This is a genomic window from Burkholderia seminalis, from assembly GCF_001718535.1.
GTDB classification, from domain to species: Bacteria; Pseudomonadota; Gammaproteobacteria; order Burkholderiales; family Burkholderiaceae; genus Burkholderia; species Burkholderia seminalis.
Map to the genome: position 1 here is coordinate 57,672 of NZ_CP013399.1, position 115,343 is coordinate 173,014.

Annotated in this window: 97 protein-coding genes and 4 pseudogenes (2 of these 101 cut by a window edge); 39 read left to right on the forward strand and 62 right to left on the reverse strand. The window is 66.6% G+C overall.

Annotated elements, in window-relative coordinates:
- Window positions 1-203, reverse strand: the 5' portion of a protein-coding gene (locus WJ12_RS16155) for a c-type cytochrome (RefSeq protein WP_034192110.1). Its footprint begins 133 nt before the window's first position; 203 of the gene's 336 nt are visible here — the first part of the coding sequence; the start codon lies at window positions 201-203; its stop codon lies beyond the left edge, outside the window.
- Between the two features lie 19 nt (window positions 204-222).
- Window positions 223-1,230 carry an Acg family FMN-binding oxidoreductase gene (locus WJ12_RS16160; protein WP_034192111.1) on the reverse strand — a complete coding sequence of 336 codons (1,008 nt, stop codon included), beginning with the start codon at window positions 1,228-1,230 and terminating at the stop codon, window positions 223-225.
- A 173-nt stretch (window positions 1,231-1,403) separates the two neighbouring features.
- Here WJ12_RS16160 and WJ12_RS16165 point away from each other — a divergent pair, with 173 nt between their 5' ends.
- Complete coding sequence (locus WJ12_RS16165; RefSeq protein WP_059560953.1) at window positions 1,404-2,393, forward strand: zinc-dependent alcohol dehydrogenase family protein; 990 nt, start codon at window positions 1,404-1,406, stop codon at window positions 2,391-2,393.
- A 25-nt stretch (window positions 2,394-2,418) separates the two neighbouring features.
- Here the strand turns inward: WJ12_RS16165 and fnr are convergent, their stop codons facing one another.
- From fnr to WJ12_RS16180, 3 genes are all read right to left on the reverse strand, one after another.
- Entirely contained in the window at window positions 2,419-3,192 is a 774-nt protein-coding gene (gene fnr, locus WJ12_RS16170; RefSeq protein ID WP_034192113.1) for a fumarate/nitrate reduction transcriptional regulator Fnr, read from the reverse strand.
- 410 nt (window positions 3,193-3,602) lie between these two features.
- Window positions 3,603-4,250: a response regulator gene (locus tag WJ12_RS16175; RefSeq protein WP_034192114.1), complete on the reverse strand. Its 648-nt coding sequence runs from the start codon at window positions 4,248-4,250 to the stop codon at window positions 3,603-3,605.
- Window positions 4,247-6,235: a PAS domain S-box protein gene (locus WJ12_RS16180; RefSeq protein ID WP_059560957.1), complete on the reverse strand. Its 1,989-nt coding sequence runs from the start codon at window positions 6,233-6,235 to the stop codon at window positions 4,247-4,249. Before WJ12_RS16180 ends, WJ12_RS16175 begins: the two co-directional genes overlap by 4 nt.
- Window positions 6,236-6,485: 250 nt before the next feature.
- On the opposite strand from WJ12_RS16180, the gene WJ12_RS16185 reads away from it, so the two are divergent.
- A complete protein-coding gene (locus tag WJ12_RS16185; protein ID WP_059560960.1) occupies window positions 6,486-6,956 on the forward strand; it encodes a universal stress protein in 471 nt (156 codons plus the stop codon).
- Window positions 6,957-7,002: 46 nt separating this feature from the next.
- Here the strand turns inward: WJ12_RS16185 and WJ12_RS16190 are convergent, their stop codons facing one another.
- From WJ12_RS16190 to WJ12_RS16205, 4 genes are all read right to left on the reverse strand, one after another.
- Window positions 7,003-7,836: a universal stress protein gene (locus WJ12_RS16190; RefSeq protein WP_034192117.1), complete on the reverse strand. Its 834-nt coding sequence runs from the start codon at window positions 7,834-7,836 to the stop codon at window positions 7,003-7,005.
- Window positions 7,833-8,336, reverse strand: coding sequence for a universal stress protein (locus tag WJ12_RS16195; RefSeq protein ID WP_034192118.1), 504 nt, complete (start codon window positions 8,334-8,336; stop codon window positions 7,833-7,835). Before WJ12_RS16195 ends, WJ12_RS16190 begins: the two co-directional genes overlap by 4 nt.
- Before the next feature lie 69 nt (window positions 8,337-8,405).
- Window positions 8,406-9,608, reverse strand: coding sequence for an acetate/propionate family kinase (locus WJ12_RS16200; RefSeq protein ID WP_034192119.1), 1,203 nt, complete (start codon window positions 9,606-9,608; stop codon window positions 8,406-8,408).
- 9 nt (window positions 9,609-9,617) lie between these two features.
- Window positions 9,618-10,457: a universal stress protein gene (locus WJ12_RS16205; RefSeq protein WP_059560963.1), complete on the reverse strand. Its 840-nt coding sequence runs from the start codon at window positions 10,455-10,457 to the stop codon at window positions 9,618-9,620.
- Between the two features lie 190 nt (window positions 10,458-10,647).
- Here WJ12_RS16205 and WJ12_RS16210 point away from each other — a divergent pair, with 190 nt between their 5' ends.
- Genes WJ12_RS16210 through WJ12_RS16230 form a run of 5 tightly spaced genes read left to right on the forward strand, consistent with a single transcriptional unit; the run spans window position 10,648 to window position 15,808 of the window.
- Window positions 10,648-11,178 carry a hypothetical protein gene (locus WJ12_RS16210; protein WP_034192121.1) on the forward strand — a complete coding sequence of 177 codons (531 nt, stop codon included), beginning with the start codon at window positions 10,648-10,650 and terminating at the stop codon, window positions 11,176-11,178.
- A complete protein-coding gene (locus WJ12_RS16215) occupies window positions 11,168-11,914 on the forward strand; it encodes a beta-ketoacyl-ACP reductase (RefSeq protein WP_034192122.1) in 747 nt (248 codons plus the stop codon). Before WJ12_RS16210 ends, WJ12_RS16215 begins: the two co-directional genes overlap by 11 nt.
- Complete coding sequence (locus WJ12_RS16220) at window positions 11,911-13,731, forward strand: PHA/PHB synthase family protein (protein ID WP_059560966.1); 1,821 nt, start codon at window positions 11,911-11,913, stop codon at window positions 13,729-13,731. The genes WJ12_RS16215 and WJ12_RS16220 overlap by 4 nt, the downstream gene beginning before the upstream one ends.
- Window positions 13,728-14,771, forward strand: coding sequence for a bifunctional enoyl-CoA hydratase/phosphate acetyltransferase (locus tag WJ12_RS16225; protein ID WP_059560968.1), 1,044 nt, complete (start codon window positions 13,728-13,730; stop codon window positions 14,769-14,771). The genes WJ12_RS16220 and WJ12_RS16225 overlap by 4 nt, the downstream gene beginning before the upstream one ends.
- Window positions 14,768-15,808 carry a zinc-dependent alcohol dehydrogenase family protein gene (locus tag WJ12_RS16230; protein WP_059560970.1) on the forward strand — a complete coding sequence of 347 codons (1,041 nt, stop codon included), beginning with the start codon at window positions 14,768-14,770 and terminating at the stop codon, window positions 15,806-15,808. Before WJ12_RS16225 ends, WJ12_RS16230 begins: the two co-directional genes overlap by 4 nt.
- Before the next feature lie 90 nt (window positions 15,809-15,898).
- Here WJ12_RS16230 and WJ12_RS16235 read toward each other — a convergent pair whose 3' ends face one another.
- From WJ12_RS16235 to WJ12_RS16265, 7 genes are all read right to left on the reverse strand, one after another.
- A complete protein-coding gene (locus WJ12_RS16235) occupies window positions 15,899-17,302 on the reverse strand; it encodes an MBL fold metallo-hydrolase RNA specificity domain-containing protein (protein WP_059560972.1) in 1,404 nt (467 codons plus the stop codon).
- Between the two features lie 159 nt (window positions 17,303-17,461).
- Complete coding sequence (locus tag WJ12_RS16240) at window positions 17,462-17,647, reverse strand: DUF2964 family protein (protein WP_059560974.1); 186 nt, start codon at window positions 17,645-17,647, stop codon at window positions 17,462-17,464.
- 126 nt (window positions 17,648-17,773) lie between these two features.
- A complete protein-coding gene (locus tag WJ12_RS16245; RefSeq protein WP_059560977.1) occupies window positions 17,774-18,898 on the reverse strand; it encodes an ABC transporter permease in 1,125 nt (374 codons plus the stop codon).
- A gap of 2 nt (window positions 18,899-18,900) precedes the next feature.
- Complete coding sequence (gene rbbA, locus WJ12_RS16250; RefSeq protein ID WP_059560980.1) at window positions 18,901-21,711, reverse strand: ribosome-associated ATPase/putative transporter RbbA; 2,811 nt, start codon at window positions 21,709-21,711, stop codon at window positions 18,901-18,903.
- Window positions 21,708-22,781 (reverse strand): HlyD family secretion protein, encoded by a 1,074-nt coding sequence (locus WJ12_RS16255; protein WP_034192130.1) that lies wholly within the window; start codon window positions 22,779-22,781, stop codon window positions 21,708-21,710. Before WJ12_RS16255 ends, rbbA begins: the two co-directional genes overlap by 4 nt.
- Window positions 22,778-24,274 carry an efflux transporter outer membrane subunit gene (locus tag WJ12_RS16260; protein WP_059560982.1) on the reverse strand — a complete coding sequence of 499 codons (1,497 nt, stop codon included), beginning with the start codon at window positions 24,272-24,274 and terminating at the stop codon, window positions 22,778-22,780. Before WJ12_RS16260 ends, WJ12_RS16255 begins: the two co-directional genes overlap by 4 nt.
- A 182-nt stretch (window positions 24,275-24,456) precedes the next feature.
- Entirely contained in the window at window positions 24,457-24,645 is a 189-nt protein-coding gene (locus tag WJ12_RS16265; protein WP_034192132.1) for a DUF2964 family protein, read from the reverse strand.
- A gap of 282 nt (window positions 24,646-24,927) precedes the next feature.
- Here WJ12_RS16265 and WJ12_RS16270 point away from each other — a divergent pair, with 282 nt between their 5' ends.
- The 3 genes from WJ12_RS16270 to ftsH are packed head-to-tail and all read left to right on the forward strand — an operon-like array spanning window position 24,928 to window position 28,066.
- Window positions 24,928-25,575, forward strand: a complete 648-nt coding sequence (locus tag WJ12_RS16270; protein ID WP_034192133.1) for a BON domain-containing protein — start codon at window positions 24,928-24,930, stop codon at window positions 25,573-25,575.
- A gap of 40 nt (window positions 25,576-25,615) precedes the next feature.
- The gene (locus WJ12_RS16275; RefSeq protein WP_034192134.1) at window positions 25,616-26,125 is read left to right on the forward strand and encodes a BCAM0308 family protein; all 510 of its coding nucleotides are present in this window, start codon (window positions 25,616-25,618) and stop codon (window positions 26,123-26,125) included.
- 33 nt (window positions 26,126-26,158) lie between these two features.
- Window positions 26,159-28,066, forward strand: a complete 1,908-nt coding sequence (gene ftsH / locus WJ12_RS16280) for an ATP-dependent zinc metalloprotease FtsH (protein ID WP_059560984.1) — start codon at window positions 26,159-26,161, stop codon at window positions 28,064-28,066.
- A 52-nt stretch (window positions 28,067-28,118) separates the two neighbouring features.
- Here the strand turns inward: ftsH and WJ12_RS16285 are convergent, their stop codons facing one another.
- Window positions 28,119-29,912: an adenosylcobalamin-dependent ribonucleoside-diphosphate reductase gene (locus WJ12_RS16285; protein WP_059560986.1), complete on the reverse strand. Its 1,794-nt coding sequence runs from the start codon at window positions 29,910-29,912 to the stop codon at window positions 28,119-28,121.
- Between the two features lie 183 nt (window positions 29,913-30,095).
- Here WJ12_RS16285 and WJ12_RS16290 point away from each other — a divergent pair, with 183 nt between their 5' ends.
- The 4 genes from WJ12_RS16290 (at window position 30,096) to WJ12_RS16305 (ending at window position 33,439) form a co-directional block, all read left to right on the forward strand.
- On the forward strand, window positions 30,096-31,031 hold the full coding sequence (locus WJ12_RS16290) for a 1-phosphofructokinase family hexose kinase (RefSeq protein WP_059560988.1): 936 nt from the start codon (window positions 30,096-30,098) through the stop codon (window positions 31,029-31,031).
- A gap of 118 nt (window positions 31,032-31,149) precedes the next feature.
- Window positions 31,150-31,944, forward strand: a complete 795-nt coding sequence (locus WJ12_RS16295; protein WP_059560990.1) for a polysaccharide deacetylase family protein — start codon at window positions 31,150-31,152, stop codon at window positions 31,942-31,944.
- Entirely contained in the window at window positions 31,937-33,193 is a 1,257-nt protein-coding gene (locus WJ12_RS16300; RefSeq protein ID WP_069245747.1) for a putative glycoside hydrolase, read from the forward strand. Before WJ12_RS16295 ends, WJ12_RS16300 begins: the two co-directional genes overlap by 8 nt.
- Before the next feature lie 45 nt (window positions 33,194-33,238).
- The gene (locus WJ12_RS16305) at window positions 33,239-33,439 is read left to right on the forward strand and encodes a DUF2188 domain-containing protein (RefSeq protein WP_059560995.1); all 201 of its coding nucleotides are present in this window, start codon (window positions 33,239-33,241) and stop codon (window positions 33,437-33,439) included.
- 26 nt (window positions 33,440-33,465) lie between these two features.
- Here the strand turns inward: WJ12_RS16305 and WJ12_RS16310 are convergent, their stop codons facing one another.
- The gene (locus WJ12_RS16310) at window positions 33,466-33,969 is read right to left on the reverse strand and encodes a lecithin retinol acyltransferase family protein (protein ID WP_059560997.1); all 504 of its coding nucleotides are present in this window, start codon (window positions 33,967-33,969) and stop codon (window positions 33,466-33,468) included.
- 465 nt (window positions 33,970-34,434) lie between these two features.
- Here WJ12_RS16310 and WJ12_RS16315 point away from each other — a divergent pair, with 465 nt between their 5' ends.
- Window positions 34,435-34,911: a hypothetical protein gene (locus tag WJ12_RS16315; protein ID WP_049032862.1), complete on the forward strand. Its 477-nt coding sequence runs from the start codon at window positions 34,435-34,437 to the stop codon at window positions 34,909-34,911.
- A 289-nt stretch (window positions 34,912-35,200) separates the two neighbouring features.
- A pseudogene (locus tag WJ12_RS16320) lies at window positions 35,201-35,947 on the forward strand (exo-beta-N-acetylmuramidase NamZ domain-containing protein); the annotation flags it as partial.
- A 47-nt stretch (window positions 35,948-35,994) separates the two neighbouring features.
- Here WJ12_RS16320 and WJ12_RS16325 read toward each other — a convergent pair.
- Window positions 35,995-36,612: an SNARE-associated domain-containing protein gene (locus WJ12_RS16325; protein ID WP_059560999.1), complete on the reverse strand. Its 618-nt coding sequence runs from the start codon at window positions 36,610-36,612 to the stop codon at window positions 35,995-35,997.
- 228 nt (window positions 36,613-36,840) lie between these two features.
- On the opposite strand from WJ12_RS16325, the gene WJ12_RS16330 reads away from it, so the two are divergent.
- The gene (locus tag WJ12_RS16330; RefSeq protein WP_059561002.1) at window positions 36,841-39,132 is read left to right on the forward strand and encodes a heavy metal translocating P-type ATPase; all 2,292 of its coding nucleotides are present in this window, start codon (window positions 36,841-36,843) and stop codon (window positions 39,130-39,132) included.
- A 12-nt stretch (window positions 39,133-39,144) separates the two neighbouring features.
- On the opposite strand, the gene WJ12_RS16335 is transcribed toward WJ12_RS16330, so the two are convergent.
- Together WJ12_RS16335 and WJ12_RS16340 are read right to left on the reverse strand one after the other, a co-directional pair.
- Window positions 39,145-40,098: a universal stress protein gene (locus WJ12_RS16335; protein ID WP_059561004.1), complete on the reverse strand. Its 954-nt coding sequence runs from the start codon at window positions 40,096-40,098 to the stop codon at window positions 39,145-39,147.
- Between the two features lie 228 nt (window positions 40,099-40,326).
- Window positions 40,327-40,758, reverse strand: a complete 432-nt coding sequence (locus WJ12_RS16340) for an Lrp/AsnC family transcriptional regulator (RefSeq protein ID WP_059561007.1) — start codon at window positions 40,756-40,758, stop codon at window positions 40,327-40,329.
- Window positions 40,759-41,013: 255 nt separating this feature from the next.
- On the opposite strand from WJ12_RS16340, the gene WJ12_RS16345 reads away from it, so the two are divergent.
- On the forward strand, window positions 41,014-42,030 hold the full coding sequence (locus WJ12_RS16345; protein ID WP_034192147.1) for a 1-aminocyclopropane-1-carboxylate deaminase: 1,017 nt from the start codon (window positions 41,014-41,016) through the stop codon (window positions 42,028-42,030).
- 267 nt (window positions 42,031-42,297) lie between these two features.
- Here WJ12_RS16345 and WJ12_RS16350 read toward each other — a convergent pair whose 3' ends face one another.
- Window positions 42,298-43,194, reverse strand: coding sequence for a LysR family transcriptional regulator (locus WJ12_RS16350; RefSeq protein WP_059561009.1), 897 nt, complete (start codon window positions 43,192-43,194; stop codon window positions 42,298-42,300).
- A 133-nt stretch (window positions 43,195-43,327) separates the two neighbouring features.
- On the opposite strand from WJ12_RS16350, the gene WJ12_RS16355 reads away from it, so the two are divergent.
- From WJ12_RS16355 to WJ12_RS16370, 4 genes are all read left to right on the forward strand, one after another.
- Entirely contained in the window at window positions 43,328-44,752 is a 1,425-nt protein-coding gene (locus WJ12_RS16355; RefSeq protein WP_059561012.1) for a M20 family metallopeptidase, read from the forward strand.
- A 48-nt stretch (window positions 44,753-44,800) separates the two neighbouring features.
- Window positions 44,801-46,087, forward strand: a complete 1,287-nt coding sequence (locus WJ12_RS16360; RefSeq protein ID WP_034192150.1) for an MFS transporter — start codon at window positions 44,801-44,803, stop codon at window positions 46,085-46,087.
- A gap of 114 nt (window positions 46,088-46,201) precedes the next feature.
- Window positions 46,202-46,633, forward strand: coding sequence for a hypothetical protein (locus WJ12_RS16365; RefSeq protein ID WP_154233844.1), 432 nt, complete (start codon window positions 46,202-46,204; stop codon window positions 46,631-46,633).
- A 492-nt stretch (window positions 46,634-47,125) separates the two neighbouring features.
- Entirely contained in the window at window positions 47,126-48,691 is a 1,566-nt protein-coding gene (locus WJ12_RS16370; RefSeq protein ID WP_059561015.1) for a methyl-accepting chemotaxis protein, read from the forward strand.
- Window positions 48,692-49,270: 579 nt separating this feature from the next.
- On the opposite strand, the gene WJ12_RS16375 is transcribed toward WJ12_RS16370, so the two are convergent.
- On the reverse strand, window positions 49,271-49,732 hold the full coding sequence (locus WJ12_RS16375; protein WP_059561017.1) for a hypothetical protein: 462 nt from the start codon (window positions 49,730-49,732) through the stop codon (window positions 49,271-49,273).
- Window positions 49,733-50,078: 346 nt separating this feature from the next.
- On the opposite strand from WJ12_RS16375, the gene WJ12_RS16380 reads away from it, so the two are divergent.
- Both WJ12_RS16380 and WJ12_RS16385 read left to right on the forward strand, forming a co-directional pair.
- On the forward strand, window positions 50,079-50,324 hold the full coding sequence (locus WJ12_RS16380; protein WP_034192153.1) for an AbrB/MazE/SpoVT family DNA-binding domain-containing protein: 246 nt from the start codon (window positions 50,079-50,081) through the stop codon (window positions 50,322-50,324).
- Entirely contained in the window at window positions 50,321-50,719 is a 399-nt protein-coding gene (locus WJ12_RS16385; RefSeq protein ID WP_034192154.1) for a PIN domain-containing protein, read from the forward strand. Before WJ12_RS16380 ends, WJ12_RS16385 begins: the two co-directional genes overlap by 4 nt.
- 202 nt (window positions 50,720-50,921) lie before the next feature.
- On the opposite strand, the pseudogene WJ12_RS34890 reads toward WJ12_RS16385, so the two are convergent.
- Window positions 50,922-51,077 (reverse strand): annotated as a pseudogene (locus tag WJ12_RS34890) (helix-turn-helix domain-containing protein); the annotation flags it as partial.
- Between the two features lie 231 nt (window positions 51,078-51,308).
- Between WJ12_RS34890 and WJ12_RS16395 the strand changes: the two are divergent.
- From WJ12_RS16395 to WJ12_RS16405, 3 genes are all read left to right on the forward strand, one after another.
- Complete coding sequence (locus WJ12_RS16395) at window positions 51,309-51,854, forward strand: hypothetical protein (protein WP_059561022.1); 546 nt, start codon at window positions 51,309-51,311, stop codon at window positions 51,852-51,854.
- Window positions 51,855-51,910: 56 nt separating this feature from the next.
- Window positions 51,911-52,261, forward strand: coding sequence for a hypothetical protein (locus WJ12_RS16400; protein ID WP_059561025.1), 351 nt, complete (start codon window positions 51,911-51,913; stop codon window positions 52,259-52,261).
- A gap of 132 nt (window positions 52,262-52,393) precedes the next feature.
- A complete protein-coding gene (locus WJ12_RS16405) occupies window positions 52,394-52,651 on the forward strand; it encodes a hypothetical protein (protein WP_156810497.1) in 258 nt (85 codons plus the stop codon).
- Between the two features lie 124 nt (window positions 52,652-52,775).
- On the opposite strand, the gene WJ12_RS35910 is transcribed toward WJ12_RS16405, so the two are convergent.
- The 4 genes and pseudogenes from WJ12_RS35910 to WJ12_RS16420 form a co-directional block, all read right to left on the reverse strand.
- Entirely contained in the window at window positions 52,776-53,423 is a 648-nt protein-coding gene (locus WJ12_RS35910) for a hypothetical protein (protein WP_156444818.1), read from the reverse strand.
- 69 nt (window positions 53,424-53,492) lie between these two features.
- Window positions 53,493-54,560: a phage late control D family protein gene (locus tag WJ12_RS16410; protein WP_059561029.1), complete on the reverse strand. Its 1,068-nt coding sequence runs from the start codon at window positions 54,558-54,560 to the stop codon at window positions 53,493-53,495.
- A pseudogene (locus WJ12_RS16415) lies at window positions 54,557-55,030 on the reverse strand (phage tail protein); the annotation flags it as partial. The pseudogene WJ12_RS16415 and the gene WJ12_RS16410, both read right to left, overlap by 4 nt.
- Complete coding sequence (locus tag WJ12_RS16420) at window positions 54,970-55,950, reverse strand: GPO family capsid scaffolding protein (protein WP_226103830.1); 981 nt, start codon at window positions 55,948-55,950, stop codon at window positions 54,970-54,972. The gene WJ12_RS16420 and the pseudogene WJ12_RS16415, both read right to left, overlap by 61 nt.
- Before the next feature lie 102 nt (window positions 55,951-56,052).
- Here WJ12_RS16420 and WJ12_RS16425 point away from each other — a divergent pair.
- A pseudogene (locus tag WJ12_RS16425) lies at window positions 56,053-57,825 on the forward strand (terminase ATPase subunit family protein).
- Window positions 57,822-58,859, forward strand: a complete 1,038-nt coding sequence (locus WJ12_RS16430) for a phage portal protein (protein ID WP_059561035.1) — start codon at window positions 57,822-57,824, stop codon at window positions 58,857-58,859. The pseudogene WJ12_RS16425 and the gene WJ12_RS16430 overlap by 4 nt, the downstream one beginning before the upstream one ends.
- A gap of 97 nt (window positions 58,860-58,956) precedes the next feature.
- Here the strand turns inward: WJ12_RS16430 and WJ12_RS35915 are convergent, their stop codons facing one another.
- Window positions 58,957-60,219: a PIN domain-containing protein gene (locus WJ12_RS35915; RefSeq protein WP_156444819.1), complete on the reverse strand. Its 1,263-nt coding sequence runs from the start codon at window positions 60,217-60,219 to the stop codon at window positions 58,957-58,959.
- Window positions 60,220-60,823: 604 nt separating this feature from the next.
- On the opposite strand from WJ12_RS35915, the gene WJ12_RS35920 reads away from it, so the two are divergent.
- Window positions 60,824-61,642, forward strand: a complete 819-nt coding sequence (locus tag WJ12_RS35920; RefSeq protein ID WP_156444820.1) for a short-chain dehydrogenase — start codon at window positions 60,824-60,826, stop codon at window positions 61,640-61,642.
- A 197-nt stretch (window positions 61,643-61,839) separates the two neighbouring features.
- Window positions 61,840-61,986: a hypothetical protein gene (locus WJ12_RS36620; protein WP_197423890.1), complete on the forward strand. Its 147-nt coding sequence runs from the start codon at window positions 61,840-61,842 to the stop codon at window positions 61,984-61,986.
- A gap of 66 nt (window positions 61,987-62,052) precedes the next feature.
- Here the strand turns inward: WJ12_RS36620 and WJ12_RS16440 are convergent, their stop codons facing one another.
- From WJ12_RS16440 to WJ12_RS16470, 7 genes are all read right to left on the reverse strand, one after another.
- A complete protein-coding gene (locus WJ12_RS16440; RefSeq protein WP_059561038.1) occupies window positions 62,053-62,706 on the reverse strand; it encodes an AAA family ATPase in 654 nt (217 codons plus the stop codon).
- An 88-nt stretch (window positions 62,707-62,794) separates the two neighbouring features.
- Window positions 62,795-63,001: an Ogr/Delta-like zinc finger protein gene (locus tag WJ12_RS16445; RefSeq protein ID WP_059561353.1), complete on the reverse strand. Its 207-nt coding sequence runs from the start codon at window positions 62,999-63,001 to the stop codon at window positions 62,795-62,797.
- Window positions 62,998-63,264 (reverse strand): ogr/Delta-like zinc finger family protein, encoded by a 267-nt coding sequence (locus WJ12_RS16450; protein WP_059561041.1) that lies wholly within the window; start codon window positions 63,262-63,264, stop codon window positions 62,998-63,000. Before WJ12_RS16450 ends, WJ12_RS16445 begins: the two co-directional genes overlap by 4 nt.
- Before the next feature lie 453 nt (window positions 63,265-63,717).
- Window positions 63,718-64,479 (reverse strand): enoyl-ACP reductase FabI, encoded by a 762-nt coding sequence (gene fabI, locus WJ12_RS16455; protein WP_034190077.1) that lies wholly within the window; start codon window positions 64,477-64,479, stop codon window positions 63,718-63,720.
- A 16-nt stretch (window positions 64,480-64,495) separates the two neighbouring features.
- Window positions 64,496-65,617 (reverse strand): alpha/beta fold hydrolase, encoded by a 1,122-nt coding sequence (locus tag WJ12_RS16460; protein ID WP_059561043.1) that lies wholly within the window; start codon window positions 65,615-65,617, stop codon window positions 64,496-64,498.
- Window positions 65,614-66,834 (reverse strand): acetate/propionate family kinase, encoded by a 1,221-nt coding sequence (locus WJ12_RS16465; protein WP_034190102.1) that lies wholly within the window; start codon window positions 66,832-66,834, stop codon window positions 65,614-65,616. The genes WJ12_RS16460 and WJ12_RS16465 overlap by 4 nt, the downstream gene beginning before the upstream one ends.
- Before the next feature lie 10 nt (window positions 66,835-66,844).
- Window positions 66,845-67,804: a phosphate acetyltransferase gene (locus WJ12_RS16470; RefSeq protein WP_059561045.1), complete on the reverse strand. Its 960-nt coding sequence runs from the start codon at window positions 67,802-67,804 to the stop codon at window positions 66,845-66,847.
- A 147-nt stretch (window positions 67,805-67,951) separates the two neighbouring features.
- Here WJ12_RS16470 and atpG point away from each other — a divergent pair, with 147 nt between their 5' ends.
- Both atpG and atpC read left to right on the forward strand, forming a co-directional pair.
- Window positions 67,952-68,821: an ATP synthase F1 subunit gamma gene (atpG, locus tag WJ12_RS16475; protein WP_059561356.1), complete on the forward strand. Its 870-nt coding sequence runs from the start codon at window positions 67,952-67,954 to the stop codon at window positions 68,819-68,821.
- Between the two features lie 9 nt (window positions 68,822-68,830).
- Complete coding sequence (gene atpC / locus WJ12_RS16480) at window positions 68,831-69,271, forward strand: ATP synthase F1 subunit epsilon (RefSeq protein WP_059561048.1); 441 nt, start codon at window positions 68,831-68,833, stop codon at window positions 69,269-69,271.
- A 233-nt stretch (window positions 69,272-69,504) separates the two neighbouring features.
- Here atpC and WJ12_RS16485 read toward each other — a convergent pair whose 3' ends face one another.
- The 19 genes from WJ12_RS16485 to WJ12_RS16575 form a co-directional block, all read right to left on the reverse strand.
- Window positions 69,505-70,251 (reverse strand): response regulator transcription factor, encoded by a 747-nt coding sequence (locus WJ12_RS16485; RefSeq protein ID WP_034190072.1) that lies wholly within the window; start codon window positions 70,249-70,251, stop codon window positions 69,505-69,507.
- Between the two features lie 117 nt (window positions 70,252-70,368).
- Complete coding sequence (locus tag WJ12_RS16490) at window positions 70,369-71,106, reverse strand: TenA family transcriptional regulator (protein ID WP_034190071.1); 738 nt, start codon at window positions 71,104-71,106, stop codon at window positions 70,369-70,371.
- Window positions 71,107-71,126: 20 nt separating this feature from the next.
- Entirely contained in the window at window positions 71,127-73,526 is a 2,400-nt protein-coding gene (locus WJ12_RS16495) for a putative bifunctional diguanylate cyclase/phosphodiesterase (protein WP_059561050.1), read from the reverse strand.
- Window positions 73,527-73,688: 162 nt separating this feature from the next.
- Window positions 73,689-74,465 (reverse strand): Crp/Fnr family transcriptional regulator, encoded by a 777-nt coding sequence (locus tag WJ12_RS16500; RefSeq protein WP_049033390.1) that lies wholly within the window; start codon window positions 74,463-74,465, stop codon window positions 73,689-73,691.
- Between the two features lie 431 nt (window positions 74,466-74,896).
- Complete coding sequence (locus WJ12_RS16505) at window positions 74,897-75,907, reverse strand: lipase secretion chaperone (protein ID WP_226103831.1); 1,011 nt, start codon at window positions 75,905-75,907, stop codon at window positions 74,897-74,899.
- An 18-nt stretch (window positions 75,908-75,925) separates the two neighbouring features.
- Window positions 75,926-77,038, reverse strand: a complete 1,113-nt coding sequence (locus WJ12_RS16510; RefSeq protein ID WP_080287901.1) for an esterase/lipase family protein — start codon at window positions 77,036-77,038, stop codon at window positions 75,926-75,928.
- Window positions 77,031-77,447: a DUF4345 domain-containing protein gene (locus tag WJ12_RS16515; RefSeq protein WP_059561056.1), complete on the reverse strand. Its 417-nt coding sequence runs from the start codon at window positions 77,445-77,447 to the stop codon at window positions 77,031-77,033. The genes WJ12_RS16510 and WJ12_RS16515 overlap by 8 nt, the downstream gene beginning before the upstream one ends.
- A gap of 16 nt (window positions 77,448-77,463) precedes the next feature.
- A complete protein-coding gene (locus WJ12_RS16520; protein ID WP_059561058.1) occupies window positions 77,464-78,780 on the reverse strand; it encodes a hypothetical protein in 1,317 nt (438 codons plus the stop codon).
- Window positions 78,777-79,556, reverse strand: coding sequence for an outer membrane lipoprotein-sorting protein (locus WJ12_RS16525; RefSeq protein WP_034190065.1), 780 nt, complete (start codon window positions 79,554-79,556; stop codon window positions 78,777-78,779). The genes WJ12_RS16520 and WJ12_RS16525 overlap by 4 nt, the downstream gene beginning before the upstream one ends.
- 51 nt (window positions 79,557-79,607) lie before the next feature.
- Window positions 79,608-81,014, reverse strand: coding sequence for an ABC transporter permease (locus tag WJ12_RS16530; RefSeq protein ID WP_059561359.1), 1,407 nt, complete (start codon window positions 81,012-81,014; stop codon window positions 79,608-79,610).
- The gene (locus WJ12_RS16535) at window positions 81,014-81,730 is read right to left on the reverse strand and encodes an ABC transporter ATP-binding protein (RefSeq protein WP_034190064.1); all 717 of its coding nucleotides are present in this window, start codon (window positions 81,728-81,730) and stop codon (window positions 81,014-81,016) included. Before WJ12_RS16535 ends, WJ12_RS16530 begins: the two co-directional genes overlap by 1 nt.
- On the reverse strand, window positions 81,727-83,127 hold the full coding sequence (locus WJ12_RS16540) for a flavin-containing monooxygenase (RefSeq protein ID WP_059561063.1): 1,401 nt from the start codon (window positions 83,125-83,127) through the stop codon (window positions 81,727-81,729). The genes WJ12_RS16535 and WJ12_RS16540 overlap by 4 nt, the downstream gene beginning before the upstream one ends.
- 20 nt (window positions 83,128-83,147) lie before the next feature.
- Window positions 83,148-87,176: a cytochrome P450 gene (locus WJ12_RS16545; RefSeq protein WP_059561065.1), complete on the reverse strand. Its 4,029-nt coding sequence runs from the start codon at window positions 87,174-87,176 to the stop codon at window positions 83,148-83,150.
- Entirely contained in the window at window positions 87,173-93,139 is a 5,967-nt protein-coding gene (locus WJ12_RS16550) for an SDR family oxidoreductase (protein ID WP_059561068.1), read from the reverse strand. The genes WJ12_RS16545 and WJ12_RS16550 overlap by 4 nt, the downstream gene beginning before the upstream one ends.
- A 75-nt stretch (window positions 93,140-93,214) precedes the next feature.
- On the reverse strand, window positions 93,215-94,807 hold the full coding sequence (locus WJ12_RS16555; protein WP_082744757.1) for an acyltransferase domain-containing protein: 1,593 nt from the start codon (window positions 94,805-94,807) through the stop codon (window positions 93,215-93,217).
- Window positions 94,789-96,213 carry a TolC family protein gene (locus WJ12_RS16560; RefSeq protein ID WP_404824187.1) on the reverse strand — a complete coding sequence of 475 codons (1,425 nt, stop codon included), beginning with the start codon at window positions 96,211-96,213 and terminating at the stop codon, window positions 94,789-94,791. Before WJ12_RS16560 ends, WJ12_RS16555 begins: the two co-directional genes overlap by 19 nt.
- Before the next feature lie 3 nt (window positions 96,214-96,216).
- A complete protein-coding gene (locus WJ12_RS16565; protein WP_059561072.1) occupies window positions 96,217-98,439 on the reverse strand; it encodes a peptidase domain-containing ABC transporter in 2,223 nt (740 codons plus the stop codon).
- Between the two features lie 11 nt (window positions 98,440-98,450).
- On the reverse strand, window positions 98,451-99,722 hold the full coding sequence (locus WJ12_RS16570; RefSeq protein ID WP_034190059.1) for an HlyD family secretion protein: 1,272 nt from the start codon (window positions 99,720-99,722) through the stop codon (window positions 98,451-98,453).
- 164 nt (window positions 99,723-99,886) lie between these two features.
- On the reverse strand, window positions 99,887-100,129 hold the full coding sequence (locus tag WJ12_RS16575) for a hypothetical protein (RefSeq protein ID WP_034190058.1): 243 nt from the start codon (window positions 100,127-100,129) through the stop codon (window positions 99,887-99,889).
- Between the two features lie 1,402 nt (window positions 100,130-101,531).
- Between WJ12_RS16575 and WJ12_RS16580 the strand changes: the two genes are divergently transcribed.
- Both WJ12_RS16580 and WJ12_RS16585 read left to right on the forward strand, forming a co-directional pair.
- Entirely contained in the window at window positions 101,532-103,229 is a 1,698-nt protein-coding gene (locus WJ12_RS16580; protein ID WP_059561075.1) for a M4 family metallopeptidase, read from the forward strand.
- 395 nt (window positions 103,230-103,624) lie between these two features.
- Complete coding sequence (locus tag WJ12_RS16585) at window positions 103,625-104,467, forward strand: hypothetical protein (protein ID WP_059561077.1); 843 nt, start codon at window positions 103,625-103,627, stop codon at window positions 104,465-104,467.
- 51 nt (window positions 104,468-104,518) lie between these two features.
- On the opposite strand, the gene WJ12_RS16590 is transcribed toward WJ12_RS16585, so the two are convergent.
- Window positions 104,519-105,793, reverse strand: coding sequence for a hypothetical protein (locus tag WJ12_RS16590; RefSeq protein WP_059561079.1), 1,275 nt, complete (start codon window positions 105,791-105,793; stop codon window positions 104,519-104,521).
- Window positions 105,794-106,258: 465 nt separating this feature from the next.
- Here WJ12_RS16590 and WJ12_RS16595 point away from each other — a divergent pair, with 465 nt between their 5' ends.
- Entirely contained in the window at window positions 106,259-106,579 is a 321-nt protein-coding gene (locus WJ12_RS16595) for a hypothetical protein (RefSeq protein WP_034190054.1), read from the forward strand.
- A 56-nt stretch (window positions 106,580-106,635) separates the two neighbouring features.
- Here the strand turns inward: WJ12_RS16595 and WJ12_RS16600 are convergent, their stop codons facing one another.
- Together WJ12_RS16600 and WJ12_RS16605 are read right to left on the reverse strand one after the other, a co-directional pair.
- Entirely contained in the window at window positions 106,636-107,634 is a 999-nt protein-coding gene (locus tag WJ12_RS16600) for an ABC transporter substrate-binding protein (protein WP_059561081.1), read from the reverse strand.
- 42 nt (window positions 107,635-107,676) lie between these two features.
- Window positions 107,677-108,021, reverse strand: a complete 345-nt coding sequence (locus WJ12_RS16605) for a DUF3088 domain-containing protein (RefSeq protein ID WP_034190052.1) — start codon at window positions 108,019-108,021, stop codon at window positions 107,677-107,679.
- A 491-nt stretch (window positions 108,022-108,512) separates the two neighbouring features.
- Here WJ12_RS16605 and WJ12_RS16610 point away from each other — a divergent pair, with 491 nt between their 5' ends.
- Together WJ12_RS16610 and WJ12_RS16615 are read left to right on the forward strand one after the other, a co-directional pair.
- On the forward strand, window positions 108,513-109,697 hold the full coding sequence (locus tag WJ12_RS16610) for a porin (protein ID WP_059561084.1): 1,185 nt from the start codon (window positions 108,513-108,515) through the stop codon (window positions 109,695-109,697).
- A gap of 179 nt (window positions 109,698-109,876) precedes the next feature.
- A complete protein-coding gene (locus WJ12_RS16615; protein WP_059561085.1) occupies window positions 109,877-111,064 on the forward strand; it encodes an LLM class flavin-dependent oxidoreductase in 1,188 nt (395 codons plus the stop codon).
- A 30-nt stretch (window positions 111,065-111,094) separates the two neighbouring features.
- Here WJ12_RS16615 and WJ12_RS16620 read toward each other — a convergent pair whose 3' ends face one another.
- Window positions 111,095-112,312, reverse strand: a complete 1,218-nt coding sequence (locus WJ12_RS16620; RefSeq protein WP_059561088.1) for an acyl-CoA dehydrogenase family protein — start codon at window positions 112,310-112,312, stop codon at window positions 111,095-111,097.
- A gap of 321 nt (window positions 112,313-112,633) precedes the next feature.
- Window positions 112,634-113,599, reverse strand: coding sequence for an SDR family NAD(P)-dependent oxidoreductase (locus WJ12_RS16625; RefSeq protein ID WP_059561091.1), 966 nt, complete (start codon window positions 113,597-113,599; stop codon window positions 112,634-112,636).
- 139 nt (window positions 113,600-113,738) lie between these two features.
- On the opposite strand from WJ12_RS16625, the gene WJ12_RS16630 reads away from it, so the two are divergent.
- The gene (locus WJ12_RS16630) at window positions 113,739-114,659 is read left to right on the forward strand and encodes an AraC family transcriptional regulator (protein ID WP_059561094.1); all 921 of its coding nucleotides are present in this window, start codon (window positions 113,739-113,741) and stop codon (window positions 114,657-114,659) included.
- A gap of 185 nt (window positions 114,660-114,844) precedes the next feature.
- On the opposite strand, the gene WJ12_RS16635 is transcribed toward WJ12_RS16630, so the two are convergent.
- Entirely contained in the window at window positions 114,845-115,057 is a 213-nt protein-coding gene (locus tag WJ12_RS16635) for a twin transmembrane helix small protein (protein ID WP_006489184.1), read from the reverse strand.
- On the reverse strand, window positions 115,054-115,343 hold the 3' portion of the coding sequence (locus WJ12_RS16640) for a hypothetical protein (protein WP_034190047.1). Its footprint extends 61 nt past the window's final position; the window shows 290 of its 351 coding nt (coding positions 62-351); the start codon falls outside the window, past its right edge; the stop codon is at window positions 115,054-115,056. Before WJ12_RS16640 ends, WJ12_RS16635 begins: the two co-directional genes overlap by 4 nt.

Below are 115,343 nucleotides of genomic sequence, written 5' to 3' on the forward strand. Positions count from 1 at the left end.
TCCGCGGCGGCGTGCGGATCGCCGCGGTAGCGCTCGGCGATCTCGTGAAACGACGGCCCGAGGAACGTCATGTCGAGCGTATGGCAGAACATGCAGTGCTGGGCATTGACGAGTTCGGTCGGCTCGGGCACGGTCGTCTGCGCGGCGGCCGCGCCGGCCGCGACGGCGATCACGCAGAGGGCGGCGCAACGCATGACGTTCATGTTCGGTTCCTCGTCGAGGTCAGGTGAAGGAGATCACGTCGTCGAGCGGGCGACGCGGCGAATGCGGCGTATGCGGACCGCGCCCGACGCGCAGCAGCAACTGCGGCTCGCCGCGCAGCCCGAGCATGTGGCGCAGGTGGGCACGCAGGCCGGCCGTCTCGATCGGCTGGTTCAGGTACGACGCGGTATAACCCGCGCGCGTCGCGACGAGCAGGATGCGCTCGAGCGCCTGGCCGGCGGCGAGCCACGCTTCGCGATCGTCGCGCACGGTCGCGATGCACACGATCAGCGGCGACGCACCGACGAGCTGGTGATGCAGCGCGGCGAGCCCGTTGCCGAGATCGAAGGTCCGTACCGCCATCGTCACGACGGGCGCGGCGAAGTCCAGCAACGACGGCACGCCGGCCGCGAAGGCCGGCATGCCGTCGACGTGCCGGCGCGGATCGATCCAGCTCGCCAGCTCGCGGCGAAAGCGCGGGTCCGCGAACTGCTGACGGTCGGCCTCGGCCACCAGCTCGGCGACGCGCGCGCGATGCGCGATCGAGTCGACGCACGCGACGTCGGCGCCTTCCGCGACGCCCGCCGCGATCAGCGCCTGCTGGATCTCGTCCGGCACGGCCGTCGATTCGAACGGCGCGCGCGTGGTGACGCGCTCCGGAATCGCATCGAACAGCGCGCCGAGCGACGCATCGGAATAACCGTCGTCGCAGACCCGGACGAGTGCCAGGAGATCGGGATCGACCTCGGACGGAAACGTGCGGATCGTATGGGCGAGCCCGGCGTGATTGAGCGCGACTCGCAGGTTGAGCAACGCCGCGCCGCAGCTCATGATCAGCTCGCGATCGAACGGATCGACCACCGGCAGCGCGCGGACGCGGTCGGCGCAGACCGACATCGTGGTGCCGTTGACCAGGAAGCGCCACGGCTGGGAATTATGGCTGGACGGCGCCAGCACCGCGTAGCCCAGCAGCTCCCGCAGTTGCTGGTCGGGATGGGCGCTTGCGGCAAGCGGGGGAACGGATATCATCGATCATCTCCTGGTTGCCGCGCGGGCGGCGTCATGCCACTTCATCGTGTCAGCAACCGACCGGCGGCCGTTGACCCACGTCAAGCCCCCGTCATCGGGCGAGCCGCGCGCGTTGCGGTGCGGCTACGCTTGGAATGCGAAACGCGCGAAACCGATCGCGCAGGGAGGGGAGCATGCTCGCGATGATGTTTGACGGCACGACGCCGCACTTGCGCGAAGCGCGCGTGCCGGATCCGTCGCCCGCGCCGGGCCAGCTGCTGATCGACGTGCATGCATGCGGCGTGTGCCGGACGGATCTTCACGTCGTCGACGGCGAGCTCGCGCATCCGAAGCTGCCGCTGATTCCGGGGCACGAAATCGTCGGAACGGTGCGCGCGATGGGTGCGGGCGTGACGGGCTTCGCGGTGGGCGACCGCGTGGGTGTTCCGTGGCTCGGCTCGACGTGCGGGCATTGCGCGTATTGCACGTCCGGCCGCGAGAACCTGTGCGACACCGCCGGATTCACCGGCTATACGATCGACGGCGGCTACGCCGAGCGTGCGGCCGCCGATCACCGGTATTGCGTGCATCTGCCGCGGCGCTATGCCGACCTGGAAGCCGCGCCGCTCCTGTGCGCGGGCCTGATCGGCTACCGAACCTTGCGCATGGCGGGCGACGCGCGCCGCATCGGCATCTATGGCTTCGGTGCGGCGGCGCATCTCGTCGCGCAGGTCGCGCATGGCGAAGGACGCGAGGTGTTCGCGCTGACGAAGCCCGGCGACACGGACGCGCAGCAGCTCGCGCTGTCGCTGGGCGCCGCATGGGCCGCCGGCAGCGACGAAACGCCGCCGGAGCCGCTCGATGCGGCGCTGATCTTCGCGCCGGTGGGCGCGCTGGTGCCGGCCGCGCTGCGCGCGGTCGACAAAGGCGGGATCGTCGTGTGCGGCGGCATTCACATGAGCGACATCCCGGCCTTTCCGTACGCGTGGCTGTGGGGCGAACGCCGCATCGCGTCGGTGGCCAACCTGACCCGTGCGGACGCAGTCGAATTCATGCGGGTCGCCGCCGCGATGCCGCTGCGGGTCGAGGCAGTGCGCTACGCGCTGACCGACGCGAACCGCGCACTCGACGACCTGCGCGGCGGACGCGTATCGGGCGCCGCCGTGCTGGGCATGCGCGGCTGATCCGCCCGACGGCGCCGCGGCGCGCTCAGATTTGCCGCAGGCCTTCCGAATCGACGATCCGGATCTGCTTGCCCTGCGCCGCGACGAGCCCCTTGTGCTGGAATTTCGACAACATGCGGCTGACCGTTTCGAGCTTCATGCCGAGGTATTCGCCGATCTCGTCGCGCGTCATCCGCAGCACGAATTCCGCGGCCGAGTAGCCGCGCGCCTTGAAGCGCGCGGAAAGATTGAGCAGGAACGCGGCCACCCGCTGCTCGGCGCTCATCGTGCCGAGCAGCAGCATCTGGGACGATTCGCGCACGATCTCGCCGCCCATCATCTGGTACACGTGATGCTGCATCGGCCGCACTTCGCGGCACAGCTGCTCGAGCTGGCCGAACGGGATGATGCAGACCGTGCTGTCCTCGAGCGCGACCGCGTCGCCGTTGTGATGCCCGGTGTGCACGCCATCGAGCCCGAGCGATTCGCCGACGATCTGGAAGCCGGTGATCTGCTCGTCGCCGTCGCGATGCATCATGATGGTCTTGAACGACCCGGTCCGCACCGCATAGATGCTGGTGAAGGCGTCCCCCGCGCGAAACAGCGTTTCGCCGCGCCGGACGTGGCGCGTCGTGCAGATCATCGCGTCGACGCGCGCGAAATCGTCGGGAGAAAGATCGGGCGGCATGCAGACGGTACGCAACGCGCATGTCGAACAGCGGGACGCGGCGCGCTTGGGCTGATCCGCCGGCTCGACGGAGCGCAGCGGGATGAACGGGCGTAACGGCATGGTCGTCGGGACTTCGGCACTGCTCTGCATGATCGGCTCCTGTTCGGCGGCAGCGGCGGTTCGCCGTCGGGCGGGATCGCGCTGGCCGTTGTAGCGGCGGTCTTGGTGTCTGCCGCCTTCCTGTCGGGAAAGCCCGCCGGACGCGCCGGAGACCGCTACGCCGGTCTCGTCGATGATGCTGCCCTGGCTCCGGGAGGCACGTTTGCTCGTTTTTCTTGATGCGAAGTATGGAGGTTGCGCGGCGTCAAGAAAATCAGCCGGAATTGAAGTTGCGGTAGGGGAGAGGGAAGCCTTGTAGGACGTTTCCTACAGCGCTGCGGCATCTTGTCGCGAGCGTCGCCGGCGTGCGCCGGACACGGACGGCGGGCGGCGCTTCGCCGCGCCGATGCGTCCGGCCCCTCCGCGCGGGGAAGCGGCCGTGCCCGATACCGCCGTCGGCGTCACAGCTCGTCCGGGTCCTCGAACAGCTTGTGGCGCATCGCGTAGCGGACGAGTGCGGTGTCGTTCGGCATCTGCATTTTTTCGAGGATCCGCGTCTTGTACGTGCTGACGGTCTTGACGCTGACGCAGAGCGCCTGCGCGATCTCGGAAATCGACTCGCCGGTGGTGACGCGCCGGAACACGTCGAACTCGCGGTCGGACAGGCGCTGGTGCGGCAGGAGATCGGTCGGCTCGTTCAGGCTCTGCGCGAACTGCTCGGCCATGGTCAGGCTGACATAGACGCCGCCGGCCGCGATCTTGGTCAGGGCGGCGACCAGTTCGGCGCTGGCACTTTCCTTGGTCATGTAGCCCGAGGCGCCCGCGCGGAATGCCCGCACCGCGTACTGCTGCTCGGCATGCATCGTCAGCACGAGGATATGCAATCCCGGCTTCTCGTCCTTGATCTGCTTGATGAGCTCGACCCCGTTGCGGCCGGGCATCGACAGGTCGAGCACCAGCACGTTGGCGTCCGTGCCGCGCATGAGCGCGATCGTCGACGCACTGTCCTGCGCTTCGCCGACGACCTCGAACCCGCTCGCGCTCTGCAGGATGTGCCGAAGACCGTCCCTGACGAGTGCGTGGTCGTCGGCGATGAGTACCCTGATCATGACCGCATCTCTCCTTGCTCGATGGCGTGCAGCGGCAGCGCCACGGTGATCGTGAATCCCTTGCCCGGCTGGCTGTCGATCGTCACCGTGCCGTCGAGCATGTGCGCGCGCTCGCGGATGCCGATCAGGCCGAACGACGGACGGTCCTGCGCATCGCGGGGGGGCGCCGGCGCGCCGTGACCGTTGTCCGCGATGCGCAGCATGCAATAACCGTCTTCCGCTTTCAACGACAGTTTCACGTTCGTCGCGTCCGAGTGCCGCGCGACGTTGGTCAGCGCCTCCTGCACGATGCGGAACAGCGTGGTCGCCCCCGCGCCGGTGAACGCGATGTCGCCGGGGGCGATGTCCCGGTCGACCGTGATTCTGTAGCGGCGCGTGAAATCGTTCGCCAGCCAGTCGATCGCCGGGACGAGGCCCAGGTCGTCGAGCATCACCGGCCGCAGATCGGCCGCGATGCGCCGGAGCGACGCAACGGTCGAATCGATCAGGCGGTGCATGCCGCCCAGTTGCTCGCGCACGCCGGGGTTGGGCGCGACGACGCCCGCGAGCCCCAGTTCGACGGCCGACAGATCCATCTTGAGCGCGGTGAGTTGCTGGCCGAGGTCGTCGTGTAGTTCGCGCGCGATCCGCGTCTTCTCTTCCTCGCGCACGTTCTGCAGGTTGGCGGACAGGTCGCGCAGTTCCTCGCGCGACTGCTTGAGGGCGTTTTCCGCGCGCACCCGCTCGGTCACGTCGCGCAGCATGACCGTGTACAGCTTGCCGGTGCCGTCGCGAATCTGCGAGATCGACGCCTCGATCGGAAACTCGGTGCCGTCGCCGCGCAAGCCGAACAGCACGCGTTGCCGGCCCATCTGGCGCTCCGACACGCCGGTCACGCCGAATTGCTCGACGTGTCGCGCATGCGCGGCGCGAAAGCGCTCGGGGATGAAACGCGACAGCGGCGCACCGACCGCCTCCATCGCGGAGACGCCGAACACGCGCTCCGCGGCCGGGTTGAAGATCACGATCGTCTGGCTTTCGTCGACGGTGATGATGGCCTCCATCGACGAGCGGATGATGCCCATCATCCGGGCCTCGGTGGGCTGGCTGTCGCCGGCGGGCGCCGGCGTTCGGTTCGCGACGGCCTGCCGCACGAGCGCGGCCAGCGTCAGCGACAGTACGATGCCCGCCAGCAGCACGGCCGTCGCGGCCGCGTCCGTCGCGGCGCGCGGCGCGCTGTAGTGGAGCGAGAGCGGCGTGCCGCCGAACGTCAGCGCGTCGGTCCGCTCGAACGTCGCGCCGGCGTCGAATGCGTCGCTTCCGCCGAAACCGCCCGAATACACGGGCGCCGCGGGATGGTCGGCCAGGATTTCCAGGCGCAGCCGTTCGAGCAGGGACGGATCGACGAGACGAGCCGGATTCAGCGCCGCATACACGTACCCGGCCGCCGTTGCGTGCCGCGCGCCGGGCGACGTGCGGTCTTCACCCTGTGCATCGATCGGCAAGTACAGCGTCAGTTCGGTCCGGGCGATCGCCGCATCGGTGCCGTCCTGAATGGCGTTCGCGGCGAGCGCGACCTTGCCGGTTTCCGCCGCCCGCTGCAGCGCCTGCCGGGTCGGCTGATCGTTGTTCGCCAGGCTCGGCTCGATTCGCCCGAGGCTGCGGACCGGCGACTGCAACCCGTCCAGATCGAGACCGGCGAGATACCGGCGCCACGCGCCGCCGTCCGGCGGCGCGGGCAGTGCCGACGCGAATTCCCGGGCGCCGCGCAGGACGACGGCGGCAGCGAGGAAGCTGCGGCGGAGGTCGGCTGTCGCGCGCGTCGCGGTTTGCGCGAAGCGTGCCTGGGCGGCTTGCTCCGCCCGATGCTGCAGCAGCCGGGATGCGGCAAACGAGGCGGCCACGCCGAGCACCAGCGTCAGCAGCACGGCAACGGTCGCATATCGGCTGGGTCGAATCGGCTGCGAAGCCGGTCCGGCCCGGAAGGGGGGCGCATTCACGGTCATTGCCGTTCATCCTGACGGATTTCGTCGACGGCGGGCTGGCGGCGGGCCGGACGCCGGGCACGAAGGGCGGAGCGGGCCGCAACCACGATATCGCCCTGAATTGTGCGCGTTTTGTCGGCATTCGCCAATCGGGACCGATGCGCAAGGGGGCGACGCCGCGCGTGCTTGACCCGTGTCAACGGACCGGCGCCTGCCGGGATCAGACTGGCTTCATGAACCGGTCGAACCCGGACGACAACTGGGAGGCGTCATGTATCACAGAATCTTTGCGGCACTCGACGGCAGCCGTGGCGCGCGGCTCGCGCTCGACGAGGCGATCTCGCTCGCCCGCGAGTCGGGCAGTCTGGTCATCGCCATGTGCGTGGTGTCGGATGCGCCGCGGCTCGCCGACGTCGACAGCGGCTATATCGATCAGCGCGATCCGGCCGGGCTGGACGCGGACCGGGCCGCGACAGCGGTCTCGGACGCGGAAACGGCGTTCCGGCTCTCGGGGGTGCGCGGCATCGCGCAAACCATCGACGCGTGCGGAGAAGACATATCGGACGTGCTGGCGCGCGCCGCGGCCGAATGCGAGGCGGACCTGATCGTGATGGGCACGCATGGCCGGCGCGGCGTGCGCCGCGCGTTGCTCGGCAGTGTCGCCGAGTCGCTGGTGCGCATCGCGGACCGGCCGGTGCTGGTCGTACGGGAGGGGCCGGACGCGTGCGCCGGCGTGTTGTGAGGGGAAGGAGGCGGGCAGCCGCGAGTGGCTGCCCGTTCGCGCCGGCTCAGTGGGACAGCAGGACCGGCACCGTCATCGTTTCGAGGATCGTGCGGGTCGCGCCGCCCAGCACGCGCTCGTGGGCGCGGGTATGGCTGTACAGGCCCATGACGAGCAGATCCGCATGCAGGTCGGTCACCCGGTTCAGCAGCGTCGCGCCCACGCCGACCGACCGATCGCGCGGCGTCGTCGAGAACGATGCGCGCACGCCGTGCCGTTCGAGATACGCGGCGACGTCGACGCCGGCGGGCGTCTTGTCCGGATCGGGCTGGCCGCGGACAACCGTCTCGACGTTGACGAAGCGTGCGCGGGCGAGCAGCGGCAGCGCGTCGGCCATCACGCGCGCGGCTTCCCGCCCGCCGTCCCAGCCGACCAGCACGTTCTCGCCGAGCGTGCGCACGTCGCCCGCATACGGCACGACGAGCGCCGGACGGCCGCTGCCCATCACGACATCCTCGACGAAACGGCGCGCCACGTAGGTCATGCGGTCGTCGGGATCTTCCTGGCCGAGCACCAGCAGATCCGCGTGACGAGCATGCAGGATCGTGGCGGCAATCGGGTCGCCGGCCGGCGCCTGCCATTCGACGCTGCGTCCCGCGCGCTCGGCGGCGGTCAGGAACCGTTCTTCCGCCTCCTTGCGCCGCTGGTCGCACAGGCGCTCGTAGACGGCAAGCTTGAGCGGCTCGTCGGGCCGGCGCAACGGCTCGAGGAGATCCTGGCAGACCACGTAGAGGCCGATCAAATGCGCGTTCCAGCGTCCCGCGAGTTCGAGCGCGAGGTCGACTCGCGTCGCACAACGCTCGCTGTCGTCGAGGTGAACGAGCAGGGTCTTGTAGCTCATGACGGTACCTTTTCGGTTGAGGCGGCGGGGGATTCGGCGGGGTGCTCCGACGGGCAGCTCGCCGGAATCATCAGGACCGGGCAGGTGGCTTGACGCAGCACGCGCTCGGCCACGCTGCCGAGGAAGAGGCGCTGAAAGCCGTGACGGCCGTGCGTGCCCATCACGATCAGGTCGGCCTCGATCTCCCTGGCGAGACCGACGATCCGGTGCGGGACGGTTTCGCCCGCGGGCGCGACGTTGGAGATCTGCGGCGTGCCGGCCACGCCGCGTGCTTTCATGCGTCGCGCCGCGTCCTCGGTGACGCGCAGCCCCTCTTCACGGAATGCATCGACCAGGATCGACGGATCGTATCCGTACATGTCGTAGGCCGGCACCAGGAAATCGACGACGTAGACGGGTGTCAGCCGGGCACCCGTTTCCGACGCGAGCGTCAGCGCGGCGTCGAGTGCACGGGACGACGTGTCGCTGCCGTCGAGCGCAACCAGAATGTTCGAGTACATGGCAGTTCCCTTGAACGGATGTCGATGCACTCATCATCGGCGCGTGCACGCCGGTCGCGCTGATCTGGATCAAGCGTCCCGGTTGCCGCGCAGCACGCGCACCGCGGCGCGCGCCGCGATCCAGGCCTCGTTGGTCGGCTCGACGACCACCGTGACCGCGCTCGCCGCGGACGACACGACATGCGCGTCGGCGGCATTCGCGCGCGCGTCGAGCGCGACGCCGAGCCAGCCGAGCGCCGCGCAGATCCGCTCGCGCAACACCGCCGAGTGCTCGCCGATGCCGGCCGTGAAGACGAGCATGTCGAGGCCGCCGAGCAGGGCGGTCAGCGCACCGGCCTCGCGCACGATGCGATGGACGTACAGCGCCAGCGCGTCGCGGGCCGGCGCGTCGCCGGCCGCCTCGCGCGCGAGCAGCACGCGCGGGTCGCCGGAGGCCCCCGACACGCCCTTGAGCCCCGACTCGTGATACAGCAGGTGTCCCAGCGCGTCGCCGGACAGCTTGCCGGCCTCGAGCAGGTGCAGGACGACGCCGGGGTCGAGCGTTCCGCAGCGGGTGCTCATCATCAATCCGTCGAGCGCGGAGAAGCCCATCGTCGTCGCGACGCTGCGGCAGTCGCGCAGCGCGCACAGGCTCGCGCCGCTGCCGAGATGGGCGGCGATCACGCGGCCGTGCGCACGCGCGCCGAACGACTCGTCGAGCGCGACGGACAGGTATTCGTACGACAGTCCATGGAATCCGTAGCGGCGCACGCCCTGGTCGAACCACGCGTGCGGCAGCGGCAGCAGCTGCTCGGTGCGCGGCAGCGTGCGATGAAACGCCGTGTCGAACACGGCGATCTGCGGGACGTCCGGAAACGCGTCGCGCAGCGCGTCGATCGCATCCAGGCTGTGCGGCTGATGCAACGGCGCCAGCGGCGTCAGCGTGCGCAGCGCGTCCAGCACGTCGTCGTCGACGAGCACCGGCTCCATGTATCGCGCGCCGCCGTGCACGACGCGATGCGCGATCGCGCCCAGCGCGACATGCGGCAATTTCGTGCGGATCCACGTCGCGATCCGCGCGAGCACCGCGCGGTAGGGGTCTTCCCGCGTGCCGAGCGGCAGCGAACCGTCGGGCTCGGCGTCGAAGCGGATCGATACGCGGTGGCCGGCCGCGACCGCTTCGCCCTCGTGCAGCGGCCGCCGCGCGGGGGCGCCGTGCGGCGGGTACGCGAAGACCGCGAACTTCACGCTCGACGAGCCGGCATTGACGACGAGCAGGGCGAGCGTACGCATCGGCCGCCCTCAGTGCGACATCAGCACCGGCAGCGTCATCGACGCCAGCACCGTGCGCGTGGCGCCGCCCATCACCAGCTCGCGCCAGCGCGAATGGCCGTAGGCGCCCATCACGAGCAGGTCGGACCCGGTTTCATACGCGCGCGACAGCAAGGTGTCGCCGACCGCCGAGCCGGCGCCGGCATCGATGTCGAGCACGTTCACGTCGCGTGCATGGCGGGCCAGCATCAGCGCGGCATCGGCGGCCGGAATGCGCGTGGTCGTCGCTTCCGAGTTGCCGTCGACCACGGCGGCGACCGTCGTGCGCTTCGCATGCTCCAGAAAGGGCAGTGCGTCGTGCGCGGCGCGAACGGCTTCGCGGCTGCCGTCCCATGCGACGAAAACCCGTTCGCCGATCGACGGAAATTCGCCGGTGTACGGCCAGAACAGCACCGGGCGGCCGGCGGACAACACGAGGTTCTCCGGAAACTGGTCGTCGATATAGGTCTCGGGGTCGTTCGGGTCGCTCTGGCCGGCAATCACCAGATCGGCGAGACGGGCGGCGCGCGGCACGGCCACGTTCGCGCGCTCGTCCGCGCGAACCCAGGTGGCCGGTACTTTTGCCCGGGCGGTCTCCGCATGGAACAGGCGTTCCAGCGCGGCGAGCCGCTCGTCGCGTTGTTCGCGGTGCGCGTGGAAATAGTCGGCGGAGCCGGCCATCACGTAGAACGAGTAGGGCTCGGGCGTGTAGACCGCGAACAGCCCGGTGAGATGCGCACCGAAGCGCCGGGCGAGACGCAACGCGCACTCGAGGCGCGAATGCGCGCGGGCGCTCGTATCGAGGTGCACGAGCATGCTTTTGTAGCTCATCGGAATCGCTCCATCGACGGGGGAACCGCCAGTGCAATCCAGTCTACGAAGCAGGGTTTCCGCGTACTTGACTCAGATCAACGGCTCCCGCGCGCGATGCCCGCACAGTGAAGCGGTCGCGATGCCGATCCCGGGCAGGCGGCATGTGGCGCGATGCCAACCCATTGACCGGATCGAAAGAGGGAAGCCGATGAGTACGTACGCTTGGACGACACCGAACGACGTTTGCCGCGCGGGCTGCGATCTCGCGCTGCGCATGGCCGCGCTGAACCGCGACTGGCAGCATGAATGGCATGCGCTGGCCGGGCGGCGTATCGAGCGGGACCGCGCCGCGGTGGGCCACCTGCAGCAGGCGTTGGCTGAAACGCAAGAATGGACGGCGTTCGGCGAGGCGACCCGGCAGGTGATGCGCGACTACGCGATCGCGAGCGTCGCGATCTGGCAGGATGCCGTCGAGCTGGGCATGCGTGCGCAGTTCGAGAACGCCGGCGCGTGGCGCAACTGGTTGCGCGAATACGGCGCGGGTGCGTTGTCGCGTTATCAGACCGACTGGCTGCCCGATCTGGGACGACTGGCCGCGGTCAACGAAGCCAGCATGCCGTGGGCCGAATGGATGACGGCACTGGAACGCGGGCTCGAGGACGCGAACGACGAGGCGCCGGTTGCCCGTCGCCGTCTGAACGGCGTGACCGACGCCCGGGAGAACGATCATGTGCGCTGATCGTGTCGCGTTCGTCACGGGCGGAATGGGCGGGCTCGGCGCGGCGATCGGCCGGCGCCTGCACGACGCGGGCATGACGGTGGCGGTGTCGCATACGGAGCGCAACGACCACGTCGCGACGTGGCTCGCGCAGGAACGCGACGCGGGCAGGACGTTCCACGCTTTCGAAGTCGACGTCTCCGACTACGATTCGTGCCAGCACTGCGCGGCGCGCGTGCTGGCCGAGTTCGGGCGCGTCGACGTGCTCGTCAACAACGCGGGGGTCACGCACGACGCGACCTTCGTGAAGATGACCAAGAGCATGTGGGACGCGGTACTGCGCACCAACCTCGACGGCATGTTCAACATGACGAAGCCGTTCGTGCCGGGCATGATCGAGGCCGGCTTCGGGCGGATCGTCAACATCGGCTCGGTGAACGGCTCGCGCGGCGCGTACGGGCAGGCGAACTACGCGGCGGCGAAGGCCGGCATCCATGGCTTCACGAAGGCGCTGGCGCTTGAACTCGCGCGCCACGGCGTGACGGTCAACACGGTTGCCCCCGGCTATCTGGCGACCGCGATGCTCGCGACGGTGCCGAAGGAAGTGCTCGACACCAAGATCCTGCCGCAGATTCCGGTCGGCCGCCTGGGCAATCCGGACGAGATCGCCGAGCTCGTCGCCTTCCTGTGTTCCGATGCGGGGGCTTTCGCGACCGGCGCGGAATTCGACGTCAACGGCGGCATGCACATGCGATGAAAGCATCCGTCACGCGCATGCCGGTCGAGCACGAGCCGAAACGGCCAACGGGTACGCACGCACCGGCGTCGAACCCGGCCGAATGCATGCCGGCCCGGCCGTCGCCCGCCGACCAATGGAACCGCGCCGCGCATGCGAACGTGGCCGCGATGACCTTCGGGCTGTCGCCCGTGTCGCTCGCGCTGGCCGTGCTCGACTGGGGCGCGCATCTGGCCGTGTCGCCGGGAAAATGCTTCGAGCTTGCGACGCAGGCGTGGCTGGCCGCTGCCGCACCGGCGGCAAACCCGGGCGACGACGAGGCCGACGCCGCCGACACGAGCGGCCTGGCGGTGCACGCCGGGCAGGCCGATCCGCGCTTCGTCGCGCCCGCATGGGCCGGCTGGCCGTTTTGCGCGTACCGCGACGGCTTCCTGTCGATCCAGCGCTGGTGGCGCGACGCGACGCGCGGCGTGCCGGGCGTCGAACGGCACCATGAGGCACTGGTCGGATTCGCCGCGCGGCAGTGGCTCGACGCATGCTCGCCGGGCAATTTCCTCGCGACCAACCCGGTCGTGCTCGACGCGACGATGCGCAGCGGCGGCGCGAATCTCGCGGCAGGGCTGCGGCACTGGCTGGACGACGCGCACGCGCTGCTCGAACGCACGCGCGGCACGCGGGCGCGCGACACACGCACCTATCTGCCGGGGCGCGACGTGGCGATCACGCCGGGCCGCGTGGTCTGGCGCAACGCGCTGTGCGAGCTGCTGCAATACGACCCGACGACGGCCGACGTCGCACGCGAGCCGATCCTGATCGTGCCGTCGTGGATCATGAAGTACTACATCCTCGACCTGCAGCCGCACGATTCGCTGATTCGCTTCCTGGTCGACGCCGGCTACACGGTGTTTGCCGTATCGTGGCGCAATCCGGGCGCGGAAGCGCGCGAGCTCGGGCTCGACGATTACCTGCGCGACGGGTGCATGGCGGCGCTCGACGCCGCCCGCTCGATCTGCGCCGAGGCCGTTCACGCGGTCGGCTATTGCCTCGGCGGCACGCTGCTGGCAATCGGCGCGGCGGCGCTCGCGCGCGACGGGCGGCAACACGAGGTATTGCGGTCCATCACGTTGCTGGCCGCCCAGACCGATTTCAGCGAGCCCGGCGAGCTCGGCCTCTTCATCGATGCCAGCGAACTGTCCGCGCTCGATGCGCTGATGTGGCGGCAGGGTTACCTCGACGGCGCGCAAATGTCGGCCGCGTTCCAGCTGCTGAACGCGCGCGACCTGATCTGGTCGCGCATGATGAGCGAATACCTGCTCGGCACGCGCACCAAGCCGAACGACCTGATGTCGTGGAACGAGGACACCACGCGCATGCCGTACCGGATGCATACCGAATACCTGACGCGGCTTTTCCTCGACAACGATCTCGCGGCCGGCCGCTACTGCGTCGACGGGCGGCCTGTCGCGCTGTCGGATATCGACGTGCCGACGTTCGCGGTCGGGACCGAGCGCGATCACGTGTCGCCCTGGCATTCCGTCTACAAACTCCATCTGCTCACGCACCACGCGCTGACGTTCGTGCTGACCTCCGGCGGCCACAATGCCGGGATCGTGTCCGAACCCGGCCATCCGGGACGCCACTATCGCTGCGCGACGCGCGAGCCCGGCGCGCCATACCGCAGCCGGCACGATTTCGCGAGCGCAACGCCCGCGGTCGACGGCTCGTGGTGGACGTGCTGGCGCGACTGGTTGCATGCGCATTCGTCGGGCGACGTGCCGGCACGGGTGCCGGCCGCCGGCTTCGGCGCCGCGCCCGGCAGTTACGTGCTCGAGACATGAACCTGAACCCGAAGACGAACCTGCCTCCGGAAGCGCCCGCCGACGCGTGCCTGCCCGGCCTGTTGCCGCGCGCGGACGGCGCGCCGCCCGAACTGATCGCGCGTGCGTGCCATGCGCCGCCGCTGACGGTGGCCGTCGTGCATCCGTGCGACACGGCCAGCCTCGTCGCGCTCGCCGCGCTCGCCGCGTCGCCGCTGGGCGCATCGATCGAACCGCTGATCGTCGCGCCGCGCGCGAAGGTGTCGCGCGTGGCGGCGGAGGCGGGCGTCGATCTGGCGAAATGGCCGATCGAGGACGTGCCGCACAGCCATGCGGCGGCGGCCCGCGCGGTGCAACTCGCGGCGGCGGGCCGCGCCGGCGCGCTGATGAAGGGCAGTCTGCATACGGACGAGCTGATGGAGGCCGTCGTGGCCGCGGAATCGGGCCTGCGCACGGACAAGCGCATGTCCCATTGTTTCCTGATCGACGCGCCCGCGTATTCGCGGCCGTTCATCCTGACGGACGCGGCGGTGAACATCGCACCGGATCTCGCGCAGAAGGCGGCGATCACGCAGAACGCCGTCGACGTCGCGCATGCGCTCGGTGTCGCGCGCCCGCGCGTGGCCGTGTTGTGCGCGGTCGAGACCGTCAATCCGGCGATGCGTTCGACGCTGGACGCGGCCGCGCTCGCGAAGATGGCGGAGCGCGGGCAGATCACGGGGGCGATCGTCGACGGCCCGCTCGCGTTCGACAACGCGATATCGCAGCGCGCCGCGCGCGAGAAGGGGATCGACTCGCCGGTTGCCGGCCGTGCGGACATCCTCGTCGTGCCCGATATCGAAGCGGGCAACATGCTCGCGAAACAGCTCGAATACCTGGGCGGCGCCGCGAACGCGGGCGTCGTCGTGGGCGCGCGCGTGCCGATCGTGCTGACGAGCCGCGCCGACGGCGTCGCCGTCCGGCTCGCCTCCTGCGCGCTCGCGGTGTTGCTGGCGCAAGTCCGGCACGACGCCGCCCCGATGCCTGAACAGGCCCCCCTTTCGATGGAGGAATCGCGATGAAAGCACTCGTGTATCACGGGCCCGGGCGCAAGGCGCTCGAACAGCGGCCCCGGCCGGAACTGCAGTCGCCCACCGACGCGATCGTCCGCGTGACGCGCACGACGATCTGCGGCACCGATCTGCACATCCTCAAGGGAGACGTGCCGACCTGCGAACCGGGCCGCGTTCTCGGCCATGAAGGCGTGGGCATCGTCGAGCAGGTCGGCGCGGCGGTCGATTCGCCGAAGCCGGGCGACCACGTGCTGATTTCATGCATCTCGTCGTGCGGCCGCTGCGAATACTGCCGCCGCGGCCTGTATTCGCATTGCGCGACCGGCGGCTGGATCCTCGGCAACCGGATCGACGGCACGCAGGCCGAGTACGTGCGCATCCCGCATGCGGCGACCAGCCTGTACCGGATTCCGGCCGACGCGGACGAGGACGCGCTCGTGATGCTGTCCGACATCCTGCCGACCGGCTTCGAATGCGGCGTGCTGAACGGCAAGGTGCAGCCGGGCTGCTCGGTTGCGATCGTCGGGGCCGGGCCGATCGGGCTGGCCGCGCTGCTGACCGCGCAGTTCTATTCCCCCGCGCGGATCATCATGATCGACCCGGACAGCCATCGGCTCGACGTCGCGCGGCGCTTCGGCGCGACCGACTGCCTCGACGGCCGCGACGGCGACCCGGTAGCGGGCGTGATGAAGCTGACCGACGGCGTGGGCGTGGATTGCGCGATCGAGGCGGTCGGCATTCCGGCGACGTTCGAGATGTGCACGTCGCTGGTGGCGCCCGGCGGGGTGGTCGCGAACGTCGGCGTCCATGGCGTCAAGGCCGACCTGCACCTCGAGAAGCTGTGGGATCGCAACATCTCGATCACGACGCGGCTCGTCGACACCGTCAGCACGCCGATGCTGCTGAAGACCGTGGGGGCCGGACGCCTCGATCCGGCGCGCCTGATCACGCACCGGTTTTCGCTCGACGACGTGGAAAGCGCGTACGACACGTTCGGGCGCGCCGCGCAAACCCGCGCGTTGAAGGTCATCATCGAGATCGGCTGAGTGCCGGCCCGGGGCCGCGTGTGGCGGAAACCGCGGCGGCGGCGCGTTCCGTCACGCGCGGCAGGCGTCTTGCCGGCGCTTCGCCGGCGGTCAGGACGACAGCGCGGCCGGTTCCTGCGTGCTGCGCGATTCGGCTTCGTCGAGATCGACGCACTGCTCGTAGGTCGGCACCTCGCACGGCCAATGCAGGCGTTCCGAGATGCGCCGGCGCATCGCATCCGCGGCAGCGGGTTCGCCATGCGTGACGAACGTCCGCACGGGCGCGCCCTGCATCGTGCCGAGCCAGTTCAGAATCTCTTCGTAATCGGCGTGGGCCGACAGCGTCGTGATCGACTCGACCTGCGCGCGCACGCGGACGTATTCGCCGTGAATCTTCAGCGTCGGCTCGTGCGCGGCGAGCGCCGCGCCGCGCGTGCCGGCCGCCTGGTAGCCGACCAGCGCGATCGTGTTGCGCGCATCGGGCGCGTAGCGGGTCAGGTGGTGCAGCACGCGCCCGCCCGTCGCCATCCCGCTGCCGGCGATGATGACCATCGGGCCGTGGTGTTCGGCGATCGCTTTCGACTGGTCGACCGAGCGGATCATCGTGGCCGCGTGGCCGAGGGCGTTCGCGTCGGAAACGGTCAGCCGGTGTTCGAGGATATGGTGGCGATAGAGCTCGGTCACGTCGGTCGCCATCGGGCTGTCGAGGAACACCGGGACGCGCGCCATGCGGCCGGACGCCTTGAGCCGCGCGATGTAGTGCAGGATTTCCTGCGCGCGGCCGACGGTGAAGCAGGGCATCACGACGACCCCGCCGCGCGAGAAGGTCTTGTCGAACAGCGCGGCCAGTTCATTCTCGGGGTCCGACGCCGGGTGCAGCCGGTCGCCGTACGTCGACTCGACGACCAGGTAGTCCGCGTGCGCGGGCGGGCGCGGCGGCTGCATGATCGGGTCGTGGTACCGGCCGAGGTCGCCCGAGAACGCGAGCACCTTGTGATCCCAGTGCATCACGACGCTCGCCGCGCCGAGGATGTGCCCGGCCGGCAGCAGGCGGAACGACACGCCGCCGCCCAGCGCCGTGCATTCGTCGAAGGCGACGGGCTTCAGCAGGCGCAGCGCGCGCTGCGCGTCGTCCAGCGTGTAGAGCGGTTGCGCCGGATGATGCTTCGAGTAACCGTGCCGGTTCGCGAAGTCGGCTTCCTCCTCCTGCAGCCGGGCGCTGTCGCGCAGCATGATGTCGCAGAGTTCGGCGGTGGCCGCCGTGCAGTAGACCGGCCCGCGATACCCTTCGCGCGCGAGCACCGGGAGATAGCCGGTGTGATCGAGGTGCGCGTGCGTGAGCACGACCGCGTCCAGCGTGTCGGCCGCGAGCGGCAGCGGCCGCCAGTTGCGCAGCCGCAGGTTCTTCGTCCCCTGGAACAGGCCGCAATCGACCAGCACGCGCCGGCTGCCGTGCTCGACCAGATACTTCGAGCCGGTCACCGTTTCGGTCGCACCGAGAAAAGTCAGTTTCATGGATTGCCTCACCGCGAGTCGACGGAACAGTAGGTCGATTACATCCCGAACGCGCGCGCGGCGGTTGATCGAAATCAGGGATGGCGGGATCCGCGTGCCGGCCGGGCGAGCCGGAGGATGCCGTTCATGATCGCGAATCCCGCGCGCCCGGCCGTGCCGCTAGCGCCCGGACGACGCGGGATCCAGCTGCGCGACGAACGCGACGATGCCGGCAACCAGCGCGACGGCCGCGTACGGAACGACCCGCGAGTCGATCAGCATCGCGTGCACGACGCCCAGCAGCGACGCGAGCGCGACGAACACGCAGAGCGTCGCGAGCGCGCTTCGGTATGGCAGACCCATCATGACGTTCTCCCGGGAGGCGGCCGCCGCGGATTGCGCAACACATGGCCCCATGATCGCGTGCCGCGCGCCCGCCCGCTTGATCTGTATCAACGGACGAATCCCGACGTCGCGGGGGCGACGCCCCGATCACGCCATCTGGCCGATCGTCTTGCGGAACCGCGTCAACGACAGCAGGAACAGCACGCAGCCGATCGCGAACAGCGCCGCGAACTGGGCCCACACCGCATCGAGCCCCGCACCGCGATACAGGATGCGCTGCGCGAGTTCGACGAAATGGGTGGTCGGCGCGGCCAGCATGATGTCCTGCACGACGGGCGGCATGCTCTCGCGCGGCGTCAGTCCGCCCGACAGCAGTTGCAGCGGCAGCAGCACCAGCACGAGCAGCATGCCGAACTGCGGCATGCTGCGCACGAGCGTTGCGAGGAAGATCCCCATCGACGTCGTCGCGAACAGGTGCAACGCCATCCCGGCCACGAACAGCGGCACGGACCCGGGAATCGGCACGTGCAGCGCGCCGCCCACGACGAACGTCAGCGAAGCGACGGCCGCCACCGTGACGACGAGCCCCATCGACCAGACCTTCGCGAGCATGATTTCGGCCGCGGTGACCGGCATGACGAGCAGATGCTCGATCGTGCCGTGCTCGCGCTCGCGAATCAGTGCGGCCCCGGTGAGGATCATCGACAGCATCGTCACGTTGTTGATCAGCTCCATCAGCGCGCCGAACCAGACTTCGTCGAGATTCGGGTTGAAGCGCATCCGCATCGCGAGATCGACGGGCGGCAAGGACGTGCCGCGATGGCGGTGCACGAACGCATCGATCTCGCCCCCCACGATCTGCTGGACGTAACTGCCGCCGGTGAACGCCTGCGTCATGCGGGTCGCATCGACGTTGAGCTGGATCGTCGCGCGGCGGCCGGACAGCACGTCGCGCTGGAAGTCCGGCGGAATGTCGAGCGAGAACGTGTAGTCGCCGTTGTCGAGACCGCGATCGGCCGCGCCGGCGCCGACGATCGGCGGCGGCGCGAACTGCGGTGGAAAGAACGCCGCCGCGATGCGCGCCGACAGTGGCGACGCGTCCTCGTCGACGATCGCGATCGGCACCTTGTGCAGCGTTTCCGGGCGGGCGGTGGCGGCGACGTAGATCGATGCGCTGAACGTGTAGACGATCAGCGCGAGCAGGATCGGGTCGCGGGCGAGGCTCCACAGTTCCTTGATGCCGAGCCGGTAGATGACGAGCAGGCGTGACATGATCACCGCTCCTGCTTGCGCAGCAGGATGCCGGTCGCCACCATGATGACCGGCACGGCCGCGAGCATCGGCCAGAACTGGGACGACAGGTCGGCCAGCCCGAGCGCCTTGTTGTAGACGCCGCGGCTGATCGCGAGCATGTAGGTGGCCGGATAGGCGGTGCCGACCCACTTGCCGCTGCCCTCGAGCGACGACAGCGGCGTGAGCAGGCCCGAGAACTGCACGACGGGAATCAGCGTGCCGACGATCGTCATGAAGATCGCGGCGATCTGGCTGCGGGTGAACGTCGACGCGAACAGCCCGATACCGGTGGCCACGACATTGAAGATCAGCACCGCGGCCGCCAGCGTCGCGAAACTGCCCTTGATCCGCACGCCGAACACGACGTCGGCCAGCACGACCATCAGCAGGAAGTTCAGCATGGCGAGCATGACGTACGGCGCCTGCTTGCCGAGCAGGAATTCGGCCCGCGTGACGGGCGTCACGTACAGGTTGACGATCGAGCCGAGCTCGCGCTCCCGCACGACCGCGAGCGCGGTCAGCATCGCGGGCAGCATCAGCAGCAGCATCGGCATGATCGCGGGAATCATGGCCGGCAGGCTCTTGACGTCGGGGTTGTAGCGATAGCGGATCGCGATGTCGACGGCCGGCGCGAGCGACATGCCGAGCCGGCGCTTCGCCTGGTCGCGCAGCCAGTTCTCGTGCATGCCGGCCACGTAGCCGCGGATCGTTTCCGCGCGCATCGGCATCGCACCGTCGACCCATGCGCCGATCTCGACGCGGCGCCCGCGCGCGACGTCGCGAGCGAAACCGGGCGGGATCTCGATCGCGAGCGACAGCCGGCCGTTGCGCATGCGGCGCTCGATGTCGCGATCGTCGACGAGCGGCGCGCGCGGCACGAAGTAGCGGGAACCGGCGAGGTTCTGCGCATAGTCCTGGCTCAGGATCGACTGATCGCGGTCGAGCACCGCGAACGTCAGGTTGTCGACGTCGAGGCTGATCCCGATGCTGATCACGCACATCAGCACGAGCGAGCCGAACAGCGCCAGCGTCGCGCGCAACGGGTCGCGTCGCAGCTCCAGCACTTCGCGCCACAGATAACTGCCGGCGCGCGCCGGGCTGAACCACGCCGCCGCATGAGCGCCGCCGCCGGCACCGGCCGCCGCGGGCGGCGGGGCGAGCCAGCCGGCGTCGGACGGTGCGCCGTCCGCGGCGTCGGTACGCTGCGCGTCGCTCAGGTAGCCGATGAACGCCTCCTCGAGCGTGCCGGCGCCGCGCTGGCGGACCAGTTCGTCGGGCGCGGCGCTCGCCAGCACGCGGCCCGCGTGCATCAGCGAGATGCGGTCGCAACGGGCGGCCTCGTTCATGAAGTGCGTCGAAATGAAGATCGTGACCCGATCGTTGCGCGCGAGCGCGATCATCAAGCGCCAGAAGTCGTCCCGCGCCACCGGATCCACGCCTGACGTCGGTTCGTCCAGGATCAGCAGGTCGGGCTTGTGGACCATCGCCACGGCAAGCGAGAGCCGCTGGCGTATGCCGAGCGGCAGGCGTTCGGGCAGCGCGTCGAGCACCTCGGCGAGCCCGAAGCGCCCGACCATTTCGGTGATCCGCGCGGGCAGGTCCGGTTCGGGCACGCCGAACAGGCGCGCATGCAGCACGAGGTTCTGCCGGACGGTCAGTTCGCCGTACAGCGAAAACCCCTGCGACATGTAGCCGACCCGCCTGCGCGTGTCGATGTCGTTCGCGGCGACCGGCCGGCCGAACAGCGTCGCCGTGCCTTCGGACGCGGCGAGCAAGCCCGTGAGCATCTTCATCGTCGTCGATTTGCCGCAGCCGTTGGAGCCGAGAAACCCGAAGATTTCGCCGCGCCGGATCTTCAGGCTCACGTGGTCCACCGCGACGAAATCGCCGAAGCGCATCGTCAGCGCGTCGGCCTCGATCGCGTAGTCGGCGGCCGCGCCAGGCTCGAACGGCGTCGGCCGGACCGGCTGGTGCCCGTGCCGCCGCGCTTCCGGCAGCAGCGCGACGAACGCGTCTTCCAGCGTGTCGCAACCGGTGCGGGCGAGCAGCTCCGCGGGGCTGCCCGTCGCCAGCACGCGGCCGGCGTCCATCGCGATCAGCCGGTCGAACCGCCGTGCCTCGTCCATGTAGGCGGTTGCCACGAGCACGCTCATCGCAGGACGCGCGGCGCGGATTTGTTCGATCAGTTCCCAGAACTGGGCGCGCGACAGCGGGTCGACGCCGGTCGTCGGCTCGTCGAGGATCAGCAGGTCGGGATCGTGGATCAACGCGCAGCAGAGGCCGAGTTTCTGCTTCATGCCGCCGGACAGTTTGCCGGCAGGGCGGTCGAGAAACGCATGTAGGCCGGTGCTGTGCGTGAGTGCGTCGATGCGGCGGCGCCGCTCGGCCGCATCGTGGCCGAACAGTCTCGCGAAGAACTGCAGGTTTTCCTCGACCGACAGCGTCGCGTACAGGTTCCGGCCCAGGCCTTGCGGCATGTAGGCGATGCGCCGGCATACCCGCGCGCGATGGCGGCGCGACGACAGGTCGCCGTCGAGCGTCCAGACCCGGCCCTGCTGGATCGCCCGCGCGCCGGACACGAGCGCGAGCAGGCTCGACTTGCCGACACCGTCCGGCCCGATCAGCCCGATCATGCGGCCGGCCGGGATGTCGAGCGTCACGTCGTCCAGCGCGCACGTGGCGCCGTAGCGCAACGAGACACCCGACAGCCGGGCGACCATGCCCGATGGCGCGGACGCCGGCGGATCTTCCGCCGCGCCGGCCCCGGTGTCGACGGGCAACGTCGACTTCATTGCGGCACCTTGATCGCGAGGCGGGCCGGCCAGCCTGCGCCCGGATCGGTCTTCAGCCACGCGACGCCCGGCAGGCCGGTCTTGACGAGTTTCAGGTGGCGCTGCAGCAGGTCGCGGTCGATGCGTGCCTTGACCCGAAACATCAGCTTCTGCCGTTCGGTGGCCGTCTCGACCGTCTTCGGCGTGAATTGCGCGGTGCTCGACACGTACGACACGCGGGCCGGAATCACGTATTCCGGTGCCGCATCGAGCACGATCCGCACGTCGGCGCCGAGCGGCACCCTGCCGACGACCGTTTCGGGCAGGAAGAACGTCATGTAGACGTCGGACAGGTCGACGACATTGAGCACCTTGCCGCCCGCCGGCAGGACTTCACCGGATTCGGCGATGCGATACTGGACGCGCCCGTCGCGCGGCGACGTCAGCTCGCTGTCCGAGATGTCGGCCCGCACGCGTGCGACCGTCGCCTGCGCGGCCGTCACGGCCGAGCGCGCCGCGACGAGCTGCGCGCGGGTCGCGTCGATCCCGGCCTGGGCGGCGTCCACCTGGGCGCGCGCGGCATTCACGGTCGCTTTCAGGCTGCCCGCGCGGGCGCGATCGTCGTCGAGTTCCTGCAGCGACGACGCACCGTCCCGCGACAGCGTTTCGGAACGCGCGAGGCGTCGCATCGCGGCGTCCAACTCGCTTTCCCGCTGCACGACGAGCGCGGCGGCGGCGGCCTTGTCGCTGCGGCGCTGGGCCACCTGCGCGTCGATGCTCGCCGCGGTGTTCACGGCCTGCTGTTCCCGGGCCTGCGCCTCGTCGAGCTGGGCCTGCAGGACGACGACGTCCATGCGTGCCAGCGGTTGACCGGCCGTCACGAAGTCGCCTTCGTCGACGAGCATCGCGGTGACCCGTCCCGGCAGCTTGGTCGCGACGTCGATCTCGGTCGCCTCGATGCGGCCGTTGCCGCTGACGAGGCCCGCATCCGACTGTCCGTCGCGCCAGCGGGTCCACCCGTAATACGTGAGGCCGATCGCGAGCACGGCCGCACCGGCACCGATCAGAAGAGGGTGCTTGATGGTTTTCATTGTCGGGAACCCGAATCGGTGGAAAGGTGGTCCGGTGCGGCGGCGGTCTTGCCGGTATCGGTCGTTCCGCCGCCGAGCGCGCCGTACAGCGCGACGCGGCTTGACAGCAACGCGCGACGTGTCATGACCCATTGCTGCTCCGCGTTCATCAGGTCCCGTTGTGCATCGAGAACTTCGAGGAAGCGGGTGGCGCCGCTGTCGTAGCGCAGCTTCGCGAGGCGCGCCCGCTCCATCTGGGAGACGAGCGTGGCATGCTCGATCGCGACCTGATCGGCGAGCCAGTAGCGCGCGGCGAGGGCATCGGACACGTCGCGAAATGCGCGCTGCACGGTCTGCTCGTACTGCGCGAGGGCCTCGTCGCGCTGCGCGCGCGCGAGGGCGAGATTCGACCGGTTGCGGCCGCCGTCGACGAGCGGCAGCGTGACGTTCGGGATCACCGACCACACGCCCGCTCCGGACGACAGCAGGTCGTGCAGCGCGCTGCTTCCCGAACCGATCGCGCTCGTCAACGCGATGCGCGGGAAGAACGCCGCGCGGACCGCGCCGATATTCGCGCGCGTCGCCTGCAGTTCGTGCTCCGCGGCCATCACGTCCGGACGCCGGGTCAGCAGCGAGGCGGGCAGGCCCGGGGCGAGCGACGGCATCACGGCGCCGTCGTCGAGCGTGAGCGGCGTGTCCGCCCGCTCCGGCGTCGCGCCGACCAGCAATGCCAGCGCATCGGCAGCCGATGCACGCGCCTGCGCCAGCTGCGTGCCGAGCGACTCGGCCTGCTGCAGCAGGATCTCCGATTGCGTGAGGTCCAGGCGCGAGATCGCACCGGCCGCATGACGCAGCCGGAAAATCCGCAGCGACTCGCGTCGTGTATCGATCGTCGCGCGCGTCAGCGCGATCCGTTCATCGATCTCGCACAGGGTCAGGTAGGCGTTCGCGACGCCGGTGATCACGCTCAACGCCATCGCCTGCCGGGCTGCGTCGCTCGCGAGATAGCGCTGCAGCGCCGACGCCTTCAGGTTGCGCACGCGGCCCCAGAAATCGATCTCCCATTGCGTCTCGGCCAACTGGACCTCGTAGACCTGGCCGACGATCGGCGCGGGCGTCAGGAAGCCGCCGGGCGTGCGAAACCGCGCATAGGCCGCGCCGGCGCCGATCGTCGGCCACTGATCCGCGCCGCGGATGCCGTAGACGGCGCGCGCCTGTTCGACGCGGGCCACGGCGGCACGCAGATCGCGGTTGTTGGCGAGCGCCTGCTCGATCAACGCGCGCAGGCGTGCATCGACGAAGTAGTCTTGCCAGGCAGGCGGCGCTTGTGCAATGGCGGGGCCGCGAGCCGACGGATCGGGGAACGCGGCGGGGATCGGGGCGGCTGGACGTTCGTCGGGTGGCGCGAACGACAGGCATCCGGACAGCAGGGTCGCACCGGCGGCCAGCGCAACGAGACGCATGCGCCGCGCGAAGGCAGGCTGAAACAGCGGCGGAAGCGCGACGGCGCGCATGGGATCTCCCATCGGATACGCGAACACTGGATGACGCCGCCTTCATGGCGACGCCGCTTCGGGTTCACTTATATCCGACGATTGCCGCGCGCCCCCTTGATCTGCATCACTGCCGCTGTAATGCGTTTCGAGTGAACCCTCGCTTGACAGGCAAACGCCAGATCGTCCGGCCGATGCGCCATTTACAGGCGGTCGCCGGGCGCGAGATTCAGCAGCACGACGAACGACAGGATGCTCAGGATCAACGTGACGATCGAATACCTGAACACCCGTTCGTCGAACAGCATGCCGTGCACGATGCCGGCCAGCGATGCCAGCGCGATGAACACGCTCAGCGTCGCGAGTGCGATGCGGTACTGCTTTCGGTTCATGACGGTCTCCCGGGAAGCGGTTCTACCCTCTCGACGCGACCTGCCGGCGTTGTCGCGGCGTTCGCGGCGTCTCCGGTCATGATCGAGTCGCGCCGCGGCGCACCGTTGATCTGCATCAACAGACGAATTCAGCGGTGACGCATGCGCGCGCCGTGGCGGCAAGCCCGCGGTTGATTGATCCTCGTCAAGCCGCCGGCGCCGCCATGCGCGATGCTGAATCGGGTACGGCACGCTTCCGGTCGCACGCTTCGCGATCGGCACGCGCCCGGACGGGAGACCGACATGAAGTCCGATGCAGCACTCAAGCAGGATGTCGAGCAGGCGCTGTTCTGGAATCCGGCGATCGATGCGCGCCGGATCGACGTCGACGTACGCGACCGGATCGTGACGCTGCGCGGCACGGTCGACAGCTGGGCCCAGAAGCTCGAGGCGCAGAAAACCGCGCTGCATGTCGCGGATGCGCGCGCGCTGGTGCTCGAGCTGAACGTCGAGCCGCCGGAGGATGCCTGCGCCGACCACGAACTGGCGATCGCGATCACGTTCGCGCTCGGCTGGCAGGAGGCATTGCGCGATCACGCGATTCGCGTCGAGGTCGATCACGGCTGCGTGACGCTCGACGGCGAGGTCGATCATGCATACCAGAGCCGCGCAGCGGAAAAGATGGTGAGCCGGATGAAAGGCGTCGTCGGTGTCGCGAACCGCATTCGGGTGCGCGCCGACCATACGGTGCCCGACGTGGGCACCCGGATCGCCGAAGCGCTGGCCCGTCGCGCGCAGCGCGAATCCGCCGGGATCTCGATCGATGCGGACGACGGCATCGTCACGCTGACGGGCACGGTCGCGTCGCTGGCGGAACGACGCGCCGCGTGCGGCGCGGCGGCGTCGGTCAGGGGCGTGCGCGAGGTCGTCGACCGGTTGACCGTCGCGTGAGCGTCGCGCCCGTACGGTCCATTACCACGGAGAAGCAGCCATGAATCGCTCGCATTCCGGCCCCGGCCGCCACTATCTGCGCCGCGACAAGCGCATGCAACCGCACACGAAGGACAGTTACCGCGAGCCGAAACGGCCGCCGGGCGACCGGATCTGCGACGGATGCGGGGCCGTCTGCGATGCCGGCCGCTGGACCTGGTACGCGACGCCGCTCGACCGGCGTCAGCTCGAATGCCCGGCCTGCAAGCGCATGCGGGAAAACGCGCCGGCGGGCGAACTGGTGCTGCGCGGCGAATACATGCGCAAGCATCGCTCGGCGATCCTCGAACTGCTCGAGCGGCAAGCCGGTCTGGAAATGAGCGAGCACGCGCTCGAACGCATCATGGAGATCGAGCAATCCGGCGACACGCTCGTGATTCGAACCACCGGCGTGCACGTGGTGAGGCGCATGGGCGAGGCGCTGCTGCATGCGCATCACGGCGCGCTGGCGTTCAACTATCGCGACAGCGAGGACCTGCTGCGCGCGAGCTGGACGCGTGACGCGGCTTGAGCGGTCGCGAGTCCGGCGCACAGGCGCGACGTCATGAAGAAGCCATTCGACTACTCCGCGTTGCTGATCCCGATCGCGTTCGCCATCCTGATCGCCTATCAGTTGCTGATGGCCCAGCCGGCGACGACATCGATTTCGTACAGCGATTTTCATCGGCTGGTCGACGCGCGGCTCGTCGACGAGCTCGAAATCGGTCAGTCGTCGATCTCGGGTGCGCTGCGCATGCCTGAAGCCGGCGCGCTGCTGCCGGCTTCCGACGCGGTTGCCGTCAAGCAAGCCGGGCCGCCGTGGCGCTTCACGACGAACCGCGTCGGCGACGATCATCTGGTCGCCGCGCTGACCGCCGCCGGCATCCGCTATCGCGGGATGCCGGATTCGGGCTGGATCGCGACGCTCGCGACGTGGATGTTTCCGATGATCATGTTCTTGCTGGTATGGAACTTCATGATGCGGCGGCCGGGCGGGATGAGGGACCTGAGCGGCATGGGCAAAAGCCAGGCCCGCGTGTACGTGCAGCAGGAAACCGGCATCACGTTCGACGACATCGCGGGTATCGACGAGGCGAAGGCCGAGTTGCAGCAGATCGTCGCGTTCCTGCGCAGCCCCGAACGTTATCAGCGGCTCGGCGGCAAGATTCCGAAGGGCGTGCTGATCGTCGGCGCGCCGGGCACCGGCAAGACGCTGCTGGCACGTGCCGTTGCCGGCGAGGCGGGCGTGCCGTTCTTCACGATCAGCGGGTCGGCATTCGTCGAGATGTTCGTCGGCGTGGGCGCGGCCCGCGTGCGCGACCTGTTCGGGCAGGCGCAGCAGAAGGCACCGTGCATCGTGTTCATCGACGAACTGGACGCGCTCGGCAAGGCGCGCGGCGTCGGACTGATGTCGGGCAACGACGAGCGCGAACAGACGCTCAACCAGCTGCTCGTCGAGATGGACGGCTTTCAGGCGAATTCGGGCGTCATCATCATGGCCGCGACCAACCGGCCGGAGATCCTGGATCCGGCGCTGCTGCGCCCCGGACGGTTCGACCGCCACATCGCGATCGACCGGCCGGACCTGACCGGACGCAAGCAGATCCTGGCCGTGCATACGAAGCGCGTGAAACTCGCGCCGGAAGTCGACCTGGCCGAGCTGGCGTCGCGCACGCCGGGCTTCGTCGGCGCCGATCTCGCGAACGTCGTCAACGAAGCCGCGCTGCATGCGGCCGAACTCGGCAAGCCAGCGATCGGCATGGCCGACTTCGACGAGGCGATCGATCGCGCGATGACGGGCATGGAGCGCAAGAGCCGCGTGATGAACGAACAGGAGAAGCGGACCATCGCCTACCACGAGGCAGGGCACGCGCTCGTCGCGCAAAGCCGTGCGCACTGCGATCCGGTGAAGAAGGTGTCGATCATCCCGCGCGGCATCGCGGCGCTCGGCTATACGCAGCAAGTGCCGACCGAGGATCGCTACGTGCTGCGCCGGAGCGAACTGCTCGACCGGCTCGACGTGCTGCTGGGCGGCCGGGTGGCCGAGGAAATCGCGTTCGGCGACGTCTCGACCGGCGCGCAGAACGATCTCGAACGCGCGACCGCGCTGGCGCGGCACATGGTCATGCAGTACGGGATGAGCGACGCGATCGGCCTGATGACGCTCGACGACGCGGCATCGCCGGGCGGGGCGCCGGGCGTGTGGACGCCGGGCGACGGTCGCTGCAGCGAGCACACGGCGCAACTGATCGACGGGGAAGTGCGCGCGCTGCTCGAGGACGCGCATGCGCGGGTTGCGGCGACGCTCGGCGCGCGTCGCGATGCGCTCGAACGGATCGCGCAGAGCCTGTTGCAGCACGAATCGATCGATCACGACAGGCTGGTGGCCCTCATGGGGCCGCCGGACGATGGCGACGGGGAGCACCGTCCGGCGCAAGCCGATACGGAAGCCGTCAACGACGTCTCCGCCTGAGCGATCGAGCGCCGGAGCGACGCCGGACGCCTGCCGTCGGCCATGGTGCCGGTCAACAGCTGATGCAGACGGCGTTGTCGCACGGTCGTGCCGCGTCATCCGCGACGACCGACGCAAGCTGAGGATCGGGGCGGAAGACGGTGATGCCCTTGAGCCGGTCGCGCCAGGCCTGGAAGAACAGCGCATCGACCTGGGCGAGCGAACACTGGCCGGGCATCGTGACGGTCTTCGAGATGCCGGCGTCGACGCACGGCTGCAATGCGGCGAGCATCGCGACGTGATCGGCCGGTGCGATATCCGCCGCCGTGACGAAGTAGTCCGGTAACGCGACGTGCTCGCCGTGCCGCTCGCGAAACAGCCGGTAAGCGTGATTCTCCACGCGAAACGGACGGATCCGCCCGTCCGCCGTGCGCACCATGCGGCGCTGCGTCCAGCCGACGGCCGGCTCGATCCCGTTCGAACAGTTGTCGCAGAAGGCGAGGCTCACGCTGCCGGCCGGCGCAAACGACAGCAGATGGCTGTTGCGCAGCCCGTGCCGCGCGATCGCGTGATGGACCTTCAGCGGCAGGCGCATGCGGTACGCGGGGCCGCTCAGATAGGCGGCCGGATCGTAGGCGGGAAATGCGCCGCGCTCGGCGGCAAGCGCAGCGGACGCGGCAAACGCATGCTCGCGCATCGTCCGCGCGATGCCGGCCGCCACCGTACGCGCGTCGATGCTGTCGTAGCGCAACCGCAGCATCGTCAGCGCGTCGCCCAGCCCGGTGACGCCCACGCCGACGCGCCGCATCCGGCGCGCCTCCCGTTCATGCGCCGCGAGCGGCCACGCGGTCAGGTCGAGCACGTTGTCGAGCAGGCGCACCTGGATGTGCACCGCGTCGGCGAGCGCCGCGGCATCGAAGCGCGGTTTGCCGTCGACACCGAACGGGTGAGAGACGAACCGCGACAGGTCGATCGGTCCGAGCACGCAACCGCCGTAGGACGGCAGCGGCTGCTCGCCGCACGGATTCGTCGCGTCGATCCGCTCGTGCGCGCGCATCGGATTCGCCTCGCGGATCGTGTCCAGAAACAGCAACCCGGGTTCGGCGCTGTCGCGTGCGGCATGGACGATCTCGTGCCAGAGCGCGCGGGCCGGCACCGTTGCATGAAGATAGCGCCCATCCAGCCGCCGGATCGATGCACCGGATGCGGCGCGGGGCGGCGCGTGATGAACGAGCGCCCAGGGCAGATCGTGCGCGACCGCTTCCATGAACGCGTCCGTGATGCCGACCGACAGGTTGAACGTCGGCCAGCGCATGCGTGCGCGCTTGGCGGCGACGAACGCGAGGAGATCCGGATGATCGCAGCGCAGCACGCCCATTTGCGCGCCGCGGCGCGGGCCGGTGAACGGCAGGGCGCCGCACATGGCATCGAAGCGGTCGATGGCCGCGCATGCCCCTCGTTCGGCTGACAGGCGCCGTTCGTACGCACCGGCGGGCGGCACCGGCGAGAAGTCGTAGCCGATTCCGCCCCCCATCAACAGCGTGAGCCGCGCGTCGTCGAGCGCCTGCTCGAGCGCGGCGTCGACGGTCTGCACCGGCCGGTCGGGCGACACGGCAAGCGGATGGACGAAGCAGTTGATCATCGTCCCGCCCGTCCGCGCGCCGGCGTTCGCCAGGATGCGGCCGGCGCCGATCGCGCCGTGCTGCAGGTTCCGGAAGAACGCCTGCTCCATCTGCGCACGCAATCCGGTCGGCTCGGCGAGCGACAGCGCATGCGCGACCCGACGGAAGACGGCCGCGCGAGACGTTTCGCCGGGCTGCGCATAACGTTCGGCGAACACGGTGGTGCAAAGCGGCTGCTCGTCCATGGCGGGGCTCGGCGACAACGAATGATTCAATGTAGGCGCCTGCCCGGCCGTGCCGTTGATCGAGCGCAACCGGGTGCTTTCGCGGCACCGCTTGATGGCGGTCAACGCCGTCGCCGGCGTCGGACGTAACGTGGAGCCACGCCGACATCCTGCGCGCCTGCCATCGACTACGAGCAACCTGCCATGACCGATATCGTGACCGTCACGCTGAATCCGGCCGTCGATGTCTCGACGTCGGTCGAGCACATCGTCGATACCCACAAGCTGCGCTGCGCACGGCCGCGGCGCGACCCCGGCGGCGGCGGGATCAACGTCGCCCGGACCGTTCACCGGCTCGGCGGCGACTGCGTCGCGTTGTACCTGGCCGGCGGGCCGACCGGCGACGTCTTGACGCTGCTGCTCGAAGCGGAGCGCCTGCCGGCGGTGCGCATCCGGATCGCGGGCGAGACGCGCGAGAACGTGTGCGTGACCGAGACCGCGACCGGACGCGAATACCGCTTCCTGATGCCCGGGCCGCCGGTCACGGAGGCCGAGTGGCGCGACTGCGCGGCCCGCATCGACGCCATGCAGCCCGCGCCGCGTTACCTCGTGCTGAGCGGCAGTCTGCCGCCCGGCGCGCCCGACGACCTGTATGCGACGCTCGCGCGAACGGCCCGGGCACGGGGAAGCAGGGTGGTCGTCGATGCGGCGGGCCGCGCGCTGCAAGCGGCCCTCGAGGCCGGCGTTCATCTCGTGAAACCCAGTCTCGGCGAACTGAGCGCGCTGGCCGGCGAACCGCTCGACGACACGTCGGCCTGCCGCAAGGCGAGCGAACTCGTGGCGCGAGGCCAGGCCGACATCGTCGCGTTGACGCTCGGTGCGCGCGGCGCCTGGGTCGTCACGCACGACCGCACGCTGCGCCTGCCCGCCAGGCCGACGGCGGTATGCAGCACGGTCGGCGCCGGCGACAGTTTCGTCGGCGGCATGGTCTGGGCGCTGGCGCGCGGCGTGCCGTTCGACGACGCGTGCCGCTACGCGCTGGCGGCATCGTCCGCGTCGGTCGAGCATCCGGGGACGGCGCTGTGCACCCGCGACGACATCGAGCGGATTCATGCCGAACTGGTTGCGCAGGCAAGCTGACGGTTCGCCGGCTCGACGCAAGCACGATCGCGTCGATGCGCGATCGATCATTGATCTGGCTCAGCGGTATTCGGGCCGCGATCGCGAAAAATGGGGCAGCCATTCCACGAGGTCCGCCATGGCCGTTCGCTCGATCGCCTGCCTGCTCCTGCTGTCGTGCGTGTCGGCGGTGTCGTCCGCCGACGTCGCAACCGTCGACTCGCCACCGCCGCGCGTGCTGATCCTCGTCTATCACCGGTTCGCCGCCACGCGCCTGGATTCGATGACGGTGCGTACCGAAACCTTTCGCCATCAGCTGCAGGCAATCGACGCGAACGGCTACCGCATCGTGCCGCTTGCCGACGTCGTGCGCTGGCACGGCGGCCAGGCCGATGCCGTGCCGGCGCGTGCGGTCGCGATCACGGTCGACGACGGTCATCGCTCCGTCTACGACGTGCTGCGTCCGTTGCTGGCCGCCCGTCCGATGCCGGTCACGCTGTTCATCTATCCGTCCGCCATCTCCAACGCCAGCTACGCGATGACATGGGACCAGCTGCGCACGCTCGGGCAGGCCGACGGGTTCGACATCGAGTCCCATACGTACTGGCATCCGAATTTCCACACCGAGCACGCCCGGCTCACGCCGGACGACTACCGGCGCTTCGTGTCGTTCCAGTTGAGCCGGTCACGAGATCGACTCGAGTCGGAAACCGGTAAGCCGGTGAGGCTGCTGGCCTGGCCGTTCGGCGTCCATGATGCGCAGACCGACCAGTTGGCCGCCCGTGAAGGCTACGTCGCGGCGTTCACGCTCGACGCGCGCCCCGTGCGCGTCACCGACCCGGCAATGGCGTTGCCGCGCTATCTGATGACGGACGACTGCGACACACGGTGCATGAACGGATTGTTGAGAACCGCCGGGGGAAGCCGTGATTGAACGCTTGATCGTCTGCCTGCTCGTATCGCTCACCGGCTTCGCCGCCCGGGCGGCGCCCGTCACGATCACCGTCGTCGATGCCACGAACGGGCAGCCGCTTGCGGGCGCGATCGGCCATGCGGCGGGCGCGAACCAGACCGCCGATCGCGACGGCGCGTTGTCACTGGAGATCGACGCGGCGGGGACACGCGTGAGCGTGCGGGCGCCCGGCTACGCGCGAACCGAAGTGACGCTCGCGCCCGCCGAGGGCACGCAGACGATCCGGATGACGCCGGTGCGTCCGAAAGCCGTGTATCTGTCCGCCTACGGCGTGGCGGACCACACGCTGCGCGACGCGGCGCTGTCCCTGCAGGACGAGACGGCGATCAACGCGCTCGTCGTCGACGTGAAGGGCGACAGCGGCGTGACGCCCTATCGCAGCCAGGCGCGCGACATCTCCGGTGCCGCGAGCAATACCGAAGGTGCCATCGTTCGTCCGCCCGATCTGCCGGACCTGTTGCGGACGTTCCACGCGCGCGGTCTTTACGTGATCGGCCGCATCGTCGTGTTCAAGGACGACCCGCTGGCGCGCGCGCATCCCGAGTGGGCCGTGCGCGACGCGGCGGGCGGGATCTGGCAGGACCGCGAGCATCAGCGCTGGATCGACCCGACGTCGCGGGCGGCCTGGCAACACAATTACGATATCGCCGAGGAGGCTGCCCGCATGGGTTTCGACGAAATCCAGTTCGACTACCTGCGTTTCCCCGACGCCAACGGTCTCCGGTTCGCCGAGCCCAATACCGAGGCCAACCGGGTCGCGGCGATCACCGGATTCCTGACCGGCGCGCGCGAACGGCTGCGGCCGTACAACCTCTACGTGTCGGCCGACATCTTCGGGTACGTCTGCTGGAACGCCGACGACACCGCGATCGGGCAGCGGCTCGACGCGCTCGGACCGGTCGTCGACTATGTGTCGCCGATGCTGTATCCGTCCGGCTTTACGTGGGGCCTGCCCGGCTGCCGGAAGCCGACCGAGCATCCCGGCGAGATCGTTGCGCGGTCGCTGGCCGAGGCGAAGCGCCGGACCGGCCTGGGCGGTGTCCGGTTTCGGCCGTGGCTCCAGGCGTTTCGCGACTATGCGTTCGATCGCCGGCCGTTCGATGCCGACGAGATCCGCGCACAGGTCGACGCGGCCGACGCGGCGGGCACGGACGGCTGGATGCTGTGGAACCCGCGCAATCGCTACGATCCTGCCGCGTTGCCGCGCTGAGCGGCACGGGCATGGCGGCGCGAACGTGCGAGAGACGAATCGATCATGCCGTGGAATGACGAACGTTATCCGCCTTCGATGCGGTATCTGCCGCCGCCGGTTCGCCGCAAGGCGATCGAGATGGCCAATGCGCTGCTGCGACAGGGGCGGACCGAGGGCAGCGCGATCCGCATCGCGATCGCGCAGGCGAAGCGTTGGGAGGATACGCGCGCCAACTTGCGCGGGCGCTCGCGCGGGTCAACGTGACGCGTGGCTGCACGACCGCCATGCCGTCAAAACTGGGCCGTACACCGCACCGGACATTCGCGCGCGGTCATCGCCGGATGCCACCGCGCGGCCAGCACGCAAGCGGCGAGCATGACGGCGACCGCGATGCCGTGCACCGGGTTGCGCAGGCACGACGCGACCTGCTCGCTTCTCCCCACACCGAACAGGCACCACAGGCAGAAGTGCTCGCAGTTGTTCGTGAGCAGCCGGTAGCGGCATTCGCCGAGGCGCGATGCCGCGCGGCGCGCTACCTCCGTTCCGTCGTACAGCGTGCGCGCGTGGCGGATGACCGCGAGCCCGAAACCGGCCCGGAAGCCGTCCAGCGTGACGACCTCGACCGGGCCGCCGCTCGCACGGCGCGACCATCCCGCGTAATGAATCACGTTGCCGTCGCCGATGTAGATCCCGTGATGCACGTAACCGGGGCGGCGGGTCGCGAGGTGCGCCCCGACCGGTGGTTCGCCATCCGGCATGGCGTCGTCGGCGTGTGCTGCGGTCGGATCCATCATCGCCAGCTCCTCGGTCCTGCGGCGGCGGGGTGGAAGAACCAGGCGCCGGCCGCGAAAGCATTGCGTCCTGTCACGTTTCCAGTATCGGCAGCGGCACCGCGCGGAACAATCAGCGTGGCCTGAGCTTGCTGTCCGACGTCGGGCCGCCGTGTCGGAAATTTCCGACGAGCCGTGCAATATCGGCTGACAGCCGTCACGGACGATTGCGCCGTCCGCATGCTGTTTCCCCGTGTTTTCGGGCCGGCCGCGCCTTCGGGCGGGTCGGGCGCGACGGCCGTCTCGCGCGGCCCGTCCCGCGCACCCGGTCTCGACAGGCATGCCCTTGACTTGAGTCAACGGGAAATCGACGTTCCGCGCGACGCTGACAGCGTCGTCGGCTCGCCCGAGCGACGTCACCGCACGCGCCCCGTTCCGCGACCGGACGGGCGGCATGGCAGCCCTGCGTGCTCGATCAGGAGAGTGAAGATGTGGACCGGAACCGTGAAGTGGCTGCTGCTGGCAGCCTGCCTGCTGAATCTCGTGGCGAACGCGCTGGCTGAAACGTCGCCCGAGCCGATCGTGCGCAACGGCGTCGCTTATGTCACCGGCGGCATCGGTCAGGACGAGGTCGCCGCGTTTCGCGACGTCGCACCGCGATACAACCTGCGGATCACGTTCGCCTCGAAGCGGGGCCATTATCTTTCCGATGTCGACGTCACGCTGTCGTCCGGCAAGTCGACGATGCTCGACGCGCATACGAGCGGGCCGTTCCTGTTCGCCCGCGTGCCGCCGGGGCGATATACGGTGTCCGCGCACGACCGGGGCGTTCAGGAGGTGCGGCACGTCGTCGTACCGGCGCGCGGCGCCGTCGACGTGCGCTTCTACTGGCACGACCCCGAACGGCAAGGGGCGATGCGTCTGTGTAGCGGGTGTGCCGGATCGCAGCAGCAACCAGCGCGCTAGCTGTACTTTCGATCGCGACCGGCGAAGCGGCAATGCGCGGCGTGCGCGCCGTCGGCGTCGCGGATTTCGGTGCCGAACGCGGTAGCGCCGATTTCGTCGGCACGAAGAAATGGATGCGGTGAAACCGGCTCGATCGCTACGGTCCCGCTGCGCCGCCGCGCTGACCGGCGCGCTGCTGTTCGCGCTTGCCCCGGCCGATGTGCGGGCGGAATCCGGCACGGCCGCGACGATCGACGAGGCGATCGCCGCCGAGATCGCCGACGGCCGTCTTGCCGGTGCGGTCGTCGTGACGGGCGCCGCCGCGCATCGCCCGGTGCTTGTGCTCGACCGCTCGGACCCGCTGGGCGGCGATACGTTCGGCGGCCCCGTGGCCGATGCCGGGCCGGCCACGTTCACCGGGTACTTCCCGTTGCCGCTTCAGCCCGGCATGACGCTCGGCGAACTGGCGCGGCTGTTCAACGACCGCCTGCATACCGGCGCGGCACTGACCGTGGTGCCGATGGCAAACTACGCCCGTGCGATGCGCTTCGACGACACCGGGCTCGGCCGGGTGCCGCCATCGCCGAACCTGCGCGATGACGCCGCGCTGTCGCTCTACCCGGAGACAGGGCTCGTCGAAGGGGCGGCGGTCAGCGTCGGGCGTGGCACCGCGACACCGTTCGGCGTGGTCGGCGCGCCGTGGATCGATGGGCGCGTCCTCACCGACGATCTTCGCGCGATGCGGCTGGACGCGACGTTCTCGCCAGTACGCTTCGTGCCGACGGAGGGGCCGCATCGCGGCAGGATAGGCGAAGGCGTGCGCATCGAACGGCCGCAGGGCCCGGCACGGCCGGGCGTGATCGGGCTGGCACTCGCGCTGGCGCTGCACCGGCGTTACCCGGCGCAGTTCCGGATCGACGCGATCCGCGCATCGATCGGCTCGCGCGAGGTGGCGGACATGCTGGAGACGGGGCGGTCGCTCGACGAGATGGAACGCGTGGTCGAGGCGCAAAACGCCGCTTTCGCGCGCGAGCGGGCGTCGTTCCTGCTGTATTGAGGCAGGAACGCCTGCCGCGGCATGGGCAGGCAAGTCTGCCTGCGATGTCAACCGGAGCTGCGCGGGCGATGGCCGCGCCGAAACGTCAACCGGTGTTCGTTGAAAAGCGCGCGCCAGTCGAGCTTCATCAACACGAACACGAGACCCAGCAACACCAGTTGCGTGACGACGAAGTATCCGCCGAGATAAGTGCCTTCAAGTTCGGATTCCACGTCGAGCCGGGTCGACGCGAAGCGGCCGAGATGCGCCCAGATCGCATAGGTCGTCGCGCGGCCGACGAAGAAGGCCGCCGCGATGATCCTGAGCGGCAACCCGGACAGTCCGTACGCAATGAACAGATAGTTCGACGGAAGCGGGCTCAACGCATAGAAGAAGAACGCGCCGGTGGTGAGCGTTCGGTGCCTTCTCAGCCAGCGTGCGGCGACGTCGATATTCTCGCGATCCGATTCCCGCATCCAGCGGGAGCGGACAAGCGATCGTGCGAAGGTCGCCAGAATCACGCGGCCGGTCGTTGCCGCGCCGGCCGCCACGATGGCAAAGATCAACGGATTGCCGTCCGGCAGGTTGAACCCGACCCACGACATCGCCATCCAGGTAGGCGGGGCGAACGCAGGCATGAGATTCAGCAGAAGAATCAGCAGAAAAAGTATAGCCAGCGTCAGCACGATTTCGATTCCAGGCCATCCGGTGTCCCGGTTCAATTTTGCTGACGAAAGGGGCCGGCGGCTTGACTCACGTCAAGCAACGCGCCGTGCCGGCATGTCGCGGGACGCGCATCGTGCTGACCCATGTCAACGGTCGAACCGCGGCGCTCCCTAGACTGATGTCACGCCGTCTGCAACCGGAACAGGATGCAGTGAACGCCTCCATGCACGGCGATCGGAACAATCGTCATGTCGCGCATTCCCTGGTCGATCGATCTTGCGTTGCTGATTCTGGCGGCCGTCACGCTCGCTGCAGGAGGCGCGTGCATCGCGTTCGGCCTGCCTTCGTTCGCGCGCGTCGTCTGGCTGCTGGGTGCGCTGCCGGTCTTGTTCGCGTTGACGGTATCCGTTGGCAGGGCCGTGGCGAGGCGGCAAGCCGGCATCGATGTGCTCGCGTGGCTCGCGATCGGTCTGGCGATCGCGCTCGACGAGACCCTGACTGCCGCGGTCATTGCCTTGATGCTGGCAAGCGGCCGGACGCTGGAGCGGTATGCGCAAGACCGCGCGCAACGCGAGATGACCGCGCTGCTCGCTCGCGCGCCTCGGCAGGCAACCCGGTTCGAGAACGGCGAATGGCGTTCCGTTGCCGTCGAGACCCTCGTTCCCGGTGACAGGTTGCTCGTACGAAGCGGCGAATGCGTGCCGGTCGACGGCACGTTGACGGATGACGCGGAACTCGACGAATCCATGCTGACGGGCGAGTCGTCCATCCAGCGGCGGCGCTCGGGGGAAAACGCATGCAGCGGCGCGGTCAACGCCGGTGCGCCGTTCGACATGGTTGCCCGCACGACGGCGGGCGACAGCACGTTTGCCGGTATCGTCCGCATGGTCGCCCGCGCGCAGCGCGAGCGCAGTCCGTCCGTGCGCCTCGCGGATCGATATGCCGCCTTCTTCGTGCTCGCGTCGCTGCTCGTCGCCGGCATCGCCTGGGTACTGACCGGGGACGTCACCCGTGCGCTCGCCGTGCTCGTCGTGGCCACGCCTTGTCCGTTGATCCTCGCCGTCCCGGTCGCCATCGTGTCGGGCATGTCGCGTTGTTCGAAGCGCGGCATCCTGGTCAAGGGCGGGGGCGCGCTGGAACGCCTCGCGCAAGCGACGATCCTGTTCTTCGACAAGACCGGGACGCTGACGGGAGGGCGGGCCCGCATCGTGGCGATCGAATGCGAGACGGACGTCGGGGCGGTCGAGGTGCTGCGTTTCGCGGCGTCATTGGGCCAGGCTTCGGGGCACGTGATTTCGGATGCGCTGACGGTTGCCGCACGGGAACGCCGGATCGATCTGTCGCCGCCGTCGGTCGTCGTGGAAACGGCGGGCGAGGGCGTGACGGGCCGGGTCGGCAACCGGACCGTCGCGATCGGCAAGTTCGGGTATGTGTCCGCCTGTTCGACGATCGCGCCGTGGAGCGACGCATTCCTCAAGCGGGTCGGCAACGAGGGCGGGGCTGCCGTGTTCGTCGGCGTCGACGGCATCATGATTGGCGCGATCCAGATGGCCGACCAGGTGCGGCTGGAAACGCCGCGGGCGTTGCGGCTGTTGAAACGAGAAGGCGTCGAGCGCCTCGTCATGCTCACCGGCGACCGGCGGGACATCGCCCACGCCGTCGGCGAGTTGCTGGGTGTCACCGACGTGCGTGCCGAGCAGACGCCGACGGACAAGCTCGTCGCGATTCAGGCCGCGCGCAAGGAGGGCGTGACGATCATGGTCGGCGACGGCGTGAACGACGCACCGGCGCTGGCGGCCGCCGACGTCGGTATCGCGATGGGGGCGCGGGGGGCGGCCGCGTCATCCGAAGCGGCCGACGTGGTCCTGCTGGTCGATCGGCTGGACCGACTCGTGGATGCGATCCGTATCGCACGACGGTCGCGCCGAATCGCACTCGAGAGCGTGGTGGCCGGCATGTCGCTGTCGGTCGTCGCGATGACGGTTGCGGCGGCCGGATTCCTGCAGCCGATTGCAGGCGCGGTGATTCAGGAAGTCATCGACGTCGTCGTCATCGTCAATGCGTTGCGCGTGTCGCTGGTTCGCCCGAGGCCGACGAACGCCCGGCTCGACGATGCCGACGTCGAGCGGCTCAGGCGCGAGCACACGGCATTGTCACCGTTGCTGGACCAGATCAGGGATCTCGCGGATCGCTTGCCGCGACTATCCGGGGCCGCCATCGCCAGCGAGCTGGTCCAGATGATCGACTCGCTCGACGAACGGCTGCTGCCGCACGAACGCGCCGACGATCGGGACGTCTACGCGCGCCTTGCCCCGCTTCTCGGCGGCGAGGACCCGCTGGCTGCGATGAGCGGTGCGCACCGGGAAATCTTCAAGATGGTCCGATCGCTCAGGCAGATGGTCGCGGACCTGCCGCGCGACGGCACGAACGCCATGCAGGTGCAGGCGATACAGCGCCTGTTGTACGGACTGGAAGCGATCGTGCGCCTGCATTGCGCCCAGGAGGAGGAGCTGTTCCACGCCGTCGGAGCGGATGCGTGACGGCGAAACGCATCACGCATGCGGCGCACTCACCAGAAGAACCGGCGTTTTCGCGATGCGTGCAACGCGTCCGGCCACGCTGCCGACGAGCCAGCCCGTGACGCCGCGCCGCCCATGGGTGCCCAGGACGATCAGGTCCGCATGCCATTCGAGCGCGTCTTGCACGATCAGGTGAGGCACGTCGGCACCGGTGCGATCCGTTCGAATCAGTTGCGACTGCGCGCGCCCGGCGGGTGGGCCGTCGAGCAGGGTCATGGCCTTTTTCAGTACGTGATTGCCTTCGCTGATCAACGCGCCTTCCAGCGTCTCGACGGGGACGAAATCACCCAGCGATGTCGGGCGATCGAGCACGTAGATCGCTCGACATTCGGTGTCGGGTCGCGAGAATTTCAACCCCGTTCGCAATGCGTGGAACGCAATCGCGCTTCCGTCGACGGCGAACACCATCCGCCGCGGCAGGTGCTCGGCAACCGACGCGAAACCGTCCGGAACGATCAGCAGCGGGCAGCCGACGAGCTTGCCGAGCGGGCCGGAAACCGTGCCTTCGATCCAGCCGAGCAGGCCGTGATGCTGACGTGTGCCGACGATCAGGAGGTCGGCCTGCCAGGCTTGTGCGCTGTCGGCCAACGCATCCACGACATCCCCGCCACGCGTGGCGAGGTCGATGACTTCCGTGTCGACGACGAGGTCGCCGCGATCCATTGCGGCTTTGGCGCGCGACACCGTATCAGATGCATCCCCCAGCAACTCGGCGCGCGCGGATTCGAGGAACGCCATGGTTTTCGATCCGAGCGGGACGAGCGTTCTCGGATTTTCCGCAACGCTAATGATGTGCACCGCTGCATTCGACGGGAGGAACGCTTTGGCATACGCGAGCGCGTGAGCGGATGCCGTCGAACCGTCGACGGCGATCAGCACCCGCTGGAGAGCGGGTACCGCGTGGAAGGGGGAAGTGCTGGTGCTCATGAATGTCTCCCGCGGGCAACCGGCGATCGTGCATATGCAATTTTTCGCACGGGCGGTCTTCACGGGTTTGACCTTCGTCAAGCCAAGGTTTTGCGGGCAGAAGGAAACATGAATCACATTGTTTTCGACCGCACGTATTTTTGTTCCTCGGCAAGTCATGTTCCGAAAACGGAATGGCTCGCTGTATCAACAGGCGGCCCGGTCTGATGCCGTGTTCGCTGTCGTCCGCTATATAGCGATCCGGGTCGAAGGAAAAACCGGTTTGAGCACCGTGAAAGTCCGAATCTGACACAGGCCGGGAAGATAAAGAAGCTGCTCGGCATGGAGTCGGTTGAAGCGTTCGCTACCGCGGGTGCACAGCACCATGAAGTAGTCGAACTCGCCGGTCACCACGTGGCATTCCACGCATCCGGATACGTTCTGGGCCGCTTTTTCAAACGCGGAAAAGGATTCGGGAGTCGGCCGATCCAGCACGACGCCGATGAGGACGACCATGCCTGTGTCGAGGGCAGGAGCGTTGAGCAACGCGACGATTCCTCGGATCAAACCCAGACTCTTGAGCCGTTCCACGCGGCGCAGACAGGCCGGCGCGCTCAAATTCACCTTCGCCGCCAGCGCAACGTTCGAGATCGATACGTCCTTCTGAAGGGCTCGCAGGATCGCTTTGTCCGTACGGTCAAGCGCGACGCGGCTCGCGTCATCGGGGTGAGATTTGTCGAGAAATTTTGTTGTCTATTTCATCGATTCAAAAAAATAACCATTCGTACGGATGGCGGAAATTGCATTTCAATGCACGACAACGAACGCATGTTTGCAAGCACGTTTCGTGGTCAATTAACTAGAATTTCATCGTGCCCGGTCGCCCTGACGACATCAGGCGTCGGAACCCACCGACCCATCTTTCGGAGAACTTCCGTGAACCTCGATCGCTTTCCTCGCCACAAGCTGACCTTCGGCCCCACCCCCATCCATGAGTTGCGCCGTCTCAGCACCGAGCTGGGTGGCAAGGTTCATCTCTATGCGAAACGCGAAGACTGCAACAGCGGTCTGGCGTTCGGCGGCAACAAGACGCGGAAGCTCGAGTACATCGTTCCGGACGTTCTGGCGAGCGGAGCCGACACGCTGGTATCGATCGGCGGCATCCAGTCGAACCAGACGCGTCAGGTCGCGGCAGTCGCGGCTCATCTTGGGCTGAAATGCGTGCTGGTTCAGGAAAATTGGGTCAACTACTCGGACGCCGTGTATGACCGCGTCGGCAATATTCAGATGTCTCGCATGATGGGCGCTGACGTTCGGCTGGTCAGCGACGGTTTTGACATCGGCATTCGTCCCAGCTGGGAAGACGCAATGGAGAGCGTTCGCAAGGCGGGAGGGAAGCCGTATCCGATCCCCGCTGGTTGTTCCGAGCATCGGCTCGGCGGCCTGGGGTTTGTCGGTTTCGCGGAGGAAGTTCGCGCCCAGGAAGCTGAACTCGGATTCAAGTTCGATTACATCGTCGTTTGTTCGGTGACCGGCAGTACGCAGGCCGGCATGGTCGTCGGGTTCGCGGCGGACGGACGCGCGGATCGCGTGATCGGGATCGATGCGTCGGCCAAACCCGAGCAGACGCGCGAGCAGATTCTACGCATCGCACGCCAAACCGCCGACCTCGTGGAACTCGATCGGCCGATCAAGGACGCGGATGTGGTGCTGGACACGCGCTACGGGGGCCCCGAATACGGCCTCCCGTCGGAAGGTACGCTCGAAGCGATTCGACTGAGCGCGAAGACCGAGGGGATGTTGACCGACCCGGTTTATGAAGGCAAGTCGATGCACGGGATGATCGATAAGGTGCGCCGGGGCGAGTTTCCGGAAGGGTCCCGGGTTTTGTATGCGCACCTCGGCGGCGTCCCCGCACTGAACGCCTACAGCTTCTTGTTCAAGAACGGTTAAGGCTTGGCTGCGTTCCGGCTGCAAGATGGAGTCGGAAGCGATGGACATACAGACAATTCGGTCTACCGACTGACGGTCTATTCGCGTCGCCCCTACGCGGGGCGGCGGTCACTTTTCCTTGTCTTCCGAGGAAAGGTAACCAAAGGAAAGACGCGTCCCTGGGCAGACGCCAAAAGGGCCTGCCCAGGTTCGTGTTCTCTTGATCGGCCGCGGTTCGTGACATGCCGGCACTTGGTGGCGACGAGCCGGTACGAAGCCGCCGCGTATCTACTCGGCCGTATGCAACTGCTTGATCAATTCGCCAACGAAGTCCGTCAATACGGTGGACAACACGCGTCCGGCCAGCGTCTGGATCTGGATCGCGCGTAACGACATCCCCGGATGATCGATCGGAATTGCTACCAGGCCGTCCGCCGCCAGACGTGCCTGCACCGTCATGCGGCTAGTCAGCGACACCACACCGGACATTTGAGTGAACGCATACAGCGTGCTCGAGTTGTTGCAGGTCAGAACGGGCTCAAAGAGCAGATTCTCGAGGCTGGCGGTCGTATCGAAAAGTTGGCGGATCGTCGTGCCGCGGTCCAGCAGGGCAATCGGGAAATTCCGCAACTCGGCCATCGACACGGTCGCGCGCCCGGCCAGCGCGTGAGTGCGGGGCACGACGGCGCAAATGGGCGCGCTTTGCGTGTACTCGACGTTGATCTCCGGCTCTCGTACGACACCGAAGGTCAGACCGATATCCGCTTCGCCACTCCGTACGTGTGCCGTCACATCGCCAGGCGCAGTCACTGCCACCTCGAAACAGGTACCGGGTGACCTTTCCAGGAATTGCGTGATGGCGCGAGGGAGAACATCCCGGGCAAACGCTTCCGACGCCGAGACGCGGATGGTGCTTCGATCGAATGAGTTCAGCGCCTTGATCTCCTCGATCACCTGCTGACCTTCGAGCAGGGTTCTCCGGACATGCGCGGCCAGCAGCTCCCCGGCCTTGTTGGGGACCATGCCACGCGCCTGACGCTCGAAAAGCGGGCAGCCGATCTCCTCCTCGAGCTTCGTGATCTGGCGGCTGATCGCCGAGATCGAAACGTGCAACTTGTCGGACGCCTCGCTCAGCGAACCGGTGTTTGCAACGGCAAGGAAGTATCGGAGTGCAGCGTTGTGCATGACGGGCCGCCAAGTTTGCGTTATCGGAAAGCGGGGCAGGCGAAAAAGTCAATTGTAGTGCGCATTTTGGTTCCGTACGCTTGACTCATCAGGGTTGACACACCGCTCTTCCACGATACACGCGAGGATCACGATGACGCGCCGCCAAGCAATCGACTCTGCCACAAACTATTTCGATTCGGGTGGATTCCTGAAAGATCTCGCGCGTCGCGTCCACATGATGACGGAAAGTCAGGATTCCGGAAGATTGAACGAGCTTCGAGCATACCTCGTCGACGAGATTTCCCCGTCGATTGGCCGTATTGGTTTTGAGTCGCGTATTGTCGAAAACCCCGTTGAAGGGCATGCGCCGTTTTTGATTGCGACGCGTATCGAGGATCCCTCCCTTCCGACGATGCTGATGTACGGGCACGGTGATGTCGTTCGTGGTTATGACGGACAGTGGATGGACCAGATGTCGCCATGGAACATTACGGTTGAAGGAGACCGGTGGTTTGGGCGGGGCACGGCGGACAACAAAGGGCAACACACCATCAACCTGGCCGCGTTGGAGCAAGTCATAGAGGCCAGGAATCGACGTCTGGGTTTCAATGCGACGCTGCTGCTCGAGATGGGGGAAGAGACAGGATCGCCTGGGCTACGCACGGTGTGCGAGCAGCACAAGAACCTTCTCGCGGCCGACCTTCTGATCGCTTCGGACGGCCCCCGGGCCAGATCGAATGTCCCGTGTGTTTTTCTTGGGTCTCGCGGATTCGTCAACTTCACGCTTTCCGTCCGGCTCCGTTCGGGCGCCCATCATTCCGGAAATTGGGGAGGGGCGCTCAGCAATGCCGGAACCGTACTCGCCAACGCAATTTCATCGCTCGTCGACGGGCGTGGGCGGATCCTCGTCGACGCGCTGTTGCCGAAGCCTATTCCGGTTGCGGTACGAACGGCGCTGAAGAATATTGCCGTCGGCGGCGGTCCCAACGATCCTCAGGTCGACGGTCATTGGGGAGAACCTGGCTTGACGGCTCAAGAGCGTGTCTATGCATGGAACGCCCTTGAGGTACTGGCCTTCACCACCGGTAACCCGACCAGCCCGATCGGGGCGATTCCTCCCGTTGCGCATGCGCATTGCCAACTCCGATACGTCGTCGGTACGGATTGCGAGCGTATCGAAGAAGTTCTACGGCGTCGCCTCGACGCGTGCGGCTTCGACAGGGTCGAGGTTGCGATCGGCGAGCGGATGGGCGCCACGCGTCTGCCGCCGGAAGATCCATGGGTCGCATGGGCGCTCGATTCAATCGAGCAGACGACGGGAAAGCATCCCGATTTGCTTCCCAATCTTGGCGGGTCTCTGCCAAACGACGTCTTTTCCGAGGTTCTGGGCCTTCCAACGATCTGGATTCCGCACTCGTACGGAGCCTGCTCCCAGCATGCCCCGAACGAACACCTGCTTGGAAGCGTCGCTCGTGAGGCGCTGCAGATCATGGCCGGCATATTCTGGGATCTCGGGGAGTCGGCATCCGCTGTCCGAGATCGACGCAGGGAAGGAGCACGTGTTGACCGGGCATAAGACGCCCATTTTTAATGCACTTGTTATCGTAAGTTAACGGAGAATGAGATGCGTACGATGGAAATGGTGGATGCCGCGCCGGCAAGGGAACGAGCGCCAAACGTTTTTCGACTGGTGTCTGCCGCAACCGTCGGCAATGCGTTGGAGTGGTTCGACATACTGATTTACGGATTCTTCGCCATCTCGATTTCAAAGGCTTTCTTTCCGGCGTCGAGCAGTGGGGTATCCCTGCTTCTGACCTTCGGGACATTCGCGATCTCGTATTTGGCCAGGCCGATCGGCGCGCTCGTGCTGGGTTCGTATGCGGATCGTCGCGGTCGCAAGGCATCGATGATGGTTTCGATTGTTACGATGATGGTCGGCACGACGACGATCGCACTGACGCCGAGTTACGAGTCGATCGGGGTGACCGCACCGATCCTGGTGATCTGCGCTCGATTGCTTCAGGGTTTTTCCGCGGGCGGCGAATTTGGCAGTACAACGGCCTTTCTGGTGGAGCAGTGTCCCGAACGCAAGGGATTGTTCGCCAGCTTCCAGTTCGCGAGTCAGGGATTGAGCTACATGCTCGCGGCCGGTTTTGGTGTTCTCCTCACCTTGACCCTGGATGGAGACGCGATCGACTCATGGGGTTGGCGCGTGCCGTTTCTCTTTGGCGTGCTGATCGGTCCCGTCGGTCTGTACTTGCGAAAGCACGTGCATGAGAGCGATGGCGCAAGGCATGAAAGGCCCGAATCGTTCCCGGTGAGGGAGGTGTTCGTCAATCAGAAAACCAGAATGTTGTTGGCGATCGGTACGCTCGTCCTTTCCACTGGCGCCAGTTACGTCATTCTTTATATTCCGACCTACGCGGTACGCGAGCTTCATCTGCCTGCCAGTTTCGGCTTCATCGCAACGATGTTGACCGGCGGCATCCTGACGTTCGTCACGCCGTTCGTTGGCTATCTTTCGGACAAGATCGGCCGCGTTAGACTGATGACCTGGGCCGGGACAGCATTTATCTTGACCATTTATCCGGTCTTCAAATTGCTTGGGGCGCATCCCGATCTGGGAAGGCTCATTGCGATGATGGCCTGGATCGGGACGCTGAAGGCGGTCTATTTTGGCGCACTACCCGCGTTGATGTCGGAAGTATTTCCGACAGGAACCCGGGCGACCGGTATGGCTATCAGCTACAACATCGGCGTCACGCTGTTTGGCGGCTTCGCGCCGCTGATCGTCGCATCGTTGATACATCAGACAGGCAATTTGGCATCGCCGGCGTTTTACCTGATGCTGCTCGGCGTGCTGAGTTTGAGTGCATTGCGGGGATGCCGATCGATGTTGAATCTTCGATAGGCAGCGCATCGAGCGATTGCTTCACCGGATGCGGTCCGAGACTGTTTCGATGAAATGCGAGGCGAGGTCGGAATGAGTGCAAGGAAACTGGACACGGTATCGTTGGAGGCCTCGATGTGGAATTGGCTGTTGCCACCTTCGGAGCGGGCCCGCGTGTGTGTCGTCGTTGATCCAAGCCCTGGCGTGGCCGCGGTTTCAGCGACCGTAGCCTCCTTGACGGCGGTGCCGGAGGTGGCGCTTCTCCAGATTGACGATCCCGCTGATGCACACCGTGCATGGAGCGAGTCGCTGATGTCGGGCAGCATGTCCAATGCGTCCAAGACGAGTGGGGATGACCGGTTGAGTCAATTGCCGCGAGGCGTGCCGTTGCTATTGTGGTCGACACGTCCGCAAGACCTCGACTGGCTCGGCAGCATCGAAGGAAACAGGGTGAGTGCTCTCGTTACCGTCGAGGGCGACGGGGTCGAAATGCAAGTATCTCGTCTTCTCACGCTTGTTTTGAAGGAGTTGAAGCAGGCGATCGCCGAGCACGTATTAATTTACTGATGCGATAAAAATGGTCTTGCTTCGGAGTGTGGCTTTCCGGATTTATTCGAGTCATTTCAATGACGGAGAACGGGCCCGGTCGCTACGGAATTCCCGCGTGTATGCAGGAACGACATGCGCGACCAGGTATCCCGCTACACGCGATGTCGGCTTGTTTTACGCATGACGGGCAGCGGACTCGATGCAACGCCTCGAATAGCCGAGTTGGCTTGAAAGATATTCGACGATTCTCGTTCCGAGGCGAGATCGGTTCAGTCGACACCTTGTACTCGGCATGACGATGCGCGCGAAGTGCCGGGCACGCGCCCGCGCTTCGCGGGCAGAACATATGTCCGTCTGGAGTGGCGCTACGGGAAAGCGCGGACCTCGCCCAGAACGGCATCTTTCCTCAAGTTTATTCGATGCGTGACGATAATAAAAATACTCAGTAAACCGAATTAATCACGTGTCTTGAATTCATCAATTTTTCATCAACATGAACGAGTGAAAGGTATGTTGACCGTTATTTCGAAGTTGAACATCGGCAAGCGGCTGGGGCTCGGTTTTGCCTTGGTATTGGCGATGTCGTTGATCGGGATCGTCATCGGACTGATGCGTTTGTCTTCCGTTGCCCAGGCAACCCGCGACCTGGTCGCCAAGCCGTTGCAGACCGAGCGGCTGGTCAATGACTGGTCCCGGCAAATCAGTGTCGCGGTTACGCGTACTACCGCGATTGCCAAGAGTGCCGATCCGGGGCTGGCCAGCTATTTCAACGACGAAGCCATTGCTGCATCGAAAGTGTCTGCGGCGAAGCAAACGGCCATCGAGGCGCTGATGACGTCGGGCACGGAAAAGCGCTTGTTCGCTGCCATCGGCGAACAACGCAAGCTTTTCCTCGCTATCCGGGATCGGATCTATGCGTTGAAGAAAGAAGGAAAAGCGGAGCAGGCCGACCAGTTGCTCGAACAGCAGTTCATACCGACCGCGCGGCAATTGGTCGACAAAGTCGACGCGTTGGTGAAGTACCAGCGCGTGGAAATCGACGGACTCGCGGCCGAGATCGACGCAAATTATCAATTCGGGCGCACGTTGATGATCGCGTTCGGCGTGGTCGGCATGCTGCTGAGCGTGGTATGTGGATGGCTGATCACCAGCAGTATTACCCGGCCGCTCATGCGCGCGACGGACGTCGCGCATCGAGTGGCCAGAGGCGACCTTAGCGTTCGTGTCGATGTTCATGGCACGGACGAACTCGGCCAATTGCTCGGCAGCTTGCGTGACATGCAAGCTGCACTTCTTCGCGTGGTTTCCAATGTGCGCCGCGGCTCGGATAACCTGGCGGCGGCGAGTGCCGAAATCGCACAGGGCAACGACGATCTCAGCTCCCGCACGGAGAGCCAGGCCAGTGCGCTCGAGCAAACCGCCGCGTCCATGGAAGAACTGAGTTCCACGGTGGCCCGGAATGCCGATAACGCTCACGAAGCGAATCAATTGGCCGTGAACGCGTCCACGGTTACCGCGCAATGCGGCGAAGTGATCAACCAGGTTGTGGCGACCATGAAGGGCATCCACGACAGTTCCCATCGAATCTCGGATATCACGGGTGTCATCGACAGCATTGCCTTTCAGACGAACATCCTGGCCTTGAATGCCGCGGTCGAGGCTGCGCGTGCCGGCGAGCAGGGCAGAGGTTTCGCGGTCGTTGCCAGCGAGGTGCGCAGCCTGGCCGGACGTTCGGCCGATGCGGCCAAGGAGATCAAGAAGCTGATCGGCTCGAGCGCGGGGCGCGTCGCTCAAGGCTCGGCGGAAGTCGAGCGCGCGTGGGTGGCGATGACCGAAGTCGTGAACTCGATCCGTCGCGTCACCGAGACGATGAGCGAAATCAGCGCCGCCAGCACCGAGCAATCGCTCGGCGTGGCCCAGATCGGCGAAGCCGTCGGCCAGATGGAGCGTACGACGCAGCAAAACGCCGCGTTGGTCGAGCAAACGGCGGCAGCGGCCATCAGTCTGCGTCAGCAGTCCCGGGAACTCGTGGAGGTCGTGTCGGTGTTTCAGCTTGGACGAGGTGAGGGGCTGTAGAGCCGAGCGTATTGTCGAATGGAAGAGACGGTGCGCTCGCGAGCACGGCATGCGGGCGCACCGTCGCGCTGAATCGCGGTCAAGCGAACGCGGACGAATGGCCCGGTCCCTTGATGCCGGATGTTGCCCGACAGCGCGTCGGGCAATGCGACGATCGAATCGTAGCGCGCGGAAAGGCGGTCTGCCTGCGCACCCGCGTGACTCAGTGTTTCCCGCTCCGCAGTCGTGGCTTCCCATTGTCGACGCACGAATTGCTCGTGTCGAATCGGCAGGGGGTTCCGCAGCCCGATGTCGTCGTGTCAGCCTCGATCGAGCATCGCACGGTCCGGCATGCGTCCGTCCATGGAGTGTCGGGTCAACGCGTCCTGGATCGCCCGGGCTTCTCCCATTGAACGCCGACCAGATAGAACCGGCTCATCCGCGCGCTTGCAGATGCAGGTCACGGCGGACGATAGGCGTGGCATGCCGTTCTCCCTGTCCGGCGCATGATCGGCAGATGGAAGCCGCGAGCCGCCGCCGAGGCGCTGCTCGGCGATGCCCGGCCGGCATCGGGCAGGGCACCGGTTGCCGGTGCCCCGTTTACTTGTCGTACCAGGTGTGGATTTTCGACGCGCCCTGTTGCTGCAGGTATTGCTGAAGCTCCTGCTCACTGCGGACCGACGTCGTCTGGTTGATTTGACGATCGGTGATATCGAGGCGGTCGCCGACACGTTTCGCGGACACCAGGTGGCCGATGCCCGAATCGCGCTGCATGCCGAGCGCGAACTGGTGACCTTCCGGGAATTGAGCCAGCCCCTTGACGAGATCGTCGGCGGTGCCCTGGCGATGCTCGACGTTGCCGTTGTTGATGTGCTTGAACGCGGCGGTCACCGTATCGGGCTGCATGCCGTGCGCACTGATGTCGTTCACGTCCTGCTCCGACAGCCCGAGCTTCTGCACCACCGTGGGTTCGGACCAGCCGGTCAGGGACGCGATGGTATGCAGGCCGCAATCGTTCTGCGTGCCGGCATGAAACGGCGTGGTGCCATTGTCCGCACTCATCGCGGGGCCCGTTGCACCTGCACCCCGCTTCGGGCGAGCCATCGCTGACAAATCGGAAAGCTATCCTAACGATGCGGCAGGCGCCCGCGGTTTTCCTGCGGGATGCCCGGCCGGGCTGTCCTGCGTGTGTTCGGAAACGGCGCCGCTGCGGGTGGACGAAATTTTCATGATGGACGTGCTCCAGGAAGAATCGGGAGGGTGCCGGCGGCCCCGGGCCGGACAACGGCTTCCAGGGGAAGGTGCGACGGTCGCCGAACCTGTCGGACCGAGTGTGGTGGATGCATCGATCTTGCCCTTGCGTGAGCGATCGCCTTACCTTAAAGTAAGGAATATAGGAGGTACCATCATGACAGCAGCAACCATCACATCAAAGGGTCAGGTCACGATTCCCGTGGACGTGCGCAATCAGCTTGGTTTGCAGGCCGGCGACCGGATTGAGTTCAGCTTTAACGAGGGAACTGGCAGGTATGAGGTCTATCCGGCCACGCGGTCGCTTGCGTCGCTCAAGGGCATCGTGAAAAAGCCCGCGAAACCGGTGTCGATCGAGGAAATGAATCGAGCCATCGCGGACCAAGGAGCATCCGCGAAATGATCGGATTGGATACGAACGTGCTGGTCCGCTACTTCGCCCAGGACGACGACGTACAGTCGAGGAAGGCGACGGCGCTGATGGAGTCTCTGTCGACCGAGCGGCCGGGATACGTTTCGCAGGTCGCCTTGGTCGAAGTTGTGTGGGTGCTCGGGCGGTGCTACGGCGTTGAGCGCGAGCAGATGAAGGACATCATCGACTCGATGATCGGCACCAAGGAACTGGCAGTTGAAGGTGCGGACACGGTGCGAAAGGCACTTCGCGTGTACGCGGCATCTTCAAAGGCGGATTTCGCAGACTGCCTGATCGAGCGTTCCGGCCATGCAGCCGATTGTGAGTACACGGCTACCTTTGATGTCGGGGCCGCCAAGGTCGCAGGGATGCAGTTGATCAAGTAATCGCCGTGCAAGCCGATAAACAGGAAACCAGCCTGGCGCGCTAGCCAGTGCTCCGCACGGCCGGCAGCCGAAGCAGGTGTACAAGCTGAAAAAGCTTTCTTCATGGCGTGCAGTGTTGCGAGCGTGGCAATTGGCGCCGCCTCGGCAGTAAACGCAATGGATGGAAGCTACGAAGTTCGTTGGGAGTCTCCTACGCTGGAAAAATCAGCCCGGCCGGGCCAGCAGCCCGATACCGGGCGACCAGCCGTTCAATCTGCCGTCGACTGATCCCGAGCTGCTCCGCGGCTCGCCAAGGCATCAGACGCTGCTCGATCACGGCTTCCACGACCTTCAGACGATCCAGCTCCCGCATGCTCATGGTGATCAGTCCAGGTTGGCCCACGATGCGCTTCGGCAGTTCGAACCGCCGCCAGCACGCGCCGAAACCCCCGAACACGACATTAGGATATAGCTGCTACACACAAAAAGTTGATCATCAGCATTATGTTAAATGAGGTTGCTAACGGAACCCGGCACTTCTGTCAGGTTGAAGTAGCTGTTTGTAAATATATTTACAAACGCTTACATTGTTTCGGTCGCTGCAACAGTCATGGATACCGCCGTGCCCCGCCATGGGGCGCTTTCCGATTTTCTCGCGCTTACGGACGGTCTGTCCATTTCTCGCACGGCTGAGATTCTCCGCTGCTGCACGCGCACCATTCGCAACTACGTCGCCGGCCGCTCGCCGATCCCGTGGCATCGTATCGAGCTGCTGCGCCTACGCGCGCTCGATGCCGATACAACCCGTACGGCGGCCGTCGCCATGCAATCGACTGACCGCCTTGATTCGGTCGCCGGTGCAAACGTTGTCGCCAACATAGAACCTGATCCCGCGTCGCGTGACGTGCTGCCCGACGAAATGCTCGCTTGGGTCGGCGTCCACGCGTCGCATTTTCTCTCAAGCCAACGCAGCTTTTTGCACTACGTGCGGGGCTGGAACGTCGTGGACAAGATTCGTCGAACCAAACGCGAAGGCACCTTCGCGACCGTTCTCGCGCAATGGCGTGTCCTAGCTCTCGAGCTTCCGCGCATGTGGCGCAGCGGCCCGTTCTGGACCGGTGTCGGCCCGCCCGCGTATCATCGTCGAGAAAGCTAAATGTAACATTGTGTTACCCTGCGGCTTTCGTTTCTACAACGCAAAAAGGACAATCCATGACCTTTTCCGGGGTACGTCGCGCATGCGGCGTGTTTGCTGTCGTCTGTGTTTCGGCGTTCGTGACCCAATCCGCGTCAGTGGCCGCGCCGACGCCTTATCGCATCAAAGACGGTACGTGGTTCGGTTGCGATACCAAAGATCGTTTCTATAAGATCATGTCTTTCGACAAAGTCGCGTTCAGGAAAGCCGCGATCAGTGCGGTCGAGGCGGGCAATTGCACGCTGTTCCGTGCCGGCCAGACGGTCTACCTAGGCGATGTGCCGATCCTTGGCGGGGTGATCCAGCTTCGTCGCGAAGGCGATACCGAGGAATACTGGACGAATCGAGAAGCGATCAGCACCAAGTAAGCCGCAGCGAAAACACACCACGAAGCCCGCTCCAGCGGGCATTTTCATTTCTGAGCGCCCTTCCCGCGTCGATCGTTGACACAACGCCTCGCCCCACGAATACTGTGCTTTTATACAGCACTCGTGCTGACCGTGAAACACAATGACGACGCGAACGTGTGGGAATTTTTCAATGAACGCGCCGCGATCATGACGTTCGACGCGGGTATCCCACGATACGACGCTGATTTTCACGCGATGGTCCGCACCCGCCTGTACTTCGATCCGCGCGGCATCATCATGCCGGCGGGCGGCTATTTCTCGTGCTTCTGGAACACCGAATTCAGATGGAACGACGGCACGGGAACGCCCGTGACCTACCCGTGTGCCGTCACCCTGCATTCCATGTGACGGTCGGCTGCTGATGACGCCGACCGCGTCGGGCGCATTTACTCATGGTTGTTGCAGCCGCCGGTCGATCCGAATCATTAGACAAAAGAGCCCGCATAGCGCGGCTTTTTCCTGACCCTATTGTTTACGCATTTGCGATTGCATTTGCGAGATCGTCCGGTAGCAACTTATAGTAGCTGTCAAGCTTAGAACTGAGAGCCCCAACCATTACGTTAATTTCTGCCACCACCGCATCTTCATGTCTAAGTTCCGGCCTAGTATTCCAACGACTTCCAGCAAACAAATCTAGGAGCGTCAGCAACAAGGCCCGATATTCCTGCTTGAAATCATTAGGTAAATAAAGCTGATGAGGCGTCAATGTGTTTACGAACTCTTGCACGCGACCGTAGGCCTGTCCTTGCAATGGTCGATTTTCGACAGGCTGCATAGCTCCCGCCAAAATATATGATGGAATCTCTGAAATCGCGACATAGAGTTCGTGATACGCATTCAATCTCCTATCGAAAAGCTTTTCGGCCACAGCCTTCCGCATTTCAACACGTATCTTCTCAACGCCTTGCGCGCGAGCAAGTTCGTTTTTATACGATTCCATATCTCGTGAAAGTTCATGCTTGTAACGCTCTGCGTCGCGCTCCAACCCCCTCGAAACACGCTTTGTAAGCCAAGTTGTTAGTCCTGAATCAATAAGCTTCCAGCAAGCAGCCGCGATTAGAAGAAGCACGGCCGTAACACCACCCAAAGCAGTGAGAATATTCTGAACAGTCGCCAACATAATCGTGCCCCAGTGTGCATGTCGTTGCGCGTGATATTACCCTCGATTCACGGCTAACCTCAGCAGGAACTATCGCCCCCGCTTCCGGAAATGCGATCGATGCCGATCCGTCGTCGGATCGTCGCGCACCTCCAGTTGAAGCGCCGACGTGAAACCGGCGTCGTCGGAAATCGTATGCGTGACCTGCTTCACGAGCCACGGCGTTTCGTCGATATCCGGTTTGAAGCCGGCCACGGTCACGGGCATTTCGGGAAACAGGTCGGCGCGGCCGAACGCGAGTGTGTACGACATGGTCGCTTGACTGCGCTTCACGCGCGTCAACTCCGCTTGCGCCGCCGCGCGCGCTTCCGCTTCGGTCGCGTAGTCTTCGGGCAGCACCTTTACATTCTTGTTGTTCTCGCCTCCAACGACGACAGATTTCCGCTTGCCCTTCGTGTTCGAATGGTAGTGCGCACGCACTGCCTGATAGCTTTCGCGCTCGGCGATGTGATACCGATGTTGATCGCCCGAGGCGCGAGTCAGGTTCAGCACGGCGAGCGCCTTCCCACTCACGGTCTTTCCCGAGCCGATCGGCATGAACAGCAAGTTCGAATCCTTGACGTTCATCACCGCGTCGTAACGCTTCGCCAGTCGCGTAAGAAATGACATGTCGCTCTCGTGCGTCTGGTCGATGTGCGCGATCCGGATACGTCCGATCTTCGCCTCTACCTTCGCCTTGAGCGAGTGCCGCGCGGCGATCGTCCCGACGATGTCGGCGATCGTCACGCCATGCCAACTTTTCTCGCGCCGCTCGTGCATCTTGTTCGTCATTGAAGCCGACTTCGCGCGGATCGTCAGAATGTCCGGCGCCCCGCTGTGCTCGATCTCGTCGACCGTGAATGCCCCTTTGTCGATCAGCGACTCGCCGACCCATCCAATCGACAGCTTGATCGCGGCGCCACGCTTGGGAATCGCGAACGTGCCTTTCGTATCGTCCAAGACGAGGTCGAGCATGTCGGGTTCTTCCGCGCGGGACTCAGATAGTGTGAGGCTGATGAGGTTCGGCGCGAACATGCGCGAGATATCGCGACCGTCGAGCGTGATGCGATAGTCGGCCTGGGGCTGCTTGCGCGCGGGCTGCGTTGCTACTTCCGTCATGCGTCCCCCGACACCTTTCCAAGCACGAACTGCACGACACTCCCGATCGAATCGCCGTTCATCGTCGAAATCTGGCGTGCCGCCTTGATCGCCGCATCCAGCTCAAGCCCGGTCGCGGTCGACAAGCCCTTGACGGCGGCGGCCGCCGCCTGAGGCGCCATGTTGCCGATGACGCCGATCGCGGCAGACTTGATCGAATTGATCGACAGGTTCTTGACGTTGTCGACGACTGTCGTCGCGACCTTCACGACCTGACGCACGTCGTTCAACATCTCTTTCGCCGCGTTTCCCGACTCACTGCCATCGCCTTGTGTTGCCGCGAGCGTTTCATCGGTCACGCGCTTCAACGTCAGGTTGAACTCGATTTTCTTCGCGATACCGGCCGGCGTGTGATACGTCGCCGTCTCGTTCAGGCTCTCGATGACGTATGCGCCGTAGATCGTTCCCGACTCGTCGACGAGCGCGTACGCTTCGCCCGCGTCGACTGATCCTTCGAGAACGTCGCGACCGCTTCGACTGCCTGCGCCATGTCGGCGAAGCGCTTGTCGTCGTTCACGCCCTTTTCTTTGACGAAGCCGAGGATTTCGCCGACGCGCTTGAACATCGCGAGACCGACGCCGGGCGCCTGCGCGGCTTCGAATTCGATCACCGTTTCTTCGGCCGCCGAGAACAGATTTTCGGGGCGCTGCTTGCGGCTGTTGAACGGGTTTTCCGCACCACGTCCGGCCGCGAACGTCAGAATTTCGGTCCCGAGGCTCGCGGGGCTGTCCGTCACGGCGAGGCCGACGAGATACGCTTGTTTCGTGTCGGCGAACGAGAAGTCGATTTCGACCGACGTGTAGACCTTCTGTTTCGCGTTCACCATGTCGATGAGCGCCTGCGTCGGCTTCAGTTGCGCGTACAACGCGAGTTTGCCTTTCAGCGGGCCGTCGGCGATTTCTTCGGACTTGAGCGCGGTAACGTCGCCATACGCGCCGAACGGCTGATTCGCCGACATGGGCGCGTAGCCACGGACGTGCTCGCAATTCATGCGGGCGCCGTACAGTGCGGGGTCATACTGCGCGGCCATCTGCTGAATCCATTCGCGCTCGATGGTGCGACCGTCGGTCGTTGCGCCTTCGACGGCGACACGAAACCATTTCGTCGTCGCATGCGTGCCGCCTGCACCTGCCACCGAACCGATGCCGAACGCTGCGGCGCCGGCCGCACCGAGGCCGCCGAGCACGTCGGCATGTTGGATGCCTGCGCCGACCGCCGTCGCTGCTGCATGCGCGTCGATCGCGAAAAGCGAGGCCATCGAGCCGACGGCAATCGCGAGAAGCGACAACTTACGTTTGAACATCGTATGTACTCCGGCAGGTGTTTGGTTGAACGATTTGCTTGATGCCAATCTTCGCGGTTTGCCGGTCGACGCTCAACGATTCGCCCCTGTCGTGTTCCTGTATACAAACGCCGGCCATGCGCGCGCGCGAACGACAGTTACGCTTTCGGCATGCTCAATACCGCCGACAATCCAATCATCGAAATCGACCCGCGTAAGTCCGCGCGCGCCCTGTTTTTCCAGGGTTGGCGCGTGTCGTCGATCGCGCGCCACATGGGTATCAAGCGCGCCACGGTCGAGGCGCGGAAACAGCGCGACGGTTGGGCCAAGGCCAACCCGATCGATACCATCGAATCGACGATCGAAATGCGCATGAACGCACTGATCGCGAAAGATCAGAAGGACGGGGGCGACTACAAAGAGATTGACCTGTTAGGGCGCCAGCTCGAACGCGTCGCGCGCATTCGGCGATATGGCGAGACTGGCAAAGAAGGCGACTTGAACCCGAACATCGCCGCTCGCAACGAGGCGCCGAAGCGCAAACCGGCGAAAAACGAGTTCAGCGACGAGCAGCGCGACCGGTTGCTCGAAGCGTTTCGCGATTCGCTGTTCGACTACCAGAAAGTTTGGTTCCGCAACGGCCATCAGCGCACGCGCAACATTCTCAAATCGCGGCAGATCGGCGCTACGTGGTACTTCGCGCGCGAAGCACTGGCCGACGCGATCGACACTGGCCGCAATCAGATTTTTCTGTCGGCCAGTCGCGCACAGGCGCACGTATTCCGCTAGTACATCACGCAGTTTGCGCGCGAGGCGGCCGACGTTGAATTGACCGGCGATCCGATCGTGCTGCCGAACGAGGCCATTCTCTACTTTCTCGGCACGAATGCGCGCACCGCGCAGAGCTATCACGGCAACTTCTATTTCGACGAGTATTTTTGGGTTCCGCGGTTCAAGGAACTGAACAAGGTCGCGTCCGGCATGGCCATGCATAAGCAATGGCGCAAGACGTACTTCTCGACACCGTCGAGCATCGGGCATGAAGCGTTCCCATTCTGGAACGGTGCGCACATCAATCGCGGCCGCGCCAAGGCCGATCACATCCACTTCGAGGTCACGCACAAGGCACTGTCGCGCGGCCGGCTCTGCGAGGATCGGCAGTGGCGCCAGATTGTCACCGTCGAGGATGCCGCGCGCGCCGGCTGCACGCTGTTCGACCTTGAGGAATTGCGGCACGAGTACAGCGCCGAGGAATACGCCAATCTGTTGATGTGCCAGTTCATCGACGACACGGCGTCAATCTTCACGCTCGTGAACCTACAGCGCTGCATGGTCGACTCATGGGAGCTATGGGAGGACTTTAAGCCCCTGACGGCCCCCTCTCGGCCGTTCGGCTACCAACCTGTCTGGGTCGGCTATGACCCGGCGCTGTCTGGCGATAGCGCGGGCTGCGTCGTCGTTGCGCCGCCGATCGTCGACGGCGGCCCGTTCCGCGTGCTGGAAAAGCACCAGTGGCGCGGCATGGATTTCGAGGCGCAAGCCGAGTGCATCAAGAAAATCACTGACCGATACCGCGTCGACTATATGGCGATCGACACAACGGGCATCGGGCAAGGCGTGTATCAGCTCGTGAAGCAGTTCTATCCGCGCGTCGTCGCGTTCAACTATTCGCCCGAGGTAAAGGGCCGGCTCGTGCTCAAGGGGCTGTCCGTCGTCGGTAATGCACGACTGCAATTCGACGCCGGATGGACCGATATGGCCGCCGCGTTCATGGCGATCAAAAAGACCGTGACGCCGAGCGGGCGCAACGTCACATACGAGGCATCACGCAGCGAGGAAACCGGCCATGCTGATCTTGCATGGGCCGTCCTGCACGCGATTTCTAACGAGCCGTTAGAAGGCACTGCGGCACGCAAAAAAGGAAAGGTGGAGATTTACTCATGAAGAAACACACGACGCACGCGCAGCACGCGAACAATGCACCGAGCGCGGCCGACGCGTCGCGGCCGGCGCAGTCGACCGCATTCACGTTCGGCGATCCCATGCCGATCATGAGCCGGGCCGAACTGCTGGACTACGCCGAGCTTGTGACGATCAACGGATGGTATGAGCCGCCCGTGAGCTTCGCGGGCCTGTCGAAGATTTTCCGATCCGGCACGCATCACGCGTCCGCGATCTACTTCAAACGGAACGTGCTCGCGTCGACGTTCATCCCGCATCCACTGATGAGCCGCGAATCGTTTCGGCGATGGGCGCTCGACTGGCTGATTTTCGGCAACGGGTATCAGGCGCCCGTGCGAAACCGCATGGGAGGCGTCATGCGATACGAGCCGCCGCCGGCGAAGTACATGCGGCGCCGCGTCGACCTGCAAACCTACGTGCAAACGAACGGCTGGCAGGCCGTGCATGAATTCGACCCTGGCTCCGTTCACCACCTGATCGAAGCCGACGTGAATCAGGAGATTTACGGCGTGCCGGAATATCTCGGTTATCTGCACGCGGCAATGCTGAACGAGTCGTCGACGCTGTTCCGACGACGCTACTACGAGAACGGTAGCCATGCCGGCTTCATCCTGTACCTGACTGATGACAAGGCCGAGCAGCACGATATCGACGCGCTGCGCGACGCGCTGAAGAGCGCGAAGGGGCCGGGCAATTTCCGAAACCTGTTCTACTACGCACCGGGCGGGAACAAGGACGGGATGCAGTTAATTCCCGTGTCGGAAGTGGCCGCGAAAGACGAGTTCTTCAACATCAAGAACATCACACGCGACGACTTGCTCGCCGCACATCGCGTGCCGCCGCAATTGCTCGGTATCGTGCCGAGCAACACGGGCGGGTTTGGTGCCGCCGACACGGCGGCTCGCGTGTTCGGCCGTAATGAAATCGAGCCGCTGCAGGCTCAGTTCACTGCGTTCAACGAGTGGGCGGGAGATGAGATTGTGCGATTCACTCTCTATAGTATCAACGCGGCGTGACCAGCATTGACCTAAAAATATAAAGCAAATCTGACATATCGGGCCGTGCTATCAGGCCGGGCGACTAACGCCCGGCCACCTTTATGTCACGCTCAATTTAATGCTTCTTTGAATCAGCGTCAGATCCAAAAACTATATTCCACATTTCAGAGCCGGGCTTAATAAACGAAGTTTTTATGTTAATTAAATTATCGAGATAGGAAATTGCTCTGCGCACCTCAAGACCGAATTCCGAATGTCGATCTTTTTCCGAAAGCTCTATATATGATTTGCTGAGGCTACTTCTTTGCTCGAGTAGGTTATTTACTTGTGCCGCCAACGTCGGACCGCGATAATCGGATACGAGCACGGGACGCTCTGAGCTATATTGATCCTCAAAGGTCATTTGCCATACTCCGTCCTTAACCCGAACCGCCTCGCCATTTTCCGAGAAATCATATTTCCCGGAATCGGAAATCATCCATTTATGTGTCGCATTCGTCTCACGCTGCAATTCGTCCCGAACCTCCTTCGCTTCTTCGATCGAAGACTCTGGCATCTTTCGATCCAGAAACTTTGACGCGTATTTCAGAAACTGGTCGCATTGATACATATGCAGAGGTGCTTTCGCAGCATCCCACAGTTCTTGCCTCAGCTCCGGAAGTGGACCGATGGTTTTCCCGCCGACACGTTGCCACCAGTCATCTTTGACATCATCAGTAACGAAGATAACTGCCGATTTTAGATTCGACGTTCGTTGCAAAATTTCGAGCCAGAGAATAGCGTCGCCATACTGCTGAACCCCACCCTTTTCCTTATCACGCAAACCCGGCGGCTTAGAATTATCGAAACGGTTCTTTGCCTCATCGATAAGCTTCTTGTATTGCGCTGGCTCAGGTCGCTCACCCACCTTACTGGCGAATATCTCAGTTAATCGCTCCAATACTGGATCTCGCCCAGATATCCAATCCGGATGCTTATTCTCCTTGGATTCCAGCTCCGAATTCAATTTTTCGAATGTATTGTCCAATATATTCGCAATATCATCGACATCAATCCCGGGATGGCGGCGAAAACCATTCAGAGTCTTCCCCAAATCTGCTCGTGCCCTACCAAGCTCTTCGCGAAGTTTCGCATAGCCCAATACGGCCGTACTCATTACTTGCGCTCTATTTTGAAAAAATTCCAAACCCACTTGGTACGGAATCCAAACTCGATCTCGCAATGCCTCCAATGTTTGGATAAAGGTTTCTCGCGTGTCATCGGTATATCTATACAGATTCAGTAGCGCATTGGCATCGAAAACGAACGTTCCGTCTGCCCACATTCGGTCAATTTCTTTTTGTTCGGGGCGATAGTGTCCCGTAAATACGTCCTTCATACCCCATCCCTCTCGTTTCAATCACGACTTGCGCACATCAACTATCGACGATCCTACCGCAGTTCAACAAAAGACTGTACCGATGCTTCGGGTTTATTAGCCGTTGAGCCCTTAGTACTCGCTCCGTAACATCACATGATATCGAATACTGTAATCGCGGTCCTCACCTTAGGCATGTGATTGCAGGCTGCTAGCGCCGCGAGATGCAGCGTCTTGCCGTGGGCATTGCCTTGCCCCTGCAAGCCGGACAGAGGGGCGAAAATCGATCGGCCGGCCCGTGTTTGCACCAAGGCTGGTGTTCGAGCCCCCGATCCATGTCCCGAAAAAAGCAGTCCCCTCCCCGCCTGCCCGCCTCCCTAAATGGGTCGTTTTTGATGCACCGGGCGCCAACCGCGTATGCGCCCGCCGGCGCGGGGCTCCGCTGATTTCATATGATGGAAAAATGATGCGGTTTGCTGCAAAAAATCGACAAAACTACTTTAACATGGCCGAGCCACTGAGGTGTCAGCGACAAGTGGTGTGCTCACGCGGCTTGCGGTACATTTGCCAACGCCTCCTCTGAATACAACCTTTAACGCACAACACGCCAACGCGGAAACATGCCATGAGCGACGCAGAGATCGACGAAAATGATCCTGACGACGGTTTGCCGACGCCCGAAGCATTCTGTCTGTCAGTCCCGCCGTACAAAAAATTTGCATTTGACGATACTGAACCAAATCCGTTTTTTAGGCTTGAGCATTACAAAGGTACGTTAGATTGTTACTGCGAAATATGCGGTCGCCACTCTGTTTTTCATCGATTGGGCGATATAAAATACGCCCAGCACCATCATTTGTCAAACTATACTTTTAATCTATCTTTTGGATGCTCGAGAGATTTCTCTCATCAAATCATTTTTATATTTAGATCGCATCAAGGTCAATTGGAGAAAATTGGCCAATATCCTTCGATGGCGGATTTGGATACGCCAGATTTACATAAATATCGAGCTTTACTTGGCAAAGATCAGTTTCGCGAACTGGCGCGCGGCGTTGGTCTAGCGTCGCATGGAGTAGGAGCTGGTGCATTTGTTTACCTGAGGCGAGTTTTCGAAAACCTTATAAATGCCGCGAAAGGCGTTGCTTCCCAGCAAGCAAATTGGGATGAAGACGCTTTTCGAAATGCACGCATGGACGAAAAAATTCGCTTACTCAAAGACGAGCTACCAGAATTCCTTGTTGAAAATAGAAATATTTATGGAATAATGAGCGTCGGAGTTCACACTCTTTCCGATGAGGAGTGCCTTTCAGCGTTTCCCGCCGTGAAAGTCGGTATCGAGCTGATACTCGATGAAATGCTGGAAAAGAAGGAGCGGGAAAAGAAAATTTCTCATGCCAGCAAAACCATAGCGTCACTCTCCGCAGCTCTAAAAAAAACTTGATATAGGATGGGTGATCAAATGGCGCGTCGACCGAGTGTGCCGGCCCACGCGCCGGAATTTACCCGCCGCGTCGCGCGGAACGTGCTTCGAAATCGTCGATCAGCCACGACGCGCCTAGCGCAAGCGCAGCATTCCGCGACACACCCGTCGCCTTCGCGACCTGATCGACACGGGCGAGCAATTCAGGATCGATATCGATGCTGATTTTGACCTTGGGCCGCCGCGCGGCCGGCTTGTTGCTCGGCGTTGCTGGCGTGTCGGCGCGCGCATCGGGCGCACCGGCGATGAAAGCTCCGATCGCCGCGTCGTCACGGACGGCCGGCTTTCTCGAAATAGTCATTTGAACCCCTCTCTAATAGATATCGTTTCGATACCGTGTCGATATCCGTTCGATATCGACACGGTATCCGTTAGCGGGCGGCCGCCTGCACCACGCCGAACACGGCGTCTTGCAGACGCTCGATTTCCGCACACGCGACCGGATCACGGCGCGGCATTTCCTCGACGTGCAGGCCGGCCGCGCTCGCGTTCGCGAACGCCTTGCGGCGGTGGATTCGGTACGGCAGCAGTTCCAGGCTTTCATAGCTGGCGATCACCGACTCGGCGTCGCGGTTGTCCGCGCCCTGCACGTCCGCGCAATTCAGGAACGTGCACGCGCGCAGCGAGCGCACCTTGCGCGCTTCGTCGAGCAGCTTTGCCATGTCGTCGAGCGCCCACACGTCGAACGAGCGCGGCATGACCGGCACGAGCACCACGTCGGCGGCCATCATGGCCGCGCGAAACGCGCTCGAATCACGGCCGCCGGCGTCGACGACAACATGATCGAACTGCCCGGCATGCTTCGCCAGCTCCGCATGCAGTTTTGCCCCGTCATCGTAGGCCGCCGCCGCGATCGCAGGCCGCTGCCCGTATGCGCGTGCAGCCATCGCCGACGCGCTCGACTGCTGGCGATCGCCGTCGACGAGCCACACACGCGCGCCGGCGACCGAAATGCCGGTTGCGAGCTGTACCGCGATCGTCGATTTGCCGACGCCGCCTTTCGGATTTCCCACGACAACAATCATTGCTCACCCCTATATAGAAACGATATCTAGTCGATATCGACGCGATATCACCCCGGTATCGCGTCGATACCGCCTCATTGCGCGGCCGCTATACGTCGAGCCGCATCTGTCCGCCCGCTCGTGTCCGCGGTTGCGGCGGTTCGGCGGGCGTCATTTCGAGCCGTGCGCGGTAGGTATGCCCGCACACGACGTTGTCGCACTGGTAGTCGATTTCCCACACAAGGGGGTCTTTCTGTTCCAGCGATCGCGCGATGCCGCGCGCGCCGCAATGCGGACAGGCAATCGTGAACCTCATCGCGCGCACTCCATCAGGCCGAGCGACGTGCGCGAATCGACGTAACCGTGCAGGCGTGTCGACGGCCGCACGTCGAGCGCCACGTCGGCGCGCGGGCACGAGGCCGGCGATAGCGAATACAGAATCTCGAGCCCGGCCGGCGACCGAAATTCGCACGCGTCGCACACGAAGTAGAGGCGCCGCATCGTCGCGGACATGCCTTCCGTATGGCGTGCTTCGATCTCGTCGCCGCAGCACGGGCAATCGATGGTCATTCGTGACATGGTTTTCCTCGCTCTACAGGTTCCGTTGACCCCGTTTCGCGTCGCTCACGTCCCCGCTGACGCTGTTTCCACTGCCGCGCGCTGCGCGGGCGCCCGTATCGGCTATCCGGTGCAATTTGTTGCAACCCGAGCGTTTGTTCGTTGGTTTGGCCCTTGATGACGCGGGTGGGATATGCGTCCTTTTCATGCGAAATGTGGCGACTTCAGGGTGCCGAGTTGCCTGCAGCCGGCCCTTGCCGCTATTGGGGTTGCACGCAATCGGCCTGTTCGCGAGCCCTCGATCTTTTATCTTTCTTCCGCGCTAACCGGCATTTTCTGGGCGATTCAGTCGGTTACGGTACTGCTAGCCGGCGCGCTGTCGCCCGCCTCGGCCAGCATCTTGAGCACGGCGGAGCGGATCTGCTCTTCGAGGTAGGATCTCGATCGACGATCGCCTCATATGCATGCGGAAGCCTAACCGAGCATGTGCATACCGGAATCGACATAGTGCGTGCCGCCCGTGATCGCCCGTGCGCCGTCGCTGGCAAGAAACGCGCAGAACGCACCGACGTCGTCGATGTCGAGCGCGTGATGCAGCGGTGCCCGGCGCGCGGTGTCGTCAAGCAGCCGGCCGAAGTCCGGCAGGCCCGACGCCGCGCGCGTCGGCAGCACGCCCGGCGAAATCGCGTTGACGCGAATGCCCGCGCCGCCGAGTTCGGCCGCCAGGTACCGCACGCTCGCCTCGAGCGCGGCCTTGACCGGCCCCATCACCCCGTAGTTCGCGACGACCTGCTCCGCGCCGAGATAGCTCATCGCCATCAGGCTCCCGCCGCGCGTCATCAACGGCTCGGCCAGCCTCGCCATCCGGATGAACGAGTGGCACGAGGTATCCATCGCGAGCGCGAACCCTTCCGGCGAACTGTCGACCACGCGGCCCTGCAGATCGGCCTTCGGCGCAAACGCGACCGAATGCAGCACGAAGTCGATCGCGCCCCATTGCGCCGCAAGCGCGTCGAACACCGCCGCCATCTGGTCCGGCCGCCCGACGTCGAGCGGCATCCGGATCGGCGCGTCGAGTTGCGCGAACAGCGGCTCGACGTGCGGCAAGGTCTTGTCCGACTGCCAGGTCACCGCGAGCGTGGCGCCCGCCCGGCAAAACGCGCGCGCGCATCCCCACGCGATGCTCCGCTCGTTCGCGATGCCGACGACGAGCCCCCGCTTGTGTCGCAATGTCATGTCGCCCCCCGCCGGCCTAGCGTTGCGCCGCGATCCATCGCGCGATGTCGGGCCACACCGTCTTCAGCGTGCGCGTCCCCATGAACAGGCCGATATGGCCGCCCGGCACGAGCCGGCTCTCGATCCTCGACGCAGGCGTTCCGAGCAGATCGCGCGCGCCGAACACCTGCTCCGGCGTTGTGATGTCGTCGGCCTCGCCGGCGAGCAGATAGGCCGGGCATGCGATGTCCTTCAGGTCGAGCGTGCGCCCGAGGGCGACGAACGAGCCCTTCGCGAGCCGGTTCTCCTTGAAGATCTGCCCGATCGCCTGCAGGTACCAGCGTCCCGGCAGGTCGATCGGGCTTTCGTACCAGTTCGCGAACACCTCGCGCTTGCGCAGGTATTCGGGATCGTCGAGATGCTCGTACAGGTCGACGTGCTCGGCGAGATAGTGCTGGTCGGGATGCATGTTCTTCCAGCCGCGCAGCATGAAGCGTCCGCGCATCAGCCCGCCGCCCATCGCGACGAGTTCCTCGTAGAACGACGTCGGATACGTGTGCGCCATCCGCTTGATCGGGCCGTCGCCCGCGTCGGTGTCGATCGGCGAGCCTGCCAGCACGAGGCTCGCGACCTTGTGCGGGAAACGCGCCGCGTACATCGCGGACATCCAGCCGCCCTGACACAGGCCGACGAGATTCACGCGGCCGCCGAGTTCGTCGACGCACACGTTCAGCTCGGCCAGATACTGGTCGATCTCGAGGTCCTTCATGTCCTCGGTGGCCGAGCGCCAGTCGGTCAGGTACAGACGCGTCACGCCGTGCTCGCGCAGCGTCTGCATCAGGCTCTGCCCCGGCTGGTAGTCGGCGATCATCGCGCTGTGCCCCGCGTACGGCGCATCGACGATCGTCGGCAGCCCATGTGCCGGCGCGGCCGAATAATCGCGGAACGTCATCGTCCGCAGCTCCAGCAACGGCCGGTTCGCGGATGCCAGCGCCGGATGCGCTTCGAAATGGAGCTTCTCCTCTTCCGAGAGGAAGCGGAGATTGCGCGCCGTGATCTCGGAGCCGGCCGCAAACATCGCCGTGGCGGCGGCCATCGGCCAGAAAATCGGCAGCGCGGGGGCGCTGACGGCAGGGGAAGACGTGTCGCGTGCTGTCATCGGAGGTCTCGCGAGGTCGGATACGGCGTGGAAGGGATTGCGTCGTCCAGCACGCGGCGCGTGTGCCGCGCGATCATCAGGTTCTCGTCGGTCGGGATCACGCGCACCGTCACGCGCGACGCGTCGCTCGAAATCACCGGCAGGCCGGCGGCGTTCGCCGCGTCGTCGAGCACGATGCCGAGCCACGCCGCGCGGCTGCAGATCCGTTCACGCACGCGCGGCGCGTGCTCGCCGATGCCTGCCGTGAACACGAGCGCGTCGAGGCCACCGAGCACGCCGGCCAGCGCGGCGAGTTCGCGGGCCGCGCGATAGGCGAACAGCTCGACCGCATGCGCGGCCGACGGCGCGTCGCTCGCGAGCAGCGTGCGCATGTCGCTCGACACGCCGGACACGCCGAGCAAGCCCGATTCGGCATAGATCAGATGCTCGACCTCGTCGAGCGACCGGCCGGCGTGACGCTGCAGGTACAGGATCACGCCCGGGTCCAGCGCGCCCGTGCGCGTGCCCATCGGCAGTCCGTCGACGGCCGTGAACCCCATCGTCGTCGCGACGCTGCGGCCGTTCGCGAGCGCACACAGGCTCGCGCCGTTGCCGAGGTGCGCGACGACCGTCCGTTGCCGCCCCCACGACGGATCGAGGGCCGCGAGCGCCGTCGCGATGTACTCGTACGACAGCCCGTGAAACCCGTAGCGCACGATGCCCTGCTCGGTCAGCGCGCGCGGCAGCGCGAACTCCCGTTCAAGCGCCGGTACCGTCGCATGGAACGCGGTGTCGAAACACGCGACCTGCGGCAGGTTCGGCGCCACGGCGGCAACCGCGCGGATCGCGTCGACGTGATGCGGCTGGTGCAGCGGCGCGAGCGGCGAAAGCGACGCGATCGCATCGAGCACGCGCGCATCGATCCGCACCGGCGCGGTGAAATACGGACCACCATGCACGACCCGGTGCCCGACGCCGTCGAACGCGGCCTCTCGCCCGACGTGAGCGGCGAACCACGTGTGCAGCGCCTCGATCGCGCCTTGATGCCCCGGTCGCGCGACGGCGCTGTCGGCGAGCACCTCGCCGTGCGCATCGGCCACGAACAGATGCGGTGTGCCATGCAGGTTCTCGACCTGCCCGTGCAGGCCCGCATCGAGCGAGCGATCCTCGTGCGTGTCGTAGACCGAGAACTTGAGGCTCGACGAGCCGGCGTTGAGCACCAGGACGGGATGTCGCATCGCGGCGCCGTCAGTGCGTGCCGGCCGCAACCGCCGGCGTGGCCACGGGCGCCGCCGCTGCCGCGACGAGCGCCGCGACCGCGCAGCTCGCCAGGCGCGTGCGTTCGCTGTCGGCGCGACTCGTCAGGATCACCGGCACGCGCGCGCCGAGCACGATGCCGGCCGCATCGGCATTCGCCAGGAACGTCAACTCCTTCGCGAGCATGTTGCCGGCCTCGAGGTCGGGCGCGACGAGGATGTCCGCATCGCCCGCGACCTCGGAACCGAGATGCTTGAGGCGCGCGGCCTCCGGGCTGATCGCGTTGTCGAACGCGAGGGGCCCGTCGAGCAGCGCGCCGGTGATCTGGCCGCGCTCGGCCATCTTGCACAGCGCGGCCGCGTCGAGCGTCGACGGCAGCTTCGAGCTGACCGTCTCGACCGCCGACAGGATCGCCACCTTCGGCCGGGCGATGCCGAGCGCGTGCGCGAGATCGATCGCGTTCTGCGCGATGTCGGCCTTCTGCTCGAGCGTCGGACGGATATTGACGGCCGCGTCGGTGATGAACAGCGGCTTGTGGTAAGTCGGCACGTCCATGATGAACACGTGGCTCAGGCGCCGCCCGGTGCGCAACCCCGTATCGGCGCGCACCACCTCCGCCAGCAACTCGTCGGTGTGCAGGCTGCCCTTCATCAGCGCCTGAGCGTCGCCCTCGCGCACCAGTTCGACGGCGCGTGCCGCCGACGCATGACTGTGCGGCGCATCCACGAGCCGATAGCCGGACAGGTCGACACCGAGCGTCGCGGCGAGCATCGTGATGCGCGCCACCGGGCCGACCAGGACCGGCACGACGATACCGGCCCGAGCGGCCGCGGCCGCCGCATGCAGCGATACCTCGTCGCAAGGATGCGCGACCGCGACCGTCACCGGGCGTAACGCGCGGCAACGCGCAATCAGCGCTTCGTATTTCTGATGCGTGCGCAACTCGGTCATCGACTGCCCCTTTGCAAGGATCACGTGAACGGATTCTGGTGCGGGACCGGGCGACGTCGTTTGATTTCAGTCAATCGTTTCAGGTGAAGTCCCGATAGCATGAAGCCGCACGATGACATCCGGATGGCCGCGACGCCCCTCCCTGACATGCACATACGCGAAATCCGCTCGAAGATCGCCAGTACCTCGTCCACGCGCAAGATCACCAAGGCGATGGAAATGATGGCGCGCACCAAGATGGCGAGCGCGCAGCGACGCGCGCGTGAGTTCCGCCCGTACGCGGCGCGCATCGGCGCGATGGCGGAACGCGTGCTGCGCGACCGTCCCGACTACGTATCGGCGCTGATGGCGCGACGCGATACCGTGCGCCGCGTCGGCCTGATCGTCGTCAGCACCGATCGCGGGCTCTGCGGCCCGCTCAATGCGCGGCTGCTGGTCGAATGCGTGGATGCGCTCGAACGCTGGGACCGGGCCGGCGTCGCATGCGAACTGAGCGTGATCGGCGCGCGCGGCATCGCGCCGCTGCTGCGCCACGGCGCGACCATCACGGCGCGCGCGAGCGGCCTGGCCGCCGAGCCGCACTTCGAGCAGTTGCTCGGAGCGCTGCTCGTGCCGCTGACCGCGTTCGTCAACGGCGAGCTCGACGAAGTGCACGTCGCGTACAACCGGCTGACGAGCCCGCTCGCGTACGAACCGCGCATCGATGCGATGCTGCCGATCGCGGGGCTCGACACCAGCGCGCCGACCGACGGCGCGGCCGCGTCCGATTATCTGTACGAGCCCGCGCCCAAACCCGTCGTCGACACGTTGCTGCTGCGCTACGTCGAGGCGATGCTCTATCAGGCTGTCGTCGAGAACTACGCGTGCGAGCAATGCGCGCGGATGTTCAGCATGCAGACCGCGACTGACAACGCCGACCGCGTGTTGCGCGAACTGAGGCACCTGTATCAGAAGACGCGACAGGCGCAGATCACCACCGAGCTGTGCGAAATCGTCGCCGGCGCGGCGGCGGTCTGAAGGAGTCGCATGAAGACGTCGATGAGGCTCGACATCGTGAGCGTGGAAGCGGTGCTGTATGCCGGCGACGCGCATTTCGTCGTCGTTCCGGGGGAAAGCGGAGAACTGGGGATCTATCCGCATCACGCGCCGCTGCTCACGCGGATCCGGCCGGGCGTCGTGATGCTCGTCGATGCGCCGACCGGCGAGCATCGCCGTCTCCTCGTCGCGGGCGGTGTGCTGGAGGTCAGCCGCGACGGCGTGACGCTGATCGCCGATCACGCATTGCGCACGCCCGAACTCGACGATCTGCGCGCACGCGAAGCGCGGCATGCGGCCGACGACTGGCGCCAGCGCTACGAGCACGAAAACCGGCGCGCGTTCGATTTCGCGTCGGCCCGCACGGAATTGATGGATGAGATCCGGCGCTTCTTCGCGCTGGCACTGCGGCAACCCGCATCGCGGGAGTGAGTTGACCTGACGGCAGTAGTGAGAAGCATGGCATCGCAATTGGATGGGATTTTTCCATCGCCCACCATTATTTTTGTTTTGGACCTTGGTCCGCGAAAGTCTCCCCGCCCTTCCTCGACGTTGGAGCAGCCCGAACAGCCCGAGCGGGTCTGCATGAAGACGCAGCGCGAAAACGCCGTTCGCAGGGGTGTCGATTTCCGCCGAATCCCGGCCCGGAACGGCCGCCGCCCGGCTCACGCGTGCGGCAACGCATCCGCTTCGTCTGCCAGCCTGCCGAGCGGCACGAAAATGTAGCCCTTCCCGCGCACGGTGCGAATGTAGCGATAATCGCCGACCGCCTGCTCGACCAGGTTGCGCAGCCGGAAGATCAGCACGTCGAGCCCGCGCTCGGAGCGCCCGGCCACGCTCAGCCCCAGCAGCGCGAGAATCTCCGCGCGCGACAGGACGCGCATCGGCTGCGAGATGAACAGCGCGAGCAACGCGAATTCGCTGGCACGCAGCCCGAGGTCCTGTCCCGCGCGGGTGGCGCGCCGCGTGACGAAATTCACCTCGATGTCGCCGAATGCGTACGATTCGGGATTCACCGGCGCGCGCACCGACACGGGACGGTTCGGCGCGTAGCGGCGCATCGCGCTGCGCACGCGTGCGATCAGTTCCATCGGGTCGAACGGCTCCACCAGATAGTCGTCCGCGCCGATTTCGAGCGCAACGACCTTGTCGAGCACCTGCGCGTCGCGGCTGATCACGATCACCGGCATGTCGTGACCGGCGCGCCGCAGCGCACCGAGCGCCATGTAGAACGTCGTGGCCGGCCGTTCGACCCGCATCACGATCAGGGTGGGCGGCGTGGCCGTCACGTGCGCCAGCAGCCGCGACGCGTCGTCGAGCGCCGACGTGGCGATCTGGCAGCCGCGCAGGAGCGCGCGGATCCGGTCGCCCATGCGCGGATCGGGCTCTACGACAAGAACGTGGGTGGCCATGGAAAATCGTCCAGCACGACGGCCCGCACGGCGTATCGCGACGTCACGCCGGCCCGCCTTCCGGCCGGAACGGCCGGGCGCGGCCTGCACGAACCCGCGAACGTGCGGCGCAGCCAACTACACATGCATGCAGCAATCGAGACTCGTCAGTAAATAGCTCAGGCTCTTGCGGATCGACGCCTCGACGTCCCGCACGTCGCGGGCCGCGGGCGACTGGCCGAGGAGCGTCGCGACGATATCGAGCGCTTCCCACGGATGCCGGTCGTCGTAGTCGGCATGCAGTTTGAGCCAGCGCATCGCGCGATGCCGCACGGCCGGGTCGAACTGCCGTTCATACGGCGATGCGCACAGCAACGCGCTCCACTCGCCGGTCACGCCTTCGATCGCGTAGTTGGTCGCGGCGATGCTCGGCGCGAGCGCGTCGGCGCTGCTGCTTTTCCAGCACCAGTGGCTCAGCGCGAATCCGTCCAGCGGCGCATCGCCGTGCAGCAGCATGTCGATCGTCACGCCCGATTCCGCAGCCCAGTTGGCCCAGTGATCGACGTGGTTCTGCTCGACGCGGATATTGCGGATCAGATAGCGTCGCGCCTTCTCGTCGCCGCGCGACCGATAGGCCGCGGTCTTCACCAGGTTCATCGCCATGTATTCCGGAAACTGGCTGACCACCGCCCAGCCGGTGACGAAGAACGCGCGCAGTTGCGACGCGCGCAGCGTCCCGCCGCTCATCGCCGCGAACACCGGATGCGCTCGGACACGGGCCTTCAACTCGTCGGTCGCGCCGACCACGTCGCGCAGCCATGCCGGATAGCTCGTCAGGTCCATCAGGTCGCCGGTCAGTTCAAATGGAGCACTCATGCGTTCGTTCCTCGCTTGGTTCAATGGAATCCCCCTTCCTGCCAGGGTGCGGGGCGGCTGAAGTAGTAGCCCTGGCAATAGTCGACGCCCAGCGCGCGAAGCATCTCGGCCGTCGCCTCGTCCTCGACGTGCTCGGCGACGGTGCGGTACTGCATCACGTGAGCGATGTCGTTGATGGCGGACGCGATGCCGCGCTTGACGCTGTCGGACGTCATGGTCGCCACGAGGCCGCCGTCGATCTTCAGGTAGTCGATCGGCAACTGGCGCAGATACGAGAACGACGACATGCCGGCGCCGAAGTCGTCGAGCGCGAAGCGGCAGCCGAGGTCGCGCAGCTCGTGCATGAAACGCGACGCGACCTCCAGGTTGCGGACCGCGCTCGTCTCCGTGATTTCGAAGCACAGCAGCGTCGGGTCCAGCCCCGACGCCGACAGCTCGGCGATCGCGAACTCCACGAAGCGCTCGTCGGTGATCGACATCGCCGACAGGTTCACGTTGTATTCGACGTACTGGCGCCGTTCGAGCCGCGCGAGCCGCCGGATCACGTTACGCACGACCCAGCGGTCGATCATCGTCATGTGGCCGTAGCGCTCGGCGGCCGGCAGGAAGACCGGCGAGATCAGCTTGCCGTCGGCGTCCGGGATGCGCAGCAGGATCTCCGCGCGCTCCTGCGCGCCGTGCACCGGCTGGATCGGCACGATGCGTTGCGCATACAACTGGAACGAATTCGTTTCGAGTGCCGTCTTCACGCGGCGGCTCCACTGCATGTGGTACGCCTGGCGTCCCGAGTTCATGTCGCGCGAATCCGCGATGTGCACGCGGTTGCGGCCGCGGTCCTTCGCGATGTAGCACGCGATGTCGGCCATCTGCATCGCCTTCTCGACGCTCTCGGGCCGACAGGCGAGATCCAGCACGCCGATGCTCACGCTGATCTTGAACGGCTCGCCCTCCCACAGGAACGTGAAATCCTCGAGACACGCGCGGATGCGCTCGGCCTTGCCGTCGTCCGGCGAGCCGTTGCGGCCGGCCGGCAACAGGATGCCGAATTCGTCGCCACCCAGCCGGCCGAACACGTCGTCGTCCGCGAGACAGCGCGCGAACACCGCGGTCGCGTCGCGCAGCAGCGCATCGCCGGCCGCGTGCCCGCACACGTCGTTGACTTCCTTGAATCCGTCCAGGTCGAGAACCATCAACATGCCGCCGCCGCGGTGGGTCAACGCGTCGCCCAGGCGCTGTTCGAACGCGGTGCGATTGATCAGACCGGTCAGCGCATCGTGCGACGCCTGCCAGGTCAGTTTCTCGATCAACTGGTATTCACGCGTCATGTCGCGCAGGATCAGCACGTAACCGACGCAGCGGCCCGCAGCGTTGTCCATTCTCGACAGCGATGCGCGCACCGACACCGCCGCGCCGCACACGCGGATCAGGTCGAGATCGCGGGTGAACGTGTGATCGCCGCTGTTGCTGAGCGACGCGAGCAGCTTGATCGACATGCCGGTCGACGTATCGATCAGGTCGAGCACGTCGTTGATCGGCTTGCCGACACACAGCCGCGACGGCGCGCCGAGCAGCTGCTCGGCCGCCGGATTGACGGTCTCGATGCTGCGCGTGAGGCCGATCGTGACGATCGCATCGGCCACCGAGCGCAGCGCCGCTTCCGCGAACGCCTGGCTACGGTCCAGCTCGGTCTGCATCGACGCCTGCTGGCGCTGCGCGCGGCTCGCCCATCGCACCGACAGCAGGACGATCAGCAGCGAGGCCGCGACGTACGACAGGAACAGCTGGATGACGGCCGAACGGAATTCGGCGCTCAGTTCGTCGGAAAAGCGTTTCGGCAGCGGCTCGATGTGCGAGTTGAAGTCCCAGACCGCGCGGTTCAGGCGGCTCGTGCGTCGAACGTCGTCCGCCCGCACGGACGCGCGCAGCGCGTTCGCGATCGCGCGCAGGTTGACCAGTTGCCGGTCCGCGTCCTCCCAGTATTGCAACGCGGCGTTCAGGCGCGCGAAGCTGCTCAGGATCGGATAGAACCACACCACCGCGACCGCATCGACGGGATTGATGCCCGCGTCGATCAGCGCCTGGCGCGCCGCGCGGTGGTCCGGCGGCACGCTGATCATCGCGCGGCGGGCGACACCGAGAAACGTGAGGGTGCGGTCAACCGCCAGGTAATCGTCGAACAGCTTTTCGTCACCGGTCTGTCCGTAGCGGGTCAGCAGGATGATCTCGTCCTTCTGCGCCTTCGACCAGCTGCTTTCGCCGCCGACGTACACGCGCAGCGACATGATCACGATCAGGCTGACCGCGACGAACCCGGCCAGCGCGACGATCACGACGACGATCGGCAGGATGCCGAGCGCCGGACTCCATGGCCACACGTGAAACGAGCTGCGCTGACTCTGGAGCTTCGAAATGTTTTCCATACCTGATTGACTGCTTTTCTGATTCTTCTCGATACCGCCGGCCAGCCGCGTCGCGACGCGTCTTGCGCCCGGACCTCGCCCCTTCCCTGCGCGCGACGCGCCGGCGCACACGCCGTCGCGGCGGCACGCCGGTGCCGGCCGCGCGGCAGGAGGCTGCGGCCACTAGGTCGTCCGGACGCGTCGCGACAGCCCGACACCGGCCCCGGTACCGGCATCGATCGCGAGAATGCGGCGCGTTTCGTCGCGGATGACCCGATGGCAGTCGCAGCCCTGCCCTTCGAGACGGGCGAGATCCGTCAGCACGATGGCGCCGCGATGCTGATGGATCAGGCCGAGCTCGTGGAGCTGTCGCACGGTATCCGTGATGGTCTCGCGGCGCACGCCCAGCATCTGCCCCAAAGTGCCGTGCGTGACCGGGATTTCGATGCTGCGTGAGCGCTCGTAGGCGATCAGCAGCCAGCGGCCCACCTGATGTCGCATCACGTGATGGCGGCTGCAGAACATGACCTGCGACGCCTGCGCCAGCACCAGCTGCATCCGCACGAAGACCTGCCGCCTGATCGCCGCCGATGCATCGCACGCGTCGACGAAGCGGCGCGCATGCAGCCGATACGCGAATCCGCCGTGATAGACGACGACGCGGCGCTGCATCGTGCTGCCGATCACGTCGTCGCACACGATGCCTTCGCGGCCGATCTCCGTCACGCCGAGCGTCGTCTTGCCGCCTGTCGTGTATTGAAGCGAAATACCCGCCGTCACCGGGAAATAGACGGCCTCCAGATTCTCGCCGGCGTCGCACAGCAGCTGGCCGGTCTTGAGATTCGAAAGCATCAAATGAGGCGCCAATTCCGCGCGGCTAATTCCGTCGAGCGCAGACAGGAATTGATTGGCACCAAGCGCATGCGGCAACTCGATGACATTGTCGGCCTGATGTATCACGGTGCACCTCGTACGTTGTATTGCTGCCCCTCGGCCACCGAATCTTCATGCAGCGTTAAAACGAACCGGTTTTCCGGTTTTGCCGTTTTCCTTACGGTCTAATTAAACAAAAAGGTATCACGCAGCCCTGTCGTTCGCGCCACTCCGGCTTTGTTACATGAAGTAATTTGACAGTTTCAGGCATTGCCAGAAGATATTTGCATGGTCAATCAATTATCGGAGATTTAAATACCGCCCTTGAAAAGACACTTTCCCGGAGAATCATTGAAAATTCCGAATAGTGGCCAATGCAACGAAATGCAGTTAATTCTGAAAATAAAAATCATTCCTCCATCGAAATAATGCGGACTGAGTGACATATCCCACACTTCTCCAACGGAGAACGTGGAAGATCCATGACGGCGCCTGCCCGGGATGCCGTCGCCGGGCGGCTATCGCGCGCGCTGGCGAGCGGTGATGTCCGCGCTGTCCGCGTCCAGCGACGCTGCGCGCAGTGCGTCCGCCGGATCCGGAAAATCGCGCTGCAGCAATTGCGCGAGCTGGGCATCGCGCGCATCGGGCCCAAGCTGCTGCGCGGCGAGCCGCTCACGTTCGGCCGCATGGTCGCGATAGCGCGCCTGCCACGCATCGTCGTCCTGCCGCAGCCGTACGACGCGTGCGGCGACGTCGGCGCCGAGCTGCGCACGCAGCGCATCGGGCGTCGCGCGCTGCGCGTCGAGCCGTGCAACCGTCGCGACCGCCTCGCGCTGCCGCGCGAGCCGCTCATGCGCATCGCGCATGTCCGGCGGCAACGACTGGTCGAGCGCCACAATGCGTTCGCGCTTCTGCGCGTCGCTCAATGCCGGGTCGCGCGCAATCCGGATCCGGTCGAGGTCGTCGTGCTGCTGCCGGAACTCGTCGGCGAAGAACGGCGCGCTCCAGTCGCCGAGCCAGCGGCTCGCGAGTGCCGCCCGTCGCTCGAGCTGGCCCGCGAGCGCGTCCGGATCGATACGCATGCCGGGCTGCACGGCGCCCGGCTGCGCATCGAGCGCGGCGAGACACGCGCGATAGCGCGGCCACAGGTCGAGCGCTTCGCGCTGTGCCTGCCCGCCGATCGGCTGCGCGGCGACCTCCCGCGCAACCAGCGCGTCGAGCGCGTCCGGCGTCAGGTCGTGCTGCGCGAGCAGGAAGTAATCGAAGAATTCCCGCACCGCACGCCGTTTCGCGAGACGCCCGTCCGGCCCGAGCGGCAGGCGCGGCGCGCGCGAACCCGCCAGCGACGCGGGCGGCGCGACGTCGGACGCGGCAGGCACGGGCCGCGGCACCGCCGCGTCGGACACCACGACGCGCGCGGCAGGCAGCGCAGCGGCTTGCGGCGACGCCGCCGGCCGGTCGAGCGCATGCCATACCGCCGCGGCCGCGAGCACGCCGACGGCGCCATGGAGCACGGTGCGAGACAGCATCGTCCGGACCGTCATCGCTCAAACGCCCTGCAGCTTCAGCCGGTTCGCATGCACGCGCAGCGCGGCGACCGGATCTTCCGCATACGCGCCGCGGATGCCGAGCAACTGATTGATCGCGTCGAAGTGATTCCAGTGGTAGCGCGTCGAGATCACCGTGCCGAACAACGAACTGCAGGTCGACGTGAAGCCGTCGTTCGGCCCCGCGCCGGCCAGCGCCATCACGTTGCCGGCCGTCAGGAACACGAGCGTCGACGGATCCAGCAGATTCGCCGGATCGATCACCGGAATCACGCTGGTATCGACGGCGCCCGTCACGATGCCGAGCAGCGACACCGGCTGATATGCGGCGCCGCTCCATGAATACAGCAGGTGTACGTTGCCGCCGATCGTCTCGGTCGGCGCGCCGGTGCGACAGGCACCGGCGCCGAGGCCGGGGCTCGGGAACAGCTGGTTGAACCGCGTGGTTCGCGCCGTGCCGAGTGCGTCGAGCGCGGCGATCGCATCCTGGTTCGTGTTGTGCGTGTCGCTGGTCAGGATGCCGAACAGGTTCAGCAGCGCACCGAACACCGGCGTCGAGATGCCCGTCGGGTCGAGCTTCAGCGCGGCGAGCACGAAGTCGGCGAACTGCGAGCCGCGGTGCGGCGTCGCGATCGTCGTGACCGACGCGACGAGCGCGGGCGCGACCGACGCCACGTAGCGCGACGTCAGCCCGCCCTGGCTGTGTCCGATCAGGTTCACCTTGGCCGCGCCCGTGACCGCCAGCACCTGCTTCACATAGGCGAGCAGTTGCTCGCCGCGCCCGTTCGGGCCGAGGTCGCTCTGGAACCCCGACAGGTCGGCGACGTAGACCGTCGCGCCATGCCGCTGCAGGTCTGCCTGCATCCCGTACCAGTACGGCACCACGCCGAAATAGTCGTCGGTGCCGGTCAGGCCGTGCACGAGAATGATCGGATAGCGGGTCGCTGCATAGTCGTCGAGCGCGGCGCCGGCCGCTGTCTGCGCACGCGCCGCGGGTGCGGCCAGGCCAACGCCGGCGAGCAGCGCGGCAGCGGCCAGGAACCGCGCGCACGCGCGCGCAAGGCGTCGCAGCGGCACGGCGCGCCGAGCGATATCGATGTCGATGTCATGCATGCGCGTTCCCCATGGTTGCGTGAGCGGCCACGCGCCGCTGCCACGCGATGAACAACGGCGCGCCGACGACTTCGAGCACCGTGAAGCCGACGAACGGCGGCCACGGCAGCCCGAGCGTCGCGAGCGAAATCAGCCGTCCGATGCCGCCGAGGAAGATCATCGTCCACAGCGTCGCGAACAGCCGCCCCTGGCGCTCGATCCCCGGGATCACCGAGAACGCCGCGAGGCCGAGCCCGAGCCAGACGCCCGCGTAGAAGCGCAGGTTGCCGTCCAGCGTCGCGTCGGCCGGCAGCGCGAGGCCGAGCGACGCGTACAGCGGATCGTGGATGCCCATCATGCCGAGCACCCCGGTGATCGACGGGACCAGCGCAAGCACGGCGGTCGCCGTCTGAAGCGCGCGTTTGCTCATTCGAAACCTCCTTGCGTCATCGATAGAAAATGCCCAGCACCTGCACGCTGGTCGACTCCGGCATCGCACCGAAGCGGCTCCACGACGGCCCGCCCTGATGCAGCCACTGCAGCGCGACGTCGAACCGGTCGAAGCGCCGCCGCAGCTCGACCCAGTATTGCCGGCCGCCGCCGAGATCGGCCTGCATGAAGCCCGACAGATCCAGACGGCGCACGCCGATATTGCGCCATGCCGCCATCAGGAACACGCCGTGACGGGTTTGCAGCTCCTGCGCGGCGATCGACGTCTGCACCGCACTGCCCCAGGCGGCCGGGTTCGCGCGCTGCAGCGCGCGCCATTGCGCGGCGTCCGCGCCGCCGCCGTTGCTCTGGAACTCGGCACTCAGCGACAGGTCGATCGGCAGCGTCCAGGTCGCGCCCACCGACGAGCTGGTGCGGAACGCGCTGTCGCCGGCCGCACCGGTCGCGCGCGCGATCAGCGAGCGCCGGTAGCCGCCCGCCCATTCGACGTAGGCGACCACCGAGTTGCCGAGCAGCACGCTCAGGTTCTGGCCGAACTGCGGCGCCTGCCCGCTTTCGCCGTAGACGATCCATTGCGGCTGGATCGCCGTGCTGAGCCGCTGGCTCGCGACCAGCATCCAGCGATCGACGCCGTTGGTACGCTGCAGGTCGGACGATGCGGCCGGGTCGCCCGGCAGGCTGCGGCGCTCGAGCCGCGGCGACAGCAGCGCCGCGAGCGAGCCCGTGTCCCACACCTGCTGCGCGCGCAGCGCGACCGTACCGAGCCGGTTCGTGTGCCGGCTGTCCGGATCGGGCGGCACGTCGAGGCTCACCGCGCCCGCGCGAAAGAAGTCGGTCGGGTTGTAGCCGATCGCCGCGCCGAGCCGCTCGTTGACGCGCCCCGCGTCGACGACGAACGTCGGCGCCGCGCGCCAGCTCGCGTACGCCTCCTTCACGAGCGTCACGTCGCGCGACGACGTGCGCGAGGTCCCGAGCGGATCGAACCGGTCGAAGCGCATCGAGAAGTGCGCGGCGAACGTCGGCGTCAGCCACTGCCCGTACTCGAATTCGACCGACAGCTGGTTGCGCCCGGCGTGCGCGCCGTCGCGATAGCGGCTCGCACGCAATGCGTCCTGCACGTCGAGCTTCCACGGCTTCGCGGTATCGGCCGGCGCGGTGGCGGACTGGTCGGCGAGATCGAGCGCCGCGGCATCGGCCGCATCCACGCCGCCCGCCCCGCTCGTCGCCTCCGCGCCGGCCGGCGCCGCACGCGCCAGCGCCGGCAGCAGCACGAACGCGAGCGCGGCGACCCGGCATCGACGCCGCGCCGTCATTGCGCCTGGAAGCGGGACAGGTAGTCGCGCTGCAGCCATGCATCGGGAATGTCGCGCCATGCGTAGTCGGAGAAACGCATGACCGTGACCCAGTTGCTGTCGAGCCCGTCGATGATGACCGTCTCCGTCGGCCGCTCGACGCCGAGCTGCATCGTGTAGCGCCGGTAGAACGCGGTCTTCAGCAGCCGGTCGCTTTCCGAATAGAAGCGCGCCTTCAGCGGCCGGTTGTTCGCCGCGTCGATCCAGATCTCGATGCGGCGGTACGTGAGCCCGTCGCCGTGGCCGGTGAGCGCGAGCCGGTAGGCGCGGCGGGTCTGCCGGTCGCCGTCGGCGATGTCCTCGACGCCCTTCAGCTCGGCCGTGTAGTCGTGCGCGAGATTGACCGTCACGACGTCGCCGTTCGCGGCCTGCCCGAGCAGCCGCTGGTCGGGCGAGATCCGCACGCTCGCCTGGTTCGCGGGATCGTAGAACCACAGGTCGTTGCCGTTCTTCAGCATCAGCTTGCCCGTGTCGCGCGCCGGCGCGACGAAGCGCACCAGCGTGCGGAACGCGCCACCCGGCGCATCGGGCTTCGAATAGATCGACAGCGTATTGCCGTCCACCTGCTTGCCCGACCGATACTCGATCAGCGTCGCGGTCAGCACGAACGATTTCGCCGGCGCGCGGATCGCGTCGCTCGCCGCGAGCACCTTCTGCGGATCGGGCGCCGGCTGCGCGTGCGCGGCGCCGGCCAGGAACGAAAGACTCAGACAGCATGAAACGAACAGGCGACGCACGTGCGCTCTCCCGAAAGTGAAATGAACGAAAATGACCGCATCCGCACGGCGTCACACATGCCGCAGCGCATCGACGATCGACAGCCGCGCCGCGTGCCGCGACGGCAGCCACGCGGACAGCCCGGCCACGCATGCGAGCCCCGCGAACGTGACCGCGATGGTTCGCCACTCGCCCCACACGCGCACCGTGAGCGCGACCGCGTCGATGCGCGCGGGCGGCGTCCAGGCCAGCCCGCTGTGATTGACGGCCGCGGCAATCGCGAGCGCCGCCAGCACGCCGAGCGATGCGCCGGCCACGCCGAGCAGCGCGCCCTCGCAGACGAACAGCGCCTGAATGCCGCCGCGCCGCATGCCCATCGCGCGCAGCGTGCCGATTTCGACCGTGCGCTCGATGATCGCGGTGCTCATCGTGTTGCTGATCACGAACAGTACGATCGCGCTGATCAGCACGAACACGAAGCCGAAGATCACCGAGAACATCCGGTTGGTCTGGTCGTAGAACGGGTTCAGCGTCGCGAAATCGACGACGTCGAGCGGCTGGCCGTCGAAGCCGCCGCGCAGCAGCTGCTCGATGCGCGCGCGCGCCGCCGGCAGATCGGCCGTGCGCGCGAGCTGGATCTCGAGCGCGGTCGCGCGCGGCTCGGCGCCGCCGTATACGAGCCGCTGCGCCTGCGGCAGGCGCACCGCGAGATACACGTCGTCGAGCTCCTTCACGCCCTGCTGCTCGGCCTTCACGACCGAGAAGCGGCCGACGTTCGGCGCGCCGCCCGCGCTCGCGGTCAGCACCTCGATGTGGGTCACGCCGTCGCCGGCCGGCTGCGAGCCGGCCTCGCCCTGCGCGAGCGCGAGCACGTCGGCCGGCGCACTCGCGTCCGGGCCGGCGGCGGCGGGCGCGGCCGGCCCCGGCGGCGCATCGCGGCAGTCCGCCACGTGCAGCGGCCCGCACAGATGCAGCACGCGCGCGACGCCGAGACCGACCACCGCCGCATCGTCGGCACTGCCGCGCAACGCGAACGCGCGCGGGCGCAGCGGAAAACCGTAGGCGTTCCACTGCTGCATCCGGTACTGGTCGTCGGGAATCGCGCCGAATCCCATCACGGTGCGCGACACGCCGGCCGCGAAATTGCCGGCGATGCCGCCGAACTGCAGCGTCGGCGTGACGACCTGCAGCAGCGGCGCGAGCTGCGGGTCGCGCCGCAGGAGGTCGATCAGCGCCGCATAGCGGCGGATCCCGTACGCGGCCGGATCGCCCGTGCCGTACAGGTAATAGCCCTGCCGCTGGATCTGCAGATGGCCGCTGCGCTGCACGAAGTCGGTTTGCAGCCCGAGCGTGATGTCGCGGCTGAAGCCGCCGAACAGCAGGATCGCACTGACGCCGACGATCATCGCGAGCAGCGTGGTCAGCGAGCGCCGGCGGTTGCGCTGCAGGTTGCGCAGCGCGAGCATCAGCGTATGGATCATCGGCACACCTCCTGCGCCGCCGTGCCGTCGCCGGCCCGTTCCCGGCCGACGATGCGGCCGTCGAGAATCCGGATCACCTCGTCGGCGACGCTCACCACCTGCGGATCGTGCGACGACACGATGAACGACACGTCGCGCTCGCGCTGGATCGTGCGCATCAGCGCGATGATCGCGTGGCCGGTGGCGCTGTCGAGGTTCGCGGTGGGTTCGTCCGCCAGCACCATCGCGGGCTCGGCGGCCAGCGCCCGCGCGATCGCGACGCGCTGGCGCTGGCCGCCCGACAGCTGGCTCGGCCGGTGCCGTCCCTTGTCGGCCAGCCCGACCGCGTCGAGCAGGTCGCGCACGCGCGCCGCGCGCCGCGCCGGCGCCCAGCCCGCCATCAGCAGCGGGTACTCGACGTTCTCGTACGCGGACAGCACCGGCAGCAGGTTGAAGGTCTGGAACACGTGGCCGACATGGCGCGCGCGGAAATCGGACAACGCATCGTCGGACAACGACGCGGTATCGTGGCCCGCGATCGTCACGCGCCCGCTGTCGGGACGGTCGATGCAGCCGATCATGTTCAGCAGCGTCGTCTTGCCGCTGCCCGACGGGCCGCTCAACACGGTGAAGCGCCCGGCCTCGAGCGTCGCCGACACGTCGGCGAGCCCGGTCACGCGCACGCTGTCGAGCAGGTAGGTCTTCGACAGGTGTTCGACGTTCACGAGGCTCATGACGCACCTCCCGCGCGCACGGGCGCCGCCGGGGCCGCCGGGGCCGCCGGCGCGGCGCGCGCATCGGTGCCGGCCGCGCCCGGCACGGCCGGCAGGCCGCGTATCAGCCGCCGCAACTGCAGCCGGTAGGCGAAATGCTCGACCTCGATCACGTGCCGCGGCGTGCGATGGAACGCGATGCCGCCGCTCCAGTCGGACCGTCCGCGCCGGATCAGCCGGTCGACGTGCGCGGCCTTGCGCGGCGCCGCGTCGCGCGCATGCAGATAGCGCGCGAGCAGCTGCGCCTGGTAGTCCATCAGCGGCCAGTTGCCGGTCGACGTCTGGAACAGACCGATGAAGAACAGGTCGCGATGCTGCGCATCGAACATGTTGAGGTACAGCGACGGCTGCTGCTTGTGCCATTGCAGATGCGCCTGGTCGATGAACGGAAAGCTCGGTTGATAGCCGGTCGCGTAGACGATCACGTCGACCGACTCCTCGCGGCCGTCGGCGAACACGACGCGATCGCCCTTCAGTTCGCGCACGTCGGGCCGCGCATCGAGATCGCCGTGGCCGAGGTGGTAGAACAGCGTCGAGTTGATGATGAAATGCGATTCGAACAGCTTGTGGTCGGGCTTGCGCAGCCCGTAGTCCTCCGGCTGCCCGGCCGTCGTCAGCCGCAGCAGCCGCTCGCCGAAGAAGCGGCGCGCCCACAAAGGCATGCGCAGCCGCAGCGGCCATTCGGCCCACTGGTCGGCCGGTATCCCGAACAGGAATTTCGGCCAGTAGTAGTAACCGCGCCGCGTGCTGTGGAACACCGCGCGCGCATGGTGGGACGCCTCGACCGCGATGTCGCAGCCCGAATTGCCCGCGCCGACCACGAGCACGCGGCGGTCGCGAAAGATCTCCGGCGTGCGGTATTGCGACGAATGCAGCTGCAGCCCGTCGAAGCGGCCCGGATAGTCCGGCAGTTGCGGATGCGACAGATGCCCGTTGCAGACGATCACGCCGCGGTAGGTGCGCACTTCGCCGCGATCCAGCTCGACGCGCCACCCCGAGCCGCCGTCGGCCGGCGCGATCTCGAGCACCGAGCGGCCGAACTCGATCCGCTCGTACACGCCGAAGCGCCGCGCGTACGCACGCAGGTACGCGAGCGCCTGGTCGCCGCGCGCATACGTCGGGTAGTCGTCGGGAATCGGAAAGTCGGTGTATTCCGAAAACCGCTTCGAGCTGATCATGTGAATCGAGCGATACACCGCGCCGCTCGGCCGGCCGTAGTACCAGTTGCCGCCGACGTCGTCCTCGCGCTCGATCACGTCGAAGCCGATCCCGGCCGCGAGCAGGTTCTTCGCGGCGGTGATTCCCGCCGCGCCCGCGCCGATGATGCAGTACCGCGCGCCGTCGTTGCGCTCCGTCATGGTGGATCTCCCCTTTCCGTTCAAAGAACCGGCGCGGCCGCCGCCCGCGTGCCGGTCGCGCCGGCCAGCCGCGCATCGCGCAGATCGGCGATCGATGCGCCGCCGCGATCGGCGATCGCGAAGCGGCCGTCCGGATAGCGCAGCAGCAATTCGGCGTCGGCGGCGCACGCGGCGCCGAATGCGATGCCGCCAATGCGCCACGTGCGCGGCGGCTCGCCGTCTGCGGGCCACGCGCCGAGCAGCACGCGCAACACGTTCTCCAGATGATTGACCGGCAGCCATACCTGCGGGCACGGCGCCGCGTCGCGCGCGTCGCCGTCGCCCGGCGCGCGCCACAACGCATCGGCGTCGGCGGCCCTGACCTGCGCGATGCCGCCGCGCCAGTCCGCGTCGGGCAGCAGGTCGCCGCGCCAGATCGCGCACACGGCCGGCCGGACCGCGTCGTCCTGTCCGTCGTGCGGCAGCGGCACGGTCGTCCCCGCGGGCGGATGACCGCGGTACACGAACGTCGCATCGAGTAGCACGCGGCCGGCGAGCGACGCGCACCGCACCGTCACGTGCCAGCCGTCGCCGGCCGTACGGCCGGTCACGTCGGTGTCGAGCGCGAGATCGCCGTGCGCATCGAGCGCGTCGGCGAGCGCATCGAGCGCGATCGTCACGTCGGCGGCTTCATGCAGGTAGGCGCGCTCGCCGTCGGGCGGCGCAACCCAGTCGGCCACGACGCGCGCGTGCTCGAGCAGCAGCGACGCGGGCACCGCCGCGCGGCCGCCGAAGCGGAATGCGCGCGTATAGGGCGCGTTGGCCGCGCGATAGCGCGTCGAGAAAAACGCGAACGGCCGGAATCGCCGCGGCTCGCCCGCGTGGTGCCGGCGCGTCGCGAGTTCGCCGAGATTCGGCAAGCCGTCGACCGCATCGAAGCCGCGAAGCTGGATCGGCGTCAACGCACGGCCGACGGCGCCCATGTACATCGGTTCGCCGTCGCCGTCGCCGGGGGCCGCGGGCAGCGTGGGCGGCGCGAGCTCCGCCAGCCAGTGCCGAACGCCGTCGGCGATGCGCATCGGCGTCACATAGCGCCGCGTGACGGCGAGGTTCGTGATCATGCCGACGCCGTCCCACGTCGGCCACACGAGCGTTTTCACCGCGCGCCCGGGCGCATCGCGGCGCGCCCACCAGCCGAGCCGCGCGAGCGCCTCGTTCGCGGCCGCGTAGTCGGTCTCGCCCGTCATGCCGCCCCAGCGGCCGGTCAGCGAGCCGACGTTGACGAAGCAGTCGACACGCGGCCGCTCGCGCACGGCCGCGTACAGATTCATGAAGCCGAGCACCTTCACGCGCGCGGTACCGACGAATTCGTCCGCGGACTTGCGCGGCAACCGCACCGGCTGGTCGATGCCGGCGTTGTGGATCACGCCACGCAGCCGCGCGCCGAAGGCGTCGCACAACGCGCGCACGGCGTTCGCATCGGTCACGTCGCATACCGCGTAGCGTACCGGCAGGCCGAGCGCGGCCGCGGCGTCGAGCGACGCCTTCAGCTCGCGGCGCCGTTCGAGTTGCTGCAGCGTGTGCCGGATCGCCTTGGGCGGCCGCTCCGGCGTCGCCTGGCGCAGCAGGTCGAGCCCGTAGCGCCTGAAGCCCGCATCGTCGAGCGCGAGCCACGGCTCGTCGCCGGCCGGCGGCGCTTCGCGACCGGTGACGATCACCGTGCAGCGATACTGCTTCGCGATCTCGCAGGCGGCCAGGAACCCGATACCGCGTGCGCCGCCCGAGAACAGCACGACATCGTCGGGCCCCCAGTCGGGCGCCGCTTGCGCCGGCAGGTCGTCGCGGGTCGCGACGAGCGTGTGGCGGCGCCCGTCGCGATGACCGACCTCGAAGCGCCCCCAGCGATACAGCTCGCGTGCGATCAACCCGTCGACGCGGCCAGTTTCGTCCGGCGCGATGTCCAGCACGCGCACGTTGCAGTTCGGCAATTCCTGCGGCAGCGTCTTCGCGAGCCCCGCCCACAATCCGCCGAGCGGCTGGACGAGCGTGTCGTCGCCGTATCCCATCAGTCCATCCAGCCAGGTCACGGCGAGATAGAACAGCCGCGACGTCGCTTCCTCCTGCACCCAGTCGCCGTAACACGCCTGCAGCAACGCGACCGTGCGGCGCAGCGGCGCTTCCCACTGATCGCGCACGTCGAGCGAGAACGGTGCCTCGACGCCGAGATCGACGATCCCGTCGAACGGACCCGACTGGGCGACGAACGCGTTCGCGGCCGCCGCCGGATCGACGCCGTCGGCGGGGGCGAACACCGCGGGCTTCGCGCAGGCGCGTGCGAGCGCCGCCACCACGCGCTCGGCCGTGCGGCCGAGGCCGTTGACGATCGCGATCCGCTTGCCGCTCAGTTCGGCCGCCGGCCGTTCGGGCAGCGGTTCGATCTCGACCGGCCGCCACGTGAAGCGGTGGGTCGGTGCGCCGTCCACGTCTGCTTCGACGTCCATGCCGCGCCGGGCTTCGGGTGCCATCGCGTCGCGTTGCAGAAACGCCCACACGTCGGGCGGCAGCGTCGGCCCGGCAGCAGGCGCGGGCGCGGCCGGCGCCGTCACGCTTGCCGCCCGCTCGCCGCCGGCCGTCGTTGCCGGCGCACCGGTGAACGGACACGCCGTGCCGCGCGAAGCCGGCACCTGCACGTCGCGCCCGGCAGGCGCCGCGCTCGTGCGTTCGCGCGATCTCGGCCGGGCGACCAGCTGAATGCCGTCACGCGGGCGCAGCGAAATCGTCGCGCCCGTGTCGAGCGAACGACCGGGCACCGCGCTCAGATCGACGTGCTGCGCGACTACCGCGATCAGCACGCGGATCTGCAGCAGCGCGGTCTGATAACCGATGCACTTGCGCATCCCGCCGCCGAACGGAAAGTACGCGTACTTGTGCCGCGTCGGCGCGTGCGATCCGAAGTTCTCCGGATCGAATGCGTCAGGGTTGGCCCACAGTGCCGGATGACGATGCGTGACGTACGGCGACATGAATACCGACGAACCGGCCGGCACGTGATAGCCGCCGATCTCGTCGTCGTCGACCAGGTCGCGCGTGAAGCCCCAGATCGGCGGATAGAGCCGCAGGATCTCGTCGACGGTCTGCACCAGATACGGCAGGCGCGCAATGTCGTCTGCCGTGGGCGCGCGACCGCCGAGCACCGCATCGAGCTCCTCGCGCAGCCGCCGCAGCACGTCCGGATGCTGCGCGAGCGCATAGAGCCCCCACGCCATCCCGCTGCCGGTCGTTTCGTGGCCGGCCAGGAACACCGTCATCACCTCGTCGTGCACCTCGCGCTCGGTCAGCGGCGCGCCCGTGTCGGGGTCGCGCGCGGCGAGCAGCAGCGCGATCACGTCGCTCGTGTCGCAGCGTCCCGCGCGATGCTCCGCGACGATCGCATCGACGATCGTGTCGATCCCGCGGCGCGCGCGTGCGATCCGGCGGTTGAACGGCGTCGGCATCCAGCGCGGCACGAAATCGTTCATGTTGCCCTGCGGCATCATCGCCTCGATGCCGAAGCGCACCGCCGGCCCGACCTCGTCCGCGTGCCGCGAGATGTCCGCGTTGAACAGCATCAACCCGAGCATGCGCAGGCTCACGCGCATCATCTCCTCGACGGCATCGAACGGCGCGTGCGCGGGCCGCTTCAGCCAGCGCTCGACGAGCGCGAGCGCCGCGTCGCCGACGGCGGCCGTATGCGCTTCCACCTGCTTGCGGTGAAAGAGCGGCTGCACGACGCGCCGGTGACGCCGCCAGAACTCGCCGTCCGTCGTCAGCAGTCCGTCGCCGAAGAACATCTTGAAGTTGTCGTAGAAGCGGCCGCGCACGTAGTTGCGGTGATTGTCCTGAAGCACGTGCTGGACGCCGTCCGGATGCGCGAGCGCATGCGTGAGAAACGGGCCCAGCCGGTTGCGGGCGATGTCGCCGTACTGCTGCTGCAGCTTCAGCAGCATCGTGACGGGATTGCGCTTGTATTCCGCGAGATTGCCCATCACGACGCTGCCGCGCGGGCCGGGCGCGAGACGCTTCGTGCTCATGCCGACACCTGTTCGGAAGCCGCGGGCGCGGCGAGCCGCGCATCGATCTCGCCGCGCGTGGCGAACGCGCCGGTCACGCGGTGCACGTAGCCGGTCACGATGCCCGTCACGTCGCGCATCTGCATCACGATGCGGCCGTCCGGGCGCACCGCGACGAACCGGTTGCCGCTGCTCGCCGGCCCTTCGAGCGCGAAGGCGCGCGGCGTCACGCGCAGCGCGATCGACGCATGGCGTGCCGCCAGCTCGCAGTCGTTGCCGGCTTCGTACAGGTCGATGCGGCCGATCGACATCGGCGCCGCGAGCGGGATGTAGTCGCCGGCGACATGATCGAGCGCCGCCACGCGTGCAAGACCGTCGAGCAGGATGCTCGGCACCACGAAGCGCGAGAACACCGGATCGCCGTCCGGCACGTTCAGCCGGAAGCGCGCCTGCTTGCCCGTTTCGCTCATGCCGGTGTCGGTCGTCGACACGAACATGCCGGTCAGTCTCACCGGCGCCGCGTCGAAGTGATACGGATCGGCGACGGGCACAAACGTCCCGCCCGGCGGTTCGCTCCACACCGGTGCCGGCGCGTAGGCCGCAGCCAGGCGCACGGTGATCTCGAAGTGCGGCTTGTCGCGCACGAGCACCTGGCCGCCGGGCGCCAGCACATCGCCGGAGATCCGCACGTGCACGAGCACGGCGTCGCCGTCGCGCGCGGCGATGCGCGCGTGGATGCGCTTCGCGCTCGGCCGCTTCGCATCGTAGACGCGCAGGAAGTGCAGGAACGCCGCGTCCGCGAATCCGACGACCTTGAGCCCCGGCACGAGCCGCAGCGCGGCCTCGGCGGCCACTTCGGGCACGAACGTGCCCGGCAGCGTCGGAAAACCGTTGACGACGTGATGCTGCAGGTACGCATCGCGCTCGAGATCGAACACGCGCTCGAAGCTCACGCTGTCGCCGGTGCGCGCCAGCTCGCGGCCGAGATAGAAATCCGGCTCGCGCGGCGTGGCGACGTGCGGCGCCGCTTCCGCTTCGTCGAGATCGAAGTAGCCGGGCAGGTGCGTCTCGATCGCCCGTCGCTCGGCCTCGCCCAGATGCACGGACATCGCCGCGCGCTCGCCGAGACCGAGCTCGCGCATGAAGTGATGCTGCCCTTCCGCGGTGCGCATGCTCGTGAACAGGCCGCTCTTCTCGAGAAACGCGCGCGTGACCGGATTCGAGCCGAGCCCCACCGAGCGCCACAGCGTCCAGCCAATCGTGAATTCGTCGTGGCCGAGCGTCGCGCGGTGATACGACGCCTGCGTGTTCAGGAAGTCGTTGCCCGACGCGTAGTCGGTTTCGCCGGCCTGGCCCGTCAGGCCGATGAACGACCCGAAGTTGCACCACAGGCGAGGCTGCCGGGCGCCGAACGCGCCGCGCAGGTTCCAGTAGCCGCGCACCTTGATGTCGCGCACCGCGACGAAATCGTCCAGCGACTTCACGAGCACCGATGCGGAACGGTTCAGTCCGGCCGCGTTGACCAGCAGGTCGACGCGCGGTTCGCGTGCGAGAATCGTGTCGATGGCCGTGCGCACGCTGCCGGGGTCCATCACGTCGGCGCGCAGGTACGTCACGCGATGCGCGCCGCAGAAGGCGCGCATCGCCTCGATGTTCATGCACGCCGTGCGCGCGTCGGCACGCCGCTCGAACGCGCGGATGATCGCCGGCAGCGGCTGCTCCGGATGCCGTGCCTTCTGCTGGCGAATGTAATCGGGGCGGGTCTTCGCGAATGCTTCGTCGTCCATCGTGAGCAAGTCCGCGTCGACCTCGTCGAGCGCGCTGCTGCCGATCAGGTACAGCGTCGGGCGCACGTGCGCGGCCAGCGTCTTCATCAGCTCGCCGGTGATCCCGCGTGCGCCGCCGACCGCGACGACGACCGCGTCGGGCCCGAGCGCCAGGCGCTCGTCCGCGCGCAGCTCGCCCGCGTCCTCGATCACGCGCGGCGTGCGGCGACGCCCGCCGCCCAGCGCGACGACCGGCAGCCAGTGACGCGCGCCGCTTTCACGCTCGGCGTCGCGCAGCGCATCGGGCAGCGAGCGGGCATCGGTCAGCACGGCCACCGGGCGCGCTTCCGGCATCTCGATCGCCAGCGCCTTCACGAGACCGGTGTAGAGCCCGGCATCCGGATGCGGCACCTCGCCCGCGAGCGCATCGAGCAGCAGCGCGACGAAGCTGCCGTCGCGCTTGAGTGCCGCATGGCAACGCTTGATCGCGAGGAACGCGAGATCGTGCAGCGCGAGCCGCGCGGGCGCGGCCGGCGCTGCGGTACCCGAGGCGAGCGTGCCGGCATCGAGCGACGTCAGCACGCGCACGTGGCCGATGTCGTCGGGCAGCCCGTCGAGCACGGTTTCGTCGATTCGCTCGATCCAGTGCCAGCCCGGCCGGCTCACCGCGAACGGACGCGTCGACAACACCACGCAGCCGGGGCCAGGATCGGGCTGTGCCGCGAGCGCTTCCGGCAGGTCGGTGACGATCACGCAACGCGGCGCGATGAACGGCGTCGATCGTCCCGCGGGCCGCCACGGCGCATCGCGCCATTCGATCCGGTATCGTGCGACGCCGAGCGGCTCGCCGTCGGCCGCGACGCCGGTCCGGCGCAACGTGCCGGGCAGCAACGTCCCGGGCCCGACGGGTGCGGCAGCCGGCGCCGGCTGCACGGCCTGCACCGGCGCGGCTACAACCGCGGCTTGCGGTTCATGCGGGGCGGCCGCCTGCGCGGCGGCCGGCTCGCAGGCGACGTGCAGCGCATAGCGCGGCCGGTCGCCGCCGCTGTCGCGTGCCAGCGTCACGTCGGGGGTACGCGCAACGATCGCGCGCAGCACGTCGATCGCCGCATCCGCGCCCGCGTACGTGACCGCGCGGCCCGTCGCATCGCACGGCGCGGCCGGCTCGACCGCGGCCCGCGCGTCGCCGCCGCCGACCACCGCGAGCACCGGCAGCCCTTCGGCCTGCGCATGTCGCACGGTCGTCACCGCGAACAGCACGATACCCTCCGCGAGCGGCAGCCCGAATGCCGGACCCACCTCCTCCGCGGCGTTGCCGTTGATCCCGCCGACGATCGCCATGTCGAGCTCGCCGCTGCACAGGAACCGCTCGGCCGCCTCGAACGCGGCGAGCGTCGATGCGTGGCCCGCGTCCACCGTCATGTTCATCCCGTGCAGATCGTGGTAATTGGCGACGCGCGCCGGGATCACGTTCGGCATCATCCCGGGAAACGAGTTTTCGGTGGTCGGCGCGACGAGCCGCTGCGTCGCGTCGCGCAAGCCGTCCAGCAGGCGCTCGGTCGTCGCGCGCTCGTCCGGCCGCGTCGCGTCGAGCACCGCCGCCGCGATGTCGTCGAGATAGCAGCGGCTCGCATACAGCGCCGCGTTACGTGTGGGCCCCATATGTCCCATCACGAGCCCGATCGTGTCCGCATGCTCCTGCCAGAACGTGCCGAGACGTTCGCGCAGATCGTGCGCGGCATCGAGCGCCATCAGCTGGCAGCGATCGAGCGCGCGCAACACGGCCGGCGGCATCTTCACGCGCGCGAAGCTCGGCAGCGGATAGCCGATCCCGAAGCTCGCGTCCGGCGCGCGGCCTTCGCCACGCAGCCAGGCCGCGACCTCGGCGTCGCCGTCGAGACCGGGAAACTTCGCGGACCAACCGACGATCGCCAGCGGTTCGCGCTTGAAGCGGCCGCTCGCGCCGCCGGCGGGCAGATCGGCGCGGTACTCCGACACGATCAGGTGGCCGTTCGTGCCGCCGAAGCCGAACCCGGACACCGCCGCGACGCGCGCCGAATCGCGCCGGACCGGCCACGCCACCGGCGCCACCGGGATCCGCAGGCTCGTGCCGCCGAGTTCGAATTCCGGCGGCGGTTCGCTGAAGCGATGCTGGGGCGGGATGACCTCGTGGCGCAAGCCGAGCAGCACCTGGATCACCGATACGACGCCCGCCGCCCAGCCCGTATGCCCGACCAGCGACTTGTTGGAGGTCACCTGCACCGGGCGATCGCGCCGGATCGCGTCGCGCAGGCTCTGGAATTCGGCGAGATCGCCGGCCGGCGTGCCGGTGGCATGCGCCACGACCCAGTCGACGTCGGCGGGCACCGTCGCGGTGCGCGCATACGCGCGGTCGATCGCGATGCGCTGGCCGGCCGAATTCGGCGCGTAGATCGCCTTGCCTTTCCCGTCCGACGACGAGCCGAACGACTTCAGCACGCCGAGAATGCGGTCGCCGTCCGCGCGCGCGCGCGCCAGGCGCTTCAGGATCACGACGCCCGCGCCGTCCGCGAACAGTACGCCGTCGCAGTTGCGATCGAGCGGCCGCACCTCGCCGCTGCGCGACAGCCCGTGCAGCTTCGAAAACAGGATCGAGCCGCGCGGTGCGAGCGCGAACGCACCGCCGCACGCGACCACGTCCTGCTTGCCGAGCAGCAGCGCCTTGATCCCGAGATCGATCGAATACAGCGACGACGAACACGCGGTGTCGACCATCATGTATTCCGCATCGTCCGGCAGCACGCCCTTCATCGCGTTCAGACCGACACGGTGCGGGAAGAACGACGCAAGATCGCCCGCGCCGCGCGCATAGCGCGCGCTCAGCACCGCATCGATCGCGGCCACGCGGCGCGCGCGCTCGGCCGCGTCGACGCCGGCGTCGGCCAGCACCGCGTTCAGGCGCTCGCGCGCGGCGGCCAGCACCATGCCTTCCTCGAGATGCTGGCTGCCGTCCGCCGTGTAGCCGACCAGAAACGCGACACGATCGGCGTCGCGCAGCGTCACGCCGTCGAGCGCCTGGCACAGTGCGTGGCGCAGCCACAGCGTCGTGAGTTCGCGCGGCGCGGTGCCGGCGTCGAGCTCGGCGCGCACCGTCGAGCACGGCTCGAACTGTTCGATGAAGACCGAGCGCGACTGGTAGCTCTTGTCTTCCGCCGACGTATCCGGCGAGTAGAACGAGCGGTAGTCCCACCGATCCGGCGGCACGTTGCCGAACAGCTCGGGACCGTCCAGCAGCGCCCGCCAGAATGCGTCCGGATCGCTTGCGCCGGGCAATGCGAGACCCATGCCGACCACGGCGATGTCGTCGCTGTCCGGTGCGTCGTCGGCAGCGGCGGCCGTACGGGCAGCCGGTTGCGCGACGGCCGCGCCCGCATCCTGCCCGGCGGTCGCCCAGTCCGCGCGCGGCGACAATCCCTCGCTGCACAGCGACAACCCGCCATCCGCGACGACCACCTGTCCGGTAATCCAGCGCGCGGCATCCGACGCGAGAAACACGACGAGATCGGCAAGATCCTCCGCGCGCGCGAGCCGCTTCAGCGGGGTCGCCGCGATGCTCGATCGCTTCGTGTTCTCCGGGTCCGGAAACTGCGCGGCGACGTCGCCGTCGATCAGCGTCGACGATGCGCCGTTCACCCGGATCTGGCGCCCCGCGTACTCGACCGCGAGATAGCGCGTCAGCGATTCGAGTGCCGCCTTCGCGGTGCCGACGACGAGATAGTTCGCGGGCACGAGCGTCGCGCCCACCGACGACACGTTGACGATCGCGCCGCCGCCCGAGCGCGCCATCAGCGCCGCGGCACGGCGCGCGCACCAGAACGCGCCTTTCAGGTTGGTGTCGAGCGCGCGATCGAAATGCTCGGCGCCGATCTCGTCGACGCCGAGCAGCGCGCCGGACGCCGCATTGTTGACGAGCACGTCGAGGCGGCCGTAGCGCCGTTCGATCTCGTCGAACATCCGGTCGACCTGCGCCTGCTGCGCGACCGACGCTCGGATCACGTCGACGGTCGCGCCGAGCGCGCGCAGTTCCTCGGCCGTCTCCTTCGACGCGTCGAGCGAATGGAAGAAATTCAGGATCACGTGCGCGCCCTGCTCGGCGAAACGCCTGCAGATCGCCTTGCCCACGTTTTTCGCACCGCCCGTCACGAGAACGAGCTTGCCGCGCATGCTGGTATTCGACATGGATCGCCTGCCTATCGAGAACTTGTGATTACGGGCAGGGCCCCCCCTGCCGACCAACGTTTCGGCGCGCGGCCGTCAGGCGAGCGCCTTTCCCTGGTTTTCGTAGACGAAATCGACGATCTGCCCCATCGCCTTGAAGTCGCCGCTGCGGAAATTCGCGGGCAGCGGCGGCAACGCATAGCGCGCCGTGATGCGCTGGATGATCTCGGTCTGCTTGACCGAGTCGATACCGAGTTCGGCTTCGAGCTCGATCGATTCGGAGAACACCTCGGCCGGATATTCCATCGCCTGCGCGTAGATATCGACAAGCTCCGAGAACAGCCGCTCGCGCGGCACGTGCGCGGGCCGCGCCGCGGCAACCGCCGCGGGCGCCCCCTCACTCGGCGGCGCCGGAACCGGCGCCAGCGCCGCTCCACCCACTGCCGCGAGGCGCGGCGCGGGCGCGAGAATCGGGTCCGGCTGCGGCGCGAGTGGCGTCGCCGTCGGTGCGGTGCCTGCCGGCACCGTGCCCGCCGCGTCGAACGCGTGACGCAGTTCGCCCTTGAGCCAGTCGACGATGTGCGGTCCGCGCGCTTGCCAGAACGCGTCGAAGCCGGAGCCGGCGTTGCCGATGCGAATATCGTCCTTCATGATGCTGTCCTCCTGGAAATAACGGGTGATCGTCGTGACGACGCTCGATTCCTCTGCCACGCTCGTCGGGCCGCCGAACGTCCTGACCGCGCCCGGCCCGGCGATGCGCACGACGATGCGCGCCAGCGCATTGAGCGCGCCGCACTCGACGTAGCGGGCGATGCCGTCCGCGCGCGCGGCGCGAATCGCGTCCGCGAAGCGCACCGGCATCACGAAATGCGACGCGAGCCGCATGCCGGGATCGTCGGCGCCGCTATAGCGGCGGCCGAGGATCGGCGAATACACCGGAATCGCGAGTGCGCCGGGTCGATAGGCGGCAAGCCGCGCGGCGAACTGCGCGCGCGCGCCGGCCAGGTCGGGGTGATGAAAGCCATACGGAGACCGGAGCGTCTGTGCGGTCACGCCGCGCGCCGCGCAGGCCGCGACGAAACCTTCCAGCGCGTCGCGCGGGCCGGACACGACGGTCTGCGACGCGTGGTTCTCGACCGCGATGCAGACGTTGCGCACCCCGTGCGTGATCGCGCTCGCGTCGATCAGCGCGAGTGTCGCGTCGGCGCCGGCCGAAATCGCGGCCATCATGCCGTCGGCCGGCGCCGCGGCCTGCAACGACGCAATCCGGTCGCACACGATGCGCGCGCCCTGCTCGATCGAATACACGCCGCCGCACACCAGCGCCGCGATTTCGCCGAAGCTGTGTCCGATCAGCAGGTCGGGGACGACGCCGCGTTCGCGCAGCACGCCGAACATCCCGACCGATGCGCCGAAGATCCCGAGCTGCAACAAGTCGGGCGCCTCGCGCAGCCACGTATCGAGCCCCGCATCGTCGCGCCACAGCGCGCCGGTCAGCGGCTGGCCGAGCCGCTCGCTCGCGACCGCGTCGATCGCGTCGAGCGTCTGCCGCACGCCGCGGTGTTCTCGCCCGAGTTGCCGCAACGCGCCCGCATAGAACGCCCCTTGTCCCGGGAACAGGAACGCGCAGCCGCACGCTTGCGCGTCGCCCACGTTCGGCCCGGTACCGTTCAACTCGCGTCGTTCCATAATCCCAACCTCCCAAGGCTCTCGGCCAGCTTCAGTCTCGCGGTCCGCCACCTCGACACCGCGAGCACGCGCTGCCGGCGCGCATCCGCGAGCGCCGACTGCGCATTCAGCAGTTCCGTGAACGTGCCGACCCCGGCCTTGTAGCGGCCGCGGGCGATGTCGAGCGAATGCAGCGCGGTGTCGAGCAGATGCTGCGAGTTGTCGAGGTTCGTCGTGTCGGTTTGCAAGCTCTGGTAGCTCTTCCACACGTCGAGCGACACCTTGAGTTCGGTACTGCGCACATCGGCTTCCTGCGCGTCGGCCTGCGCCTTCGCCTGCGCGATGCGATACCCGGATGCGAATCCCTCGAACAGCGGAATCGAAACCTGGATGCCGATCGAGTTGCTGTGACTGCTCTGCAACTGGAACAGCGACGGCTGCTGCTGGTACGACGGGTTGTTGCGCGAGAGGCTGCCCATCAGCGAAATCGTCGGCAGCGACTGGGCGCGCACCGCGCGGATCTGGTCGCGCGCCGCTTCGAGCCGCTCGCGGGCGGCGATCAGTTTCGGGTGATCGCGCTTCGCTTCGGCGATCAGGTTCGCGACGCCGCGCGTGAAATCGTCGCGATCGGGCGACGGTTCCGCGTCGGCGATCCGCAGCGGCGTGTCGGCGTCCGCGCCGAGCGTCGTCGCGAGCGTGCCGATCGCGTTCTGCAGGTCGCCCTCCGCGCTCACGCGGTCGAGCAGCGCCTTGCGATAGGTCGTCTGCGCCTGCAACGCGTCGCCGAGCGTGCCGGCGCCGCCGTCGTGCCGCGCGCTTGCTTCGGCCAGGCTCTCCTGCGCCGCATGTTCGACCGCCTGGGCGGCCTCGAGCGCCGCCTGCGCATCGCGCAGCGCATAAAACGCCTGCGCCGCGTCGAAGAAGACGCTCTGCAACGCGTCGTCGTGCGCCGCGTTGGCCGCGCGCAGCAACGCGCGCGCACGGTCGAGGTTCGCGCCGCGCTTGCCGAAATCGAACAGCACCCAGCTCAGGTTGAGCATGCCGTAACGGCTGGTGCTGCGCTGATCGCCGGAGAATCCGCCCGTATAGGTCGTGTTCACGTTGTCGCGCTGGATCCCGGCCGTCGCGTTCAGCGTCGGCAGGTACGCGGCCTTCGACACGCCGACCTCGGCCGTCGCCGCGCGTGCATCCGCCCACGTGCGGCTCAGTTGCGGATGGGAGCAGATCGCGAGCAGGATCGCGTCCTCCAGGGCGAGCGGCCGGTCGTCGAGGCGCCGTGCGCCGCACGCGGTGGCCGATGCCATCGACCCGGCCTGCGTCGCCGCGACGTCGTCGCGCGTGCGATAGACGTCGAGCATCTGCGCGCTCGCGGGCAGCGCGGCGGCCAGCGCAACGGCGGTCAGCACGACGGCGAATGATCGCTTCATCATCTAGCGCCCCGCCACCGGCTCTACCGGCCCGGCATCGTGCGGTGCCGGCCGGGACGCGGCCGGCACGCCGGCATGCGACTTCGCCGCGACCGCCGCGCGCATCGCCGCGGTCGACTGATCGAGCACGACCTTCCCGCCCTGCAGCATGATGACGCGCTGCGCGGACGCGATCGTCTCCGGCCGGTGCGCGACGATGAGCCGCGTCATCGCGAGCTGCGTGACGGCCGCATTGACCTGCATCTCGCGCTGAATGTCGAGATGGCTCGTCGCTTCGTCGAGCACCAGGATGCGCGGCCGCTTGTACAGCGCGCGCGCCAGCAACACGCGCTGCTTCTGGCCGCCGGACAGCACGGTGCCCATGTCGCCGACGAGCGTGTTGTAGCCCATCGGCATCGCCGCGATGTCGTCGTGCACGGCCGCGATGCGCGCGCACTCGGCGACCCAGTCCGGGTCCGCTTCCGGATCGAAGAAGCTGATGTTCTCCGCGATCGACCCCGCGAACAGCACGTCGTCCTGCAGCACCGTGCCGACCAGCGCGCGCAGCCGCTCGATGCCGAGCCTGGCCACGTCGAGCCCGCCGATGCGCACGGCGCCGCCCGTCGGCTCGTGAATCCCGAGCAGCACGCTGATCAGCGTCGTCTTCCCGCAACCGGACTGCCCGACGATCGCGACCGATTCGCCGGCCGCGATCGTCGCATTGACGCCGTCCAGCACCAGCGGCTCGCCGTCCGCATAGCGGAACGACAGCCCGTCGATCTCGATGCTCGCGTCGAGCGTGTCCGACTCGCCCGGCACGCTGCGCAGGCTCGCGTCGGGTTCCGCTTCCGCGAACACGATGTCGGCCAGCCGCTCGCCCTGCAACTGCAGCATCTTGACCTCGAAATACTTGTCGATCAGGCTGCCGACCCGGCTGTCGAACTGACTCTTGTACGCGTTGAACGCCATCAGCACGCCGACCGTGAACTGGCCGTCCATCACCATCCGCGCGCCGAGCCAGATGACCAGCACGTTCTCGATGCCGAACAGCAGCCCGTTGAGCTGCTGATAGAAGATCTGCAGCTTCTGCACGTGCAGGCTCGCGTTCACTTGCTCGACCAGCAGCGTGATCCAGCTCGCGCGCCGCTCCGTCTGGCGGTTGAACAGCTTGATCGTCTTCACGCCGCGCACCGTCTCGAGGAAATGGCTCTGCTGCTTGGCCGCGTGCACGATCTGATCCTCCGTCGCGCGCCGCAACGGGCCGTACCACATCCATCGGACAAGCGCGTACAGCGCCATCGTCGCCAGCGCGACGAAGCCGAGCGTGCGGCTGTAGACGAACATCATCGCCAGCGTGACGAGCGTCATCAGCCCGTCGATCACCGCGCCGAGAAACGACGTGGTCAGCGTCTGCTGGATCGTGTCGATCGAGCCGAAGCGCGACACGACGTCGCCGAGATGGCGGCGTTCGTAATAGCGCACCGGCAGGCTCAGCAGATGCGTGAACACGTTCGCGCGCCACTGGATGTTGAGCGTCACGCCGACATACATCAGCGCCCACGCGCGAATCGCGCCGGTCGCCTGCTGCATCAGCAGCAACAGACCGAAGCCGAGCGCGAGCACCGTCAGCAGGTCGCGATCGGCGCTGACGATCACTTCGTCGATCACCCATTGCAGGAAGAACGGCTGCACGAGCATGAAGACTTCAAGCGCGATCGCCAGCACCAGGATCTGCGCGAGCGAGCGCGACAACCCCGACACCGGGCCCAGCAGTTCGCGCAGCCTGACCGCCGGCCGCGCCGCGCGCGGCGCGAAGCCGGCGTTCGGCCACAGCTCCAGCGCGACGCCGGTGAACGCGCGCGAGACATCGGCGAGCGATACCTTGCGAATACCGTGCGACGGATCGTGGATCGTCGCGGTCTTGCCGTTCACTTCCTTCAGCACGACGAAGTGGTTGAAATTCCAGTGCAGCAGGCACGGCAGGCGCAACTGGCCGAGCTGCGCCAGGTCGAGCTTCACCGCGCGCGTGCCGAGCGACAGGCGCTGCGCGATCTCGATCACGCGCCCGAGGCCCGCGCCTTTCAGCGAAACGGGAAACTGCGCGCGCAGCGTCGCGAGATCCACGTGATGGCCGTGATAACCGGCCACCATCGCGAGACATGCGATGCCGCATTCGGCCGCTTCGGTCTGCAGGACCATCGGCAGCTTGCGGCCGAGGCCGAACGAGAGTCGATCGAGTAATCGCATGCGTGCGCCCGTCAGAGTTTGCCGGTCAGGCTGTAAAGCGGCTCGAGCACCCATTCGTACAGGCGCCGGCGTTCCTGCAGGATGTCCGCCTGCAACGTCATGCCGGCCTGCAGCGGTTGCTGCGCGCCGTATGCGGTGACGTGCTGGGCGTCGAGCGCGACGATCACACGGTAGAACGTCGCGTCGCGCCCCTCGCCCGGGGTCGCCGCCGGGCCGCCGTCGTTCGCGAGTTCGGCCGCCGACAGCGCCGTGCGCGCGATCGACACGACCGTGGCCCCGTACTGGCCGAATTTCTGATAGGGGAATGCCTGATAGCGGACCAGCACCGGCTCGCCGGCCCGCACGAAGCCGATCGCCGTGCTCGGCACGAACAGGTGCGCCTGCCAGCGCGCGCCGCCCGGCACGACACTCGCGAGCGGCCGCGACGTATCGACCGACTGGCCGACGTCCGCGATCGCGGCCGTGACGATGCCCGCCTCCGGCGCGGTGACGACGATCCGGCGCTTCGCCTCGCTTTCGATCAGGTTCTGGTCGACGTCGATCACGTTGCGGTCGATCTGCGCGAGCTGGTTCTGCTGCTTGAAGCCGAGCCCCGACAGTTCGTTGCTCGCCTCGGTGAGCGACTGAAGCGTCGATGCACGGTCGCGCAGCAGCCCGTTCAGCTTCGACTGCTGGTCGAGCAGGTCGGCCTCGCGCTGCTGTGCCTGGTCCTTCGAGATGTAATCCTGCGCGAGCAGGCGGCGATAGCGCGTGGCGCCGTCGGCCGCGATCGACGTGCGCAGCCGCTGGGCCGCGAGCTGGTCGTCGATTTGCGCGAGCGCGCCTTTCAGGTTGGCGATCTTCGCGCGCAGCGTGTCGCGCTCGTCCTGCTGCAGGCTGCGGGTCTTGTCCATTTCCGCGAGCAGGGATGCCTTGCGCTGCCGCGCCTGCGCGATCAACGCGGCCTGCGTCGCACCTTGCGCCGCGCTTTGCAAATCGGTCGACACCGTGTAGAGCGTCTGCCCGCGCGTCACGCGCTGCCCTTCCTTCACGTCGCGCTCGACGACGATGCCCGGCTGCAATGCATAGACCTTGACCAGGCCCGCATCCGGCATCACCACACCGGAGACCGTCGTGCGCCGCGTATACGTACCGAACGTGAAGAACAGCACCACGCAGGTGGCCATGACCATCGCGGCGACCGTCAGCAGCGTCATGGACAGAGGGTGCACGAGCACGATGTCGCCCAGCACCCGCATGCGCCGAGCCTGTGCCGCTTCAGAACGAAAAAGACCGAACTCCATTTTCACCAACGTGTCGCCCAATATCGGTATCGGCGTCCATTCCGCTTCCACGCGTCGGAACAGGCAAAAGCGATCCGGTATACATGGAAGACCCGTGCATACCGGATCGTCAGTTCCATCATCGGGAGACGCGGCCGCTACCGCGTCGCCTCAATGCAGGCAACTCAGTACTGCGGGCCGCCGAACAGGCCATCCAGCAGGTTCACCGCGGCGGTCGTGATCGTCTCGCCGATGTTGTATGCCTGCTTGACCGGTGCGGCGAAGATGCCGAACGTCAGCGCATTGCCGATGCTCTCCGCGGTGCTGCCGCCCCATTCGATGATGTTGCCCAACGCCGACGGGATGCCCGGGCCGCTGTAGTAGCCGCCGGAAACTTGTGCGATTTCCTGTTGATTCAGTTCTTGCATTGCATTTCTCCAGTTTCAAATTGCTAGATAATCCATCTAGCGGGGCATCGAACAACGCCGCGATTGCGACGCAGATCAACACGTTAAATAGATTTAAACTTTCGAACGACTCGACATATCGATCAATCCGAATTAAACCCTTGCATCAATCCTGCTCAAACGGCGCATAAAATCCCGGCGGCCGAGATCAATCGGTCGACATTTCACCGTAATCGGCAACCGGACGGTAATTCATCGGCGCTATACGAGCACTCCTCGTCCCGTCCGGCATCCGTCTGAAAGACGTCGAGTAACGGACGTACAGGTGCCCCCGTGCATGGATGCCGAGGCACCCGCACGTCATGGAGTACGAAATTTCAACGAGAACGACTGCCCGACCGAGGATCGACCGAGAATAATCGCGCACTAAATGCCGCTCACCTAATCAACGAAATGTCATTGAATGGCGGGTCGACATCAGATTTCACCTCAGGTTTTTTTACAGCACTGAATCCGACGGGCCAATGATCCGTCACTTTGCCGACGTTCTTTGTACGATACCGCACCATCGGGCAAACCCGATATTTTGCGGATATTTGCTCTTTTTTATTGATAATTCCGAGCTTGCCTGCTGCGATTAAATGCCCTCAGTTGATTCTGGAAAGCTCGTGTCTCCACGGTCGATCCGTCGCTCCCTTGCAAGCATCGAGCCGTCGGCCGGATAAACCCGGCCACCCGCGCCCGCGGCGGTGCGCCGCCCGCTTCGACGAAGCAGCCACCGGCAGCGGCTGTGTTTGGGCCGGTCCCGGCAAGCCTGTCGCCGGCCTCGATATCCGTCACACAATCAGTCCGGCAGCAGCTTGCACGACCGGGATTACCCGCCATCGGGTCACGATCAACACGGCATCAAAATATCTGACGGCCTCACGTTCAAAATTTCGCTACGTAGCGGGCGTCCTCCCAAATCTCAACGTGGATTCAAAGTCTTCGCCATCAAAAAACTGAAATATCTCAATCATCATTCATGCTCGCAAATTCAGTACCAAATGACAACAATCAAAACCGACGTTTAATAAATCAAGTTTCTGCGGCCGCTTTCAATCCGCTCCACTTCGCTCATTCCTCCCGACCCACGTCGAGCCGCGTCCCGCGCCGCGCTGAGCGTCACGAGACGCCTCGCAGTCATCCACCGCCGATGCAATGCCGGCGAGGCCTCCGATGAAGCCGACAAGATCATTTCAAATCCATCACCAAATCATGACTTGATTAACGATAGCGATATGAAAATTTAATCCAACCGGAAATATCTTGTAATTATAAAAACCACCCTCTAGCATGCCTCTGCTGTTCGCGACATGTCTTGTATGGAAGTCTTCACTTGATTCATTCCTCGAACAAACCCATTCATAATCTGGGGAATTACATGAAGAAACTGTCTCGACTGCTGCCCGTCACCGCGATTACCGTCGCGAGTCTCAGCGCTTTTGCCCAGGCCGGCGACCCGTCGGCCGCGGTCGACAAAGCGCTGCAACTGATCCAGCAGAACCCGTCCGCCTTCAGCCTCGCCACCGGCGGCACGGCACGCACGTTGAAGTTCGCGGGGCCGCAGGCGAACGCGCCGGCGGACGGCGATCAGTTCCAGGTACGCGACGTGATCGTCGATCCCGACGGCACCGAGCACGTGCGCTTCGACCGCTTCCATGCGGGCCTGCCCGTGATAGGCGGCGACGTTGTCGTCCATTCGCGCAACGGGCAGTTGAAGCAAGCGAGCCTGACCCAGCCCGCGCCGATCAATCTCGCCGCCGCGATCGGCAAGGTCGGAAACCGCGCGGTGGTACGCAACGCACCCGATGTTGGCGCGTCCAGGGCCACGCGCATCGCGGCCGCGCGTTTCAACTCGGACGTACGCCGTGTCGATGACGCGGAACTCGTCGTGTTCGCGCGCGACGTCGCGCCGGTTCTGGCCTACGCGGTGCGCGTATACGGCAAGGCCACCGAAGCGCACGGCGATGCGGTGCTGTACTACGTCGACGCACGCACCGGCACCGTGCTCGACACGCAAGACCTGATCAAGACCGCCGCCGCGACCGGCACCGGCCGCTCGCTGTACTACGGCAACCTGACGCTCACCACGGACCAGACCGGCACGAACGCGTACCGGATGCTCGATCCGGGCCGCGGCAGCGGATCGGTCTACGACGGCCGTGGGCTGAGCTCGGACGATGTCGAGCAAGCGACCGACCTGCCGATCTTCACGAGCAGCACGAACGTGTGGGGCAACAACACGACGACCGACCGGCAGACGGTCGCCGCGGACATCGACTACGGGCTCGCGTTGACGTGGGACTACTACAAGACCACGCACAACCGCAACGGCATCTTCAACGACGGCCGCGGCGTGAAGAGCTACGCTCACGTGGTCTTCAACACCGGCAGCGGCACGACCGGCGCGAACGCGGCCTGGCTGTCGTCGCACGTGATGGTGTATGGCGACGGCGATCCGGGCACTCGCCTGCCGAAACCGGTCGTTTCAGTCGACGTCGCCGGACACGAGATGAGTCACGGCGTGACCGAAGCCACCGCCAACCTGAACTATTCGGGTGACGCGGGCGGCCTGAACGAATCGACGTCCGACATTTTCGGCACGCTTGTGAAGTACTACGCGAACAACCCGAACGATCCCGGCAACTACGTGATCGGCGCGCGCGTGGTGAGCGGCGGCCTGCGCAAGATGTACAAGCAGGATCTCGACGGCCGGTCGTTCAGCTGTTACCCGTCCGGCGGCTTCTCGTGGTCGAATCCGCGCCACGATCCGCATTTCACGTCGGGCGTCGGCAACCGCTTCTTCTACCTGCTGTCGGAAGGCCCGTCGGTGCCGTCGACCGACACCGGCCTGTCGAAGGCGCAACTGGTCTGCAACGGCGACACGACCTTCAGCGGCCTCGGCCGCGAGAAGGCCGGCAAGATCTGGTACCGCACGCTGACCGTGTACCTGAACGCCAACTCGAGCTACCCGAACGCGCGACGGGCGTCGATCCAGGCGGCGAACGACCTGTATGGCGCGAACTCGGCCGAAAGCGCAACGGTCGCGCGGGCCTGGAGCGCGGTCGGGGTGAATTGACGGTGCGTGCGTGAACCCGTCGAACGTCGGGCGATCGCGTAGCCGTCCTTCGGTCCTTCGCATCGAAGGCTGGCCGGACGCGGTCACGCGACGTTCATGCGAACGACGGGGACCGTTGCCGGTCAACCGCTTGCGATTCTCGGGCGGTTGACCGGCGGATCATTGCAGAGACGTCGACGCGGCACCGTGACCGAAGCATCCGCCCAAGCAGACGACACGTTCGTTCAACCCATTGCGCCGCCCGGCATCGTCCGGGTTCATGCCATGCTGGCGATACGCCGGCAACGCGCTATATTCTCGTCCGAGCAGGACGACGCGCTCGCCTCCGCGGAAGACGCCCGTCCGGCCATCGCCGCATGCTCCGACGTGCTTCCTCACCCAGCGAGAACGAAAAAATGGACCACGCGCAGTACTTCAGCCAAAGCTCGATCCAGGCCGCGAATCTTCGCCTGCACTATCTGTCGCAGTTGCTGCGCGAGCAGACCGGCTCGATCGTCCAGTACGGCATCCTTCGCGGGTTTCCGATCGGCTTCAGTCACTGGGCGGAAGTCGCGGTCGGCGGCTACCTGCTCGGCACCTATGAAATTGCCGTCTGCGCGATCCTCGAGGCGCTCGGGTCACCCGACAAGGTGCTGGTCGATCTCGGGGCCGCCGACGGGATCTTCGGCATCGGCCTGGTCCGGAACAACGTCTTTGCCCGCAGCCTGTGCTTCGAGATGGACGAGCAGCGCCGCCAGGCCATCCAGCACCGCGCCGCGGAGATGGGGCTGGCGGATCGCGTCGCGGTCTACGGCAAGGCCGATCGCGACCTGCCGGCGATCCTGTCGGAGCGCGGCGGCGCGCCGGCCGAGCGCGTCATCCTGTGCGATATCGAAGGCGCGGAATTCGACCTGTTCGACGACACGCTGCTGGAACAGCTCTCAGGCAGCCACGTGATCATCGAGATCCACGATTTCCTGCTGTCCGACCCGGAGCAGGCCGCCCGCGCATTCGACGAATTGAGCCAGCGCGCGAGCCAGCATTTCCACGTGTACGAGATCCGCGACGGATTGCGGGACATTCGCAATATCCCGCTGCTGCGCCACTGGTCGGACTGGGACGCCTGGCTGATGTGCGTCGAGGCGCGCTACCGGATGATGCGATGGCTCTGGCTCGAACCGAAAAGCCAGCCGCCGCGCGCCACGCAGGACATCGATCGCCTGATCCTCGACTACCAGCGCCGGATCTTCGCCGCCTGACGCATCCGCGCCGGCACGTATTGGCCTACTGCATGCCTGGCAGCCGCGGCATCACGCGTGTCGCACGACGATATCCCACGCGGTATGGCATGCCTGCCCCGGCAACGTGAGCGCGCTCAACACGATGCGGTCGCCCGGTTGCGTCGAGACGCTGATCTTGTACGGCGCCTGCAGCGAGACGCTTTCGCCGTTGCGCGCCACATGCGCCCGGGGCGCCGACGGCTGGCCGCTCAGGTGCGACAGCCCGATGTCCAGCACCGTCCGTTCGCGCGTCACCTCGAATTCGACCGTGTGCGACGCCCATGCATTGAGCGCACTGCCCTGCGGGTGCCGGAACGACGCTCCCGCGGCGAGACGCGGGACATCCGGCAGCACGTCCTCGTGCGCGGCCACGAGCGCCAGCCCGTTGGCGGCGAGGCGTTCGAGCGGAAGCGCGTCGAGGGCGGCCGGCTGTTCCCGCATGCCGGGTTCGGGCGGCAACGCGAACGCCTGGCCGAGCGCGATCGCCTGCTCGGCATCGCGAGACAGATATCGCCAGTGATTGAGGAAGCGCACGTCGCCCGTCATGTGCAGGCCGCGGATCGGCTTGCCCCGATGCTCGAGCAGGATTTGCACGGCATCGAAATCGTGCCGCTCGTGAAGCCCCCATTTCGTGACGAAATTCTGTTCGCAGCCGACCAGGCGAACCTGCCCCAGCCCGCCCCACAGATGCAGGAACGTCGTATCGAGCCCGTGAATCCCGGCGAAGTCCAGGCCGATGCGTCCAGCCTGCTCGCGGACATACTGCGCAAACCGCGCCCACGGCGCTCGGCCGCCCACGACGAGCCCCGCCTGCAACGGATGCCCGACCCGATCGAGTACGTCCTGGACGCATTGACGAACCAGCGCGTCCCGCCGCTCGCCGATGATCGGCGACATCACGAACGCGCAGAAGTGGGCGTCGGGCGCGACGTGCAGCAGATCGTCATCGGTCGCGACGTCGAAGATATCGAATCGCGGCCCCGGGAACCAGATATCGGCGTCGTAGAGCGCGAGCGTCTGCAGTTCCGGATCGGCGTCGAAGACCGCGGCCGCGGAGATGTAGCGATCCCACGAAAGGTCGCCGACGCCTGCCCCAGCATAGACTTCGATACCGTTGTCGCGCAGCCGCTGCTGCTTGTCGGCGGACAAGCCGTAGCCGATGACGCCGATGCGCCCGCGGTAGTCCGTCGCGCGCAGCGAGACGATGAACGGAATGACCATCTCGTACCAGGCTTGCCGGTTGTCGTCGATCGCGAAGGCGACGAGATGGCGGCGGCTGGTCTCGTTGTTATCGGACGTGTTCATGCGTGTGGTGGCGAAAAGGTGGCGCGTATCGAGTCAGTCCGGCTGCAGGTTCTTGCGCGCGAGCCCGATTGCCGGGCAGCAATCGAATATTCGTTATCGTCATACGATATCGCGGTGAATCCATTTCAGCGGCTTCGTATCGACGCATCCGTTCGCTCGACAAGCGATGTCCGATTGTAATGAAGAACGACGGATTCCTGAAGACGCACGCCGGTGCGTCGTACCCGGCCCGATTGCCCGACGATCACGATCGCGCCGGCGCCCGATGCGTGATGAAAATGCCGCGGCGCCGGGCATTTGTTAAATAGCTTGAATGACCGACAACCGGCCGGCAATTTGCCTTACCATCCGGCCGTCATCCTCGCCGATGCCACCCACGGTCGACCGGCCGCGGGCGCCGGCCGTGGAGTTTTCCCTCGGCAGCTCGACCGCGTTGCCGATTTCATTCGAACGCCAGGACCGATCATGTTCCAGTCCCCGGGAGATTCATTCGTCAGCGGCTCGTTGCTCGGCCTGTGCGTCGAGGTGCCGCTCGCCGCGCTGGTTTCGCTCGCCATGCACGGCGTCGACTGGAACGGGCAGCGCATCGCGATGCTCATCGCCACGCCCGTGCTGATCGCATGCATCGCGCTGCTCACCCGCCCGGTGGCACTGAGCACGATCTGGAAGCACAAGCGCTCGCCGTTCGTGCTCGACGACAATGTTCGCGCGTCGATTTACGGCCGGCTCAGCGGGATCGCGATCGGGCTGGTATTCGGCATCATGGTCGCGACGACGTTCTCCTGATTCCGCCGGGCCCGTCGCATCGCCCGTTCACATGAGCAGCGCCCGGCGGCGGCGCGTCACCCCGCCGCAACCACCGAATTGAACGACGTATCCCACAACGGTGCGACGTTGGCCGGCCCGTCGAGTACGCCGATCCGGGTAAACACATCGGCGACCTGTTGATGCTGCGCGACCACGTCGGGCGTCACCGGCAGTAGCGCGAAGTCTTCGCTGCGCTGGTCGAACATCGCGACGAGATCGGCAACCGGCACGCGCGTCTCGCGGTTCTGCGCGAGCGCATAGTCGCGGAAGCGCCCGTTCGCCCACGCATACGCGTGCCGGAACCGCAGCAGCAAATCGGCGGTGGCCGCGCGCCGGCGCGCATCGTCGAGCACCCGGGGATTCGCGTACACCGGAAAATTTCCCGACAGATAGCCCTTCCCCGTCTTCAGCACGCGCGCGCCGTAGCGATTGCGCGCGAGCTGGCCGTTGTAGCCGTAGATCGCCCACGCGTCGATGTCGCCGCGATCGTACGCAGACAACCCGTCGGTCGGCGACAGGTTGATCGGCTGGATGTCGTCGAAACCGAGGCCGGCCTCCGTCAGCTGACGATACAGAAAATAGTGCGACGTCGTCGCACGCACATAGCCGACGCGCTTGCCCTTCAGCGCCGCGATGCTGCGGATCGGCGTGTCCTTGCGCGCGAGCGTGACCTGGTTGTTCAGGTCTTCGCGCACCCGCGAAATGAACCGCACATTGGCTTTCTGGCGCGCGGCGAAGACCGCGGGGATTTCGCTGCCCGAGCCGATATCGAGCGCATCGGCATTGAGCGCCTCGATATGCAGCACGCCGTTGTTCAGCTCGCGCCAGTCGATCCGGTACGGCGTGTCGCCGAGCCCGGCAGCCTGCAGCAGTGCGCGCCAGCCGCCCTTGTAGGTCGCGACGCGCAACGTCGTGCCGGCGAGATCGGTGTTGACGGCCGGCGCCGCGAACACGGACCTCGCGGCCAGGGGTGCCGCCACGACCGCGGCGCCGGCGAGCAGCAGGCGGCGGCGTGACGCCGAGATTGACGACATCGGATGCTCCTGTCGATTGAATGGGTTGCCGGAACCGGCGTGTCAATGCAGCGCCGGAAATCCGTGGCGCTCGGCCAGCAGCTCGAGAATGCGGCGCGCGTCGGTGACGAAGCGCACGTCGCCGAGCGTCTGCGCGTCGTCCGGCGCCGGCTGATCGCGGCCGAGCACGAGGACCGGCAGGCCCTGATGGGCATCGTCGAGCGCGTCGATCACCGCGGCCCGCGGCCGCTCGAACCCGACGCGTTTCACGTCGAGGCGGCCGGCACGATCGGGCGCGCTCGCCAGCAGTCCTTCGATCGACAGTCCATGCGGACAGACGAAGCGTTGGCCCGGATGCTTCGGATCGGCAAAGCCCGGTTCCAGCAGAAACAGTACATCGCGACTCATGTCAATCGGCTCCCATGTTCGTTGATCCACCCGGCCGGGACGCATGCACCCGTGTGCGCGTCGATTCCCGGCACATGCCGGCCCGCGACCGGATGCCCGACTCTACCGTCACGCGTCGTGCGGCCCTACCAACGTTTTGCGGAATCGATATGCGGGACCGCATAGCGCATCGGTGCAACGCCGCCTAGCGCGGCGTTGCATAAATACATCGCGGTCGGGGCTGCACATATTGCGGATATCGAACGATTTCATCGATCGATATGACATCACGCACGGGTTGCCGCTGCCCGCCGTATGCGGTCCAGGCGATATGTTCGCCGCAGCATGCACGCCGGACGCGATCACGACGGACATGCCGGGCCGGCGACCCTGCACATTACAAATCGGCCGCGCGACGATTTACAAACCACGGATCGACCGTTCGTCGGCGCGGCCGTCGTCAATAGCATCGTGATCCTCACGGACGTACCCATAAAAAACAGAGGATAGCGATGATCAAAAAATCGGTAGTACTGGGTTTGGTTTCGATCGGTTCGGTCAGTGCGTACGCGCAGAGCTCGGTGACGTTGTACGGCGTCGTCGACGCCGGCATCGCGTATACGAACAACCAGGGCGGCGCGAGCAACATCCAGCAGACGAGCGGCAAGCTGAGCGGCAGCCGCTGGGGCCTGAAAGGCGCGGAAGATCTCGGCGGCGGCCTGCAGGCGGTCTTCACGCTCGAAAGCGGGTTCCGGCCGAGCGACGGCGGCCTCGGCCAGGGCGGCCGACTGTTCGGCCGCTCCGCGTACGTGGGTCTCGCCAAGTCGGGCCTCGGCACGCTGACGTTCGGCCGCCAGTACGAGCCGATCACCGACCTCGTCGCGCAGTACTCCGGCGCCGGCTTCTGGTCGCCGGCCACCCACGTGGGCGACAACGACAACCTGAACCAGAGCTTCCGGCTGAACAACGCGGTGAAGTTCCGCAGCGACACGATCGCCGGCTTCACGGCCGACCTGCTCTATGCATTCAGCAACCAGGCGAATGGCGGAGCGGGCACGGGTTTCTCGAACAACAACGCCTGGGGTGCATCGGCGAACTACGTGAACGGCCCGCTGTCGGTCGGCGGCGGCTACGTGCGGTTCAATCACCCGAACGCGACGTCGAACACAAGCGGCGCGGTGGGCGGCGCGACCTCGACCACCGGCAACGACTACAGCGGCGCATTCTTCTACGGGCTGAACGGCGGCGTGCTCAAGCAGCAGATCGGGGCGCTGGGCGCGAACTACGCGCTCGGCCGCGCGACGGTCGGCTTTGCCTGGAGCCACACGCAACTCGACTATGTCGACGGCTCGTCGCGCAAGTTCAACAACTACGACATGAACGCGCGCTACCAGATCACGCCGGCCGCCACGCTGATCGGCGTCTACACGTTCACCGACGGGCGCGCGAGCGGCCTGCCGGGTACCGGCGGCCAGACGCTGAAGCCCCGCTGGCACCAGTTCACGCTCGGGTTCGACTATGCGCTGTCGAAGCGCACCGACATCTACGTATCGGGCATCTACCAGCTCGCGGCCGGCGATGCGAGCACGGCCACGTCGGGCGGCTATCGCAAGATCGCCGCGATCTCGAACATCGGCAGCGCGTCGTCGACGAACCGGCAGCTCGCGTTCGTCAGCGGGCTGCGCGTGAAGTTCTGACGGCACGCGTATCGGGGGCGGCGCGATAAGCAAAGCGGGATTCGTTGTTTGCCGCGCCGTGCCCGGTTGCCGAGAATGTGCGTTTCGCCGCGCGAGGCCGCCTGCGTGAACGCCGAACCGGACGGGCGTCGCGCCCGTCGCCGTTGCCCGGCGCGCGCCACCCTCGCCAGGAGCAAGCCATGAGCGACACCTCCCTTGCCGCCCCGCTCGCGCCGTCGCCGTTCGTCGACGTCCGTTCACCGGCGGATTTCCCCGACAGCCCCGTGTCGCGAGCGCTCGCGCAGCCGCTGATGCTCGGGCTGTTCCTGCCGATCCAGGCCGGCGGATGGAGCGCGTCGACCTTGCCGCGCTCCACCGACTGGACCTTCGACTACAACGCCGCTCTGGTCGCGCGCGCCGAGGCACTCGGCTTCGATCTGGTGTTCGCGCTGTCGCAGTGGCTGCCGAAAGGCGGCTACGGCGGCGTGTTCGACGGCCAGGCGCTCGACTCATTCATGACGCTGGCCGCGCTGACCGCGCGCACCGAGCGGATCATCCTCGTCGCGACGAGCCACGTGCTCTACGGGCCGTGGCATCCGCTGCATTTCGCGAAATTCACCGCGACGCTCGATCACATCTCGCGCGGGCGCTGGGGCATCAACGTCGTGACGGGTCATCGCGCGATCGAACACGAGATGTTCGGCTGGAACCGGATCGAGCACGACCGACGCTACGAGATGGCCGCGGAATTCCTCGATGCGGTCCAGCAGTTGTGGGCGCAACCGGACAACTTCAGTTATACGCCGGCACTGTCGAACTGGCGCCTGGGCGGCGCATTCGTGACGCCGAAGCCGCGTTACGGCCGCCCGTTGCTGATCAACGCAACGGGCTCCGACGCCGGCATCGAATTCGCGGCGCGCTATTCGGACATCGTGTTCGTCACGAGCCCGGCCGGCCCCGACGCCGAACGGGCGATCGACGCGCTGCCTGCGCATACTGCCCGCGTGAAGGCGGCCGCTGCCGCACGCGGCCGGACGATCCGCACGCTGCTCAATCCGCTCGTGATCTGCCGCGAGACGGCGGCGCAAGCGCGCGCGTACCGCGACGCGATCGTCGCGCACGCGGACGAAGGCAGCTTTCACCGTTTCGACAGCGACGCGCATGCGTGGCGCGGCGGCTTCGACCAGCGTTCGCAGACGGCCGCGCGTGCGATCGGCGGCAACATCTCGATCACCGGCTCGCCCGACGAAGTCGCCGACACCATCGTGCGGCTGCACCGCGCCGGCATCGACGGTATCCAGCTGAGCTTCTACGACTTCAGGCCCGACCTCGACTTCTTCGGCGAACGCGTGCTGCCGTTGCTGCGCGAAGCCGGCGTGCGGCGCTGACGTCCGGCCGCGGCAACCGGCCTGGCGCGATCAGAACACGCGCCCTTCGGTCAGGTGCGTCGTCACGCCGTTCAGTTCGTAGTCGCCGATCACGCGCGCCTTGTGCAGCAGCGGGTTGTGACTGAAGATCGTGCGCAGGTTGCGCCAGTGCCGGTCGAAGTTGTGCGCGCGCGCCGTCGCCGACGCGCCACCGACTTCGAACAGCCGCTCGGCCGCATGCAGCGCGAGCTTGCTGACGATCAGCTGCGTGCGCGCGGTCGCGAGCGCGCTGTCGAGCACGTGCGCATGCGCGTCGGCGTCGCCCGCTTCGATCGCGTCGGCGGAGCGATCGAGCGCCCGCGCGTTTTCGCGCACGAGCGCGTCGATCGCGTGGCTGTGCGCGGACAGCTCGCCGACGACCTGCTGGACGAAATGGTCGTCGTGCGCGGTGGGCGCCGGGCTGTGCAGCGCCGGGCGTCCGTGCGCGAGCACGTAGCGACGTGCATCGGCCACCACGCTGCGCACGATGCCCGCCGCCGTCGCGACGAGATGCAGCTGCCGCAGCGCGCCGCAATGGCGGCCGACGAGCGTCGACCCGTCGCGCGCGGTCACTTCGTCCGCGAACACCTGCACGTTGTCGAGCAGCAGGCTGCCGCTCGCCGTCATGCGCTGCCCCATCCCGTCCCAGTCGTCGAGCACCTGCACGCCGTCGCGCGCGACGGGAATGATCACGGCCAGCGCGTCGCCCTGCTCGTTTTCCACGTTGATGCGCGCGAAATCGGCAAACGCGGTGCCCGTCGAATAGTATTTTCGACCCGTCACCCGATGGTGATCGCCGTCCCGGCGCAACACGGTCGTGTTTTCGCCCGGCCGCGACGTGCCGAGCTCGGTCGACGCGCCGCCGAAGATCGCGCCGGCCAGCACGCGTTCGAGCTGCACGTCGTTGAACGGTGTGCGCGGCGACAGCCGCAGCGTCTCGGTCTGGTCGTAGTGAATGCGCACGGCGTGCGCGAGATTCGAATCGGCGGCGGCCAGCGTCGCGATCGTATCGAACAGATCGACCAGCGTGCCGCCGAGGCCGCCGCGTGCCACCGGAATCCGCAGCGCGCCCAGTGCCGAGCGCCGAAAGATCGCGAAGCCCTCGAACGGCAGTTCGCGGCGCGCCTCGCGTTGCGCGGCATCCTGGCCGATCGCGTTCGCGAGATCGGGCAGCGTGGCGAGCGCGTCGCGCAACGCGTCGCGTGGATCGACGGCATCACGGGCAGTCATCGGGTAAATCCTTGTGGGAGGTGATCGGGTGCGTCGCGGCGAAGTGCGATCGCGGCATCGCAAAGTATAGGGACGCGTCCCGCGCACGTGAAAAGCCGATTTCAGCTTTTGTTATGCGTGCGCCGGGAATGGTCGCGCATGGCTGCCGTGTCGGCGCCGGATGGGCCGGCGACGCACGGTCACGATGATGCCCGCGCACGAAACCATCCGCTCGCGGCGCGCAGAGACAACGCTCAGTCCGCCGCGCCGTTCCGGCAGAACCCGTGCGCCGACTCGCCATCCCGGCCCGGGCCCGAGCGGTTCCCGGCGTTCGCTCCGGCGTCAGCGGCGTGGCGCGAAGGCGTCGACACCCGTCAACGCAGCGGACCACGCCCACAGACGTTCAGCGTCCTCCCGATCGATCGCGTGCGGTCGCACGCCCGACTCCTCGTTGCCGCGCGTCACCACCGCGATGTCGCAATCCTCGCAGTAAACGCCGCCGATTTCGGCGAGGCGCGGCGACGTTGCGGCCCACACCTGCGTCGCCGCGCCCTGCGCCGGCGTCTTGAAAGTCGGGTCGATCGGCACGCCGTGCTCGTCCACCCAGCCCTGCGCCATCATCTCCTCGCGGGTGAGATGACGTTGCAGCGGCGTCGCGATCTTGCCCGGATGCAACGAGTACGCGCGGACGCCAAACCGGGCGCCGAGCGCGTCGAGTTGCACCGCGAACAGCGCATTGGCGGTCTTCGACTGCGCGTACGCGAGCCATTTGTCGTAGCCGTGCGCAAACTGAACGTCATCCCAGCGAATCGGCGAAAGCCGGTGCCCGAGCGACGACACCGCGACCACGCGGGCGCCGTGCCCATGCGCGAGCGCGGGCCACAGCCGGTTGACCAGCGCATAGTGGCCGAGATGATTGACGGCGATCTGCGCTTCCCAGGCGTCGCCGACGCGCGTCTCGGGGCACGCCATCACGCCCGCGCTGTTGATGACGATATGCACGTCGCGCCGCGCGTCGACGAACCGCGCGGCGAATGCGGCCACGCTCGCGAGATCGGCGAGGTCGAGTGCCGCGCTCTCGACGCCGGCCATCCCGCGCGTCGCGTCGCGCGCGGCATCGGCGCTCCGCGCGCCGACGATGACCTGCGCGCCGGCCTGCGCCAGTGCGCGCGTGGTCTCGAGGCCGAGACCCGAATGGCCGCCTGTGACGATGGCGGTTTTGCCTCGAAGGTCGAGACCGGCCAATACATCGCTCGCCGTCGACGCGGCGCCGAATCCGGAATGAAGGGGGTGTTGCCTGCTCGTCATTGAAGGCTCCAGGAATGATACGCACGGCACGCGGCCGCCCGCCGGTCACGTCACCGCACGAGCCCATTCTCGGGGCACGCACCCGGACTGTGAATGCAATAGAATCCGTTTTTTCGTCGAGATCGTCCGGGAGTTGCGCATGGATCCGCTGTCGGAAGTGCTGTCGCTGCTGGAAACGCGCGATTCGTTTTTCACCGGCCTGCGCGCCGGCGGTGCGTGGGCAGTCGCGATTCCGCCGCCCGACGGGGTCAAGTTCAACGCGGTGGTCGAAGGAAGCTGCTGGCTGACCGTCGACGGAGCGGGGCCGCCTGTCCGGCTGCGCCCGGGGGACTGTTTCCTGCTCGCTTCGCCGCGCGCGTTTTCGCTGGCGAGCGATCTCGCGCTCGCCCCGGTGCCGGCCGCCGACGTCTATCGGAATGTCGAACACGGTATCGCGCACTTTGGCGAGCCGGCGGATTGCTTTCTGATCGGTGGCCGCTTCGTGTACGAAGAAGGCATGCCGCTGCTGCTCGGCAGCCTGCCGCCCGTCGTCGTCGTGAACGGCGGCTCCGAACAGGCGGCGGTGCTGCGCTGGGCGCTGCAGCAACTCGCGCAGGAATTCGGTGCGTCGTCGCCAGGCGGGTCGCTGATGGTCCGGCATCTCGGACACATGATGCTGGTGCAGATCCTGCGGCGCTATGTGGACGACGGTGCGAACGGCGATGTCGGGTGGCTTGCGGGGTTCGCGGATTCGCGGGTGAGCGCGGCGCTGGCCGCCATTCACGCAGAGCCGGCGCGACGCTGGAGCGTCGACGCACTCGCGGCCTGCTGCCACGTGTCGCGCTCGACGTTCGCGCTGCACTTCAAGCGACGGCTGGGATTCGGGCCGCTCGAATACGTGCTGCGCTGGCGGATACAACTTGCGATGCGGGAGCTGCGACGTTCGAACGTCTCGATATCGGCAATCGCGCAGCGGCTCGGCTATGACTCGGACAGCGCGTTCGGACACGCATTCAAGCGCATCGTGGGTTGTTCGCCGCGCGCGTATCGGCATGGTCCGGCCGACGGGTCGGGCCGCTAGCGCCGGTCGCCTCTGCGTCTGTTGGCGCCCGCGAATGGCCTCGGCGGCACAGCCGAAGCGGCACTTCCGCCAACGGGATTCATTTACATCAACGACGTCAGGATAAGTATTCTTATCACAACACCACGATTAGATAACCAAACTCGCATTTACGAGAACGCCCCGCATGCCGCGAGGCGCCCCGCTCAACGTCCGATCGGCAATCCGGTCGGCTCGATCCAGCCGAGCTTGTACGCGATCAGCAGCGACAGAAACAGCGTGACCGACAGCCCGACGCGGGCCGCGAGCGACCACGCCATCCGCTTGGATTTGCCGCGATCGTGATTCATGAAATACAGCGCGAAGATCAAGCTCGCGATGATCATCGCGAATGCCACAGAAACCAGCAGGGTTTTCATTGCTGTTGCCTTTGAAGATCCGAATCGGCCTGAATCAGTTCGGCCAGTTTATTCCGTTCGTCGGCGATGCCGCCGACGCCTGACGCGGGCCAGTCCAGCGCGACGCCGTTGCCCAGCGAATCGCGCACGAGCGCCTGGTAGCGCCGGTCGTTGAGCCGGCCGTGATCCATGGCTTCCGAGATCTCGCGCCGGAACGGCAGCGGGAAACTCGCGTAGGCGCGCGACAGCGCCGCATATTGTCTCGCATCGATCTCTTTCGACGATGGTATGACAGTCCAGAGCACCA

Bases quoted from the DNA above. Each gene is read 5' to 3' on its own strand.
- WJ12_RS16160 (WP_034192111.1), bottom strand. From the start codon at position 1,230: ATGATATCCGTTCCCCCGCTTGCCGCAAGCGCCCATCCCGACCAGCAA.
- WJ12_RS16165 (WP_059560953.1), top strand. From the start codon at position 1,404: ATGCTCGCGATGATGTTTGACGGCACGACGCCGCACTTGCGCGAAGCG.
- fnr (WP_034192113.1), bottom strand. From the start codon at position 3,192: ATGCAGAGCAGTGCCGAAGTCCCGACGACCATGCCGTTACGCCCGTTC.
- WJ12_RS16175 (WP_034192114.1), bottom strand. From the start codon at position 4,250: ATGATCAGGGTACTCATCGCCGACGACCACGCACTCGTCAGGGACGGT.
- WJ12_RS16180 (WP_059560957.1), bottom strand. From the start codon at position 6,235: ATGACCGTGAATGCGCCCCCCTTCCGGGCCGGACCGGCTTCGCAGCCG.
- WJ12_RS16185 (WP_059560960.1), top strand. From the start codon at position 6,486: ATGTATCACAGAATCTTTGCGGCACTCGACGGCAGCCGTGGCGCGCGG.
- WJ12_RS16190 (WP_034192117.1), bottom strand. From the start codon at position 7,836: ATGAGCTACAAGACCCTGCTCGTTCACCTCGACGACAGCGAGCGTTGT.
- WJ12_RS16195 (WP_034192118.1), bottom strand. From the start codon at position 8,336: ATGTACTCGAACATTCTGGTTGCGCTCGACGGCAGCGACACGTCGTCC.
- WJ12_RS16200 (WP_034192119.1), bottom strand. From the start codon at position 9,608: ATGCGTACGCTCGCCCTGCTCGTCGTCAATGCCGGCTCGTCGAGCGTG.
- WJ12_RS16205 (WP_059560963.1), bottom strand. From the start codon at position 10,457: ATGAGCTACAAAAGCATGCTCGTGCACCTCGATACGAGCGCCCGCGCG.
- WJ12_RS16210 (WP_034192121.1), top strand. From the start codon at position 10,648: ATGAGTACGTACGCTTGGACGACACCGAACGACGTTTGCCGCGCGGGC.
- WJ12_RS16215 (WP_034192122.1), top strand. From the start codon at position 11,168: ATGTGCGCTGATCGTGTCGCGTTCGTCACGGGCGGAATGGGCGGGCTC.
- WJ12_RS16220 (WP_059560966.1), top strand. From the start codon at position 11,911: ATGAAAGCATCCGTCACGCGCATGCCGGTCGAGCACGAGCCGAAACGG.
- WJ12_RS16225 (WP_059560968.1), top strand. From the start codon at position 13,728: ATGAACCTGAACCCGAAGACGAACCTGCCTCCGGAAGCGCCCGCCGAC.
- WJ12_RS16230 (WP_059560970.1), top strand. From the start codon at position 14,768: ATGAAAGCACTCGTGTATCACGGGCCCGGGCGCAAGGCGCTCGAACAG.
- WJ12_RS16235 (WP_059560972.1), bottom strand. From the start codon at position 17,302: ATGAAACTGACTTTTCTCGGTGCGACCGAAACGGTGACCGGCTCGAAG.
- WJ12_RS16240 (WP_059560974.1), bottom strand. From the start codon at position 17,647: ATGATGGGTCTGCCATACCGAAGCGCGCTCGCGACGCTCTGCGTGTTC.
- WJ12_RS16245 (WP_059560977.1), bottom strand. From the start codon at position 18,898: ATGTCACGCCTGCTCGTCATCTACCGGCTCGGCATCAAGGAACTGTGG.
- rbbA (WP_059560980.1), bottom strand. From the start codon at position 21,711: ATGAAGTCGACGTTGCCCGTCGACACCGGGGCCGGCGCGGCGGAAGAT.
- WJ12_RS16255 (WP_034192130.1), bottom strand. From the start codon at position 22,781: ATGAAAACCATCAAGCACCCTCTTCTGATCGGTGCCGGTGCGGCCGTG.
- WJ12_RS16260 (WP_059560982.1), bottom strand. From the start codon at position 24,274: ATGCGCGCCGTCGCGCTTCCGCCGCTGTTTCAGCCTGCCTTCGCGCGG.
- WJ12_RS16265 (WP_034192132.1), bottom strand. From the start codon at position 24,645: ATGAACCGAAAGCAGTACCGCATCGCACTCGCGACGCTGAGCGTGTTC.
- WJ12_RS16270 (WP_034192133.1), top strand. From the start codon at position 24,928: ATGAAGTCCGATGCAGCACTCAAGCAGGATGTCGAGCAGGCGCTGTTC.
- WJ12_RS16275 (WP_034192134.1), top strand. From the start codon at position 25,616: ATGAATCGCTCGCATTCCGGCCCCGGCCGCCACTATCTGCGCCGCGAC.
- ftsH (WP_059560984.1), top strand. From the start codon at position 26,159: ATGAAGAAGCCATTCGACTACTCCGCGTTGCTGATCCCGATCGCGTTC.
- WJ12_RS16285 (WP_059560986.1), bottom strand. From the start codon at position 29,912: ATGGACGAGCAGCCGCTTTGCACCACCGTGTTCGCCGAACGTTATGCG.
- WJ12_RS16290 (WP_059560988.1), top strand. From the start codon at position 30,096: ATGACCGATATCGTGACCGTCACGCTGAATCCGGCCGTCGATGTCTCG.
- WJ12_RS16295 (WP_059560990.1), top strand. From the start codon at position 31,150: ATGGCCGTTCGCTCGATCGCCTGCCTGCTCCTGCTGTCGTGCGTGTCG.
- WJ12_RS16305 (WP_059560995.1), top strand. From the start codon at position 33,239: ATGCCGTGGAATGACGAACGTTATCCGCCTTCGATGCGGTATCTGCCG.
- WJ12_RS16310 (WP_059560997.1), bottom strand. From the start codon at position 33,969: ATGATGGATCCGACCGCAGCACACGCCGACGACGCCATGCCGGATGGC.
- WJ12_RS16315 (WP_049032862.1), top strand. From the start codon at position 34,435: ATGTGGACCGGAACCGTGAAGTGGCTGCTGCTGGCAGCCTGCCTGCTG.
- WJ12_RS16330 (WP_059561002.1), top strand. From the start codon at position 36,841: ATGTCGCGCATTCCCTGGTCGATCGATCTTGCGTTGCTGATTCTGGCG.
- WJ12_RS16335 (WP_059561004.1), bottom strand. From the start codon at position 40,098: ATGAGCACCAGCACTTCCCCCTTCCACGCGGTACCCGCTCTCCAGCGG.
- WJ12_RS16350 (WP_059561009.1), bottom strand. From the start codon at position 43,194: ATGCACAACGCTGCACTCCGATACTTCCTTGCCGTTGCAAACACCGGT.
- WJ12_RS16355 (WP_059561012.1), top strand. From the start codon at position 43,328: ATGACGCGCCGCCAAGCAATCGACTCTGCCACAAACTATTTCGATTCG.
- WJ12_RS16360 (WP_034192150.1), top strand. From the start codon at position 44,801: ATGCGTACGATGGAAATGGTGGATGCCGCGCCGGCAAGGGAACGAGCG.
- WJ12_RS16365 (WP_154233844.1), top strand. From the start codon at position 46,202: ATGTGGAATTGGCTGTTGCCACCTTCGGAGCGGGCCCGCGTGTGTGTC.
- WJ12_RS16370 (WP_059561015.1), top strand. From the start codon at position 47,126: ATGTTGACCGTTATTTCGAAGTTGAACATCGGCAAGCGGCTGGGGCTC.
- WJ12_RS16375 (WP_059561017.1), bottom strand. From the start codon at position 49,732: ATGAGTGCGGACAATGGCACCACGCCGTTTCATGCCGGCACGCAGAAC.
- WJ12_RS16380 (WP_034192153.1), top strand. From the start codon at position 50,079: ATGACAGCAGCAACCATCACATCAAAGGGTCAGGTCACGATTCCCGTG.
- WJ12_RS16385 (WP_034192154.1), top strand. From the start codon at position 50,321: ATGATCGGATTGGATACGAACGTGCTGGTCCGCTACTTCGCCCAGGAC.
- WJ12_RS16395 (WP_059561022.1), top strand. From the start codon at position 51,309: ATGGATACCGCCGTGCCCCGCCATGGGGCGCTTTCCGATTTTCTCGCG.
- WJ12_RS16400 (WP_059561025.1), top strand. From the start codon at position 51,911: ATGACCTTTTCCGGGGTACGTCGCGCATGCGGCGTGTTTGCTGTCGTC.
- WJ12_RS35910 (WP_156444818.1), bottom strand. From the start codon at position 53,423: ATGTTGGCGACTGTTCAGAATATTCTCACTGCTTTGGGTGGTGTTACG.
- WJ12_RS16410 (WP_059561029.1), bottom strand. From the start codon at position 54,560: ATGACGGAAGTAGCAACGCAGCCCGCGCGCAAGCAGCCCCAGGCCGAC.
- WJ12_RS16430 (WP_059561035.1), top strand. From the start codon at position 57,822: ATGAAGAAACACACGACGCACGCGCAGCACGCGAACAATGCACCGAGC.
- WJ12_RS35915 (WP_156444819.1), bottom strand. From the start codon at position 60,219: ATGAAGGACGTATTTACGGGACACTATCGCCCCGAACAAAAAGAAATT.
- WJ12_RS35920 (WP_156444820.1), top strand. From the start codon at position 60,824: ATGAGCGACGCAGAGATCGACGAAAATGATCCTGACGACGGTTTGCCG.
- WJ12_RS36620 (WP_197423890.1), top strand. From the start codon at position 61,840: ATGCTGATTTTGACCTTGGGCCGCCGCGCGGCCGGCTTGTTGCTCGGC.
- WJ12_RS16440 (WP_059561038.1), bottom strand. From the start codon at position 62,706: ATGATTGTTGTCGTGGGAAATCCGAAAGGCGGCGTCGGCAAATCGACG.
- WJ12_RS16445 (WP_059561353.1), bottom strand. From the start codon at position 63,001: ATGAGGTTCACGATTGCCTGTCCGCATTGCGGCGCGCGCGGCATCGCG.
- WJ12_RS16450 (WP_059561041.1), bottom strand. From the start codon at position 63,264: ATGTCACGAATGACCATCGATTGCCCGTGCTGCGGCGACGAGATCGAA.
- fabI (WP_034190077.1), bottom strand. From the start codon at position 64,479: ATGACATTGCGACACAAGCGGGGGCTCGTCGTCGGCATCGCGAACGAG.
- WJ12_RS16460 (WP_059561043.1), bottom strand. From the start codon at position 65,617: ATGACAGCACGCGACACGTCTTCCCCTGCCGTCAGCGCCCCCGCGCTG.
- WJ12_RS16465 (WP_034190102.1), bottom strand. From the start codon at position 66,834: ATGCGACATCCCGTCCTGGTGCTCAACGCCGGCTCGTCGAGCCTCAAG.
- WJ12_RS16470 (WP_059561045.1), bottom strand. From the start codon at position 67,804: ATGACCGAGTTGCGCACGCATCAGAAATACGAAGCGCTGATTGCGCGT.
- atpG (WP_059561356.1), top strand. From the start codon at position 67,952: ATGCACATACGCGAAATCCGCTCGAAGATCGCCAGTACCTCGTCCACG.
- atpC (WP_059561048.1), top strand. From the start codon at position 68,831: ATGAAGACGTCGATGAGGCTCGACATCGTGAGCGTGGAAGCGGTGCTG.
- WJ12_RS16485 (WP_034190072.1), bottom strand. From the start codon at position 70,251: ATGGCCACCCACGTTCTTGTCGTAGAGCCCGATCCGCGCATGGGCGAC.
- WJ12_RS16490 (WP_034190071.1), bottom strand. From the start codon at position 71,106: ATGAGTGCTCCATTTGAACTGACCGGCGACCTGATGGACCTGACGAGC.
- WJ12_RS16495 (WP_059561050.1), bottom strand. From the start codon at position 73,526: ATGGAAAACATTTCGAAGCTCCAGAGTCAGCGCAGCTCGTTTCACGTG.
- WJ12_RS16505 (WP_226103831.1), bottom strand. From the start codon at position 75,907: ATGCTGTCTCGCACCGTGCTCCATGGCGCCGTCGGCGTGCTCGCGGCC.
- WJ12_RS16510 (WP_080287901.1), bottom strand. From the start codon at position 77,038: ATGCATGACATCGACATCGATATCGCTCGGCGCGCCGTGCCGCTGCGA.
- WJ12_RS16515 (WP_059561056.1), bottom strand. From the start codon at position 77,447: ATGAGCAAACGCGCGCTTCAGACGGCGACCGCCGTGCTTGCGCTGGTC.
- WJ12_RS16520 (WP_059561058.1), bottom strand. From the start codon at position 78,780: ATGACGGCGCGGCGTCGATGCCGGGTCGCCGCGCTCGCGTTCGTGCTG.
- WJ12_RS16535 (WP_034190064.1), bottom strand. From the start codon at position 81,730: ATGAGCCTCGTGAACGTCGAACACCTGTCGAAGACCTACCTGCTCGAC.
- WJ12_RS16540 (WP_059561063.1), bottom strand. From the start codon at position 83,127: ATGACGGAGCGCAACGACGGCGCGCGGTACTGCATCATCGGCGCGGGC.
- WJ12_RS16545 (WP_059561065.1), bottom strand. From the start codon at position 87,176: ATGAGCACGAAGCGTCTCGCGCCCGGCCCGCGCGGCAGCGTCGTGATG.
- WJ12_RS16550 (WP_059561068.1), bottom strand. From the start codon at position 93,139: ATGTCGAATACCAGCATGCGCGGCAAGCTCGTTCTCGTGACGGGCGGT.
- WJ12_RS16555 (WP_082744757.1), bottom strand. From the start codon at position 94,807: ATGGAACGACGCGAGTTGAACGGTACCGGGCCGAACGTGGGCGACGCG.
- WJ12_RS16560 (WP_404824187.1), bottom strand. From the start codon at position 96,213: ATGAAGCGATCATTCGCCGTCGTGCTGACCGCCGTTGCGCTGGCCGCC.
- WJ12_RS16565 (WP_059561072.1), bottom strand. From the start codon at position 98,439: ATGCGATTACTCGATCGACTCTCGTTCGGCCTCGGCCGCAAGCTGCCG.
- WJ12_RS16570 (WP_034190059.1), bottom strand. From the start codon at position 99,722: ATGGAGTTCGGTCTTTTTCGTTCTGAAGCGGCACAGGCTCGGCGCATG.
- WJ12_RS16575 (WP_034190058.1), bottom strand. From the start codon at position 100,129: ATGCAAGAACTGAATCAACAGGAAATCGCACAAGTTTCCGGCGGCTAC.
- WJ12_RS16580 (WP_059561075.1), top strand. From the start codon at position 101,532: ATGAAGAAACTGTCTCGACTGCTGCCCGTCACCGCGATTACCGTCGCG.
- WJ12_RS16585 (WP_059561077.1), top strand. From the start codon at position 103,625: ATGGACCACGCGCAGTACTTCAGCCAAAGCTCGATCCAGGCCGCGAAT.
- WJ12_RS16590 (WP_059561079.1), bottom strand. From the start codon at position 105,793: ATGAACACGTCCGATAACAACGAGACCAGCCGCCGCCATCTCGTCGCC.
- WJ12_RS16595 (WP_034190054.1), top strand. From the start codon at position 106,259: ATGTTCCAGTCCCCGGGAGATTCATTCGTCAGCGGCTCGTTGCTCGGC.
- WJ12_RS16600 (WP_059561081.1), bottom strand. From the start codon at position 107,634: ATGTCGTCAATCTCGGCGTCACGCCGCCGCCTGCTGCTCGCCGGCGCC.
- WJ12_RS16605 (WP_034190052.1), bottom strand. From the start codon at position 108,021: ATGAGTCGCGATGTACTGTTTCTGCTGGAACCGGGCTTTGCCGATCCG.
- WJ12_RS16610 (WP_059561084.1), top strand. From the start codon at position 108,513: ATGATCAAAAAATCGGTAGTACTGGGTTTGGTTTCGATCGGTTCGGTC.
- WJ12_RS16615 (WP_059561085.1), top strand. From the start codon at position 109,877: ATGAGCGACACCTCCCTTGCCGCCCCGCTCGCGCCGTCGCCGTTCGTC.
- WJ12_RS16620 (WP_059561088.1), bottom strand. From the start codon at position 112,312: ATGACTGCCCGTGATGCCGTCGATCCACGCGACGCGTTGCGCGACGCG.
- WJ12_RS16625 (WP_059561091.1), bottom strand. From the start codon at position 113,599: ATGACGAGCAGGCAACACCCCCTTCATTCCGGATTCGGCGCCGCGTCG.
- WJ12_RS16630 (WP_059561094.1), top strand. From the start codon at position 113,739: ATGGATCCGCTGTCGGAAGTGCTGTCGCTGCTGGAAACGCGCGATTCG.
- WJ12_RS16635 (WP_006489184.1), bottom strand. From the start codon at position 115,057: ATGAAAACCCTGCTGGTTTCTGTGGCATTCGCGATGATCATCGCGAGC.